This window comes from Pseudonocardia sp. Cha107L01, assembly GCF_052566575.1.
In genome coordinates, this window is sequence record NZ_CP199579.1 from 2834807 (window position 1) to 2950149 (window position 115343).

The 115343-nt window shown below is 71.6% G+C and carries 100 protein-coding genes and 1 pseudogene (2 of these 101 running past the window's edge); 56 read left to right on the forward strand and 45 right to left on the reverse strand.

Annotated elements, in window-relative coordinates:
• The 7 genes from rfbD to ACTXG6_RS13515 all read left to right on the forward strand — a co-directional run.
• Positions 1 to 687 carry the 3' portion of a dTDP-4-dehydrorhamnose reductase gene (gene rfbD, locus ACTXG6_RS13485; protein WP_445188130.1) on the forward strand. 246 nt of this gene lie to the left of the window's left edge, so 687 of the gene's 933 nt are visible here — the last part of the coding sequence; its start codon lies beyond the left edge, outside the window; its stop codon occupies positions 685 to 687.
• 127 nt (positions 688 to 814) lie between these two features.
• Positions 815 to 994, forward strand: coding sequence for a hypothetical protein (locus tag ACTXG6_RS13490; RefSeq protein ID WP_445188131.1), 180 nt, complete (start codon positions 815 to 817; stop codon positions 992 to 994).
• 95 nt (positions 995 to 1089) lie between these two features.
• A complete protein-coding gene (locus ACTXG6_RS13495) occupies positions 1090 to 2076 on the forward strand; it encodes a tetratricopeptide repeat protein (protein ID WP_445188132.1) in 987 nt (328 codons plus the stop codon).
• Positions 2077 to 2122: 46 nt separating this feature from the next.
• Positions 2123 to 3046 (forward strand): glycosyltransferase family 2 protein, encoded by a 924-nt coding sequence (locus ACTXG6_RS13500; RefSeq protein WP_445188133.1) that lies wholly within the window; start codon positions 2123 to 2125, stop codon positions 3044 to 3046.
• A gap of 25 nt (positions 3047 to 3071) precedes the next feature.
• Positions 3072 to 3698: a GNAT family N-acetyltransferase gene (locus ACTXG6_RS13505; protein WP_445188134.1), complete on the forward strand. Its 627-nt coding sequence runs from the start codon at positions 3072 to 3074 to the stop codon at positions 3696 to 3698.
• Positions 3699 to 3735: 37 nt separating this feature from the next.
• Entirely contained in the window at positions 3736 to 4806 is a 1071-nt protein-coding gene (locus tag ACTXG6_RS13510) for a sugar phosphate nucleotidyltransferase (RefSeq protein WP_445188135.1), read from the forward strand.
• 113 nt (positions 4807 to 4919) lie between these two features.
• Entirely contained in the window at positions 4920 to 5828 is a 909-nt protein-coding gene (locus ACTXG6_RS13515) for a DNA-3-methyladenine glycosylase family protein (RefSeq protein WP_445189996.1), read from the forward strand.
• A gap of 84 nt (positions 5829 to 5912) precedes the next feature.
• Here ACTXG6_RS13515 and ACTXG6_RS13520 read toward each other — a convergent pair whose 3' ends face one another.
• Positions 5913 to 6812, reverse strand: a complete 900-nt coding sequence (locus tag ACTXG6_RS13520; protein ID WP_445188136.1) for a TIGR03564 family F420-dependent LLM class oxidoreductase — start codon at positions 6810 to 6812, stop codon at positions 5913 to 5915.
• Between ACTXG6_RS13520 and cofD the strand changes: the two genes are divergently transcribed.
• The 3 genes from cofD to ACTXG6_RS13535 are packed head-to-tail and all read left to right on the forward strand — an operon-like array spanning position 6811 to position 9744.
• Positions 6811 to 7812 carry a 2-phospho-L-lactate transferase gene (cofD, locus tag ACTXG6_RS13525; RefSeq protein ID WP_445188137.1) on the forward strand — a complete coding sequence of 334 codons (1002 nt, stop codon included), beginning with the start codon at positions 6811 to 6813 and terminating at the stop codon, positions 7810 to 7812. The genes ACTXG6_RS13520 and cofD overlap by 2 nt on opposite strands.
• On the forward strand, positions 7805 to 9190 hold the full coding sequence (locus ACTXG6_RS13530) for a coenzyme F420-0:L-glutamate ligase (protein WP_445188138.1): 1386 nt from the start codon (positions 7805 to 7807) through the stop codon (positions 9188 to 9190). The genes cofD and ACTXG6_RS13530 overlap by 8 nt, the downstream gene beginning before the upstream one ends.
• A complete protein-coding gene (locus ACTXG6_RS13535) occupies positions 9184 to 9744 on the forward strand; it encodes an NUDIX hydrolase (protein WP_445188139.1) in 561 nt (186 codons plus the stop codon). Before ACTXG6_RS13530 ends, ACTXG6_RS13535 begins: the two co-directional genes overlap by 7 nt.
• Positions 9745 to 9849: 105 nt before the next feature.
• Here ACTXG6_RS13535 and ACTXG6_RS13540 read toward each other — a convergent pair whose 3' ends face one another.
• The gene (locus tag ACTXG6_RS13540) at positions 9850 to 10608 is read right to left on the reverse strand and encodes a site-2 protease family protein (RefSeq protein WP_445188140.1); all 759 of its coding nucleotides are present in this window, start codon (positions 10606 to 10608) and stop codon (positions 9850 to 9852) included.
• Positions 10609 to 10916: 308 nt separating this feature from the next.
• On the opposite strand from ACTXG6_RS13540, the gene ACTXG6_RS13545 reads away from it, so the two are divergent.
• Positions 10917 to 11162, forward strand: a complete 246-nt coding sequence (locus ACTXG6_RS13545; protein ID WP_445189997.1) for a WhiB family transcriptional regulator — start codon at positions 10917 to 10919, stop codon at positions 11160 to 11162.
• 298 nt (positions 11163 to 11460) lie between these two features.
• On the opposite strand, the gene ACTXG6_RS13550 is transcribed toward ACTXG6_RS13545, so the two are convergent.
• The gene (locus ACTXG6_RS13550) at positions 11461 to 11940 is read right to left on the reverse strand and encodes a metallopeptidase family protein (protein ID WP_445188141.1); all 480 of its coding nucleotides are present in this window, start codon (positions 11938 to 11940) and stop codon (positions 11461 to 11463) included.
• 58 nt (positions 11941 to 11998) lie between these two features.
• Here ACTXG6_RS13550 and ACTXG6_RS13555 point away from each other — a divergent pair, with 58 nt between their 5' ends.
• Positions 11999 to 12346, forward strand: coding sequence for a DUF3499 domain-containing protein (locus ACTXG6_RS13555; protein ID WP_445188142.1), 348 nt, complete (start codon positions 11999 to 12001; stop codon positions 12344 to 12346).
• Positions 12347 to 12493: 147 nt separating this feature from the next.
• Here the strand turns inward: ACTXG6_RS13555 and ACTXG6_RS13560 are convergent, their stop codons facing one another.
• Entirely contained in the window at positions 12494 to 13093 is a 600-nt protein-coding gene (locus ACTXG6_RS13560; protein WP_445188143.1) for a TetR/AcrR family transcriptional regulator, read from the reverse strand.
• Between the two features lie 74 nt (positions 13094 to 13167).
• Between ACTXG6_RS13560 and ACTXG6_RS13565 the strand changes: the two genes are divergently transcribed.
• From ACTXG6_RS13565 to ACTXG6_RS13590, 6 genes are all read left to right on the forward strand, one after another.
• Positions 13168 to 14028: an alpha/beta fold hydrolase gene (locus tag ACTXG6_RS13565; RefSeq protein ID WP_445188144.1), complete on the forward strand. Its 861-nt coding sequence runs from the start codon at positions 13168 to 13170 to the stop codon at positions 14026 to 14028.
• Complete coding sequence (locus ACTXG6_RS13570; RefSeq protein ID WP_445188145.1) at positions 14025 to 15389, forward strand: phosphomannomutase/phosphoglucomutase; 1365 nt, start codon at positions 14025 to 14027, stop codon at positions 15387 to 15389. The genes ACTXG6_RS13565 and ACTXG6_RS13570 overlap by 4 nt, the downstream gene beginning before the upstream one ends.
• A gap of 77 nt (positions 15390 to 15466) precedes the next feature.
• The gene (locus ACTXG6_RS13575) at positions 15467 to 15697 is read left to right on the forward strand and encodes a Trm112 family protein (RefSeq protein ID WP_445188146.1); all 231 of its coding nucleotides are present in this window, start codon (positions 15467 to 15469) and stop codon (positions 15695 to 15697) included.
• Between the two features lie 5 nt (positions 15698 to 15702).
• Positions 15703 to 16854 carry a hypothetical protein gene (locus ACTXG6_RS13580; protein WP_445188147.1) on the forward strand — a complete coding sequence of 384 codons (1152 nt, stop codon included), beginning with the start codon at positions 15703 to 15705 and terminating at the stop codon, positions 16852 to 16854.
• 67 nt (positions 16855 to 16921) lie between these two features.
• Positions 16922 to 18187 (forward strand): mannose-6-phosphate isomerase, class I, encoded by a 1266-nt coding sequence (gene manA, locus ACTXG6_RS13585; protein ID WP_445188148.1) that lies wholly within the window; start codon positions 16922 to 16924, stop codon positions 18185 to 18187.
• 68 nt (positions 18188 to 18255) lie between these two features.
• Positions 18256 to 19179: a cation diffusion facilitator family transporter gene (locus tag ACTXG6_RS13590; protein WP_445188149.1), complete on the forward strand. Its 924-nt coding sequence runs from the start codon at positions 18256 to 18258 to the stop codon at positions 19177 to 19179.
• Between the two features lie 278 nt (positions 19180 to 19457).
• On the opposite strand, the gene ACTXG6_RS13595 is transcribed toward ACTXG6_RS13590, so the two are convergent.
• The 4 genes from ACTXG6_RS13595 to ACTXG6_RS13610 all read right to left on the reverse strand — a co-directional run bounded on the left by ACTXG6_RS13595 (position 19458) and on the right by ACTXG6_RS13610 (position 22891).
• Positions 19458 to 19766 carry a hypothetical protein gene (locus ACTXG6_RS13595; protein ID WP_445188150.1) on the reverse strand — a complete coding sequence of 103 codons (309 nt, stop codon included), beginning with the start codon at positions 19764 to 19766 and terminating at the stop codon, positions 19458 to 19460.
• A gap of 189 nt (positions 19767 to 19955) precedes the next feature.
• Positions 19956 to 20690 carry a gamma-glutamyl-gamma-aminobutyrate hydrolase family protein gene (locus tag ACTXG6_RS13600; protein ID WP_445188151.1) on the reverse strand — a complete coding sequence of 245 codons (735 nt, stop codon included), beginning with the start codon at positions 20688 to 20690 and terminating at the stop codon, positions 19956 to 19958.
• The gene (locus tag ACTXG6_RS13605; protein ID WP_445188152.1) at positions 20687 to 21451 is read right to left on the reverse strand and encodes a 3-oxoacyl-ACP reductase; all 765 of its coding nucleotides are present in this window, start codon (positions 21449 to 21451) and stop codon (positions 20687 to 20689) included. The genes ACTXG6_RS13600 and ACTXG6_RS13605 overlap by 4 nt, the downstream gene beginning before the upstream one ends.
• A gap of 96 nt (positions 21452 to 21547) precedes the next feature.
• Positions 21548 to 22891 (reverse strand): glutamine synthetase family protein, encoded by a 1344-nt coding sequence (locus ACTXG6_RS13610; RefSeq protein ID WP_445189998.1) that lies wholly within the window; start codon positions 22889 to 22891, stop codon positions 21548 to 21550.
• Positions 22892 to 23189: 298 nt separating this feature from the next.
• Here ACTXG6_RS13610 and ACTXG6_RS13615 point away from each other — a divergent pair.
• Positions 23190 to 23646, forward strand: a pseudogene (locus ACTXG6_RS13615) (amino acid permease); the annotation flags it as partial.
• A gap of 15 nt (positions 23647 to 23661) precedes the next feature.
• Here ACTXG6_RS13615 and ACTXG6_RS13620 read toward each other — a convergent pair.
• Positions 23662 to 24087, reverse strand: a complete 426-nt coding sequence (locus ACTXG6_RS13620; RefSeq protein ID WP_445188153.1) for a MarR family winged helix-turn-helix transcriptional regulator — start codon at positions 24085 to 24087, stop codon at positions 23662 to 23664.
• Positions 24088 to 24256: 169 nt separating this feature from the next.
• Here ACTXG6_RS13620 and ACTXG6_RS13625 point away from each other — a divergent pair, with 169 nt between their 5' ends.
• The 7 genes from ACTXG6_RS13625 to ACTXG6_RS13655 all read left to right on the forward strand — a co-directional run bounded on the left by ACTXG6_RS13625 (position 24257) and on the right by ACTXG6_RS13655 (position 31490).
• Positions 24257 to 25309 carry a substrate-binding domain-containing protein gene (locus ACTXG6_RS13625; RefSeq protein ID WP_445188154.1) on the forward strand — a complete coding sequence of 351 codons (1053 nt, stop codon included), beginning with the start codon at positions 24257 to 24259 and terminating at the stop codon, positions 25307 to 25309.
• 161 nt (positions 25310 to 25470) lie between these two features.
• A complete protein-coding gene (locus ACTXG6_RS13630) occupies positions 25471 to 25752 on the forward strand; it encodes an FmdB family zinc ribbon protein (RefSeq protein WP_445188155.1) in 282 nt (93 codons plus the stop codon).
• A 44-nt stretch (positions 25753 to 25796) separates the two neighbouring features.
• Positions 25797 to 27044, forward strand: coding sequence for a formamidase (gene fmdA / locus ACTXG6_RS13635; RefSeq protein ID WP_445188156.1), 1248 nt, complete (start codon positions 25797 to 25799; stop codon positions 27042 to 27044).
• Positions 27045 to 27088: 44 nt separating this feature from the next.
• Positions 27089 to 28126, forward strand: coding sequence for an alpha/beta fold hydrolase (locus ACTXG6_RS13640; protein ID WP_445188157.1), 1038 nt, complete (start codon positions 27089 to 27091; stop codon positions 28124 to 28126).
• A gap of 109 nt (positions 28127 to 28235) precedes the next feature.
• Entirely contained in the window at positions 28236 to 29039 is an 804-nt protein-coding gene (locus ACTXG6_RS13645) for a hypothetical protein (RefSeq protein ID WP_445188158.1), read from the forward strand.
• Entirely contained in the window at positions 29036 to 29557 is a 522-nt protein-coding gene (locus ACTXG6_RS13650) for a hypothetical protein (RefSeq protein ID WP_445188159.1), read from the forward strand. Before ACTXG6_RS13645 ends, ACTXG6_RS13650 begins: the two co-directional genes overlap by 4 nt.
• Positions 29558 to 29852: 295 nt before the next feature.
• Positions 29853 to 31490 (forward strand): DUF6777 domain-containing protein, encoded by a 1638-nt coding sequence (locus tag ACTXG6_RS13655; protein WP_445188160.1) that lies wholly within the window; start codon positions 29853 to 29855, stop codon positions 31488 to 31490.
• 118 nt (positions 31491 to 31608) lie between these two features.
• On the opposite strand, the gene ACTXG6_RS13660 is transcribed toward ACTXG6_RS13655, so the two are convergent.
• The 4 genes from ACTXG6_RS13660 to ACTXG6_RS13675 form a co-directional block, all read right to left on the reverse strand.
• Positions 31609 to 35604 carry an ATP-binding protein gene (locus tag ACTXG6_RS13660; RefSeq protein ID WP_445188161.1) on the reverse strand — a complete coding sequence of 1332 codons (3996 nt, stop codon included), beginning with the start codon at positions 35602 to 35604 and terminating at the stop codon, positions 31609 to 31611.
• A complete protein-coding gene (locus tag ACTXG6_RS13665; RefSeq protein WP_445188162.1) occupies positions 35601 to 37100 on the reverse strand; it encodes a hypothetical protein in 1500 nt (499 codons plus the stop codon). The genes ACTXG6_RS13660 and ACTXG6_RS13665 overlap by 4 nt, the downstream gene beginning before the upstream one ends.
• 116 nt (positions 37101 to 37216) lie before the next feature.
• Positions 37217 to 37882 (reverse strand): response regulator transcription factor, encoded by a 666-nt coding sequence (locus ACTXG6_RS13670; protein ID WP_445188163.1) that lies wholly within the window; start codon positions 37880 to 37882, stop codon positions 37217 to 37219.
• Positions 37873 to 38649: a sensor histidine kinase gene (locus tag ACTXG6_RS13675; RefSeq protein ID WP_445188164.1), complete on the reverse strand. Its 777-nt coding sequence runs from the start codon at positions 38647 to 38649 to the stop codon at positions 37873 to 37875. Before ACTXG6_RS13675 ends, ACTXG6_RS13670 begins: the two co-directional genes overlap by 10 nt.
• 202 nt (positions 38650 to 38851) lie before the next feature.
• Between ACTXG6_RS13675 and ACTXG6_RS13680 the strand changes: the two genes are divergently transcribed.
• Together ACTXG6_RS13680 and ACTXG6_RS13685 are read left to right on the forward strand one after the other, a co-directional pair.
• Entirely contained in the window at positions 38852 to 41563 is a 2712-nt protein-coding gene (locus ACTXG6_RS13680) for an Hsp70 family protein (RefSeq protein WP_445188165.1), read from the forward strand.
• A gap of 229 nt (positions 41564 to 41792) precedes the next feature.
• Complete coding sequence (locus ACTXG6_RS13685) at positions 41793 to 42035, forward strand: hypothetical protein (RefSeq protein ID WP_445188166.1); 243 nt, start codon at positions 41793 to 41795, stop codon at positions 42033 to 42035.
• A 120-nt stretch (positions 42036 to 42155) separates the two neighbouring features.
• Here the strand turns inward: ACTXG6_RS13685 and ACTXG6_RS13690 are convergent, their stop codons facing one another.
• Both ACTXG6_RS13690 and istA read right to left on the reverse strand, forming a co-directional pair.
• Positions 42156 to 42980, reverse strand: coding sequence for an ATP-binding protein (locus tag ACTXG6_RS13690; RefSeq protein ID WP_445186889.1), 825 nt, complete (start codon positions 42978 to 42980; stop codon positions 42156 to 42158).
• A complete protein-coding gene (gene istA / locus ACTXG6_RS13695; RefSeq protein WP_445186888.1) occupies positions 42977 to 44602 on the reverse strand; it encodes an IS21 family transposase in 1626 nt (541 codons plus the stop codon). Before istA ends, ACTXG6_RS13690 begins: the two co-directional genes overlap by 4 nt.
• Before the next feature lie 218 nt (positions 44603 to 44820).
• On the opposite strand from istA, the gene ACTXG6_RS13700 reads away from it, so the two are divergent.
• Entirely contained in the window at positions 44821 to 46194 is a 1374-nt protein-coding gene (locus ACTXG6_RS13700) for an aspartate aminotransferase family protein (protein WP_445188167.1), read from the forward strand.
• Between the two features lie 445 nt (positions 46195 to 46639).
• Here the strand turns inward: ACTXG6_RS13700 and ACTXG6_RS13705 are convergent, their stop codons facing one another.
• From ACTXG6_RS13705 to ACTXG6_RS13715, 3 genes are all read right to left on the reverse strand, one after another.
• Positions 46640 to 52915, reverse strand: a complete 6276-nt coding sequence (locus tag ACTXG6_RS13705) for a Pls/PosA family non-ribosomal peptide synthetase (protein ID WP_445188168.1) — start codon at positions 52913 to 52915, stop codon at positions 46640 to 46642.
• A 250-nt stretch (positions 52916 to 53165) separates the two neighbouring features.
• The gene (locus ACTXG6_RS13710; RefSeq protein ID WP_445188169.1) at positions 53166 to 54569 is read right to left on the reverse strand and encodes an aspartate kinase; all 1404 of its coding nucleotides are present in this window, start codon (positions 54567 to 54569) and stop codon (positions 53166 to 53168) included.
• Between the two features lie 549 nt (positions 54570 to 55118).
• Positions 55119 to 56531 carry a S41 family peptidase gene (locus tag ACTXG6_RS13715; RefSeq protein WP_445188170.1) on the reverse strand — a complete coding sequence of 471 codons (1413 nt, stop codon included), beginning with the start codon at positions 56529 to 56531 and terminating at the stop codon, positions 55119 to 55121.
• Positions 56532 to 56820: 289 nt separating this feature from the next.
• Between ACTXG6_RS13715 and ACTXG6_RS13720 the strand changes: the two genes are divergently transcribed.
• From ACTXG6_RS13720 to ACTXG6_RS13730, 3 genes are all read left to right on the forward strand, one after another.
• On the forward strand, positions 56821 to 58008 hold the full coding sequence (locus ACTXG6_RS13720) for an ABC transporter permease (RefSeq protein WP_445188171.1): 1188 nt from the start codon (positions 56821 to 56823) through the stop codon (positions 58006 to 58008).
• 99 nt (positions 58009 to 58107) lie between these two features.
• On the forward strand, positions 58108 to 58986 hold the full coding sequence (locus ACTXG6_RS13725; RefSeq protein WP_445188172.1) for an oxygenase MpaB family protein: 879 nt from the start codon (positions 58108 to 58110) through the stop codon (positions 58984 to 58986).
• Between the two features lie 49 nt (positions 58987 to 59035).
• Positions 59036 to 60364 (forward strand): M50 family metallopeptidase, encoded by a 1329-nt coding sequence (locus tag ACTXG6_RS13730; protein WP_445188173.1) that lies wholly within the window; start codon positions 59036 to 59038, stop codon positions 60362 to 60364.
• Positions 60365 to 60508: 144 nt separating this feature from the next.
• Here ACTXG6_RS13730 and ACTXG6_RS13735 read toward each other — a convergent pair whose 3' ends face one another.
• From ACTXG6_RS13735 to ACTXG6_RS13750, 4 genes are all read right to left on the reverse strand, one after another.
• A complete protein-coding gene (locus tag ACTXG6_RS13735; protein WP_445188174.1) occupies positions 60509 to 61948 on the reverse strand; it encodes a DUF222 domain-containing protein in 1440 nt (479 codons plus the stop codon).
• A 45-nt stretch (positions 61949 to 61993) separates the two neighbouring features.
• Positions 61994 to 63286 carry an IS701 family transposase gene (locus ACTXG6_RS13740; RefSeq protein WP_445188175.1) on the reverse strand — a complete coding sequence of 431 codons (1293 nt, stop codon included), beginning with the start codon at positions 63284 to 63286 and terminating at the stop codon, positions 61994 to 61996.
• 244 nt (positions 63287 to 63530) lie between these two features.
• On the reverse strand, positions 63531 to 65189 hold the full coding sequence (locus ACTXG6_RS13745) for a GMC family oxidoreductase (RefSeq protein WP_445189999.1): 1659 nt from the start codon (positions 65187 to 65189) through the stop codon (positions 63531 to 63533).
• 135 nt (positions 65190 to 65324) lie between these two features.
• Positions 65325 to 65414 (reverse strand): hypothetical protein, encoded by a 90-nt coding sequence (locus ACTXG6_RS13750; RefSeq protein WP_445188176.1) that lies wholly within the window; start codon positions 65412 to 65414, stop codon positions 65325 to 65327.
• A 1046-nt stretch (positions 65415 to 66460) separates the two neighbouring features.
• On the opposite strand from ACTXG6_RS13750, the gene ACTXG6_RS13755 reads away from it, so the two are divergent.
• The 4 genes from ACTXG6_RS13755 (at position 66461) to pip (ending at position 70761) form a co-directional block, all read left to right on the forward strand.
• A complete protein-coding gene (locus ACTXG6_RS13755) occupies positions 66461 to 67780 on the forward strand; it encodes an LLM class flavin-dependent oxidoreductase (RefSeq protein ID WP_445188177.1) in 1320 nt (439 codons plus the stop codon).
• Positions 67747 to 68277: an ATP-binding cassette domain-containing protein gene (locus ACTXG6_RS13760; protein WP_445188178.1), complete on the forward strand. Its 531-nt coding sequence runs from the start codon at positions 67747 to 67749 to the stop codon at positions 68275 to 68277. Before ACTXG6_RS13755 ends, ACTXG6_RS13760 begins: the two co-directional genes overlap by 34 nt.
• 169 nt (positions 68278 to 68446) lie before the next feature.
• On the forward strand, positions 68447 to 69706 hold the full coding sequence (locus ACTXG6_RS13765) for a hypothetical protein (protein WP_445188179.1): 1260 nt from the start codon (positions 68447 to 68449) through the stop codon (positions 69704 to 69706).
• A 98-nt stretch (positions 69707 to 69804) separates the two neighbouring features.
• On the forward strand, positions 69805 to 70761 hold the full coding sequence (gene pip, locus ACTXG6_RS13770) for a prolyl aminopeptidase (RefSeq protein ID WP_445188180.1): 957 nt from the start codon (positions 69805 to 69807) through the stop codon (positions 70759 to 70761).
• Between the two features lie 103 nt (positions 70762 to 70864).
• Here the strand turns inward: pip and ACTXG6_RS13775 are convergent, their stop codons facing one another.
• The 5 genes from ACTXG6_RS13775 to ACTXG6_RS13795 all read right to left on the reverse strand — a co-directional run bounded on the left by ACTXG6_RS13775 (position 70865) and on the right by ACTXG6_RS13795 (position 74834).
• Positions 70865 to 71254 carry a PPOX class F420-dependent oxidoreductase gene (locus tag ACTXG6_RS13775; protein WP_445188181.1) on the reverse strand — a complete coding sequence of 130 codons (390 nt, stop codon included), beginning with the start codon at positions 71252 to 71254 and terminating at the stop codon, positions 70865 to 70867.
• A gap of 56 nt (positions 71255 to 71310) precedes the next feature.
• Positions 71311 to 73083: a CDGSH iron-sulfur domain-containing protein gene (locus ACTXG6_RS13780; protein WP_445188182.1), complete on the reverse strand. Its 1773-nt coding sequence runs from the start codon at positions 73081 to 73083 to the stop codon at positions 71311 to 71313.
• Positions 73084 to 73086: 3 nt separating this feature from the next.
• Positions 73087 to 73776 (reverse strand): TMEM175 family protein, encoded by a 690-nt coding sequence (locus tag ACTXG6_RS13785; RefSeq protein ID WP_445188183.1) that lies wholly within the window; start codon positions 73774 to 73776, stop codon positions 73087 to 73089.
• A gap of 72 nt (positions 73777 to 73848) precedes the next feature.
• Complete coding sequence (locus ACTXG6_RS13790) at positions 73849 to 74502, reverse strand: cysteine hydrolase family protein (protein ID WP_445188184.1); 654 nt, start codon at positions 74500 to 74502, stop codon at positions 73849 to 73851.
• Positions 74502 to 74834: a hypothetical protein gene (locus ACTXG6_RS13795; RefSeq protein ID WP_445188185.1), complete on the reverse strand. Its 333-nt coding sequence runs from the start codon at positions 74832 to 74834 to the stop codon at positions 74502 to 74504. Before ACTXG6_RS13795 ends, ACTXG6_RS13790 begins: the two co-directional genes overlap by 1 nt.
• A 117-nt stretch (positions 74835 to 74951) precedes the next feature.
• Between ACTXG6_RS13795 and ACTXG6_RS13800 the strand changes: the two genes are divergently transcribed.
• The 3 genes from ACTXG6_RS13800 (at position 74952) to ACTXG6_RS13810 (ending at position 77591) form a co-directional block, all read left to right on the forward strand.
• Positions 74952 to 75536, forward strand: coding sequence for a TetR/AcrR family transcriptional regulator (locus ACTXG6_RS13800; protein WP_445188186.1), 585 nt, complete (start codon positions 74952 to 74954; stop codon positions 75534 to 75536).
• Positions 75537 to 75624: 88 nt separating this feature from the next.
• Positions 75625 to 76818: a GNAT family N-acetyltransferase gene (locus ACTXG6_RS13805; RefSeq protein ID WP_445188187.1), complete on the forward strand. Its 1194-nt coding sequence runs from the start codon at positions 75625 to 75627 to the stop codon at positions 76816 to 76818.
• 83 nt (positions 76819 to 76901) lie between these two features.
• The gene (locus tag ACTXG6_RS13810) at positions 76902 to 77591 is read left to right on the forward strand and encodes a PaaI family thioesterase (protein WP_445188188.1); all 690 of its coding nucleotides are present in this window, start codon (positions 76902 to 76904) and stop codon (positions 77589 to 77591) included.
• Positions 77592 to 77605: 14 nt separating this feature from the next.
• On the opposite strand, the gene ACTXG6_RS13815 is transcribed toward ACTXG6_RS13810, so the two are convergent.
• The 3 genes from ACTXG6_RS13815 to ACTXG6_RS13825 are packed head-to-tail and all read right to left on the reverse strand — an operon-like array spanning position 77606 to position 78727.
• A complete protein-coding gene (locus tag ACTXG6_RS13815) occupies positions 77606 to 77761 on the reverse strand; it encodes a hypothetical protein (protein ID WP_445188189.1) in 156 nt (51 codons plus the stop codon).
• A 1-nt stretch (position 77762) separates the two neighbouring features.
• Entirely contained in the window at positions 77763 to 78119 is a 357-nt protein-coding gene (locus tag ACTXG6_RS13820; protein ID WP_445188190.1) for an alpha/beta fold hydrolase, read from the reverse strand.
• Positions 78120 to 78166: 47 nt separating this feature from the next.
• Entirely contained in the window at positions 78167 to 78727 is a 561-nt protein-coding gene (locus ACTXG6_RS13825) for an alpha/beta fold hydrolase (RefSeq protein WP_445188191.1), read from the reverse strand.
• Between the two features lie 1715 nt (positions 78728 to 80442).
• On the opposite strand from ACTXG6_RS13825, the gene ACTXG6_RS13830 reads away from it, so the two are divergent.
• Positions 80443 to 80898 carry a transglycosylase family protein gene (locus ACTXG6_RS13830; protein ID WP_445188192.1) on the forward strand — a complete coding sequence of 152 codons (456 nt, stop codon included), beginning with the start codon at positions 80443 to 80445 and terminating at the stop codon, positions 80896 to 80898.
• An 86-nt stretch (positions 80899 to 80984) separates the two neighbouring features.
• On the opposite strand, the gene ACTXG6_RS13835 is transcribed toward ACTXG6_RS13830, so the two are convergent.
• The gene (locus ACTXG6_RS13835) at positions 80985 to 82619 is read right to left on the reverse strand and encodes a long-chain fatty acid--CoA ligase (protein ID WP_445188193.1); all 1635 of its coding nucleotides are present in this window, start codon (positions 82617 to 82619) and stop codon (positions 80985 to 80987) included.
• A 229-nt stretch (positions 82620 to 82848) separates the two neighbouring features.
• On the opposite strand from ACTXG6_RS13835, the gene ACTXG6_RS13840 reads away from it, so the two are divergent.
• The 4 genes from ACTXG6_RS13840 to ACTXG6_RS13855 all read left to right on the forward strand — a co-directional run bounded on the left by ACTXG6_RS13840 (position 82849) and on the right by ACTXG6_RS13855 (position 87002).
• Positions 82849 to 84189 carry a glutamate mutase L gene (locus ACTXG6_RS13840; RefSeq protein WP_445188194.1) on the forward strand — a complete coding sequence of 447 codons (1341 nt, stop codon included), beginning with the start codon at positions 82849 to 82851 and terminating at the stop codon, positions 84187 to 84189.
• 130 nt (positions 84190 to 84319) lie between these two features.
• Complete coding sequence (gene ahcY / locus ACTXG6_RS13845; RefSeq protein WP_445188195.1) at positions 84320 to 85834, forward strand: adenosylhomocysteinase; 1515 nt, start codon at positions 84320 to 84322, stop codon at positions 85832 to 85834.
• Between the two features lie 12 nt (positions 85835 to 85846).
• The gene (locus ACTXG6_RS13850) at positions 85847 to 86305 is read left to right on the forward strand and encodes an NUDIX hydrolase (protein WP_445188196.1); all 459 of its coding nucleotides are present in this window, start codon (positions 85847 to 85849) and stop codon (positions 86303 to 86305) included.
• A 55-nt stretch (positions 86306 to 86360) separates the two neighbouring features.
• The gene (locus ACTXG6_RS13855; protein ID WP_445188197.1) at positions 86361 to 87002 is read left to right on the forward strand and encodes a dTMP kinase; all 642 of its coding nucleotides are present in this window, start codon (positions 86361 to 86363) and stop codon (positions 87000 to 87002) included.
• A gap of 38 nt (positions 87003 to 87040) precedes the next feature.
• Here the strand turns inward: ACTXG6_RS13855 and ACTXG6_RS13860 are convergent, their stop codons facing one another.
• Complete coding sequence (locus tag ACTXG6_RS13860) at positions 87041 to 87907, reverse strand: LLM class flavin-dependent oxidoreductase (protein WP_445188198.1); 867 nt, start codon at positions 87905 to 87907, stop codon at positions 87041 to 87043.
• A gap of 173 nt (positions 87908 to 88080) precedes the next feature.
• Here ACTXG6_RS13860 and ACTXG6_RS13865 point away from each other — a divergent pair, with 173 nt between their 5' ends.
• On the forward strand, positions 88081 to 88944 hold the full coding sequence (locus ACTXG6_RS13865; protein WP_445188199.1) for a sterol desaturase family protein: 864 nt from the start codon (positions 88081 to 88083) through the stop codon (positions 88942 to 88944).
• Positions 88945 to 88977: 33 nt separating this feature from the next.
• Here the strand turns inward: ACTXG6_RS13865 and ACTXG6_RS13870 are convergent, their stop codons facing one another.
• Both ACTXG6_RS13870 and ACTXG6_RS13875 read right to left on the reverse strand, forming a co-directional pair.
• Positions 88978 to 90396, reverse strand: coding sequence for a glutamate decarboxylase (locus tag ACTXG6_RS13870; protein ID WP_445188200.1), 1419 nt, complete (start codon positions 90394 to 90396; stop codon positions 88978 to 88980).
• Between the two features lie 121 nt (positions 90397 to 90517).
• Positions 90518 to 91006, reverse strand: a complete 489-nt coding sequence (locus tag ACTXG6_RS13875; protein WP_445188201.1) for a VOC family protein — start codon at positions 91004 to 91006, stop codon at positions 90518 to 90520.
• A 103-nt stretch (positions 91007 to 91109) separates the two neighbouring features.
• On the opposite strand from ACTXG6_RS13875, the gene mtrA reads away from it, so the two are divergent.
• From mtrA to ACTXG6_RS13890, 3 genes are read left to right on the forward strand one after another with little or no spacing between them, the layout of a single operon-like run.
• Entirely contained in the window at positions 91110 to 91787 is a 678-nt protein-coding gene (gene mtrA / locus ACTXG6_RS13880) for an MtrAB system response regulator MtrA (protein WP_445188202.1), read from the forward strand.
• A gap of 37 nt (positions 91788 to 91824) precedes the next feature.
• Positions 91825 to 93684 (forward strand): MtrAB system histidine kinase MtrB, encoded by a 1860-nt coding sequence (gene mtrB / locus ACTXG6_RS13885; RefSeq protein WP_445188203.1) that lies wholly within the window; start codon positions 91825 to 91827, stop codon positions 93682 to 93684.
• Positions 93681 to 95402, forward strand: a complete 1722-nt coding sequence (locus ACTXG6_RS13890) for an LpqB family beta-propeller domain-containing protein (protein WP_445188204.1) — start codon at positions 93681 to 93683, stop codon at positions 95400 to 95402. The genes mtrB and ACTXG6_RS13890 overlap by 4 nt, the downstream gene beginning before the upstream one ends.
• 99 nt (positions 95403 to 95501) lie before the next feature.
• Here ACTXG6_RS13890 and ACTXG6_RS13895 read toward each other — a convergent pair whose 3' ends face one another.
• A complete protein-coding gene (locus ACTXG6_RS13895) occupies positions 95502 to 96458 on the reverse strand; it encodes a quinone oxidoreductase family protein (RefSeq protein WP_445188205.1) in 957 nt (318 codons plus the stop codon).
• 172 nt (positions 96459 to 96630) lie between these two features.
• On the opposite strand from ACTXG6_RS13895, the gene ACTXG6_RS13900 reads away from it, so the two are divergent.
• The 3 genes from ACTXG6_RS13900 (at position 96631) to secA (ending at position 101377) form a co-directional block, all read left to right on the forward strand.
• Entirely contained in the window at positions 96631 to 97398 is a 768-nt protein-coding gene (locus ACTXG6_RS13900) for a ComF family protein (RefSeq protein WP_445188206.1), read from the forward strand.
• A gap of 215 nt (positions 97399 to 97613) precedes the next feature.
• Positions 97614 to 98255: a ribosome hibernation-promoting factor, HPF/YfiA family gene (gene hpf, locus ACTXG6_RS13905; RefSeq protein ID WP_445188207.1), complete on the forward strand. Its 642-nt coding sequence runs from the start codon at positions 97614 to 97616 to the stop codon at positions 98253 to 98255.
• Positions 98256 to 98398: 143 nt separating this feature from the next.
• On the forward strand, positions 98399 to 101377 hold the full coding sequence (gene secA, locus ACTXG6_RS13910) for a preprotein translocase subunit SecA (protein ID WP_445188208.1): 2979 nt from the start codon (positions 98399 to 98401) through the stop codon (positions 101375 to 101377).
• Between the two features lie 21 nt (positions 101378 to 101398).
• Here the strand turns inward: secA and ACTXG6_RS13915 are convergent, their stop codons facing one another.
• A complete protein-coding gene (locus ACTXG6_RS13915; RefSeq protein ID WP_445188209.1) occupies positions 101399 to 101995 on the reverse strand; it encodes an Rv3235 family protein in 597 nt (198 codons plus the stop codon).
• 699 nt (positions 101996 to 102694) lie between these two features.
• Positions 102695 to 103615, reverse strand: coding sequence for a LysR family transcriptional regulator (locus ACTXG6_RS13920; RefSeq protein ID WP_445188210.1), 921 nt, complete (start codon positions 103613 to 103615; stop codon positions 102695 to 102697).
• Between the two features lie 76 nt (positions 103616 to 103691).
• Here ACTXG6_RS13920 and ACTXG6_RS13925 point away from each other — a divergent pair, with 76 nt between their 5' ends.
• A complete protein-coding gene (locus tag ACTXG6_RS13925; RefSeq protein ID WP_445188211.1) occupies positions 103692 to 104924 on the forward strand; it encodes an MFS transporter in 1233 nt (410 codons plus the stop codon).
• Between the two features lie 39 nt (positions 104925 to 104963).
• On the opposite strand, the gene ACTXG6_RS13930 is transcribed toward ACTXG6_RS13925, so the two are convergent.
• Both ACTXG6_RS13930 and ACTXG6_RS13935 read right to left on the reverse strand, forming a co-directional pair.
• Complete coding sequence (locus ACTXG6_RS13930) at positions 104964 to 105530, reverse strand: hypothetical protein (RefSeq protein WP_445188212.1); 567 nt, start codon at positions 105528 to 105530, stop codon at positions 104964 to 104966.
• Positions 105509 to 105790 (reverse strand): SDR family oxidoreductase, encoded by a 282-nt coding sequence (locus ACTXG6_RS13935; protein ID WP_445188213.1) that lies wholly within the window; start codon positions 105788 to 105790, stop codon positions 105509 to 105511. Before ACTXG6_RS13935 ends, ACTXG6_RS13930 begins: the two co-directional genes overlap by 22 nt.
• A gap of 126 nt (positions 105791 to 105916) precedes the next feature.
• Between ACTXG6_RS13935 and ACTXG6_RS13940 the strand changes: the two genes are divergently transcribed.
• Together ACTXG6_RS13940 and ACTXG6_RS13945 are read left to right on the forward strand one after the other, a co-directional pair.
• On the forward strand, positions 105917 to 106975 hold the full coding sequence (locus tag ACTXG6_RS13940; RefSeq protein WP_445188214.1) for an ABC transporter ATP-binding protein: 1059 nt from the start codon (positions 105917 to 105919) through the stop codon (positions 106973 to 106975).
• Positions 106972 to 108003 (forward strand): ABC transporter permease, encoded by a 1032-nt coding sequence (locus ACTXG6_RS13945; RefSeq protein ID WP_445188215.1) that lies wholly within the window; start codon positions 106972 to 106974, stop codon positions 108001 to 108003. Before ACTXG6_RS13940 ends, ACTXG6_RS13945 begins: the two co-directional genes overlap by 4 nt.
• A 61-nt stretch (positions 108004 to 108064) precedes the next feature.
• Here ACTXG6_RS13945 and ACTXG6_RS13950 read toward each other — a convergent pair whose 3' ends face one another.
• Together ACTXG6_RS13950 and ACTXG6_RS13955 are read right to left on the reverse strand one after the other, a co-directional pair.
• The gene (locus ACTXG6_RS13950) at positions 108065 to 109282 is read right to left on the reverse strand and encodes an alpha-hydroxy acid oxidase (RefSeq protein WP_445188216.1); all 1218 of its coding nucleotides are present in this window, start codon (positions 109280 to 109282) and stop codon (positions 108065 to 108067) included.
• 28 nt (positions 109283 to 109310) lie between these two features.
• Positions 109311 to 110114, reverse strand: a complete 804-nt coding sequence (locus tag ACTXG6_RS13955) for a TrmH family RNA methyltransferase (protein ID WP_445188217.1) — start codon at positions 110112 to 110114, stop codon at positions 109311 to 109313.
• Here ACTXG6_RS13955 and ACTXG6_RS13960 point away from each other — a divergent pair.
• Together ACTXG6_RS13960 and ACTXG6_RS13965 are read left to right on the forward strand one after the other, a co-directional pair.
• A complete protein-coding gene (locus ACTXG6_RS13960) occupies positions 110113 to 111519 on the forward strand; it encodes a WS/DGAT/MGAT family O-acyltransferase (RefSeq protein WP_445188218.1) in 1407 nt (468 codons plus the stop codon). The genes ACTXG6_RS13955 and ACTXG6_RS13960 overlap by 2 nt on opposite strands.
• A gap of 3 nt (positions 111520 to 111522) precedes the next feature.
• Positions 111523 to 112032: a DUF6912 family protein gene (locus ACTXG6_RS13965; protein WP_445188219.1), complete on the forward strand. Its 510-nt coding sequence runs from the start codon at positions 111523 to 111525 to the stop codon at positions 112030 to 112032.
• A gap of 3 nt (positions 112033 to 112035) precedes the next feature.
• Here ACTXG6_RS13965 and ACTXG6_RS13970 read toward each other — a convergent pair whose 3' ends face one another.
• The 4 genes from ACTXG6_RS13970 to aroA all read right to left on the reverse strand — a co-directional run.
• Positions 112036 to 112917 carry a hypothetical protein gene (locus ACTXG6_RS13970; protein WP_445188220.1) on the reverse strand — a complete coding sequence of 294 codons (882 nt, stop codon included), beginning with the start codon at positions 112915 to 112917 and terminating at the stop codon, positions 112036 to 112038.
• Between the two features lie 105 nt (positions 112918 to 113022).
• Entirely contained in the window at positions 113023 to 113904 is an 882-nt protein-coding gene (locus ACTXG6_RS13975) for a hypothetical protein (protein ID WP_445188221.1), read from the reverse strand.
• 308 nt (positions 113905 to 114212) lie between these two features.
• Positions 114213 to 115250 carry a ribosome small subunit-dependent GTPase A gene (gene rsgA, locus ACTXG6_RS13980; protein WP_445188222.1) on the reverse strand — a complete coding sequence of 346 codons (1038 nt, stop codon included), beginning with the start codon at positions 115248 to 115250 and terminating at the stop codon, positions 114213 to 114215.
• Positions 115250 to 115343: the 3' portion of a 3-phosphoshikimate 1-carboxyvinyltransferase gene (gene aroA / locus ACTXG6_RS13985; protein ID WP_445188223.1), read on the reverse strand. Its footprint extends 1190 nt past the window's final position; the window shows 94 of its 1284 coding nt (coding positions 1191–1284); its start codon lies beyond the right edge, outside the window — the gene reads right to left on this strand; the stop codon is at positions 115250 to 115252. Before aroA ends, rsgA begins: the two co-directional genes overlap by 1 nt.

The following is a 115343-nucleotide window of genomic DNA, read 5'->3' on the forward strand; positions in this document are numbered from 1 at the left end:
TCCGACCCGGCCGGTGCGTCGGCGGCGAACACCCACGGCCCGGCACGACTGGCCGCCGGCTGCGCCGAACTGGGCGCCACGCTCGTGCACGTGTCCACCGACTACGTGTTCCCGGGCGCGGTGCCGCTGGGCGATCCGGCCGGGGCGCGGCCCTACGAGGTGGACGACCCGATCGGGCCGGCCACCGTCTACGGGGCGACCAAGGCGGCCGGCGAGCGCGAGGTGCGCGCCGCGCTGGAGGAGCACTACATCGTGCGCACCGCATGGCTCTACGGCGCGGTGGGGAACAACTTCGTCAAGACCATCGCGGCGCTGCGGCACCGCCGGGACACCCTGGACGTGGTGGCCGACCAGCGCGGCTGCCCGACCTGGGCGGCGGAGCTGGCCGGTGGGCTGATCGAGCTGGCCCGGTCGGGCGCGCCGCACGGCACCTACCACTTCGCCGGCGCGGGCGAGGCGACCTGGTACGACCTGGCCAGGGCGGTGTACGAGGAGGTCGGCGCGGACCCCGACCGGATACACCCGTGCGACTCGGCGCAGTTCCCCAGGCCCGCTCGCCGGCCGGCCTACTCGGTGTTGTCCGGTCGATCATGGGCGACGGCCGGTATGCGGCCACCGTCCGATTGGCGGGACGCACTCCGTTCAGCTTTCCAGGTGAGCCGCTCGTCGTTCGACACGCCGATATAACGCAAACTTGCGCCGACGGCCCCGATCCACTACTCCATGCGGGTGAAGTGTCGTTCACCGCACACCGCTGCACGTTCGTCGTCGTTGGCGATGTATGGGTCTCGAATGGGTTCTGCTCAGCCTTCTGGTGGCGGTAGCCCTCTGGCTGGGAATGGATGCCTGCCGGGAGAGCAAGCGGCTGCACGCGCGGCTGACCCGGCTGGAGGTCGCGCACTCGGCCGAGAGAGAGCTCTCGAACACCGGCGAGTGGACCTACTGGCCACTGACCACGTCCGCCGAGGACAGCCGGATCGGCCCGCGCTTCTGAGCCGATCGGCCGGCTGACCCGATGAGCGGCGAGGGCGTCGGACCGCTCGCCGCTGGGTGATATAACTGTTATCCGCGCCCGTCACAATGGTGCGGGTGTCCGACAAACGCGTACTCGACGAGTCGGTGCCGGACGAACGGCCGCCGGCCACGACACCGCCGGCCACGACACCGCCGGCCACGACACCGCCGGCCAGGACCCTGCCGGGCGAAAACCTGCCCGACGGGAACGTGCCCGACGGTCACCCCGACGGCCCGCTGACCGCCCGTGGTCAGCGCCTCCTCGATGACGAGGAAGATCGGCACGACGAGGCCATCGCGGTGCTGCGCCAGGCGGTCGCCGCCCGCGAACCCGCCGCGCCGGCCCTGCTCGCCAGGGCCTACCTGGACCGCGGATTTCGCTTCGAGGTCGTCGACCTGCTGGTGCCCCGGGTCAAGGCCGGCCGGACCGATCTGGCGCTGCTGCTGGCCGACGCGCTCGCCGGTATCGGGGACGTGGACCGGGCCGAGGACGCCTACCGGGTCGCGGTGAACGGCGGCGACGTCGAGGCGATGCACACCTTCGGGGTCTTCCTGCGCCACCGAGGCCGGTACAGCGAGTCGGCGCTGATGCTGCGCCGGGCCGCCGAGGCGGGCCACCCGCTCGCGCCGGTCAACCTCGTCGAGGTGCAGTGGGAGCACCTGGACGACCCGCGCCCGGCGATCCGCACCGCGGAGTACTGGGCCGACGAGTCCCGGCCGAGCACACTGCTCGGGCTGGCCTTCGTCCGCACCGCCACCCGCCGCTTCGACGACGCCGAGAAGATGTACCGGCGCGCCGCCGAGCTCGGTGCGCACCGGGGGCACATCGAGTACGCGCTGTTCCTGCAGGAGGTCCGGGACGACCTGGCCGCCGCCGAGCGCGAGCTGGAGGCCGCCGAGCGCGACCAGGAAACGGGCTGGGCGCTGGCTTTCGGGCAGTTCCTTGCCGATGTGGGGCGCCCGGCGGAGGCCAGGGCGTACCTGTTGCACGCGGCGCACTGGGGCAGCCTGGAGGCGGCCGCCGTGCTGGAGGAGCTGGACGGCGATCCGCAGGACGACTGACGCGGGCCCGCGGTGCGACTCGGCGCTGGGGCTACCATCCCCGCCCATGTCGCAGTCCTCCGGGGAACTCCCCTCGGTCGAGCCGCCGCCCGGTGGGCCGCCGTCCTACGGTGACCAGCTGGCGGTGGTGACCGTCACCTACTCGCCCGGTGACTCCTTGAGCGCGTTCCTCGACTCGCTGCGCTCGGCCACCACCCGCCCGTACACCGTGATCATGGCGGACAACGGCTCGGTGGACGGTGCCCCGGAGCGCGCGGCCGCCGAGCGGGACGGCGTGGAGCTGCTGCGGATCGGCGAGAACGTCGGCTACGGCAGCGGCGCCAACCGCGGTGTGGCCGGACTCGGGCCCGAGGTGGGCTGGGTGGTGGTGGCCAACCCGGACCTGGTGTGGACGCCGGGGTCGCTGGACGAGTTGTTGGCCGCCGGCGCGCGGACCCCGAGGGCCGGCGCGCTCGGGCCGCTGATCTCCGACCCCGCCGGCGCGGTCTACCCGTCCGCCCGGCTGCTTCCCTCACTGGGCCGCGGCGCCGGACACGCGGTGTTCGGCACGGTCTGGCCGGCCAACCCGTGGACCCAGGCCTACCGGCAGTCCGAGGCGTGCGTCGAGGAGCGCGACGCGGAGTGGCTGTCCGGGTCCTGCCTGCTGCTGCGCCGCGCGGCGTTCGACTCGGTGGGGGGCTTCGACTCGCGCTACTTCATGTACTTCGAGGACGTCGACCTCGGCGAGCGGCTCACCAGGGCCGGCTGGCGCAACCGGTACGTGCCGTCCGCCCGGGTGGTGCACACCGGTGGGCACGCGACCACGGCGAACCCCGACATCTCCGCCCGGATGCTGGCCGAGCACCACCGCAGTGCGTACCGCTACCTGGCCGACCACTACCCGGGTCCGGGCTGGGCGCCGGTGCGGCTGGCGCTGCGGGCCGGCCTCGGCACCCGTTCGGCGCTCGCGGTGCGCAAGGCCAGCCGTTGACCGTGGCGCGCTCAGAGTGGGTCTGATGACCGCGCGGATCGAGCCGCTGCTCGGCCAGGACGCCCGGACGGTCGGCTGGCTGCTGGCCGCCAGCTACAGCGCGGACCCGGCGTTCCAGGCACTGTGGCCGGACTCCGGGGTCCGGGCCCGCGTGCTGCGTTCGCTGCTCACCGCGAGCGCCCAGGACGCGGCCCGGTGCGGCGGCGCGGTGCTGGCCAGGGACGGCGTCGGCGCGGTCGGGGTTGCGCTGTGGCTGCCGCCCGGCATGTACCCGCTCTCCACGGTCAGATTCGCCCTGCAGACGCCGGCCTTGGCCCGCGCGGCGCTCGCGGCCCCCGCCGCCTTCCCGCGCTACGTCTCGGTGTCGGCCCGGTTGGCCCGCGACCTGTCGCCGAAGCGGACCGGCGAGCTGGACTGGTACCTGCGGGCCATGGGGGTACACCCGAGGGCACGCCGCCGTGGCGTCGGTGCGCTGTTGCTGGCGCCGGTGCTGGCCAGGGCGGACGAGGAGGGCGCCCGGTGCCGGCTGCACACCTCGGACCCGGCCAACGTGCCGTACTACGAGCGGTTCGGGTTCCGGGTCCAGCCGCCGGTGTTCCGAACGCGCCGGGACGGGCCCAGCTATCTCGGCATGATTCGGCCGCCAGGATGAGCGCCCGGCCGGCCGGGTAGCCTTTCCTAGCGTGACCATGAGCGATGTTGATGCGGTGGTACTCGTCGGGGGCAAGGGCACCCGGCTGCGGCCGCTGACACTGTCCACCGCCAAGCCGATGCTGCCCACAGCCGGGGTGCCGATGCTGGCTCACCTGCTGTCGCGGATCCAGGCCGTCGGGATCCGGCACGTGGTGCTGGGTACGTCGTACCTGGCAGAGACCTTTGCGAGCCACTTCGGCGACGGCTCGGCATTGGGCCTCGAGCTGGAGTACGTGGTGGAGACCGAACCGCTGGGCACCGGTGGCGGCATCCGCAACGTGGCGCCCTACCTGCGCGGCTCCGAGGTCATGGTGTTCAACAGCGACGTGCTCGCCGGCACCGACCTCGCCGCCGTGGTCGGCACCCACCGGGAGACCGAGGCGGACGTCACCCTGCACCTGGTCCGGGTGCCCGACCCCAGGGCGTTCGGCTGTGTGCCGACCGACGCCGACGGCCGGGTGCAGGCATTCCTGGAGAAGACCGACGACCCGCCGACGGATCAGATCAACGCCGGCTGTTACGTCTTCCGCCGCGAGGTCGTCGACTCCATCCCGGCCGGGCGCCCGGTATCGGTGGAGCGGGAGACGTTCCCGGGCCTGCTGGAGGCGGGTGCGCGCGTCTCCGGTCACGTGGACGCGACCTACTGGCGTGACCTCGGCACCCCGTTCGACCTGGTCGACGGCTCCGCCGACCTGGTACTCGGCCGGGCGCCGTCGGACGCGCTGCCCGGCCCGATCGGCCAGGCGCTGATACTCAAGGACGCCACGGTCGCCTCGGACGCGACGCTGCTCGGCGGTTCGACGGTCGGCGCCGGCGCGGTGGTCGGTGCCGGCGCCCGGCTGGACGGTGCGCTGCTGTTCGACGGCGCGGTGGTCGGCGAGGGCGCGGTGGTGGAGCGGTCGGTCCTCGGCGCCGGTGCCCGCGTGGAGGCCGGTGCGACCGTGTCCGACTCGGTGGTCGGGGACCGGGCGGTGATCGGTGAGCGGTGCGAGCTGCGGGACGGGATGCGGGTGTGGCCGGACGTGGTGCTGCCGGCCGGCGGCGTGCGGTTCTCCGCCGGGGTGTGAGCTCCGACCCGCCGTTCGGTGCCGACGCGCCCGGTGCCGACTCGCCCGGTGCCGACTCGCTCGGTGCCGACGCGCTCGGTGCCGGCTCACCGCCCGGTGCTGACTCGCCGGCGGTGACCCGGCGGTGGCGGCCGGACTTCGAGCTGGACCTGCTCGGGTCGCTGGGGCCGCTGCGCAGGGGCCGGGGCGACCCGACACTGCGGATCGACCCGGAGCTGGGTATCTGCTGGCGGACCGGCACGACGGCCGACGGCCCGGCCACCATGGCGATCCGCCGGTCGCCCGACGGCGGCGTCGAGGCCACCGGCTGGGGCCCGGGCGCGCCGATCATGCTCGACGGGCTGCCCGCGCTGCTCGGCGCTGCCGACGACGACACCGGGTTCGTGGCGCACCACCCGCTGATCGAGGAGACCCGGCGCCGGCTGCCCAACCTGCGCCTCGGCGCGACCGGTCGGGTGTGGGACATCCTGCTGCCGGCTGTGCTCGAGCAGAAGGTCACCGGGGTGGAGGCGCGCCGGTCCTGGCGGGAGCTGTGCTGGCGGTTCGGGACCAGGGCACCCGGTCCGCCCGACATGCCGAAGATGTGGGTGCCGCCGACGCCGGCCGCCGTGCGGGCCATCCCGGACTGGGAGTGGCACCGCGCCGGGGTGGACTCGGCCCGGCGGCGCGCGCTGCTGGCGTCCGCCGCGGTGGCGCACCGGTTGGAGCGGGCGGCGGTACTGGGCGGCACAGCGGGGCGTGAGCTGCTGCGGCTGGTGCCCGGGATCGGGGTGTGGACCGCCGCCGAGGTGGCCCAGCGGGCCTGGGGCGACCCGGACGCGGTGAGCGTCGGCGACTTCCACATCCCGAGCGTGGTCGGCTGGGCGCTGCTCGGCCGGCCGCTGGACGACGCCGGCATGCTCGCCGTGCTGGCCCCGTACGCCCCGCAGCGGCAGCGTGCGGTGCGCTACATCGAGGCCTCCGGCTTCCGCCGGCCCCGGTTCGGGCCGAGGTTCGCCGCCAAGGACTACCGCGCGATGTAGCCCGGCCGCTCGACGCCGGGTGCCGGGATGGCCGGGTGTTGGGATGGCCGGGTGTTGGGATGGCCGTGTGCTGGGACGCCCGACTCAGGGTGCTGGGACGCCCGACTCGCGGGAGAGTTCGCCGAGAAGTTGCCGGGTGCGCAGCTGGTCGTCGGTGCCGGCGAACTCGGTCTGGCAGACCACCACCTCGGTGGCGCCGGCCTCGAAGTACCGGTGGATCTGCTCGGTCAGCTGCTCCGCCGACCCGATCACCGCAAGATCGCCGGCCCGTTCGACCCCTTCGCGGGCCAGTACCGCCCGGTAGGACGGAACTGACTCGTAGAACTCCATCTCTCGGTACGCCCGCGCCCTGGTCTCGGACACGTTGTCGGTGACCACACCGGGTACCAGCGCCACCACCCTCGGCCGGGGCCGGCCCACCGCGTCGGCTGCCTCGATGAGGGTCGGCACCAGGAAGTCGGCCAGCGTCTTCGGCCCGGCCAGGTACGGCAGCGTGCCGTCGGCGAGCTCACCGGCCACCCGCAGCGCCTTCGGTCCCATCGCCGCGACCAGGATCGGTGGCGCCGGTCGGGCCCCGGGGACCGCGCTCGGGACCGGGGTGCGGGCGGTGACCAGATCGCCGGCGAAGTCGACGTCGCCGGTGTCCAACAGCGGGCGCAGAGCGGTCAGGAACTCCCGCAGGTGGGCGACCTGCTGATCGGGCGCGACGCCGATCACCTGTCGCATGAGGTCCCGTGCGCCGAGCGCGATACCGAGCTGGAACCGGCCTCCGGTGGCCGCCTGCGCGGTCTGTGCGAGGTTGCCCAGCAGGATCGGGTGCCGGCCGCCCGCCTGGGCGATGGTGAAGTCCACCAGGTTCGTCCGGTCCTTGGTGCTCTCGCCCGAGTACGGGGCGAGCACGGTGCCGATCTCCGTGTAAACGCCAACCCAGCTACCCGCGTCCGGATTCCGCACCACCGTCGGCGACGTAGGGTTGGCAGTCATGAAGGTTGTGGCGCTCGTGGGCGGTGTCGGCGGCGCGCGTTTCCTGCTCGGGTTGAAGGCCGCGCTCGGCATTCCGGGTAGTGACGTGCATCGGATCACCGCGGTGGTCAACGTCGGCGATGACATCTGGTTGCACGGGCTGCGCATCTGCCCCGACCTGGATACCTGCATGTACACCCTCGGCGGCGGCATCGACACCGAACGCGGTTGGGGCCGGGCCGGTGAGACCTGGACGGTCGGCGAGGAGCTGAAGGCCTACGGGGCGGAGCCGAGCTGGTTCGGCCTCGGCGACCGGGACGTGGCCACGCACCTGATCCGCACCCGGATGCTGCGCGCCGGCTACCCGCTCTCCGCGGTCACCGAGGCACTGTGTGACCGGTGGCAGCCCGGCGTCCGGATGCTGCCCGCCAGCGACGACCGGGTGGAGACGCACGTGGTGATCGACGCGCCGGCCGACCCGGATAGCCCCGCCGGCGCCGATCAGCCCGCCCAGCAGGCCATCCACTTCCAGGAGTGGTGGGTGCGGCACCGCGCGGTGCCCAAGGCACACCGGTTCGCCTCGGTCGGCGCGGAGGAGGCCACCCCGGCGCCCGGGGTCCTCGAGGCGATCGCCGAGGCGGACGTGGTGCTGCTCGCCCCGTCCAACCCGGTGGTCAGCATCGGCGCCATCCTCGCCGTGCCCGGTGTGGGCGACGCGCTGCGCTCGGGGCCGGCCCCGGTGATCGGCCTGTCGCCCATCGTGGGCGGCCGCCCGGTACGCGGCATGGCGGACGCCTGCCTGGAGGCGATCGGGGTGGACACCACCGCGCAGGCCGTCGGGCGGCACTACGGCGCCCGTGCGGCCGGCGGGCTGCTGGACGGCTGGCTGGTGCACGAGTCCGACTGGGCGGACGTGGAGGGCGTGGCCGTGCGCGCGGTCCCACTGCTGATGACCGACGTGAACGCGACCGCCAAGATGGCCAGGCACGCGCTCGACCTGGCTGGGGTCGGCGGTGCCTGAGCAGCACAGCGCTCCGGAACCGGCTCCCACCGGCGTGCCGACCGACCACGCGTCCGCGCTGCTGGAGCTGCGCCCGCTCACCGGGCTGCCCGAGTTCCGCCCCGGCGACGACCTGGCCACCGCGATCGCCGCGGCCGCGCCGGACCTCCTCGACGGTGACGTACTAGTGGTGACCAGCAAGGTCGTCTCCAAGGTGGAGGGCCGGCTGGTGTCCGCGCCGACCGACCCGGCGGAACGGGACACCCGCCGTCGCGAGCTGGTGGCCGCCGAGACCGAGCGGGTGCTCGCCCGCAAAGGCCGCACCCTGATCGTGGCGAACAAGATCGGCCTGGTGCAGGCGGCCGCCGGCGTGGACGCGTCGAACGTGGCCGCCGACGAGCTCGCGCTGCTGCCCGTCGACCCGGACAGCTCGGCCGCCCGGCTGCGCGGCCGGCTGCGGGAGCTTCTCGGCGTCACCGTCGCGGTGGTGATCACCGACACGATGGGGCGGACCTGGCGGATCGGCCAGACCGACGTGGCGATCGGCTCGGCAGGGCTGCCGGTGCTGCACCGCTACGCCGGGGCGCACGACGCACAGGGCAACGAACTGATCGTCACCGAGGTCGCGCTTGCCGACGAGATCGCCGGCGCGGCCGACCTGGTGAAGGGCAAGCTCGGCGGCGTCCCGGTGGCCGTGCTGCGTGGGCTCGGCGGGCTGGCCGACGACGGCTCGACCGCGGCCGACCTGGTGCGCCCGCTGCACGAGGACCTGTTCTGGCTGGGCACCGAGGAGGCGCTGGCCCAGGGCCGGCGGGAGGCCGTGGCGGCGCGGCGCTCGGTGCGCGAGTTCGCCGGTGACGCGGTCGAGCCGGCCGCGATCCGTCGGGCGGTCGCCGCCGCGTTGACCGCGCCCGCGCCGCACCACACCACCCCGTTCCGGTTCGGCTGGCTGCGCGACCCGGCCCGGCGCACCGAGCTGCTGGACGCGATGGCCGACCGGTGGCGGGCCGACCTGACCGCCGACGGGCGGCCCGCCGAGGAGATCGAGCGCCGGCTGGCCCGAGGCGACATCCTGCGCAGGGCGCCGGAGCTGGTGTTGCCGTTCCTGGTGCCTGACGGCGCGCAGGACTACCCGGACCAGTCCCGGCGGGCCGCGGAGCAGACCATGTTCACGGTGGCCGGCGGCGCCGCGGTGCAGGGCCTGCTGGTCGCGCTGGCCGCCGAGGGCCTTGGCTCCTGCTGGATCGGCTCGACGATCTTCGCTGACGAGACCGTGCGCGCGGTGCTCGACCTGCCGACCGGCTGGCGCCCGCTCGGCGCCGTCGCGGTCGGGTACCCGGCCGCCCCGGCGGCGCCGCGCCCGCCGGTGGACCCGGCCGCCGGACTGCTCGAATGGTGACGTCACAGTCCGCCTCGGCCGCGCTACGGGCCTGGCGGCCGACCGAGGCCTGCCAGCTGTCGCTGCGGGAGGCGTTCCTGGGCTTCCTGGCGGCCCGGCCCGAGGACGCCTGCCTGCGGGCCTGCGAGCCGGGCCACCTGACCGCCTCAGCGCTGCTGCTGGACCACGACGAGCGCCATGTGCTGCTCACCCTGCACCCGAGGGTCGGGCGGTGGATCCAGCTCGGTGGGCACTGTGAGCCGGACGACGCCACGTTGGCCGACGCGGCGCTGCGCGAGGCGACCGAGGAGTCCGGCATCGACGGGCTGTACCTGGAACCCGAGCCGCTGCAGCTGGACGTGCACCCGATCACCTGCTCGCTGGGCCTGCCCACCCGACATTTTGATGTCCGGTTCCTGGCGAGGGCGCCGGAGGGGGCCGTGGAGCGGATCAGCGAGGAGTCGTTGGACCTGCGTTGGTGGCCGGTGGACCAGTTGCCGACCGATGTCGACGCGATCCCCGAGTTGGTCCGCCTGGCGAGAACTCGGATGTCGCCGCGATCGGGCCCGCGATAACCGCTTACGCGGATTCTGGCCAAATTCCGGAAATGTTGTCCTCAATTACCGGCGAGCGCCTTCAGAAATAATGATCAACGGCTGGCGGCACCTGGCGATCCGGCCTCACCGGCGCCAGAACAGGAACTGAGAGTAACCAACGGAGGCGGCCTGGGTGCTCCCGCCGACCCAGGAGAAGAGTACCGACCCCACCTCGAAGAGCACCGAGGAGACCCCGGGGACGCCGATCAGCAAGACGAAGAACACCAGCGGCGCCCACGGCCGGATCTTGTCCGCGGTCGCCCGGGTCTGGTCGGACAGGTACGGCTCGATCACGCCGAAGCCGTCCAGGCCGGGCACCGGGAGGATGTTGAGCAGGAATGCCAGCACCTGGACCAGGGCGAGGTAGGACAGGCCGACGAGCAGACCCACCGGCATCGCAACGAGTTGCACGCTGGCCGCCAACATGATCCCCAGTACAAGGTTGATCAAGGGCCCTGCCAGCGAAACCATGCTCCGGATCGGACGGGAGGGGATCGCCCAGTTGTTGATCCAGACCGCGCCGCCCGGCAGGGGGATGCCGCCGGCGATCAAGAAGATCAGCGGCAGTCCGAAGGAGAGCATCGGGTTGAGGTAGCGACGGATGTCGAGGGTCAGGTAACCCTTATTGGCCACCGAGGTGTCGCCGCCCCGGTAGGCCACCGCCGCGTGCCCGAACTCGTGTAGACACAACGACACCGCCCACCCCCCGAGCACCAGCAGCACCACGCCTGCCGTGATCAAGAGGTCGGTCTGGCCGGTGGCGAGCACTCCACCACACACGGTGACCGCGAGAAGTAGTAGGAAGATCGGGCTGACCGGGGAGCGGAGCTGCTGGTGCGGCACCTCTCCAGTGTGCCGATCAACCATCAACCGGGCGAATTGCCCTCCGCATTCGGTGGCTCCGACTTGACCTATTAGAATCCCCCCGGTGTAATCACAGTGGTGTCATTCGGCGGCCGCGCCGAACCTGGGGGCCGAGCTCCTGAGTGGGGATTCACGGGCGAGGTGTTCTGGGGGAAGGCGGGCGTGGGATGGCCGACGCTGAAGATGGGCGGGTGAATGTGATCGTCGGGGCGGCAGGCCGCAGCGAGCAGGATGACGGGGCCGGCCCCGAAGGATCCGACTTGCTGCCAAGAGTGGAAGCGTTCGAGATGCTCGAGATCGTCGAGGACGCGGACGAAGATGATTGGCAGGACCGCGCGCTGTGCGCGGAGACAGACCCAGAGGCGTTCTTCCCGGAAAAGGGCGGGTCGACTCGGGAGGCTAAGCGGATCTGCACGGGGTGTGAGGTGCGTGCCCAGTGTTTGGAGTACGCGCTGGCTCATGACGAACGGTTCGGCATCTGGGGTGGGCTCTCCGAACGGGAGCGCCGTCGGCTCAAGCGCCGGGCTGGCTGATCTAGGGCTCGGTTGACGCCGAGCCCTAGATCGAGTCTGTCCCCGGGCGGCCAGCCGGGGCCAGCAAGATCGCTCCACCTCGCTCGATCAACCGACCCCGTTCGCCGGTCGGTCTCTTCTCTTCAGTCCATCCTGCGCTGTTTACCCCTGCCCGGTCCGCAGCTCGTGCGGTCCGGGCACTGTGCTGTCCGGCTATCGGGCGTCGCTCCATCGAGTGGTCTTTGAGCGGGGTGGTCCCGAGCCGAGAGGCTCGGCCGGCGGCGCTGCCGCCCCCTCTGCCGGCCGTTCTGGGAACGCGCTAGTTCCCGCCGGCTTCCAGCGAGTCCGGCTCGACACCCAGGTAACAGGCGACCTGCTCGATGAGTACCTCGTGCAACAGGTCCACCAGATCGATCCCGTCCCGCGAGCGCGCCTCCAGCGGCCGTCGGTACAGCACGATCCGCGCGCGGGTGGGCAGTCCCCGGCGGTCCACGCCGGCCGGCACCAGCTGGGCCAGCGGGACTCCGAGGTCTTCGACCACCTCCGGCGGCCAGGTGGTCGCCTCCGGATCGGTCTGCTCGATCTCCGGCACCATGTCGACCGCGAGGTCCAGCTCGGTCAGCTCGTCGCCCCAGCGCTCCTCGATCGGCTCCAGGGCCTCGAGCACCATGTCGTCGAACCGTTGAGCACGATTTTTGAAGACCGGGGCGGTGACCGGATAGCGCAGACCGCGCAGGCCCCGACCCCGCCGGTCCCGGTGTGGCGCGCGACCCTTCGGGCCCGTTCGTACTGACCTCACGGGGTGAGGGTACGCGTCGTTGCGACGTCCCGTGCGTAACAGGAGATATGGTCGCCCCGTGCGGGATGTCCGGGGGTGTTCACGCAGCGGGTGTACCGAGCTCGCGGTGGCGACGTTGACTTATGTCTACGCCGAGTCCACTGCTGTGGTCGGACCGCTGGCGACGCAGGCTGAGCCGCACTCGTACGACCTGTGCGCCGCGCACGCAAAGCGACTCACCGTGCCGCGCGGGTGGGACGTGGTGCGGTACGAGGGGGAGATGCCGTTGCCGCCGCCGTCACCGGACGAGCTCACCGAGCTGGCCGAGGCGGTCCGGGAAGCCGGCCGGGCGGTCCAGACCGGCCACTCCACGCCGGCCATCAGCACCGGCCGACACCTCCGGGTACTCCGCGGCCTGGACGACTGACCCGCACTCCGTAGCCGCCGCCGCGACCGCAGCCCTACCTCCCCGCCGCACAGACCGCCCACCCGCGGCACAGACCCCGCAACGCCTGTGCGGCACGCAGCAGGTCTGTGTCAGCCGAGTTCGCGGCTCCGGCGGGCTCCGGCGCGATCAGGTGCGCAGGCCGTCCAGCATGGACAGCATGGCCGGCTCGACCTCGGCTCTGGCCTGCTCCGGGTTCTCCGCGTGCGCGATGAGCTGGGCGGCCTCACCGACCGCGGCCAGCAGCAGGTGCGCCAGCGGGCGGGGCTCCTGGCGGCGCAGCGCTCCGGCGGCCATCGCGTACTCGAGGCCATTGATCACCAGTCCGAGCCCGTAGCGCTCGTCCACCCCGCGCCAGCGCGCCCAGCCCAGCACGGTCGGCGCGTCCAGCAGCGTGATCCGCAGCACCGCCGGCTCCATGCACGCGTCCAGGAACGAGCGCATCCCAATGATCAGCAGCTCGACCGGGTCGGCGGTCCCCGACTCGGCGGCGGCGGCCATCCGGCTACCGATCGCCGCCATCGTGTCCTGTTCCAGGCGCTCGTGGACGGCCGCGAAGAGCTCGCGCTTGTCGGTGAAGTGGTGATACAGCGCGCCCCGGGTGAGCCCGGCCTCGCGCACCACGTCCTCGGTGCCCACCGCCGCGTAACCCCGGCTGGCGAACAGCTCGGTGGCTACCGCGAGCAACTGGGCACGGGTGGCCTCGGCGCGCTCTTCCCTGGATGACATACCGGCTGTATGTTAGCGTCAGATTCACATACAGCTTGTATGTGAAAGTGGAGATCAAGAGACCAGGAGGCGTCATGCACGAGCTCGAACTGCCCCAGGGCACTGTGCGCTACACCGACACCGGCGGTGCGGGCCCGGTTGTGGTCCTCGTGCACGGCGCGTTCGTCAACGGTGAGCTGTGGCGGGACGTGGTCGGACCACTGGGCCGGGTCGCCCGGGTCGTGGTGCCCGAGCTGCCGCTGGGCTCGCACCAGGTTGCGCTGCGCGCTGATGCCGACCTCACGCCGCCGGGGGTTGCCCGGTTGCTCGCCGACCTGCTGGCCGCGCTGGACCTGCGCGAGGTGACCCTGGTCGGCAACGACACCGGCGGCGCGATCTGCCAGTTGGTCGCCACCGCGCACCCGGAGCGGCTGGCCAAGCTGGTGCTGACCAACTGCGACGCCTACGAGAACTTCCTGCCACCGGCGTTCCGCTACCTGCAGCTGCTGGGCCGTCTCCCCGGCGGCATCTGGCTGCTCGCCCAGTCCTGCCGCTCGCGCGCGGTCCGCCGGCTGCCGTTCGCGTTCGGCTGGCTGTCCGCGACCCCGGTGAACCGGGAGCGCTCCGACGCCTGGGTCCGGCCGGTGCTCGACGACAAGGGGGTCCGCCGGGACGTGTCCAAGGTGCTGCGCGGCATCTCCAGCCGCTACACCCTGCGGGCAGCCGAGCAGCTGCGCGAGTTCCACCGGCCGGTCCTGCTGGCCTGGGGTCGCCGGGACCGGTTCTTCAAGCCGGCCTACGCCGAGCGGCTGGCCGGCGACATCCCGGGGGCCCGGTTGGTGTGGTTCGAGAACGCCGCCACATTCGTTCCGGTCGACGCGCCGGAGCAGTTGGCGGCGCTGATCGCGGACTTCGTGCATCCCGCTGGAAAGGGAGCCGATAGGCTCGTCGGGTGACCGAGTCGGGAGTCTTGGACCTGTCCGCGATCGTCAAGGCCTATGACATCCGAGGGGTGGTCGGCGAGCAACTCGACGCGAACGTCGCCCGTCGGTTGGGTGCCGGGTTCGCCCGGGAGGCCGGCGGCCCCGCGGTGGCGATCGGGCGGGACATGCGGGAGAGCTCGCCGGGGCTGGCCGCCGCGTTCGCCGAAGGCGTGACCGGGCAGGGCGTCGACGTTATCGACATCGGCCTGGCCAGCACCGACCTGCTCTACTTCGCGGCCGGCCGCCTGGACGTACCCGGCGTGATGATCACCGCCAGCCACAACCCGGCCCGCTACAACGGCTTCAAGCTGTGCCGGGCCGGCGCGGTTCCGATCGCCGAGGACTGCGGCCTGCTGGAGATCCGGGCCGACGCCGAGCGCGGGCTGCCGGCCACCGACGTCCCGGTCGGCAGCGTCACCGAGCGGAACGTGCTCGCCGACTACGCGGACTACCTGCGCAAGCTGGTCGACGTGTCCGGCATCCGGCCGCTGCGGGTGGTGGTGGACGCCGGCAACGGGATGGCCGGCTACACGGTGCCCGAGGTGTTCGCCGGGCTGCCCGTGGTCCTCGTCCCGCTGTACTTCGAGCTGGACGGCACGTTCCCGAACCACGAGGCCAACCCGCTGGACCCGAAGAACCTGGTCGACCTGTGCGCCAAGGTGGTCGAGGAGGGCGCTGATCTCGGGTTGGCCTTCGACGGCGACGCGGACCGCTGCTTCGTGGTCGACGAGCGCGGCGAACCGGTCAGCCCGAGCGCGATCACCGCCCTGGTCGCGGTGCGCGAGCTCGCCCGCGAGCCGGGCTCACCGGTGATTCACAACCTGATCACCTCAAAGGCCGTGCCGGAGATCATCACCGAGCACGGCGGCATCCCGGTGCGCACCCGCGTCGGCCACTCGTTCATCAAGCAGACGATGGCCGAGACCGGGGCGATCTTCGGTGGCGAGCACTCCGCGCACTACTACTTCCGGGACTTCTGGCGGGCCGACTCCGGGATGCTCGCCGCACTGCACGTGTTGGCCGCGCTCGGCGAGCGGGACTGGCCATTGTCCAAGCTGATGGCCGACTATGGTCGGTACGCGGCCTCCGGCGAAGTCAACTCCACTGTGGCGGACCCGGCTGCTCGGATCACGGTGGTCAAGCAGCACTACGGCAGTCAGGCAGGGGTGCGGATCGACGAACTCGACGGGCTGACGGTGGAACTGCCAGACGGGTCCTGGTTCAACCTGCGTCCGTCCAACACCGAGCCGCTGCTGCGGCTCAACGTGGAGGCCGCGGACGCGGCGGCGGTCGCGGCCCTGCGCGACGACGTCCTGGCCCTTGCCAGGGCCTGACCGACGGATGGGACGCCGCACCTGATCGGACGCGCACGCGACTAGACCGGACGCGACTACACAGAAAGGGGTCGACCGTGGCCGTCGAGCTCGATCCACAGTTGTTGGAAATCCTCGCCTGCCCGTCGCCGGACCACGCCCCCCTGCGGGTGGGGACCGAGGCCGACCCGGATGCCGAGGTTCTGACCTGCACGGCCTGTGGTCGCCGCTATCCGGTGGTGGACGGTGTGCCGGTCCTGCTGCTGGACGAGGCGCAGCTGCCGCAAGCGCACGGTGATGCCCCGGACGGTCCACCGGGCGAGAAGTGATCGCGGTGCTCGACGACAGCCTGCTGGAGGATTCGGCTGCGTTGGCCGAGGCGGATACGGCCGGGCTGCTCCGGTCGGCCGCAACCGCCGGCGCCCAGTTCCGCTCGACCGGGCAGGCGGCGGCCGAGGCGGGTGTCGCGACCCTGGAGGGCAGCCGGCCAAGAGCCCTGGTTCTGCTGATCCGGCCGGGCAGCTCGGTCTACGCGGTGCCGCTGGTGAACGCGCTGCTCGGGCCGGCCTGCCCGGTGCCTGTCGTGGTCGCCACGGAGGCGCCGAGCTGGATCGGCCCGCTGGACGTGCTGGTGGCGCACACCGCCGATGCGGCGGACCGCGAGCTGGCCGACTCGGTGAGCCGCGCGGTGCGACGCGGCTGCGAGGTGGTGCTCTCCGCGCCGGGTGAAGGCCCGATCGTGGCGGCCGGCGCCGGTGCCGCCCGGCTGCTCGAGCCCCGCGTCCCGGTGCCCGCCGGACTGGACTTCCCGCGCGCGCTGGCCACCCTGCTGGTCACCGTGACAGCTCTCGGCCTGCTCAAGGCGGACCTGGAGGAGCTGGCCACCGACCTGGACCGGGAGCTGGAGCGCGACCACCTCTCGCACGAGTCGTTCGTCAACCCCGCCAAGGCGCTGGCGTTGCGGCTGGCCGACCACACCCCCCTGCTCTGGGGCGTCGACGCGCCGGGCACCGCGGTGGCGCACTATGCGGTGGCGACGCTGGCCGCGCACGCGGCGGTCATCGGGCACGCCGCCGATGTGGCGGAGGCGGCCAGTGCGACCGGGCTGCAGCGGGTGCTGGCCCGTCCGGTCCAGGCGGACATCTTCCACGATCCGTTCGACGACCCGGTAGAGGCGACCGGCGGCGGCGCCGCACTCCCCGCGCCGCCCCGGATCCTGCTGCTGGCCACCGAGGAGACCGATCCCGCCGACGCTGTGATGCGCCACGCCGGACGGGGCTGGGCCTCGGCGGACACGCTGCATCTGGTGGAGGAGATCCCCCCGGGCACGCCGAACGCTGTCCTGCGGCGGGCGGCGCTGCTCGCCACCCGGTTCGACCTGGCCGCCCTCTACCTGGGCCTGGCCGGTCGCGTACTGGGCTCGGATCTCAACACCGACCTCGACACCGATCCGGATGGGGCAAGACAACTTTCCGGGCCGGCGTAACCGCCGCTCGAATAGTCATGATCGAGTATTCCGCCCGCCCCCTTGAGCAGCTAGATTTCGGAGAACGATGGAGCTACTGGACAACCCGGTGCGCAGGTACGCGTGGGGCTCCCGGACGGTGATCGCCGGCTTGCGGGGCCGTGAAGTGCCGTCCCCACACCCCGAGGCGGAACTGTGGCTCGGTGCGCACCCGGGTGACCCGTCCTACCTGCTCGGCCCCGACGGTCAGCGGCGGTCGCTGCTCGACGAGATCACCCGTGATCCGGACGGCCGACTGGGTGAGAACAGCGCGCGGCGTTGGGACCAGCGGCTGCCGTTCCTGTTCAAGGTGCTGGCCGCGGACGAGCCGCTGAGCCTGCAGGCGCACCCCGACATGGCGGGCGCGGCGGCCGGTTTCGCCAGGGAGAACGCCCAGGGAATCGCCCTGGACGACGCGCACCGCAGCTACAAGGACCCGAACCACAAGCCCGAACTGGTCGTCGCGCTGACCGAGTTCCATGCGCTGACCGGGTTCCGGGAGCCGGCGGTGACCGTCGAGCTGCTCCGTGAGCTGAACGTGCCGCAGCTGGCCGCGCACGTCGAACTGCTCGCCGGGCAACCCGACCAGCACGGGCTGCGGGCGCTGTTCAGCACCTGGATCACCCTGCCGCAGGCGGTACTGGACAAGCTGGTCCCGGCCGTGCAGGAGGGTTGCGTGGCCCTGCTGCGCCGGGCCGGCGCCGACGGCCAGTCCGGTACCGCGAGCGGCGTCGGCCGGTTCCGGGCCGAGGTGCGCACCGTGCTGGATCTCTCCGAGCGCTATCCAGGGGACGCCGGGGTGCTCGCCGCGCTGCTGCTCAACCGGGTCACCCTGGCCCCCGGCGAGGCGCTGTTCCAGGACGCCGGCCTGCTGCACGCCTACCTGTCCGGCGCGTGCATCGAGCTGATGGCGAACTCGGACAACGTGCTGCGTGGCGGGCTGACCCCGAAGCATGTGGATGTACCGGAGCTGCTGCGGGTGCTGCGTTTCGAGGCCGGCCCGGCACCGAGGGTGACCGGCGTGACCGACGGCCCGATCACCCGGTACGACACGGCCACCGAGGAGTTCCGGCTGTGGCGCCTCGACTGGGCCAACGGCAATGCCGGGGACATGGTCTCGCTGCCGGCGAGCGGGCCGAGAATCGCGCTGTGCACCGTCGGTTCGGTCAAGGTGGCCGCCGGTTCGGGCCACTCGCTGACCCTGCGCCGGGGCGACTCGGTGTGGCTGGACGCCAAGGATGTCGAGGTGAAGGCCGCGTCCGTGGACGGGCAGGCCCAGCTGTTCGTGGCCACCGACGGGTTAAGCCGTCCCTAGGGACGGGCGCGAACGGCTATCTTTCGATCTTCGCCAGGCAGTGGGCTGAGCCACCGAGGAGCACCAGCATGTCCGCCGGATCCGGTACCCGAGCGATCATCGCCGCCCTCGCGGCCAACGCCGGGATCGCGGTGGCGAAGTTCGTCGGCTTCCTGTTCACCGGGTCGTCCTCGATGCTCGCCGAGTCGGTGCACTCGCTGGCGGACACCTCGAACCAGGGCCTGCTCCTGCTGGGCAAGAAGCGCGCCCAGCGGGAGGCGACGCCCGAGCACCCGTTCGGCTACGGCCGGGACCGGTTCTTCTACTCATTCGTCGTCGCCCTGCTGCTGTTCACCCTGGGCGCGGTGTTCTCGCTGTACGAGGGCGTGCACAAGGTCCTGGAGCCGGCGCCGATCACGAGCCCGATCGTGGCGATCGTGATCCTCGGGGTGGCCGTACTGCTGGAGTCCTACAGCTTCCGTACCGCCATCCACGAGTCCCGGGACCTCAAGGGTGACCGTTCCTGGTGGCGGTTCATCCGGGAGGCCACCGAGCCGGAGCTGCCGGTGGTGTTGCTGGAGGACTTCGGTGCGTTGATCGGCCTGGTACTGGCGCTGCTCGGGGTGGGCCTCACGATGCTCACCGGCAACGGCATCTGGGACGGCATCGGCACGGTCGGCATCGGCCTGCTGCTCGGCGCCATCGCGGTCGTCCTGATCATCGAGATGAAGAGCCTGCTGATCGGCGAGGGCGCGGACCCGACCACCGTGCGCCTGATCACCGAGGCGCTCGAGGCCGGCCGGGTGGAGCGGGTACTGCACCTGCGGACCCAGTACCTCAGCCCGGACGAGCTACTGGTCGCCGCCAAGATCGCGCTCACCCCGGCGCTGCGGCTCGAGGACGTCGCCCAGGCCATCGACGACGCCGAGCAGCGCATCCGGGCCGCCGTCCCCGCCGCCCACCTGATCTACCTGGAGCCCGACCTGGACCGCACCAAACCCGCGAGTCGCTAGATTCCGCGGGCCGAGTCGCTAGATTCCACGGGTCAGGCCGGTCAGGCCGGTCAGGTCGGTGAGCGCAGGGCGAGCAGGTCGCCGACCCGCTGGCTGGTCTGGGCCGCGCCGATGTCCTCGGCACCCAGTCGGAGCGTCTGCCAGCCGTGGCCGGCCAGTATTGCGTCCCGCTGTCGGTCGGCGTCCGCGCGCCGCCGGTTGAAATGGGTCGACCCGTCGTACTAGAGGGCGAGCTTCGCGTCCGGATAGGCGAGGTCGACACGTGCCAGTACGAAGCTCTACTCGTCCAGGATCCGGTACTGCACGTGCGGGGCCGGCAGGCCCGCGCGTACCAGGCCGACCCGGTAGGTGAGGTCGGCCGGTTCTGGGGAGCCGTAGTACACGGTCAGCCCGGGGTGCGACCGGGTGTTACGGGCGACGAGTACCTCGGCCGGCGCTGCCGAGGGGGCGCAGTCGGCGCCGAGCAGCAACGCGGCGGAGTACCCGGCGACCACCCCGTGCTGGCCGCGGACCAGCAGGTATGCCGCCTTCGACCGAGTGCTCAGATCGTCTGGGTGTTCGGCCCTGGCGTAGACGTTCGGGAACACCCGCCGGTACCGGGGACCGCGCAGTTGGGCACGGGTGACCAGCCCTGCCGCAAGCGCCTCGGTGCCCCGGAAGTTCGACGGCCGCGGACCCGGAGTCGGGACCGGGAGTCGGATACGCCGGTCGGCCGGGTGTGCTGAGAGGCCCGACTCGGTGTGCTGAGAGGCCCGACTCGCGGAGATGGGAACGGGTCAGGCCGGGCGGCGGCGAGCCCAGCGGGCGGCGGCGACGAATGCCTCGAACAGCGCCTGGGTGTCCGGGCCTTCTTCGGGGTGTGCCTGCACGCCGACCACGAACCGCGCGGACGGGTCCTCGGTGCCCTCGATGGTGCCGTCCGCCGCCCAGGCGACCGCCTTGAGCCCGGTGCCGACCTGGTCGATGCCCTGGTGGTGGGCGCAGGCCAGCGTCGCGGACTCGCCGAGGGCGGCGGCCAGCCGGGTGCCGGCGGCAATCCGGATCTCGTTCGCGTCGTAGTGACCGGGGTTGCGGGGCGCGTGCCCGGGCAGGTGCTGGTGCAGCGAACCGCCCCTGGCCACGCTGAGCAGCTGCGCGCCCCGGCAGATCGCCAGTACCGGGATGCCGCGCTCCTCGGCGGCGGCCAGCGCGGCCAGCTCAGCCTCGTCGCGGGCCGGCCGGGCCGGCTGGGTGGCCGCGTCGCGCGGTGCGCCGTAGCGCGCCGGGTCGACGTCCGGGCCGCCGGTGAGCAGCAGCGCGTCCACCCGGGCCAGCACGTCCGGGATCGCCGACGGCACCGGTGGCAGCAGGATCGGCGCCCCGCCGGCGTCGGTCACCTGCCGCACGTAGGTCCACGGCAGCAGCGCGGCCGGCACGTCGTTCCACACACCCCACACGGCCGGCTCGTGGTAGCTGGTCAGCGCGATCAGCGGCCGGCCACCGGACACCGGCTCGGTCACAGTGCCGGTCACAGGGGCGTCGTGTAGGCGCTGGAGATGCCGCCGTCGACCAGGAACTCCGAGGCGGTGATGAACGAGGAGTCGTCGCTGGCCAGGAACGCGATGGCGGCGGCGATCTCGGTGGCCTCGCCGAACCGGCCCATCGGCACGTGCACCAGCCTGCGCTGCGCCCGCTCCGGGTCCTTGGCGAACAGCTCCCGCAGCAGCGGCGTGTTGACCGGCCCCGGGCAGAGCGCGTTGACCCGGATGCCCTCGCGGGCGAACTGGACGCCCAGCTCGCGGGTCATCGCCAGCACGCCGCCCTTGGACGCGGTGTAGGAGATCTGCGAGGTGGCCGAGCCCATCACCGCGACGAACGAGGCCACGTTGATGATCGAGCCCTTGCCGGCCCGCTGCATGTACGGCAGGACGGCCTGGCAGCACAGGTACACCGAGGTCAGGTTGACCTCCTGGACCCGGCGCCAGGCGTCCAGCCCGGTGGTCAGGATCGAGTCGTCGTCCGGCGGCGAGATGCCGGCGTTGTGCAGCGCGATGTCGATGCGCCCGTAGGTCTCGTCGGTCGTGGCGTAGATCCGCGTCACGTCGTCCTTCGAGGTCACGTCCGCCTGCACGGCGAGGCCGCCGACCTCTTTCGCGGCGGCCTCCGCGCCGGCGGCGTCGATGTCCACGCACACCACCCGGGCGCCCTCGGCGGCCAGCCGGCGCGCGGTGGCCAGCCCGATCCCGCTACCGGCGCCGGTGATCACTGCTACTCGATCTTCAAGCCTGCTCACGTCGCTAACCTAATGCCCCGGTACGGTCGTACGAAATGTGGATTTGCGCACCAGCCGCACCAGTCGTACCGGGCCACCAGGTCCCCCGCCAGCGGCTCACAGGCGTTCGAAGCCGCGCATCTTCTCCCAGTCGGTGACCGCCGCATCGAACGCGGCCAGCTCGATCCGCGCCATGTTGGCGTAGTGCGCCACCACGTCCGCACCGAAGCAGTCCAGCGCCAGCTTCGACCCCTCCCACTCGGCGAGCGCCTCGCGCAGCGTGGTCGGCACGGTCGGCGCCCCCGAGGTGTAGGCGTTGCCGACGACCGGCTCCTGCAGCGGCAGCTCGTTCTCGATGCCGTGGAGCCCGGCGGCGATCACCGCGGCCAGCGCGAGGTGCGGGTTGACGTCGCCGCCCGGCAGTCGGTTCTCCACCCGCAGCGACTGCCCGTGCCCGACGAGGCGCAGCGCGCAGGTCCGGTTGTCCAGGCCCCAGGCCACGGCGGTCGGCGCGAAGCTACCCAGCGCGAACCGCTTGTAAGAGTTGATGTTCGGTGCGTAGAGCAGCGAGAACTCGCGCAGCGCCGCGAGCTGACCGGCCAGGAACTGCTCGCCGATCGCGGACATCGAGCCGTCCGGCGCGGCCATCACCGGGTTGTTCTTGGCGTCCCGCAGCGACATGTGGATGTGGCAGGAGTTGCCCTCGCGGGCGTCCACCTTCGCCATGAAGGTCAGCGAATGCCCCTGCTGGGCGGCGATCTCCTTGGCGCCGTTCTTGTACAGCGCGTGGTTGTCGGCGGTGACCTGCACCTCGTCGTAGCGGAACGCGATCTCCTGCTGGCCGAGGTTGCACTCGCCCTTGGCCGACTCCACGTACAGCCCGGCACCGGTCATGCCCGAGGTGATCGCGTGCAGCAGTGGCTCGATCCGGGAGGTGCCCAGGATCGAGTAGTCGATGTTGTACAGGTTGGCCGGGGTGAGGTCGCGGTAGCCGGAGCGCCAGGCGTCCTCGTAGGAGTCCCGGTAGACGATGAACTCCAGCTCGGTGCCGGACAGCGCGTGCCAGCCGCGCTCGGCGAGCCGGTCGCGCTGCCGCTGCAGCACCTGCCGGGGTGAGGGCCGCACCGGCTCCCCGGTGGTCAGCCTCAGGTCGGCGAACACCAGCGCGGTGCCCGACTGCCAGGGCACCCGGCGCAGGGTGCTGAAGTCCGGGACCAGCTCGAAGTCGCCATAGCCCTGCTCCCACGAGGTGAGCGCGTAGCCGTCCACGGTGTTCATCTCGACGTCCACGGCGAGCAGGTAGTTGCAGGCCTCGGCGCCGTGCGGCAGCACCTCTTCCATGAAGTACCGGGCCGCACAGCGCTTGCCCTGCAGCCGGCCCTGCATGTCCACCAGCACGAGCAGCACGGTGTGGATCATGTTGGTGTCGATGGCCGAGCGCAGCTCACCGATGGTCATCATGCCCGCGCGGTGATCGTGTATGGACCCGGTCTCGTTCAGCGGTCCCGAAGTTTTCTTCACTCGCGCTCCCCACGTGGCTCTGCATCCGACCAGTTCGTCGATACTGCCCTGCCGGCGCGGTGTGCTGAACCTTTTGCGCCCGAAGACCGGCCGGCGAGGGCCGGCCCAGTCCCAGATCAAGTCCAGCTCAGGACTGCTGACCTCAAGTGGGTGGCCCGGTGGCGTCCGGCGGATGGCGGGGGACAGACAGTCGCGAGTCAAGTCGATCGAACAGTCCATTGCGGATACCGACGAGCCGCTGGTGCTGCTGCTCGGGCAGACCCGGGTGCTGTTCGCGATGTGCCGCGACGGGCTGATGCCACGCCGACTGGCCCACACCGGCTCCCGGGGCACGCCGACCCGGATCACCCTGTTGGTCGGCGTGGTGGTGGCAATCGCGGCGACGTTCTTCCCGGCCAGCAGCCTGGAGGAGATGGTCAACATCGGCACGCTGTTCGCGTTCGTGCTGGTCCATCGGGGTCATGGTGCTGCGCCGCACCCGGCCGGACCTGCCGCGCGCGTTCCGCACGCCGCTGGTGCCGCTGATCTTGATCCTGGCCGTGCTGGCCTGTGCCTGGCTGATGCTCAACCTGAGCGTGGAGACCTGGCTGCGGTTCGTGGTCTGGATGGCGATCGGCTTCGTCGTCTACTACGCCTACGGTCGCGGGCGCTTCCGCTTCGCCGTCGGTCCGGCCGAACGCTCCCGTTCGCGCTGACCCGCCGAAGGGGGCTCAGGTGAGGCGGTCCAGCAGCCTGGACAGCAGATCGGCCAGGTGGGCGGCGTCGCGGTCGCCCAGGACATCGGCCAGCTCCCGCTCGGCGACCGCCACGTCGGTGCCGACCAGGTGGTAGAGGTCCGCGCCGCGTGAGGAGAGGAACACCAGAACCCGCCGGCGATCCTCGACGTCCACCCGTCGGTACACCAGGGTGCGGTCGATCAACCGGTCGATGATCTTGGTCAGGGTCGGGGCGGGGACCATCGCGAAGCCGGCTATCTCGCTCATCGGGTGCCCGGAGCCATCCGCCAGCAGCGTGAGGACCCGCCACTGCTCGGCGTTGATGTCGGCGGTGCGCAGCGCGGACTCGATCCGGCGGGCCACTCGACGCTCAGCCTGGGCGAGCAGTCCCGCCAGTGAGGTCTGAACTGGAACTGACACGCGTTCTCCGCCTTTCGCCGCACAACCCGTTCAGGATAAACATTTCCGAAACGAAGTAGCGCCAGAATGGGGGCGTGACCTCGACCAGCCTTCGGCGGCGGTGGTGACCGCCCGAGCCGAGCGACGACCGGCGCCGGAGCCAGCGCCGGCCCGCCGGGCGGACCCGGGCGTGCTCGAGGTCGCCTTCGTGGTGCCGCTGCACGGCCCGGCCGGCATGTTCGGCCCGTCCTGTGAGGCCTGCGGCCGGCTGGCCGAGGAGGAGATCAACGCCGCCGGCGGGGTGCTCGGCCGGGAGTTGCGGCTGCGCGTGGTCGACGGCGGTGCGGCCCCCGGCGAGGTGGCCGCGAAGGTCGCCGGGCTGATTTCCGACGAGTCGGTCGGCGCGGTCGCCGGCTGGCACATCTCGGCGGTCCGCCAGCGGATCGCGCCGCTGGTCGCCGGCCGGGTGCCCTATGTGTACTCCCCGCTGTACGAGGGCGGCGAGACCACTCCCGGGGTGTTTCTCGCCGGCGAGACGCCGGGCCGCCAGGTGCTGCCCGGGCTGCGCTGGATGGCCGCTGAGCTGGGCATCCGTAGCTGGTGCATCGTGGGCGACGACTACGTCTGGCCGAGGGTCTCGGCGGCAGCGGCGCGCCGGTACGCACCGAGCTGCGGCGCGCTGATCGCCGACGAGGTGTTCGTGGAGCTGGGCACCCAGAACTTCGACGCGGTGCTGCGGCGGGTGGCGCGCAGCGGGGCGGACGGGGTTCTGATGTTCCTGGTCGGCTCGGACGCGGTGCAGTTCAACCGGGCGTTCGCCGCGGCCGGGCTGGACGCGACCTGCGTGCGCTTCAGCCCGCTGATGGAGGAGAACATGCTGCTGGCCACCGGGGCGGCCAACGCGGTCGGCCTGTACGCCTCGGCCGGCTACTTCGAGTCCCTGCCCACGACGGACAGCCTGGACTTCTCCGCCCGCTACGTCCGCCGGTTCGGGGTGGATGCGCCCGCGCTGAACTCGCTGGGTGAGTCCTGCTACGAGGGACTGCTGCTGCTGGCCCAGCTCGCCGAGCGGGCCGGCGGGATGGACCCGGCCAGGATGACCGCCTCGGCGGAGGCACTGGCCTACTCCGGGCCCCGCGGCGACGTCCGGATGCGTGGCAACCACCTGCTCCAGAACGTCTACCTGGCCCACGCCGACGGCCTCGAGTTCGAGGTGCTCGCCGAGCTGACCGCCGGCGTCTGAACAGCGTCCGGCCGGTACCGGGCCGCGACCCTTGACGTCGATGGCTCACATGAATACTTTCTAATGACACTATTTCTTATGACAGCATGCGGCGGTGGGTACCCGGGCCGGGCGGCCGGTCTCGCGGTACCCGGGTCGAACAGGGTGAGAGGGGTGGCGCGGTGCCGACGTACGGCTTCCGGTGCGGGCGATGCGGACCGTTCGACGTGCGGCGCGCCATGGCCGATCTCTCCGAGCTCGAGCGCTGTCCGCACTGTGCGGAGCCGGCCTCGAGGGTGTTCGGTGCGCCGGCCCTGCGCGCGGGCGACCCCGGCATGCGCCGTGCGCTGGACGCCCAGGAGCGCAGCGCGCACCAACCGGCCGTGGTGACGTCGACACCGCCGTCCCGCCGCCGGACCCCGGTCAGCACCGACCCCCGGCACGCCCGGCTGCCCCGCCCCTGAGCCAGTACCTCGTCCCTGATCCGCACCTGCTTCGGAGGTTCGCCATGCCCGACGTCGTCTTCAGTGTCGACCAGGCCCTGTCCATGGCCGAGCAGGCGGTGCCCGGCCACAACCGCTGGCACCCGGACATCCCGCCGGCCGTGCGCGTACGCCCCGGCCAGGACATCCGGGTGGAGTGCCGGGAGTGGACCGACAACCAGATCGGCAACAACGACTCCGCGAACGACGTCCGGGACGTGGACCTGACCAGGGCGCACATGCTCAGCGGGCCGATCTACGTGGAGGGCGCCGAGCCCGGCGACCTGCTCGTGATCGACATCCTGGACCTCGGCCCGGTGCCGCAGCAGGTCGGCCCGTCGCCCGGCCAGGGCTGGGGCTACACCGGGATCTTCTCCAAGGTGAACGGCGGCGGCTTCCTCACCGACCGGTTCCCGGACGCGTACAAGGCGATCTGGGACTTCTCCGGCCAGTCGTGCACCTCGAGGCACATCCCGAACGTCAAGTTCACCGGCATCACCCACCCCGGCCTGTTCGGCACCGCCCCGTCGGCCGAGCTGCTGAGCAGGTGGAACGCGCGGGAGCGGGCACTGATCGCCACCGATCCGGACCGGGTGCCGCCGCTCGCCCTGCCGCCGCTGGTGGATCAGACGCTGCCCGGCTCGGCCACCGGGGACGTGGCCGCCGCGATCGCCGCCGACGGCGCGCGCACCGTGCCGGCCAGGGAGAACGGCGGCAACCACGACATCAAGAACTTCACCAGGGGCAGCAGGGTGTTCTACCCGGTGCACGTGGCCGGCGCGCTGTTCTCCGGCGGGGACCTGCACTTCAGCCAGGGCGACGGTGAGATCACCTTCTGCGGTGCCATCGAGATGGGCGGGTTCATCGACTTCCACGTCGACCTGATCAAGGGCGGGATGGCCACCTACGGCGTCACCACCAACCCGATCCTGATGCCGGGCAACGTGGAGCCGCGCTACTCCGAGTTCGTCACCTTCATCGGCATCGGGGTGGACCACACCACGGACACCCAGCTCTACAACGACGCCACGGTGGCCTACCGCAATGCCTGTCTGAACGCGGTCGACTACCTGACGAAGTTCGGCTACAGCGGCGAGCAGGCCTACCTGCTGCTGGGCGCGGCGCCGATCGAGGGCCGGGTCAGCGGCGTGGTGGACATCCCGAACGCGTGCTGCTCGCTGTACCTGCCGACGGCGATATTCGACTTCGACATCAAACCGTCCGCCGCTGGTCCGGTCACCGCCGACAGAGGAAGCTGTGCGGTGAGTTCGTGACCGAGCTCGCCAGCACGGACACAGCCACCGAGCGAGGAGACGTTGTGACTGGCCCGGACGCGCCGTACGAGGTGCACGAGATCCCCGACTTCACCCTGGAGTGCGGGGCGACACTGCGCCCGGCAAGGGTGGCGTACCAGACCTACGGCACGCTGAACGCGGACAAGTCCAACGCCATCGTGTACCCCACCTGGTACTCCGGGCGGCACTGGGACAACGAGTGGCTGATCGGCGAGGGTATGGCGCTGGACCCCGAGCGGTGGTTCATCATCGTGCCGAACATGCTCGGCAACGGACTGTCCAGCTCGCCGTCCAACACCCCGCCGCCGTGGGACCGCGCCCGGTTCCCCCGGGTCAACGTGCGGGACAACGTGGAGTCGCAGTACCGGTTGATCACCGAGGTGTTCGGGATCGAGACCCTGCCGCTGGTGCTGGGCTGGTCGATGGGCGCGGGGCAGACCTACCAGTGGGCGGTCAGCCACCCGGAGATGGTGCAGCGCATCCTGCCGTTCTGCGGCTCGTCCCGTACCGCGCCGCACAACAAGGTCTTCCTCGACTCGCTGCGGTCCGCCCTGACCGCGGATGCCAAGTTCGCCGGCGGTTGGTATCCGGACGACGACTGGCCCATGCTCGGGCTGCGCGCCTTTGCCCGGATCTACGCCGGCTGGGGCTTCTCGCAGGCGTTCTACTGGAACGAGGTGTGGCGCGAGCTGGGGTTCGCCTCGTTGGAGGACTTCGCGGTGGGCTTCTGGGAGGGTTTCTTCCTGGACGGCCGGGACCCGAACAACCTGCTCACCATGCTCGACACCTGGTGGGCCGGTGACGTGGGCGGCGGCCCGGGGTTCACCTCCATCGAGCAGGCGCTCGGTTCGATCAGGGCGAAGGCGCTGGTGATGCCGGCGGAGAAGGACCTCTACTTCCCGCCGGAGGACGAGGCGTGGGCGGTCAGCCACATGCCCAACGCCGAGCTGCGGGTGATCCCCGGGGTGTGGGGACACTTCGCCGGCGGCGGGCCGAACCCGGTCGACACCGCCTTCATCAACGCCGGGGTGGCCGAGTTGCTGGCGGCCGACCCGGGCTGACCGGACATAATCGGCATATCTCATGGGCTCCGAAAGGGACGCGCAAAACATAATGTGACGGGTATCACTACGCCGCGTGCGGTGCTGTTCAGTGGGGCATTCAAACCCCATGAACAGTGTCACCACGGTTATAGTGATCATAATAGCGGTGATCGTTATTCTGGCAATTGGTGCGGCGATCTACCGACTGACTCAGAAGCGTCGCTCGGATCGCCTGCAAGAGCGTTTCGGCCCTGAGTACGACCGGGCCGTGGAACGCGCCGACGATCGCCAGGGTGCCGAGTCGGAGCTGCTCGAGCGCGAGAAGCGGCACAAGGAACTCGAGCTCCGCACGCTGGATGCGGGGCAGCAACGCCAGTTCGAGCAGCGCTGGTCCGACGTCCAGCGTGACTTCGTCGACGGCCCCGCCAAGGCGGTGCACCACGCCGACCGTCTGGTCGTGGCCGTGATGTCGGCACGCGGCTACCCGGTCGACGACTTCGACCAGCGGGCCGACGACCTGTCGGTGAAGTACCCGAAGGTCACCCAGCACTACCGCGAGGCGCGGCGGATCGCCAGGGCCAACGAGCGTGGCGAGGTGAGCACCGAGGAGCTGCGTACCGCCGTCACGTCCTACCGCTCGCTGGTGGACGCCCTGCTGCACGACAGCGACGGGCCGAAGAGCGACAGCGTCCGGACCGACAGCGCCCGGCGGGACACCGACCAGCTGAAGGCGCGGCGCGACAGCAACGGCCAGCAGGGCAACAACGACCCGCGTGGCGACGACCCGCGTGGCGATGACCAGCGGGAGCACGACCGGCGCGACGCGGAGCGCGGCAGCGACCGCCCCGCGGGCGACCGACCGAGGACCGAGCACGACGACGACCGACCGAAGGCGCGGCACGGGTCGAACGGACAGGAGGGCACGGTATGACGACCGAACACGGCATCCGAGCGAACGACATGGCCAGCGAGGACGAGCTCCAGGAGCGGACCCCGCCCACCGGGAACGACGTCGGAGAGCCCGGCACCCGGGACGCCGACACCCACGGGGCCACCGGCGAGACCGGCCGCATGCGCGGCCTCGACGACGCTGAGCCGCACGCCGACGGCGCCGCTGCCCACGCGGACGGGACGGTCTCCGATGCCGGGTCCGGCACCGGCGGCACGGCGGCCGGCGAGCAGTCGCCCAGCCTCATCGCGCCGGACCGCGCGGCCGGCTTCCAGAAGCGCTGGGACGAGCTCAAGGGCGACTTCGTGGACAATCCCCGGCACACCGTTCAGCAGATCGATGGGCTGGTCGGCGACGTGCTGGACGAGCTGGAGCAGGTGTTCCGCCGCCAGCGTGGAGACCTCGAGGCGGGGCTGTCCGACGAGGGTTCCTCGACCGAGGATCTTCGAGTTGCATTCGGGCGCTACCGCGAATTCTTCGACCGACTGTTGAAGGTCTGATTTCAGGTACACCCAGAGTCGGCCCGACACCACTGACGGTGTCGGGCCGATTTTTTGTGCGTTGTCGACCGGTCGATCGGACTAATACATCCGGACCAACTCGGTAGGCCAATTGCCGTAATGCGCCGCACCGCGCTGATCAATTCCGCGCATTGGTCGGGGGAGAACCCTACCTCGGTTACGGGGGAAGGCTCCGCGCTCGCGGGGGAGCACACCATCGAATCGGCACCCCCGGAGTGACACCGTTTCCAGTATCAGAGCTGGGGACCCGCAGTCACCGAGGAGCACACCCCTGATGACCACCGACATGAACCCTCCGCCGCAGCCTCGACGTCCAGCCGATGGCTCCGGAATCTCGGTTCGCACCACGATCCTCGTGCTGCTCGCCGCCTTCGCGGTGCTGGTGGGTGTCGGCGCACTGATCGCCGGTCCGGTGTCCACCCCGAACAAGGTCTCCACCACCCCGACCATTGCCGCGGCGCAGGTCCAGCTCGAGCCGACCTCGTCGCCCGGGGAGAACCCGTTCATGGAGCCGGTGGGCCAGGACCAGACGGTGGCCACCCCGGTCACCGCCGGCGGCCAGTTCTCCAGCGACACCCCGGGCCTGTTCGGCGACTCCGGCAACCAGAACAGCTGTGACGCGAAGACCATGATCAGTAACTTGCAGGCCGACCCACCGCGGGCGACGGCCTGGGCGGCCGCGCTCGGCGTCACCTCCGACAAGATCCCGGACTTCGTGGGCACCCTGACCCCGGTTGTGCTGCGCTCGGACACCTCGGTCACCAGCTACGGCTACGCCGACGGTGCCTTCACCGGTTACCCAGCGGTGCTGCAGGCCGGCACGGCGGTGTTCGTGGACAGCTACGGCGCCCCCACGGTCAAGTGCTTCAGCGGCAACCCGCTCGCCGCGCCGACCGATGTCCGCAACGTCGGCTACGCCGGCAACGCCTGGCGGACCTTCCAGCCCGCGGCGGTCACCGTCATCCAGCCGGCGACCACGGTGATCCACGACTACACCTTCATTGACATCCACCACGGGAGCCGGGTCCACTGCCCGGGCAAGGCCTGGTGGCCGCACCGGCGCCACCCCGACTGGAACAAGGACTGGGACCGCGACAGGGACCACGACAAGGACCACGACAGGGACCACGACAAGGACCACGACAAGGACCACCGCCCGAGCTGCCCCGACTACCAGGGGCCCGGCACCGACAAGTGCCGCCCCTCCGACACCGGTATCGACGGCAAGCCCCATCCCGGAAAGCCGGGGGACGGCAAGGACGGCGAGGGCAAGGACGGCGGCAAGGACGGCGGCAAGGACGGCGGCAAGGACGGCGGCAAGCCCAACGGCGGGAATGGCGGCAACGGCAATGGCGGCAACGGCACCCCGGGCAACGGCACCCCGGGCGACGGCACCCCGGGCAACGGCACCCCGGTCGGTGGCACTGCGGGCACGGGCAATCCGCCGCAGACGGGCGGCTCTGGAACTGGTGCCGCTGCTGGAACTCCAGGCGCGGGCACGCCGGGTGCCGGTGGCGGGAATGCGAGCAAGGGCGACGGCGGGAAGGGCGGCGGCGGCAAGGGTGGAGCCGGCCAGGGCGGCGCGCCAGCAGGAGGCGTCCCGGGCGGCCCAGCGGGCGGCGGAGGCGGCACACCGAGTGGCCAGGGAGGCGGCAGTGGCCCGGTCGGTGGTGGCAATGTCGGTGGCGGTCATGGCCCGCTGAAGCAGGGCGAGGCCAAGCCGGTGCACCAGCCCGCTCCGATCGTGAACCCCCAGGGCACCCGGCACCCGAAGCTCGACACCACCGGGGCGCCCCCGGTGGACCGCGGCCAGATCCTGGTCAAGAACCCGGAGAGCAAGTCCGACAAGCACGAGTCGGACAAGCAGGGGGCCGACTCCGGCTCCGGCTCCGGCTCCAAGAACGACGACTGACAGGCCAACCACCACCCGGCGGGGGACGACCACCGCCCGCCGGGAATCCCAACCCTGGACCCACCGCCAGCCGGCGATGGGTCCAGGCGCATGTCCGCGGCTGCCCGTCGCACCGGCCTCAGCCGGCGGAACCGGCCAGCAACTGCTCGCAGGTGCGGACCAGCACCTGGGCGGCGTCCCGGACGGCCGACGTGGTGGCCGGGTGGGAGGCCAGCCGTTGCCAGTGGACGAGCTGCTCGCCGGCGGCGTCCCGGATGGCGGCCGGCGCGGCGTCGGTGGGCAGGCCCAGCCTGGCGCTCGGCTCCGGGCCGTCGGCGCCGAGCAGCTGCTCCGCCGCCTGCCGGTCTCCGGCCGGCAGCCGCAACGTCTCGGACCGCAGCGCGTCGGCGAGGTCGATCTCGACCAGCTCATGTGCCCCGGAGCGAACCCGTTCGAGCTGGTAGAGCAGGTCGTCGGCGTGCGGACCCCGCCGCGGGGCGCCCCGCACGACGCTCTCCAACTCGGCGAGCGCCGCGCGCACCCGCAGCGCCTGGGCCGGCCTGGCGATCCGCCAGGCCAGCAGCTCGCGCAGCTGTGGCAGGCCGCTGAGCCGGACCAGCTCCTGGCCGAGCTTGCCGCGGTTGGGTGCGCCGCCGGCGTGGATCAGCCGCAGGGCCTGTTCGATGCCGAACCAGCCGAGGCGCGCCAGCAGCTCCGGGGTGGTGTGCTCGGACAGTTCGGCGGGCGCCCGGTTGCTCAGTCCGAGCAGCGACTGGAACTCCGGCTCCGTCAGGTCGGCGCCGGCGACCGCGAGCAGCGCGGCCACCGGAACCACGGTCTGGCAGTGCGGCGAGATCTCCGGGTCGTTCCGGTAGTCCGCCGCGATCTTCTTGGCGCGTTCCAACGCGTCCAGCCTGGAGCCGCCGAGCTCGTCAGCACGGGCCAGCACCCCGATCGTCGGTACCGGCTCCGCCGCGTTGTCTGTTGGCGCGCTGTCTGTTGCCGCGCTGTCTGTTGTCTCGGGGTCGGTTGCCGCGTCCGTTGCCGCGTCTGTTGTCTCGGTGTCTGTTGTCTCGAACAGGCTGGCGTCCTCGAGTCCCGGTCCGCGCAGCACCATCAGCACAGCGTCGGCGGGTTGGCGCGCCGCGCCGTCGTGGTCGGCCAGCTCGAGCGCCGGGTTGAACCGCTCGTTGCGCAGCGCGCGCAGCAGCGTCCTGGTGCCCGCGCCGGCGGCGCCGAGTACCGCCACCCGGGAGGGGCGACCGAGCCGGTCCGCCAGCTCGGCGAGCTGCCTGCGCTCGGGTCCGTCCGGGTATATCTGCTGGGCGGCCCGGATCAGTGCCCGTGCCTGAGCGGGCAGCGACTGGTCGCCGTTCACCGGTTCGCCGGGCTTGCCCACCACCGGCTGGGTGGGGATCAGCTGCGTTGCTTCGGCGATGAGTGCGCTCGGGATCTGCTGGGTGGTGTCCACGGTGGGCAGGGCGATTCGCCGGGTGGCGTCCTCGGTCCTCGGCGTGTCCGGTGGCGGCGGCTGGGTCGAGATGCGCTGTGTCGCGTCGACGGTCGGCGAGCTGGCTGGCAGCGCGGTGGTGCGTTGGGGTGCCTCAGGCGGCAGCGGTGGCAGGCGGATCACCTGGGTCGCCTCGGTGACCGGATAGGCGGCGGCCGACTGGGGCCGGATCCGCTGCGTCGCCTCGGCCGCCGGTTGGAGCTGCGCGGGCTCGGTCGGCTCCGCCGAGCCCGGTGCCGGTTCGGCGGGTGTTGACGCGGCCGCCGCTGACCCGGCCGGTGCCGGCTGCCCGGCCGGGGTCGACACCGCCGGCGCCGATGACCGTGGCGCCCCCGCCCCCGCCCCCGCCGCCCCCGCCTGGCTCAGCTGGGCGGCCCGCAGCAATGCCGGCGGTACCGGTTGGGTGGCTGTGGGCGTCGACTCGGCAGGTACCGGCACCGCGCCGGACACCGTGGTCCCCGCCCCGGGCGCCGACTCGACGGTGATCCGTCCGCCGACCGCGGTGATCCGGGCGACCAGGTTGCCCTGCCCGCGCCCGGCCGAGCCGGCGTTCGCGCCAGGGTCGAAACCGGGTCCCTCGTCCCGCACGCTGAACCACAGGGTGCCGGCCGCCAGCCCGATCCGGATGGCCACCGGCGCCCCCTGCGCGTGCTTCTGCGTGTTGTTCACCGCTTCCAGGCAGCAGAAATAGACCGCCGACTCGATCTCCGGCCCGAACCGGCGCTCGTCCGCGCCATTTTCGAAGGAGACCGCGATCGGCGGGTCCGCGGCGCCCAGGTCGGTGGCCAGCGCGGCGGCCAACCCGCGTTCGGACAGCACGATCGACGACACCCCGGACGCCGTCTTGGCGAGCACCCCCTCGGCGGTGCTGATCTGGGTGGCGAGCTGGTCCAACCGCTCCCTGGCCTGCTCGAGCTGCCCGCTGGACACCTCGTGCTCGACCAGGCCCAGCGCCAGCCGCAGCGACACCAGGTGGTGTTGGGCGCCGTCGTGCAGGTCGCGCTCGATCATCCGGCGCTCGCTGTCCATCTCGGCGACGGCCTGGCGCCGCGACAGCGCGATTTCCTCGGCGTGCGCCAGCGCGGCCCGCAGTTGCCGCTCCAGCTCGATGCCCAGCCTGCTGGCCTGGAGGATCGCGCCGAGGCTGTCCGCGACGTCCTCGAGCAGAGTGCGGCGCTCGGTGTGCAGGCCGGCCACCGCGCCCCGGTCCACCGCGATCGACCCGATCTGCTCGCTGCCCTGGCGGATCGGCAGCACCACGTGGTCCTCGGCCGGCTCGTCACCCTCGGTGCCGTCGCTCCAGGCATAGGTCCGGTCCCGCAGCCCGGGGCGCAACACGGTGAGCCGGCAGGACCGGGCACCGAGTCCCCGACCGATGGACTCGGCCACGCCGGCGAGGTTCGGCCCGTCGGACGAGCTGCCGCGGGACAGCGCGGCCACGTCGGCCAGCACGCTGTACGGGGCCGGCCGGCGGCCGTAGAGCAGCCGGTCCACCAGGCGCTCGGCGCGCAGGTAGGCCGGCAGGAACGCCAGCGCGGCGAGCCCGGTGGCCGCCGCGGCCGCGATCACCTCGCCCTCGCCGCTCCCGGTGCCGGGTAGCCACCCGGCGATCGCGCTGATCACCACGTAGCCGCCACCCACGATGACGATCACCATCATCGACGCCAGGCCCCGGCTGAACACCCGCTCGGCCCGCCACAACCGGCCCCGCCGGATGGCCACCAGCACCGCGGCCGCGATACCGGCGGCGGACAGCCGGCAGAACCAGAACAGCAGCGCGGTCGGCTGACCGCCACCGGCCTCGGCGGCGTGTGCCGTGGGGTCGACCAGGATCAGTCCCGGCATACCCAGGTACCACAGGAGCAGGGTCAGCACGGCCAGCACGCAGCAGGTGCCGAACGACGCCAGCAGCACGCTGAACAGCAGCCGGGCCTGGGTGCGCCGCTCGGCCGTCTCGCCGTGCCGGATCCGGTGCGGCAGCACGGCCAGTCCGGCCAGCGGTACCCCGAAGCCGAAGAACAGGATGCAGCTGACCGTGTGCGGCAGCAGCGCGGTGCCCACCCCGACCACGACCAGGGTGCCGGCCCCCACCCCGAGCAGCGCGAGCCGGCCGATCCCGCCGACCGGCCCGAGCTGCCAGCGGCCGGCGGGCAGCAGCAGCAGCGCGACGATGTAGGCCGCGCACGCCACCCCGTGCAGCAGGATCTGGTGCAGGCCGCCGATGCCGAGGCCGGTCGCGTTCTGCACCGCGGCCGCCGCCGCGTGTGCCTGGAGGTTGAACGCGCCGGCCGAGCCGATCATCGCGACGGCGAGCCACTGGGTGACCCAGGTACGCAGCCCCAGGAACAGCAGGATCCCGCCGATCAGCAGGTTCAGCCCGGAGAACGCGTAGTCGAGCACCGCCTGGGCAAGTGGCTCGCTGTGCGGCACGGCGTCGAGCACCCCGCGAGCCCAGGCGTTGCCGGTGGCGGCCTGCTCGGTGATCGCGGCGGCCACCGAGGGGGAGTAGGTGGCCACGGCCACCAGCGCGCCGACCGCCAGCCAGCCGATCGAGACGACGACGCAGGCGGCCAGCAGCACGGAGTACCCAACGGCGAGCGCGACCTCCGGCCGACGGCCGTTCACGGCGCACCGGGCCGGGTTCCGACCGAGCTGAACCGGTCGACGTAGGGCTCGAGCTGCTCGGGCAGCCAGGCGCGCAGCCGGGCCCCGCCGGCGTCGTCCTCGGACACCTCCAGGTCACCGCCCAGGGCGGCCAGCCGCTCGGCGTCGTGCGCCAGCCCGTTGCGCAGCTCGGCGATCGACGTGCTCGGTGTCGGGTCGTCGATCTCCACCGCCAGCCGGGCGTCGGCGTGTGTCAGGTGCACCCGCAGGGCGCGCTCCCCGGCCTGGCCGGCCAGCTGCTGCATGGCTGAGGCGGCCAGGTAGTAGATCCCGGACTCGACCTCCCAGGCCAGCCGAGCGGGCAGGTTGCCGGTCAGCCGCACCGGGCGGGGGAGATCGGTCGCCAACTCGTCCAGTGCGCCGTACGGGCCCTGGTCGCGCAGCACCGCCGGGTAGACCCCCCTGGCGATCACCCGGAACCGGTCCAGCAGCTCGTCGAGGCGGACCCGGGCGCGCACGACGGCCTGCTGCGCCGCCGCCGCGCCGGTCAGCTCCGGCTCCTCGTCGTCCTCGTCGAGGTCGTCCGCGTCCCGGTCGTCGTCCCGGTCGTCGTCCCGGGCGTCGTCACTGTCGTCGTCACTGCCGCTGCCGAGATCGTCCCCGTCGCGCTTGTCGGAGGTACCCGCGGCCGGCCCAGCAACGACACCGTTGCCCGGCTCGGGCTCGGCCAGGGCCTGGCCGGCGCTGGCCAGGTCCTCGCGCAAGGTGGCCAGCCGATCGGTCGTCACGTTCCCGAGCTCGGTGATCAACCGGCGGCGCTCGACGTCGCGGGCCTGGGTCAGCCTCAGCCGGGACGCCTTCAGCTCGTCCGCCAGCTCGTCCGCCCGGCGGACCCGCTCCTCCAACTCGGCGTTCAGCTGCACGCCGCGCAGCAGCATGCCGGCGCCGTTGGCCACGTCCTGCATGAGCCGCTGGTCGGACGGGGTTACCGGGCGCTCCGGCTTGCCGATGGCCAGTACGGCACGCAGTACCGGTCCGTCCAGCACCGGGACCACGTGGTCGGTGTCCGGCTGGGCGAGCAGTACCGCCAGGTTCGCCACGGTGCGCGGTGCGACGGTGTCCAACGGCGGGTAGCAGGCCGCGCTGACCAGCTTGTCCTCGACCGCCAGCCACAGCTCGGCCCGCTGCGCGTCGGTTCCCTCGGCGAGCACCCTGGCCAGCCCCGGCAGTGCCTGCTCCAGCGAACCGCCGCGGATCCGGGCGGCCGCCTCGGCCAGCGCGGAGTACGGGGTGGTGGTGGAGTCCCTGGCGAGGCGGTGCACCAGCTTGTCCACCACGGCCAGCACGTACGGAAGTGCCGCCACGCTCGCCGCCGCGGCCACGAACGGCAGCAGCACGGCGGCCTCGTTCTGTGGCATCACGAAGCCCAGCACCCGGACCACGAGCGGAAAGACGACCGCGACGAAGCACGCGACCAGAAGCAGCCGCAGCGATCTCGCTACGAGCGTCCTGTTCATCACGCACCCACCGGTCCGAGCCGTCGGGCACACGCTAGGGGGCGAGTCCGGCCCAGCCAAGCCTGACGTGCGATTTTCAGTGTGTCACCCGGATCGGGGCAGGCCCGCGGAGGGCGTTAGACCTCGGTGCGCTGCGAGCGCAGGTAGGTCAGCACGGCGAGCACCCTGCGGTGGTGCTCCGAGGTGTCGGTGTGCAGCCCGAGCTTGCCGAAGATGTTCGCGATGTGCTTCTCCACGGCCTTGGGCGTGACGAACAGCTGCCCGGCGATGCCGTTGTTGGACCGGCCCTCGGCCATCAGCCGCAGCACGTCCATCTCGCGCTCGGACAGCGATGCGACGACGTCCTTCTTGTCCCCCCGGGGGCGTTCCACCAGCCGTTTCGCCAGCACGGGTTCGATGACGATCTCGCCGTCGTGGATCCGGTTCAGCGTGTCGGTCAGCACGTCGACGCTGCCGACCTTCTCCTTGAGCCGGTACCCGATGCTGTCGGTGCCGATCTCCAGGATCCGCATCAGGTAGTGCGTCTCCGCGTAGTGGGACAGGAAGAGCAGGCCCATCTCGGGGTAGCTGGCGCGCAGCCGTTCCGCGGTGGTCAGGCCGCCGTCCGGCTCGGGTGGCATCCGGATGTCCAGGATCGCCACGTCGGCCTGTTCGGTGGCCAGCAGCGCGACGAGTTCGTCGCCGCCCCCGACCGCGCCGACGATCTCGTGTCCGGCCGCTCGCAACAGCATCAACAGGCCCTCGCGGAAAAGGGCACCGTCCTCGGCCAGCGCTACTCGCATGGGATCCTCACCGTGATCGTGCCCCTGCCCGGCTCGGTGCCTGGGGCGAGATTGACCGTACCGCCCAGCGGGTGGGCCTGGTCCAGCATGTATTCGACGTGTGTGGTGGTGGCGCCGGCGACGATGAGCGTCAGATCCCGCTGGTCGCGCGCGATGGACACCTGAAGTACCGGTGCCGCGCCGTGGGACTCGGCCGTCAGGCAGTCGGCGACCGCGAAGTACGCGGCGCCCTCGGCAACCGGGCCGAACCGGTCCGGCCCGGCGACGATTTCCACCTCGGCGCCCAACTGGTCGGCCAGTTCGCGCAGCGCGGGCCCGAGCCCGGCCTGGTCCAGCAGCGGCGGGTAGATCTTCCCGGCCACCTCGCGCAGCTCCTGCAGCACCGCGTGCAGCTCGTCCTGCAGTTCGTCGATCCGGTTCTGCCAGTCCGACTCGTCGCACGGGGCCTCGTAGCGGAGCAGACCGAGGCGCAGTGCCAGCGCGGAGATGCGCAGCGAGGCTCCGTCGTGCAGCTGGCGCTCCAGGAGCTGCCGACGCAACCACTGGGCGCGCTCCCGCCGTCGCTGGGCAGCACCCATCGATTCGCGGGCGGAGCGCACGGGGGTGCCGGCAGCGCCCAGCGGAGTGCCGGCAGTGGTGCCGGAGTCGCTGCCCTGGCCCCGGCCGGTCGTGTCCACCGGCCGGGCCCCGGGCAGCGCCTCGAGGCCCCCAACCGCGAGGCCGTTTGGGGACCGCTCGCCGTCGTGCCGAGGAGACGCCGGGGTCATCGATCAAGTCTCCAGCGGAAGGGGGCGGACCGGAAGGGTGTCAGCCCCAGCAAGAGGTGGGGTTCTCCCCACCCCCAATCAGGGCACCTATTTGGTAACCTCTGCATAACGCCTGGTCACGGCGGCGGCACCCGCGCGCATTAGGCTCGATCTTCGTGGGCGCCCCGAGCTAGGATAGGGCCCCATTCGGCGGAGGGGCCTCGTGAGTTACAACCTGGGCGTAGATCTGGGCACCACTTTTGTGGCCGCCGCTGTCGCGCACCCCACCCAGGTGGAGATGTTCACCCTGGGAGACCGCTCGGTCGTCGCTCCCGCCGTGGTCTATCTGCGGGACGACGGTGAGATGGTCACCGGTGATGCCGCCGGTCGGCGGTCGGTGAGCAGCCCGGACCGGGTCGGCCGCGAGTTCAAGCGCAGACTCGGCGACCCGACCCCGGTGATGCTGGGCGGCTCGCCGCACGCGGTGACGGCGCTGCTCGCCGCGCTGTTGAGCGATGTGCTGACGAAGGTCTCCGAGACCGAGGGCGACTCGCCAGGGCGGGTGGTGCTGACCCATCCGGCGAACTGGGGCCCGTTCCGCCGTGGCCTCTTCGAAGAGGTCCCGAACCTGGCCGGGCTGGTCGACGTCATCCTGGTCACCGAGCCGGAGGCGGCCGCCGCGCACTATGCCGCGTCCCGCCAGCTGGACGACGGCGAGATCGTCGCCGTCTACGACCTCGGCGGCGGCACCTTCGACGCCACCGTGCTGCGGGCCCGGCCCTCCGGAGTGGAGATCCTGGGCACCCCGGAGGGCATCGAGCGGCTCGGCGGGGTCGACTTCGACGAGGCGATCCTGTCGCACGTCAACTTCACCGCCGGCGGCACGCTCAGCGAGCTCGACCTTCGGGACCCGCAGACCACGATCGCGTTGGCCCGGCTGCGGCAGGACTGCATCCTGGCCAAGGAGGCGCTCTCGGTCGACACCGAGACCGTGCTGCCGGTGTTCCTGCCGGGCCGACACTTCGACGTGAAGTTGACCCGCGAAGAGTTCGAGAACATGGTCCGCGCCCCGATCGAGTCGACGATCGGCGCGCTGTCCCGGACGCTGCGTTCGGCGCAGGTCACCCCCGAGCAGCTCAGCGCGGTGCTCCTGGTCGGCGGGTCCTCCAGGATCCCGTTGGTGGCGAAGATGGTGTCCGAGGAACTCGGCCGCCCGACGGTGGTGGACACCCACCCCAAGTACGCGGTAGCGCTCGGCGCGGCCACGCTGGCCGGCATCCCGTCGACGAACGGGGCGAGCGGCCCCAGGAGCTCGAACGCCGTCAGCGGGTCGAACGGTGCCAATGGTCAGGGTGGCCGCGGCGGGTCGGTCCCCACCGCGGACGCTGCCGAGTCGGCGTGGGCGGGGCCCGGCGGCGGCGCGGCACCGAGGCGTGAGCTGCGCGCACCGGCTCCGCCGGTCGGCGTCACGCGAACCGGACCCGGTTCCGGACCGCAGGCGCCGCCGGCCGGGTCGGTTGCGTCGGCCTCGGGAGCCGCGCTGGACGCGCCGTCCCGCCGTCCCGCCGATCCGGAGTCGCTCACCACCCGCATCCCCACTCTGCCGTCAGCGCCCCCGGCCGGCCCGCGATCAGGTCCTCCCGGGCCCGGTTCCGGCCGTCAGCAGGCCGGGCCGCCACAGCAGCTGGGTGGCCCGCCCGGTGGCCGTCCGCCCGGCGGCCAGGGTCCCGGCGGCCAGGGTGCCGGTGGTCAGGGTGCCGGTGGTCAGGGGCCCGGCGGCGGTCGGTACGACCCGCGCGGCCAGGCGGCGCCGCGGCCCGCTCCGCAACCGGCCCGGACCGGTGTGCCGAAGTGGCAGCTGCTGGGCCTCGGAGTGTTGGCGCTGGTGGCGGCGGTCGCGGTGGTGTTCGGCACCGTCTTCGTGATCAACTCGCTGCGGGCGACCCCGCCCTCCGGCTCCGACTCGGCGCCGGCCAACCCGGCGGCGGTGGCGCCGCCGCCGCCCGCGTCGGCGATCGTGGCGAGCGTGCCGATCCCCAGCCTGGGCACCCCGATCGCGATCGGTGCCACGCCGCAGTTCGCCGCGGTCTCGCCGAACGGCCGGCTGGTCTACGTTGCCAACGGCACGGCCAAGGTCGTCACCGTGGTCGACACCTCGATCAACCGGGTGATCGCCACGATCCCGGTGCCGGCCGGGCCACCGCAGTTCCTCACGTTCTCGCCGGACGGCCGCCGGGTCTACATCAGCATCTTCGACCAGGCGCGGACCATCGCGGTCGTCGGCGTGCTCGACACCACCTCGAACCAGATCGTGGCGACGGTGCCGGTGCGAACCAGGCCGTTCCGCGGCGCGGTCACCTTGGACGGGCGCCAGCTGTACGTGCCCAACCACGACTCCGGCACCGTATCGGTGATCGATACCTCCTCGTTCGCGGTGATCAAGGAGATCAAGGTCCCGGCGAACCCGCACTGGATCGAGTTCTCCAAGGACGGCGCCCGCGCCTACACCGCGAACCACGAGTCCAACCTGATCTCGGTGCTGGACGTGAAGACGGGCGCGGTGACGGCCCAGATCCCGGTCGGGACGAGTCCGCACGCGCTCTCGGTGCACCCCACCCGGCCGCTGGTGGCCAACGTCAACTACGACAGCAACAACGTGACGATGATCGACACGAACACCAACAAGGTGACCGCCACGATTCCGGTCGGGAAGAACCCACAGTCGATCACCTGGTCGCCGGACGGTCGCTTCGCCTACGTGGCGAACGACGGCGACGGGACCGTGTCCGTGATCAACGGGGAGACCAACCAGGTCACCGCCACGATCCCGACCGGACCGAGCCCGACCAGCGTCGCGGTTCTGCCCGACGGCCGGCTGGGTTACGTGACCAACCTGGACAACGGCACGCTCAGCGTGTTGAACCTCGGCGGCTGACACCGCGGTCATGGGTAGCCGTCACGGCTAGGGGTCACTGCTAGGAGTCACGGGTACGGCCGCGGGTAGGGCCGCGAGTAGGGGAGGCCCTACCTGGCAATGACGGGTTGGCCCGGCCCGGTGTAGGGGCAGCTCGATGGTTGCGGCTGCTGTCTCGGAGCATTCTTCAACTGTCCGGAAATACCCCGGACCTCAGCTTCGAGAAACACCGGAACCAGGGGTGGCAATCATGACCACAACAACCTCCACCCAGCTGAGTTTCCGGGACCGCGCGGTGCTGCGGGCAGTCGCCGAAGGGCGTTGCCAGGTCGCCGGCGGATGCGGAACCTCGCTGGTCATCGACGGTCTGTGCTGCTCCGACCAGTTCGTGGGACCTCGGCTCGCGGGCGCCGGCCTCATCGCCGTCGGCGGTTCCGCACCGGCACCCGCGCGCCTCACCCCGTCCGGCATGGCGCTTCTGCAAGCGGCCTAGTGCTGTCAGGTGCCACGAGTAAGGGACCACCGTTTTGTCACCAGCTAGGGACCACTTCGGCGGTCGTGGGCCGTGTGCTGATCGTCGTGTAGGGACGTGGTTGACGTCAACGTTTCTCGGTCATCTGTCCTCCTGCGCGGCGTCGAGGGGTTGGCCGATGCGTGGTCGTTGGCGCTGGCGGTAGCTTTGGCCCTCGACGATGAGTTCGAAGGCGGCGGACTGCAGCCGGTCGATCGCGGACTGGGCCAGCAGCGGGTCGGCCATCATGGTCAGCATCTCTGGGGGTTCCCGGTTCGAGGTGATGATCGTGGAGGCCTCGCGGTGGCGTTCCACGATCAGCTCATAAAAATCACTGGTCTGCTCGGTGCCCAGCGGGTGCAATGCCAGATCGTCGAGTATCAATAGTTCAACCCGGTGCAGTTTCCGCATTTCCTCTTCGTGGGTGTGATCGAGACGGGCGGCGCGTAGCCGTTTGAACAGTTTGTCGGCACGTTCGATGTGCACGGTGTATTTGCGGCGGACCGCGGCATGCCCGAGGGCGTTGGCCAGGAATGTTTTCCCCACTCCCACGGGTCCCATGATGAGCACATTGTTCGTTTGGGTGAGGAATCGCAGCGAGCACAACTCTGCCCACAGTGTCCGGTCGAACGCGACGGCCGTGGAGTCGTCCCAGGCCTCCAGGACCATGGTCGGGTCCAGGTGCGCGGAGCGGGCGCGCAGCAGGGTGGCTTGTTGGTCGCGGCGGGTGACCTCATCAGCGAACAGCATCTCCAGGAACTCGTGATGCGGCAGGTGTTGGGTGCGGGCCAACGCGAGGCGTTCGGGCAGGGTGTCGAGCAGCCGCCCGAGTTTGAGCCGGCGCATCAGGTCCTTGAGATCGCCGGATACCTCGACTCGCTGCACGGACCCGCGCGGGACGGGGCTGGGACGGGCGTTGGTGGTCACGACGGGCGCCGCATCTGCCCGGTGGCACCGGTGGCGAACTCGCCGGCGTCGCGGACGAACCGTCGCGCGGCGGGCACCACCTTCGAGGCGGCGGTATCAACGGCGGCCGGGATGGGGATGGCGAGCTGGCCGGTGGCGGTGCCGCGGGTGGTGTCGGCTTCCAGCCCCCGGGTGAGCATCCGGTCGATTAGCCCGACGTTGACCGCCTCGACCTCCAAGGCCCGCTTGCATGCCTGTTCGACCCGGTCAGCGCCGTGGCGGCGGACCAGTCCGAGGAGCCGATAGACCTGGCGCATCTTGGTCCAGGGCAGCGGATGATCCAGCAGCGCGGCCGCGTAGGCGCCGATGTGCTCGCCATAGCCAGTCGCGCGGCGAGCCAGCGCGTCGAGGTCGCGCATCGCGTAGGTGGACACCTCGCTGGGCAGATCCGCCGGGTCGGTGCGCCGCCGCCCCGGTTCCTGCCGGAGATGAACTTTGATCAGCTGGCCGCGGCGGAACAGCTTGACCGTGTGCCCATCAGCACGAGCGGTCAGCCGCTGCCCGATCAGCTCCCCGGGCACCGAATACAGCGCTCTGGCCACCTCGACATGCCGATCAGGTGCGACCTTGGGTTTGGTGTAGACCGGGATCGCGAACCTCTGCGCGGGGGCCGCCAGCAGCAGGGGTGCTTCCTCGGCGTCGAACACCTCAGCTGGGCGTGCGCAGGTGGTGCCGTGGATACGCGTTCCGGCGACCTGGGCGCACCACAACACGGCGCGGGCCCGGCAGTCGTTCAGATCGGTGAAGTCCTCCCCGGCGAAGAAGCTGGACCGTACATATTGCACACATTTTTCGACCCTGGGTTTGTCCCGAGGATGGCGGACCCGCGCCGGGTCGACTACGAAGCCCCGAGCTTGGGCGTATTCGCGGAAACTATCATTGAGCCGGGGTTCGATGTTATCGGCCTGATCGACGATCGATTTCATATTATCGGGAATGACGACTTTGAAAACGCCACCGAAGAACGCCCAGGCGGCCTCGAACCCGGCGATCACTTCTTCGAGTGTTTGGCGGTGAGTCGGGTAAAGGAACATGTGCCGCGAATACACCGCGGTGAAGATCAGCCCATGGGCGACCCGCCGTGCCCCACGAACTGGGTCCGGGATCAGCCCGAGTCGACCGAAATCGACCTGTAGCTCCTCACCAGGGTTGCCGTCGACAACCGGGACCGTGGGCTGGCGCCGGCCGAAGGCCAACTCGCTGACCGCGTAGCGGTGCAGCGTGCGATAGGGCACCACCGCCCCGCGCCGGCCCAGCAGCACATGGACTTTGGCCAAGGTCAGCCCCTGTTTCAGCCAGGCCGCGATCTGCTCCCGATGGGCATCCAGGGACTCCCGGGCCGCCCCAACACCGCGTGGGCGGTCCGGTCGCACCGCGCCCAGGACCGTCCCGAGCAGCTCATCGGTCAGCTGCTCAGGGCCGCACTCCTGGGCCAGCCCGGCCGCCTCAGCGGCAGCGACGTACCGGCGGACCGTCTTGCGGTCCACCCCCGCCAACGTGCTCACAGCGCGCAGCGAACGGCCTTCCAACCACAGCCGAAGGATCTCTCTAACCTCGATCACGGACACCTCCCGATAGGACATGCGGACGACCACAACGGCCGCACGACCGGAAGGCGGGGAGCCACGCCGGGTGGTCCCACTACTGGCAAACAGGTGGTCCCATCACTGGCAAGCCCCTGGTCCCATCCTCGTGGCAAAACTAGATCCCAGGTGGGCCCTTACTCGTGGCAGACGACATAGTGCCGGGCGTCAGTTTCTCGAGCCCAATTCAGCGTCGCCATTCATCCCAGGAGAACGTCATGACCTCGCTCGCGTCCACCACCCGCCCGCACGTGACCGGTGCGTTGCCCGGGCCCCGTTCCGCCGAGCTGTTGGCCCAGCAGGAGTTGCGGGAGTCGAATGCCCGGGTCTATCCGCGGCACTTCCCGTTCGCGGTGGCGGATGCGGCTGGGTCCTTCATCCGTGATCTTGACGGGAATGTGTTCATCGATTTTTTGGCGGGTGCGGGGGTGTTGTCGTTCGGGCACAACCATCCGGAGTTGGTGCGGGTGGCGGCGGAGCAGATGGGTGTGTTCACGCATGGGTTGGATATGCCGTCGCCGGTGAAGGATGCGTTCACGGAGGCGCAGTTGTCGATGTTGCCGGTCGGTATGCGGGATCGGATGAAGATCCAGTTTTGTGGGCCGACCGGGGCGAATGCGGTGGATGCGGCGATCAAGTTGGCCAAGACGGCGACGGGTCGGGGTGACATTGTGGCGTTTCAGGGTGGGTTCCATGGCAGTTCGCATGTGGGGATGGCGTTGACCGGGAATCTGGCGCAGAAGGGGCCGATCGCGAACGGGATGCCGGGGGTGCATTTCTTTCCGTTTGCCTCGGGGGGGAGTTGTCCGGCGGGTGCGGATCCGGTGAGTTGGGATGCGAACTGTGCGGCGTTCCTGGAGTACGCGTTGACGGATCCGAATGGTGGGATTCCGTTGCCGGCGGCGGTGATCATGGAGATGGTGCAGGGTGAGGGTGGGGTCAACCCGGCGACCAGGGAGTTTGTGCAGCGGGTGCGGCGGTTGACTCGTGAGCTGGGTGTTGTGTTGATCGTGGATGAGGTGCAGACCGGGTGTGGTCGGACGGGGAGTTGGTTCGCGTTCGAGCAGTACGACATCGAGCCGGATGTGGTTGTGGCGTCGAAGGCGTTGAGCGGGATGGGGTTGCCGGTGGCGATCATCCTGTACGGCCGGGAGCTGGATGTGTGGAAGCCGGGTGCGCACTCGGGCACGTTCCGGGGCAACCAGCTGGCGTTCGCGGCGGGGGTGAAGGCGGTCGAGATGTTCCGCCGTGACGACATCCTGGGCAACGTCCGCGCCCGCGGCGAGCAGGTTGTCTCCCGGCTGGCCCGGCTGGGCGACAACCCCGACGTGGTGGAGGTTCGCGGCCGGGGCCTGATGTGGGGCATCGAGCTCGCCCCGCCGACGGACGGCCGCTCGGTCACCGAGCTCGCCGAGGAGGTGCAGGCCCGCGCGTTGCGGCACGGCCTGATCGTGGAGCTCGGCGGCCGCGACGACCGTGTGGTGCGGATGCTGCCGCCGCTCAACGTCACCGAGGAGGTACTGGACATCGCCCTGGACATCCTGATCGAGGCGATCGAGACCTGCACCGCCACCCACGCACAAGCTGCCTGACCAGCCAGCACAGAGCCGGGCCCCCGCCGACGAGGTGGAGGCCCGGTTCTCTGTCGCGAGCCCAAGCGGCCCGGCGAGCCCCGCGCGGTCGGGTAGCCGCGGCCGGGCCGGGCCGAGCGGCCGGGCTGAGCGGTTACGTCGAGATCGACGTGAGGGTCGAGTCTTCGCCCCGGATCCGACCCTCACGTCGACCTCGGCGCGCGACACTCGGACGCTGGCCGCGGGCGCGGGCGGAGATGTAGGTCAGCAACCCGGACGGCGGCGCAGAGCTGGGGCCGGGCCGCTGCGAGGGTGCACCGCGGTTGGTCGGCGGGTACGCCACTGAGCACGAGGCCCACTGAGCCCGGCGTACCGGGCTCAGTGGGCCGGGAAGACGATCGTGGGATCCGAGGTCGGCTGGAGCCCACGGCCCGGAGGGCGTGGGGACTGCGCGGCCTGAGCGGTCCTAGTCGCCCTTGCGGTCGCGCTCCTCGAGCGATCGCAACATCTGCTCCAGCTCCTCGATCCGGTTCCGCAGCGCCGGTACGTCCCCGTCGCCCGGAGGCGGCGTGGCCGGTGGCTGCGCTGCCGGTGGCTGCTGGGCGACCGGTGACTGCGCTGCCGGTGGCTGAGCTGCCGGTGGCCGGACAGCTGGCTGCTGGACGGCTGGTGGCTGCGCTGCCGGTGGCCGGACAGCTGGCGGCTGGACGGCTGGTGGCCGGACGGCCGGTGACTGGGCGGCTGCCTGCTGGCCGGCCGGGGGTTTGCCCGGTGACGGGGGACGAGCCGCTGACGGACGGCCTGGCGTGGGGTAGAACCGCGACGGTGGTGGTTGGTCACCGGGCGAACGCGCGGGACCGGGCTGTTGACCACCAGCGGGCGGGTTACCGCCGGGTTGTGGACCAGCGGGCGCGCTACCGGGTCCGGGTTGTTGACCGGCCGGCGGACGGGCAGCCCCGGGTTGGCCACCGGGTGGCCGGCCGGAAGTGGGCCGAGCCGGTGCCCCGCGCCCGGGTACGGGATAGAACCGGCTCGGCGGCGGACCGGATGCGGGATAGCCCGCCGCCGGCTGGTGCCCGGCTGCCGGTTGCCCCGGAGCCGGGGAGCCCTGTGCGGGGAAGCCCTGCCCCGGCTGCCCCTGCCCGGGCTGACCCTGCCCCGGCTGACCGTGCCCCGCGTAGCCCTGCCCCGGGTAGCCGCCCTGGCCCGGCTGCCCCTGCCCGGGGTAGCCCTGTGCCGGGTAGCCCTGCCCCGGGTAGCCGCCCTGTGCGGGGTAGCCCGGCGCCGGATAGCCCTGTCGGGGCCGGTCGCGGCCCCACCCTCGGCCCCTCGGTTCGACCAACTGGTAGGCGTCGGCCCGGGGCGCAGGCGGCGGCGCCAGCTGGCGGGTCCCGGCCGTTGTGGTGCCGTACCCCGCGGGCGCACCGGTGGCCAGCTTGCCGGCCACCGCCCGCCTGGTGCCGTTGGCGGCCGCGCTCACCAACCACTCCAGCGGGCCCCGCCCGACGGTGAGCCGCAGCAGCAGACCGAGCACCAGCACGGAGCCGACCATCTCGACGTACAGCACCGCGGGGTGGTCCGAGAGCACGCCGGTGGCCAGCACGATGAGGTGTGCGGTGTAGAAGGTGAGCGTCATGCTGCCGGCGGCCGCCAGCGGGCGCAGGATCCGGGCGGCCAGGCGGGAGCGGCACACCAGCAACGCGAGCCCGAGTACCGCCATCGCCGCGCCGAGGGTGAACAGCAGATCCAGCGTGGAGTTCGAGTGCGGCGCGCGCAGCGCCAGCCACCACCAGTTCGGCTCCGCGGTCGGCACCGGCTGCCAGAGGATCGTGTTGAGCGCCTTGACCGGGTCCTTCTCGGCGCCGGCCGCCTCCTGCAGCGCCGCGACGCCGCCGAACCGGAACAGCAGCAGGGAGGACGCGGACCAGGCGATGGCGGCGAAGGCGACGCCGAAGCCGACCAGCCATTGCGCGACCCGCGCCGAGGCCAGGTCCAGCCGGCCGATGGCCAGACCGACCAGCAGGATGACGAGGTAGGCGATGGCGGGGTACGGGCCGGTGACGAACAGCTGGACGAGCAGCCCGAGCGGATCCTGAACCAGCGTGGCGAAGGTCGGGTTGGTAGCGGTGCCGGAGTAGGGCAGGCCGGCGCCGAAGGTCAACACCAGTGCGGCCGGCGCCGCCACCAGCAGCACGGCCGCCAGGGTGCCCAGCAGCCACCGGCGCATCCCGAGGAACGGCAGCGCGAGCAGGAACAGGGCCGCGTAGTACGGCAGGATCACCTCGGCCTGGTCGGTGTAGCCGAGGCCGAGCCCGATCAGCCCGATCAGTACCGCGCGGACCGCGATGCCCGCCGAGGCCGCGAGCCGGGCCCGGCCCCGGGCCGGCTGCCGCCCACCGCTGAGGAAGGTCAGGCTCACACCGGCCAGCAGCACGAAGGTCGCGGCCGACCGGCCACCGGCCAGCAGGGTCGCGAGGGTCGGCGAGCCGTCGGCGGCGAAGGTGCCGAAGACGTGCACGGCCATCATGCCGAGCAGCGCCAGCCCCCGCGCCACGTCCACCCCGAGCACCCGGTCGGCGCGGGCGTTGCCCGGCGAGACCTCGCGTACCGGCTTGGGGCGGCGCACCGGAGGTTCGGTGCCGCCGGCCCAGTCGGGCGTCTGTGGTGCGGGGGTCTGGTCGGCCGGGTTGCCGTGCCACCACTCGCTCGGCGCGACCTCCTGGCCCTTCATCAGGAACGAGTCGGCGGCGAGCACCGAGCCGTCGCCCATGGTCACGCCGTAGTGCACGAACGCCTGCACGCCCAGCGTCGCGCCGGCGCCGATCACGGTGGGGCCGGACTTGAAGCTGCCGTCCTCCAGGGAGTGACACTGCACGATGCTGCCGGCGTTGAGCACCGCGTCGTCGCCGATCGTGACCAGCGTCTTCTCCGGGATGGAGCAGCCGTCGTCGAAGACCCGCCGGCCGATGCGCACGCCGAGCAGCCGCCACAGGATGTTCTTGAACGGGGTGCCGTTGAACGCCGGCGTGGCGAGCAGTTTCCAGAGCCGCTCGTGGGTCCAGAAGTAATGGTCGTAGATCGAGCAGAACTGCGGGGTCAGCCGACGGAAGCCGCGCGCCGCCCGCTCGACGAACACCGCGATGGCCTGGAAGAGCACCAGCGTCACCACGAAGACGCCCGTGACCGCCCACTCGCCCCACGCGGTGTAGTAGCCGAGCGCCACCGCGGTGATCAGCAGGGCGGCGGTCACCTGGAACCAGCGCACCAGCAGGAAGATCACCGCGGTGGCCGTGTTGTGCCGGTTCTTCCCGGACAGCCGGCGGGCGACCTCGGCCTCGTCGTCGAGGAAGTCGAACTCGCTGTCCCGGTCGACGGATCGCGGGATCTCGAACGGCGGCGACCCGAGCAGCCCGACGTTCTCCCGGATCGGCCCGTCGATCGGCACCATCACCTTGGTGGCCAGCAGCACGTTGTCGCCGGTCTTGGCCTGGGACGGGAACGCCACGTAGTTCCCGAGGAAGTTCCGCTCGCCGATGACCACCGGGGACACCCGGAAGGAGCTCCCGGAGTAGTCGGCGTTCATCACCGACAGCGCATCGGAGACCATCGTCTCGGTGCCGATGGTGGTCAGGTACGGCGAGTCCTGCCGCAGCTCGGCCCCGAAGTTGGAGCCGCTCTGGATGATCCGGCCCATCTTGTAGCCCAGCGCGCGCAGGTAGTGGACCACGGCGGAGCTGTCGCCGAAGAGATCCATGTAGAACTGCACGTTGGTCATCGAGGTGATCGTCTGCTGCACGACGTAGTGGAACCCGTACAGCGGGTACACCTTGTCCGGAGTGATGAACAGGTGCAGTAACCGGGGCACGGTCAGCACGACCAGCAGCCCGAGGATGGTCCCGCCGACGAACAGCACCGTCGAGATCACCAGGACCGCCACGTAGAAGTTCGAGCTGCCCAGGCTGGTCCCCCCGGCGGTGAGCACGCCGTTGAGCGCGGGGATGTCCGTGATCGCGATCGCGGCGACCGCCAGCCCGACAGTGCCGGTCAGCAGCAGCACGAGCAGCTGCAGCAGGGTGTAGATGACCTTGCGGGCGGTGCCGCAGCGGGTCGGCGGGCAGGTGCGGTAGTCCGTCGGGGCCGGTTCGGCCGGGCAGCCGTGCCAGGTCTCGCCGGCCGGTACGGACTGCCCGGTCTGCAGCGAGGACGAGTGGCCGAGCTCGGCGCCGTCGCCCATCGAGGTACCGATGTCCAGCACCGTCTTCTCGCCGACGTGGACGTAGCGGCCGAGGGTGATCGGGCCGGTCTGGATGACGCCCTCGATGGCCCGGTACCCGCTGAAGATGCAGTCCTTGCGGATCACCGTGCCGTCGCCGATGGTGATCAGGTCGGTGGCCACCGGCACGCTGCGGGAGTGGATGGTGACACCCTTGCCGATCTTGGCGCCCAGTGCCCGCAGGTAGAACACGAACAGCGGCGAGCCCGCGAAGGCCACCATGGGATTGGTCTGGATGAGTACCTTGACCAGCCAGAACCGTAGGTAGCCCGCGCTCCAGAGCCGGATCTCCCTCGGTTTCCAGCTGTCGACGAGCAGCCACTTCGCCAGGATCGGCAGTGCGGTCAGGCCGACCAGCGTGGCGACGGTGACCACCGCGGCCCGCCCGACGGTGTGCCACACGCCGGCGGCGTCCATGCTCCAGTCCAGGCCGATCTTGAACACCAGCGCGCTCAGGTAGCTCGCGGCGAGGAAGAACAGCAGCTGCACGGCGCCGCAGAACACGTAGCCCGCGCTGCTGCCCCGGACGACCGGTTTGGCGACGACCTCGACGCGGGGTTGGTCGTCGGCTGGTTCGTCGCCGAGCGCGGCCGCCAGCTGGCGGATCGTGGGGTTGAGGTAGATGTCGCGCATCGACATCTTGGGTAGTGAGGTTTCTTTGCGGACCCGCGCGGAGAACTGGGCCATCGACAGTGAGTTGGCGCCGAGCTCGTCGAAGAAGTTGCTGTCCACCGAGACCTGTTCCACCCGCAGGACCTTGGCCAGCGCGGCGGCGAGCAGTTGTTGGGTGCCGGTCTTGGCGGCGACGTGCTCGCCCTGCGGTGCGCGGGTGGTCCGCTGCCCCGGCGGTGGCAGGTTTTTGCGGTCGGCCTTGTCCTGCGGGGTCATCGGGATGGCGTCGAGGTGCTCGAGGTAGGCCGGCACCATGTAGGCGGGCAGCCGCTCGCGGAGCTGCGCGTAGATCATTTCCTGGTCGACCGACTCGGTGTCGGTGCGCAGGCTGTAGTAGCCGACGAGCTCTTTGGTCTCGGGGTCGGGGCTGAACGTGTCGACCACGGCGGCGGCGATGCCCGGGATCTGCAGGAGCACGGACTCGATCTCGGTGAGTTCGATGCGGTAGCCGCGGATTTTGACCTGTAGGTCGATGCGGCCCTGGTATTCGATTTCGCCGTCGGTGTTGACGCGGCCGAGGTCGCCGGTGCGGTAGATGCGTCCGGAGGGGTTGGCGGGGATGCCGAGGAAGTCGTCGATGAAGGCTTTGTCGGTGAGGTCGTCGCGGTTGAGGTAGCCGCAGGCCAGTCCGATGCCGGCGATGCCGATTTCGCCGGTTTCGCCGTGGGGGAGGGCTTTGTGGGGGTTTTCGGCGTCGAGGATGACGGTGGAGTAGGTGGGTAGGGGGACGCCGATGGTGACGGGTTTGTCGGGGTGGACCTCGGTCCAGGTGGCGGTGACGGTGGCTTCGGTGGGGCCGTAGACGTTGAGGAAGCGGCGGCCGGGTTTGTGCCAGCGGGCGATGAGGTCTTGGGGGCAGGCTTCGCCGGAGACGAGTAGGAACCGCAGGTCGGGTAGGTCGTCCTCGACGGTGGCGAGCAGGGTGGGGACGCAGCACATGGCGGTGACGCCGCGGCTGGTGAGGAAGTCGTGCAGGTCTTGGCCCAGGAGGCTGCCGCCGGGTGGTTTGGGTACGAGGGTGGCGCCGGAGATCCAGGGGACCCAGATTTCTTCGAAGGAGAAGTCGAAGGCGATGGTGAGGCCTTGGTAGACGCGGTCGCGGGAGCGGATGCCGTATACCTCGGCGGCGACGCGGACGAAGTTGCAGATGCTGGGGTGGTCGATGGCGACGCCTTTGGGGCGTCCGGTCGAGCCGGAGGTGTAGATGATGTAGGCGAGTTGGTCGACGTGGAAGCCGCGTTCGGCGTCGATGAGTCGGCGGGAGTCCATGTCGGCGATCAGTGGCATGGCGTTGTCGATGAAGATTGTTTCGGCGCCGTTGGCGGTGATGTCGTCGAAGCCTTCGACGCGTGCTGGGACGTGTGACATGGACAGCAGGATCCGGACCTGGGCGTCTTCGGCGATGTAGGCCATGCGGTCGGAGGGGAACCCGACGTCCAGGGGCACGTAGGCGGCGCTGATCTTCAGTACGGCGAGCATGGCGAGGTAGGAGTAGGCGGGGCGGTCGAACAGCAGGGCGATCCGGTCGCCGGGTTTCGCGCCGCGCATGCGCAGGTAGCGGGCGAGTTGGTTGGCGCGGGAGTCGAGTTCGTCGTAGGTCATGGCCAGTTCGTCGGAGTCGACGGCGAGGTGCCCGGCCCGGCCGTACTGGCGGATCCAGTCGCAACGCTCCTCGAAAACATGGTCGAGCCGCTCGCCCTTACGGGTCCGCCAACCCTGCGCCTCACCCTCAGCAACCAGCACGAGCTGGTCCAATGGCGGGGTGACGGCCTTTTCGGCCGGCTGAGTGGCGGTCACTGTGCCTCCTGTGGCGCACCGGAAAGACTGAGCGTTTCGCCTGGTCACTCCCAGGGGAAGAGGTTGACACCGGTACCGGCCGCGGTCAACGTCGATATTGACGGTCGGACGCGGCCCGGGAGTGGCAAAACCGGGCTTGAACAGCGTGAACATGCCGGTGCTGCCGGGCAACCCGGTGTCAACCGGGTGCCCAGCAGCACCATGAGCACCTTCCGGTGTCCCCCACGGCACCGGCAGGCAGGTTCGAGATTCAGGCGGCGCCCTTCGGCGCGACCTGGTGCAGGTCGGTCACTGTGCCCTCCGCGGCCTGGGCCACGGCGGCCTCGGCGGCTCGGACCACGGCGAACTCGGCGGCCCTGTTCACCGCGGCCTTCGCGCGCGTGCTGCCCACGGTGGGGCGCGCGGCCTCGGCGGCGGTGCGCTCGGTCCGCTCGATGAACGTCTCGTGCAGCAGCCGCACCGCGTCGTCCACCGCCGAGCTGGCGACGTGCACGGTGACCCGGCCGGTGCTGGTGGTGACGAACTCGGGTTCGATCCCGGCGTCGGTCAGGGTGCGCAGGGCACGCGCCACCAGTGCCGGCTTGCGGGCGATGCCCAGGCTGACCACGCTCACCGTGCCCAGCTCCCGGTGGGTGCTGACAACGGCGCCGAGGGTGCCGACCGCGGCCGCCACCTCGGCGGCCTCCACACCGGGCACGCTGAACCGCAGCTCGCCGTCGGCCGGCAGGATGGTGCCGATCGCCGCGCCCCGCTCGGCCAGCGCCAGGGTGAGCTCGGCGGCGGAGACCCCGGTGACGGCGTACAGCGGCTCCTGGCGGCGGTGCGCCACCCCGGCGACCTCGGCGTCCTCGAACGCGGACCCGCCGCGGCGGATCCAGGTGCCCTGCTCGGTGCTGTAGCTGGAGCGCAGGTGGATGTCCACACCGTGCGCGGCGGCCAGCTCGACCGAACGCGGCTGCAGCACGCCGGCGCCCGCCTCGGCCATCTCCAGCATCTCCTCGTGGCGAAGCTCGTGGATGCGCCGGGCGTTCGGCACCACGCGGGGGTCAGCGGTGAACACCGCGGGCACGTCGGTGAAGATCTCGCACTCGTGGACACCCAGTGCCGCGGCCACCGCGACCGCCGAGGCGTCCGAGCCGCCGCGCCCGAGGGTGGTCACCGCGCCGTCCGGTGAGACCCCCTGGAAGCCGGTGACCAGGGCGATCGCCCCGTCGTTCAGGGCGGCGGTGATGCGCTCGGGGCACACGTCGCGGAGTCGGGCGTTGCCGTGCGCGCCGTCGGTCAGGATGCCGGCCTGCGCGCCGTTGAAGGACACCGCGCGGGAGCCCAGCTCGTGCACCGCCATCGAGGCGAGCGCGCAGGAGATCTGCTCGCCGACCGAGAGCAGGGCGTCCAGCTCGCGCATCTGCGGCCGGGAGGACATCTGGTAGGCCATGCCGGACAGCTCGTCGGTGGTCTTGCCCATCGCGGACAGCACCGCGACCACCCGGCGGCCGGAGCGCTGTGCCTCGACCATCCGCTCGGCCACCGCGCGGAGCCGGTCCTGGTCCTTCACCGACGTCCCGCCGAACTTCCACACCAGCACCGGGAGCTCCCGCGCACCGGCGGCCGCCATCTCGTTCGCCGACTGGTTCGTGTTGCGCGTGGTGGACATTGCCCCTCCTTGATGGTGTGCCGACCGCGGTTCCGGCTGGCGCAGTACGAAGATTGCTCCCTCCGGCCGGCCGAAACGATGGTGCGGACCCCAGACCTGGTGGCGAGCACCCCCGGGTCCAGGTAGGGATCACCCCACCCCCGCGCGCGACGGCCGACCATTCTGAGCTGTGGCGTCCGGGCTGGACGTTCGGGGCGGGCCGCCGGCCCGTCCTCCTGGCTGAGCGGTCCCCAGTTTGCTCAGCCGGGCATCAGCCGGGTGTCGACGAGGACGGTACGAACGTCAAGCACTCTCTGGTCACCACCGGCTGGGCCCGCGCCGGGGCGCTGGTCGAGCTGTTCGCCTCGGCGCGCAACGACCACCGGCCGGGCTGCTCAAACCGGCCACCCTGTACGCCCAGCTCGGCGGGGTCGGCGAGGGGCAGCGCGCCGTCGAGACGCTCACCCCGCTGGCCGCCCGGCTCGGTCCGGGTGGCGGTTCCAGCAGGTGCCGCAGCTGCTGCTGGCCGGCGACTCACCGGACCCGATCTGACGCTCGCCCGGTCCGGGCTCACCAGGGGGCGTCCACGGCGGCGTCGCGGTGCTGCTCCAGATCGTCGGCGCTGAACACCGGCACCGGGACGGTGGGCGGGATACCGACGCTCTCGTAGTTGCGGCCGTCGGGGGCGTAGTAGTCCTCGTTGCCCAGCGTGATGGTCCAGCCGTTGGGCAGCTTGCGGGACATGTCGTCGGCGAACACACCCTGGGTGGCCGCGCCGTACCGGCTCGGGGCCGGGGTACGACCCATCAGTGCCTCGACGAACGTCTCCCCGGCGCTGATGGTCAGCTCGCTGGTGAGTACCCGGATCGGCCCGGTGTACCGGGGGCCGGTGGCGGGCGTGACGGTGACCGTCTGCAGCCGGCCGTGCTTGCTCTGGTCCTTCGGGTCGTTGCGGGGCTGCTTGGTGAAGGCGGTGTACGGCGTGTTCGTCAGCCGGCCCGCGACCTGCAGTCCCAGGGCGTCGTCGCCACCGGAGTTGTTCCGCACATCGATGATCAGGCCCTTCAGTGTGCTCACCCGCTGCTGGGTGAACACCTGGTCCAGCACCTGGGCCAGCGTGGCCTTGCTGCCGGTGAAGGAGCTGTCCTCGTCGTTGTAGCCCTCGAACCCGTTGATGCGCAGGTAGCCGCGGCCACCGGGCAGGTCCGCGTACGAGATCGCCCTGTTGGCGAAGGACTGGATCTGGCTGACGCCGAGGTCCTCACGCAGGTGGTCGTCCACGGCCTTGCGGACGCCCTTGTCCGAGAGGTCCGGGGTGCCCGGGCGCAGTCCGTAGAAATCCTTGCCGTCCGCCGAGATCGTGGTGTGTACGTCCCCGAGTGGCTTGATCATCGATCGCAGGACGGCGAACAGCTCGGCGTCCTCGGTGTCCGAGCTGACCTTCGGGCGGTACTGGTCCCGCACCGCGTCCCAGTCGACGTTCTTGCGCCCGAAGGAGTTGTAGTTCTCCGCGAACGTCGCCCAGAACACGTCGAAGGTGCTCAGCGGATCGGTCGGCATCTTCTTCGTGCAGACGCCCGGCAGCTCGGACATCGGCAGCAGGTCGATGTCGGCCGCGGTGCCCAGCAGGTGCAGAGTGGCCTTGCCGTCCGCCCCCCGGCGCAGCGTCTCGGCAGGCACGCCCTTCCTGCCGTACTGCACGGTGCCGTCCGCCGCGGCCTGCCCCAGCTGGTCGAGGGACTTGCTCGGCAGGCAGCTGACCTCGGTGGTCTCGAAGGTCAGTGCCTTGCTGCCGGCGACCCCGATGATCAGGCCGTACCCGTCGGAACGCCAGACCTCGCTCGGCAGCGGCACGGCGGTGTCGCCGCCACCGCCGGTGCCGTTGTTCGCGCCGCCCTGGCGGTCGGGTGCCGCGGCGCAGGCCGGTAGCAGCAGCGCCAGCAGGGCCAACATCGACACGCTCAGGGCCGGCCGCATAGTCATCCACTCCGTCGGGGTGGCCGGTCGTTCGCCAGCCTGTGCTCTTCTCAGTTACGCCACATCTTGGCGGGGAAAGGGCCTGGCAGAGATATGCATTTCCATAGAATGTGCCCGGGCCCGGAGCTGGTGACATGGTCGCGCCAGGTCGGCGGTAACATAATCAACATTTGAAAACGTACGTTTTCTTTTGGCTCGGGTTTTGCGCCGGTACCGCCGTGGCGTCGTCGCCCACGGTTGTTGCGCAACCGGATGGGGGCGGGCAGTGAACTTTCAAGAGGCTTTCGCGATCGCGATGCGCAGTCTGCGAGCGAACGGGCTGCGTTCCGCGCTGACCACGCTGGGCATCATCATCGGCGTGGCGGCGGTCATCGTGCTGGTCGGGCTGGGTGACGGCATCAAGGCCGGCTTCAACGACCAGTTCGGCGCACTGGGCAACCAGATCAACATCACCAAGATAAACGGTGCGGTGCCCGGCGGCGGCGCGGCGAAGGAGCTCAAGGACAGCGACGTGACCGCGCTGCGCAACCCGGCGGTGGCACCGGACATCGCCAGCGTCACCCCGATGGTCACCGGCTCCGAGCTGGTGGTGGTCAACCAGCACCAGTTCCGGGCCGCGATCCAGGGATCGACCGCCGACTACCTGACGGTGGTCGACCGGGACCTCGTCGCCGGCAAGATGTTCACCGCGGCCCAGGCCCGGACCAATGCCCGGGTCGTGGTGCTCGGGCCCAACGCGATCGCCACCCTGTTCGGCGGCGACGCGGGCGCGGCGGTCGGGACCACGGTCCGGATCAGCCGGAGCAACTTCCAGGTCATCGGCGTCCTCAAGAGCAACGGCCAGTCGGACGACGCCGCGGTCATGCCACTGGGCGCCGCCCGTGCCTACCTGGTCGGCGGCAACGACAACATCCAGCAGATGGTCGTGAAGGCGGCCAGCTCCACGCTGGTGCCGGCCGCGCAGGCCGAGATCTACCGGGTGATGGACAATCGGCACAACATCAGGGAGCCGGCGTCGCGGGACTACAACGCGACGGCGCTGCAGAGCCTGCTGGACCAGGCCAACCAGTTCCTCACCTTCCTGACCCTGTTCACCGTCGCGGTGGCCGCGATCTCGCTGATCGTCGGCGGTATCGGGGTCGCGAACATCATGCTGGTCTCGGTTACCGAGCGGACCAGGGAGATCGGCATCCGCAAGGCCATCGGGGCCCGCCGCAGCGCGATCCTCAAGCAGTTCCTGATCGAGTCGACGATGCTCGCCGGGATCGGCGGCGTGATCGGCATCCTGGTCGGGGTGGCCATCACGTTCGCTGGGATGATCATCGTGCCGAAGGTGGCGCCCACGTTCGGCGCGCCGGACATCTCCGTCGTGGCGATCGTGATCGCGTTCCTGGTCAGCCTGGCGATCGGGCTGATCGCGGGCGGTTATCCGGCCAACCGGGCCGCCGGGCTGCGTCCCATCGAGGCGTTGCGGTTCCAGTAGTCACGGTAGTTGCCGCGGGGTGGTAGCTGCGGGTAGTTGTCGCGGGGTAGTTGTCGCGGGGTGGTCGCCACGGCCGGCGGGCGGGCCCATGATGGGGCCATGGTGTGGCAGATCGAGGTGCCCGGGCTGGCCGAGGCGCGCCGACGGGCCGGCGCCGGCCTGTTCTCCCGGGTGGCCGGCCCGAGTGGGCCCGAGGACCGGGACCGGATCCACCGGGCCGACGGCCCGAGATGGTTCGGGCCGGAGCGGCCGATCCGGCAGGTGCATGGCGACGCCTCGATGTTCGTGGGCGGGTTGCGCGCGCTGTTGTTGCAGTCGCTGCACCCGCTGGCGATGGCCGCGGTGGCGGCGCACTCCGGCTACCGAAGTGATCCGTGGGGACGGCTGCAGCGGACCAGTCTGTTCCTGGCCACAACCACGTTCGGCACCGCCGAGGACGCCGAGCGGGCGGTGGCGCGGGTGCGTGGGGTGCACGGCCGCGTCCGGGGGATCGCCTCGGACGGCAGGCGGTACCGGGCCAGCGATCCGCACCTGGTCCGCTGGGTGCACGTCGCCGAGGTGGACAGCTTCCTGCGCTGCTACCAGCGCTACGGCGCACGGCCGCTGGATGATGCCGAGTGCGACCGCTACGTGCTGGACGCCGCCCGGATCGCCACCGCGCTGGGCGTGCCGGACCCGCCGCGTACCCGGGCTGAGCTGGCTGCCCAGCTGGCCGCGTACCGCCCGGAGCTGGCAGGCACCCCGGAGGCCCGGGAGGCGGCTCGCTTCCTGCTGATCCACCCGCCGCTGCCGCTGGTGGCCCGAGCTCCGTACGCGGTGCTCGCGGCGACCGCTGTGGCCACCCTGCCCGGGTGGGCGCGCTGGCCGCTGCGGCTGCCCTACCTGCCGGTCGCCGAGCACACCGCGGTCCGGCTCGCCGGCCATGGCCTGGTCGCCGGCATCCGCTGGGCGATGTCCTCGCCGGAGCCGACGGGGTGACCGGGAACGGCCGGGGCTGTCGCTGGCAGGTGGCCTAGGCCGACGCTGCGTGACTCCCTCGGACGTTCACGCCGTAGGCTTCGACGCCATGCTCTACGTCCTCGGCATCGTGCTGTTCGCGCTCGGCATTGCGTTCACCGTCGCCTGGCACGAGCTCGGGCACTTCGCCACCGCGCGACGCTTCGGGATCCGGGTGCCGGAGTTCATGGTCGGCTGGGGGCGCACGCTGTTCTCCCGTAAGGCCGGGGAGACCGAGTTCGGGTTCAAGCTGATCCCGATCGGCGGCTACGTCCGGATGGTCGGCATGCTGCCGCCGAAGCCGGGCGAGCGGTACGGGCGCACCCGCAAGAGCGGTCCGTTCCAGGGCCTGATCGAGAGTGCCCGGGCCGAGTCGGAGCTGCAGTGGGAGCCCGGTGACGAGAACCGGCAGTTCTACACCAGGGCCCCGTGGAAACGGATCATCGTGATGGCGGCCGGCCCGGTGATGAACCTGATCCTGGCGGTGGTGCTGCTCGGGCTGTCACTGATGGCCATCGGCACCCCGGGCACCATGACCGTCGCCTGGGTGGCGAAGTGCATGCTGGCCGCGCCGGTCGGCGGAGAGCCGGCGGCCAGTGAGTGCCCGCCGGGTGCGCCGGCCAGTCCGGCGGCGGCCGCGGGGCTGCGTCCCGGTGACACCATCCTGAGTCTCGGCGGGGTGCCCTACGACCACTGGGAGACCTTCCGCCGGTCGGTGCGCTCGGTGGGCGGCACGGTGCCGCTGATCGTGGAGCGCGGCGGCCACGAGGTCACGCTGACCATCAGCCCTGTGCAGACCACGCTGCCCCGACTGGACGGCGAGGCCGGCACCGAGCGCGCCGCGTTCCTCGGTTTCGCGCCGACAGCCGACTACCAGCGGCAGGGCGTGGGCTTCGTGGCCGGCGAGATCGGCAGGTACGTCTCCCGGACCGGGGCCGCGCTGGCCGCTCTGCCCGGCCGGGTGCCCGAACTGTTCGGCCAGGCGTTCCTGCACCGCGAGCGCGGGCTGGACTCGCCGGTCAGCGTGGTCGGGGTGTCGCGCCTCGGCGGCGAGATCCTCGGTACCGACAGCCCGCTCAAGCCGAAGCTGGTGCTGTTCCTCAGCCTGTTGGCCGGGGTGAACGTGTCCATGTTCCTGATCAACCTGCTGCCGCTGCCCCCGTTCGACGGCGGCCACATCATGGCGGCGGCCTGGGAGTCGGTGCGCCGCCGGTTGGCGCGGCTGCGGGGCCGGGCCGACCCTGGGCCCGTGGACCTGGCCAAGCTGATGCCGGTGGCGTACGTCGTGGGTCTGGTGTTCATCGGCTACAGCGTGTTGGTCGTGCTGGCTGACGTGTTCAACCCGCTGCGCTTCTCCTGAGCGGGGCGGTAGCTGCTGCCCGGCGTGAACGGTGACCGGCGTGAACGGTGACCGGCGCGAACAGTGACCGGCGCGAACAGTGACCGGCGCGCCTGCGGCGGAGGCCACCGATGTGTCACCGATCGACGGAAGTGGCGAGATCTTTCAGAACGGCGCGGGGGCGGCAGGCGCTATCGGTGATCTCTCAGGATCGGCCAGCGGGTGTGCCGGGCGGTGGTGCTCGTGGTGGGTGGGCGTGTGCCAGGTGTGGGTGCCGTTGGGCTGGCGGGTGAGTGTCCAGCCGGCTTGGTGTTTGAGTCGGTGGTGGCTCCGGCAGAGGGCCGCGAGGTTGGCGGTGTTGGTCGGCCCGGAGTCGGTGGTGGGGTCGTGGGGAATGCGGTGGTCGAGGTCGCAGCGGTCGGCGCGGGTTCGGCAACCGGGATAGACGCAGGTTTGGTCGCGGGTGGTGATGTGTGCGGTGAGATGCGGTGGGGGTTTGTAGCGGGTGGTGCCGTAGTCGAGCAGCGCACCGGTTGCCGGGTCGGTGAGGATTCGTCGCCAGGTGCCCTGGGCGGCGAGTTCGCGCGCCAGGTCGGCGGGGATCGGGCCGTGGCCGGCGAGCTCGGCGGGTTGTTGGTCGAGTCCGAGCAGGGTGTGCAGCGCCACGGTGACGAGTATCTGGATGCCGCCGGGGCGTGCCTTGGCGCAGCCGCGGCAGGCGGGGGTGCCGGTCGCCGCGGGTCGCTCTGGATGGCTCGCCGGAGGGGCCGGCTCGCGGTTCTCCGGGCCGGACGGGCCCTGTCGGGGTGCACCGGTGTGCGCTGGATCGGAGTCGGCCGCCAGCGGGACGGTGGGGCGGTCGAGGATGAGATCGACGAGGGCGTCGGCGCGGCGGGCGTCCATCGAGCGGCCGTCGGTCGCGGCGCCGGCGTGGCGGGCGTGGTCGTCGATCATTCCGTAGGCGGCGACCGCTTCGTGTGCCGGTAGGTAGGCGGAGAGGGTGGCCATGCCGTCGGGTTCGCTGGTAAGGCTGACATTGCGTTCCCGGCGGGCCTGTTCGGCGCGGCGGCGCACGGCGTCGGCGTCGATGGCGGCGACCGCGCGGCGAGTGGCGGCGCGGACCTGGCTCGGGGTCTGGTGGCCGGCACGCCGCAGGACCCGGTTCTCGGCTTCAGCTGCGCCGGCGGTGTCGAGTGAGACCGTTTCGTCGGCGATGGCGCGGGCCGAGGGCAGGCTGATGGCGCCGGCGGAGAGCGCGGCGAGGGTGGCGGGCAGTCGCTCCAGCAGTGTGACAGCGAGATCGACACGGGCCTGGGCGGTGCGGGGCGCGACCCGGGTCATCAATCCGACTTCGGCCGCGACCGATGCCGCTGTGTCTTCTGGGGCCGGGCCGGTCGCTTCGGTGGCGAAGCGGGCGATTTCGAGCAGTTGGGCGGCCTGTGCCCAGGCGATGAGCCGTTCCCAGGCGCCGATCCGCTCGATCCGCTCCCAGCCGGACCTGCCGGCGGCCTCGGACATCATGTCGGCGAGCAGCCCGTCCGGCGCATAGCTCGACCACGGCTGCGCCTCGGGGGAGGGAAGCGCGAAACCCAGCGAGTCGAACATGTGTTCGATTCTATCACGTTCTAGTGAGTCACTCGTGTTTCGCGGTCAGGCTGCAGAGTCGGCCCAGGCCAGGCGGATGGTCTGGATTTGTTCGGGGGTGAGCTCTTGGGTCCGGTCTGCACGATATTGCGCGGCGATCAGGACTCGGCGGAGCTTGACGACCATGTCGTGGTAGCTGGGGTGGGTCTTGGTGGTGTACCAGCGGGCCCGGTTGCGGTGCTCGGAGATCACTCTTGGTGAGTGGCCGGCGAGGTGGTACCAGATCACGACCAGGGTCTGGGCTTGCAGCCCGAACGGGACGGTGCGTTCCACCGCGAGGCGGGTGCGGTTGCGGGCTTCTCCGACCCCGGTGTGTTTGGCGTCGGAGAAGGCAACCTCGATGGCCCAGCGGGAGGCGTAACGGGTCACGAGCTGGTCAGCGGGGGTGCGCAAGTCGGTGGTGACTAGCGCCAGGCTCGGGCGGTGGGGTTCGCGCACGACGATGACCCGGATCGGTTGGGAGCGGAAGACCCCGTACCAGAGGCAGCGACGCTCGTGGATGGTTGCTGTGGCGGTTCGGCCGTAGCGGGTGAGGGTCACCGTGTCACCGGGTGTCGTGGCGAGTTGGTCGGGCGTGCCGATTTTGGCGCCTCGGGTACGGGGTCGACCCCGCCGACCGCGCATGCAAGGTGGGTTATCCAGCTCGGGGTGAATCTCCCAGAGAGCGGCATTGCGTGGCAGCGGCCCCGTCAGCGTCACGTTCACCGGCAGGTGGCGAAGGGCCTTGCAGATGTAGGCGCTATCGGCCACGACATGGATCACCCGGTCACGGTGGGAGCGGGCGATCAGGATGATCAACTCCCGGCCCAGTGCGGTCTTGGTCGGTCCACCCGGGCGCCACAACCGTGCCAGCACCGGCAGTGCGATCGGCCGGTCGAGGAACGGCAACTCGACCACGATCGCCGCGACGACGAAGCTATTGCCTCGGGAGAGCTTGGTCTGGCCCGCGGCGACCTGGCGGGATCCGTCATAGGCCCAGCACGCGGCATAGACCTTCCGTCCCCTGCGGCGAAACAGTGTGTCATCGATCGCCACCGTGATCGGTGCTCTGGCAGGGGTGAGCCAGCCGATGACCAACTCCAGCACGACCAGTCCGAGCTGGTCGGGGCACCAGCGAGTAGAGGCGAAGAAGCGGTGCGCCCGACTGTGATGCCACACCCCAGAGGCCCCCGAGGCGGTGAACATCCCGCACACCGTCCGCCGTGCCGGAGCCGCGACCAGACCGGCTAACAAGGCGGTGAAGGTGTCGAACCCATGGGCGGAGAAACACGACCGGACCGGCTCCAGCAGACGAGTCAACGATCCCGGCAGACTTCACGTCCTCCACTCGGTGGTACGCGGGTGACCCGGTGGGGTTTCGCCAAATGAGACCGACTGACGTTCAGGAAATTGGACGGCTGAGGGCGGTACCCGGCGCGTTCGTCCCCGATAGCACCTCACGTGGAACCCGGGGCACGTGCAGCGAGTCATCTGCGTCGCCGCCGAGCTACCCGCCGATGTCCGGGTGGTAACCGTGGCGGGATCGATGGGAGGCGTCAGGCCATCACGGTGCTCCCGCCGTGCCGATTGGGGCGACGCGAACCGACCGCGTAGTGGTCGCGGTGGCACGGACTTTCCAGAGGATCGGAGCCGGGCCTTTGATGAGCGCGGCCGCGCGCTCGGCGAGCGCGATGGTTGGCGCATTGGTAGCGCCGTGCGGCACGGTCGGCATCACTGAGGCGTCCACCACCCGCAGGCCCTCCATGCCGCGCACGCGTAGCTCGGGGTCGACGACCGCGTCGTCGTCGATGCCCATCGCGCAGGTGCCCACCGGGTGGTAGATGGTCTGAGCGGTGGCGCGGATGTGCGCAATCAGGTCGGCGTCGGAGTCCGAGGCGGGCAGGCTCACCGGGTCGGCGAGGCGTCCGGCCAACGGGGCGCCGGCCAGGATGCGCATCGCGACGCGCAGGCCCTCGATGTGGCTGCGCAGGTCCTCCGGGTGGTGGTAGTAGTTGTGGACGATGCACGGCTTCGCGGTCGGATCCGGGGAGACGAGCCTGAGCTCGCCGCGCGCGCGTGGCGTGAGTAAACACGCGCCGATGGACACCCCATGCGCGCCGACGGGCGCCAGCCCTTCTTCGGTGTAGAGCACCGGCATCATGAACAGCTGGATGTCGGGCGCGGGCAGACCGTCGCGGGTGCGGATGAACCCCCCGGCCTCGGCGACATTGGAAGTCAGCGGCCCCTGGCCGGCGGCATAGCGGTCCAGATTGTGCGCGCTCGTCGCGCCGAACAGCCCATCCGGACCCGCGCAGCGAGCCGCGACGGCACTAACGGGATGGTCGGACAGGTTGCGCCCAACGCCGGGCAGCTCGGCCGTCGGGGCGATGCCCAATGCGGCCAGCTCGTCGGGTCGCCCGATCCCGGAGAGCATCAGCAGCTGCGGCGACCCGTAGGTCCCGGCGCAGAGGATCACCTCCCGCCCGGCATCGAACTCCACCGGTCGCCCGAATTGCACGCCTGCCACGCCGATCGCACGTTCGCCGGCGAAGCGCACCCGAGTGATCTGTACGTGGGTCTGCACGGAAAGGTTCGCCCGGTCGGCTACCGGGTGCAGGTAGCAGGTCGCCGTGCTGGCTCGCTGTCCGTCGCGCTGGGTGACTTGGTAGAAGCCCACTCCGTCCTGTTCGGCGCCGTTGAAGTCGTCGTTGGCCGAAAGTCCGGCCCCCAGCGCCGCTTCCAGGGCAAGCTCACTGATCGGGCTGCGGTGCCGCAGGTCGCTCACGGCCAGCGGGCCGCCCACCGCGTGGAACTCGCCTGCGCCCCGCTCGTTGTCCTCGGCGCGCAGGAAGCAGGGCAGCATGTCCGCCCAACCCCAGCCCGCGCAGCCCCGCCCGTGCCACCCGTCGTAGTCGACTCGGTTTCCCCGCATGTAGACCATCGCGTTGATCGACGACGAGCCCCCGAGCACCTTGCCGCGCGGCAGATAGATTCGCCGGCCGTTGCATCCGGGCTCGTAGTGCGAGGAATAGTCCCAGTCCACGTCGCTGCGGAACAGCGCGCCGAACGCGATCGGCATATGGATCAACTCGTTGCTGTCTTCGCCGCCGGCCTCGATCAGTAGCACCCGCACGCCGGGGTCCTCCGATAGCCGGCGGGCGAGCACGCAGCCGGCGGAGCCAGCGCCGACGATGACGTAATCGTGCGGAGCAGAAGTAACCATGACCCACCCCAATCCCTGGCAAGCAAGGCTGTGGATGTATGAGCGTGTGATCGCCCGGCCGATGCGCCGGGTCACGGTGGGTCACGGTAGGGGCGAACGGGTGGATAAACATCTGCTGATCCGCAGATGGGTCGATCAGATTTCCCGACGCGCCGCCACCGCCGCCAGCTCCGCGCGGGTGCGCACCGCGAGCTTTGCGAACACGTGACGCAGGTGGGTGCGCACTGTTCCCTCACCGATCGCCTAACGGGACACTCGCGCATCGAACATTTGTGCGAGAATAAAACGCGAACTCAAGGTGCGTCCTCGTGTTTCGCGGTCAGGTACTTGGACCGGTTGGGGAGGGTGTTGACCATGAGTCGGACGGGGCCGCGGACCCGCTCTCGGTTGTCGGTCAGAGAGAAGACTCAGGTTGTGCTGGCGGTGCTGGCCGTCGAAAACCACTGGCGGCGGGATCTGGAGAATCTGCGCTACCGACAGTCGAATCCGCTACGACTCCTCACGCAGCCAGCGCAGTTCGATGACGACAGGCGGCCGTCAGTCGCATCGAGTAGGCGTCCAGCCGCCACCTACCGACCAGCTGCGTCACACGGTCATAGTTGCAGGTTGGGCAAGTGACATTGGGCCAACGCGTCGCTACCAGCGGTGCCGGATGCCGATCGAGCGTTGCGCGCCGCGGCGTGGTGCCGATCGGGGCAGACCGGGCAGCGACCATGCCACCTCTACCCGGCTGAACGGCGGCCGGCCAGCGCCACGCATGAGTGCGGCGACGCCCCAGGTGGACGTGCCTACCCGAAAGGCAACGCGCAGCTCGTCGCCGAAGCCCTCCAGGCTTCAAGTAGTCGCGGTAGCGGGCGCTTCGGGCCGGTAGCCCATCGGTCGCGGACCAGAGCGTTGCGGCGGGTCGCGGCGCACGGGCTAGGTCCGAAAAGAGGTTGACGTCCTCCACGAGGAACTCGCGTTGCCAGTAGGCATGGCACTGGTTGTTCGCGAGGCCGTCGATCCGAGCCGGGCAGATGGCCAGCACGGTAGCTGGATCGGTGGCGAAGAAGATCGACGCGTCGAAGGGGACAAAGGGCGCTAGCCGGGCCGCCAGCGCGTCGAAGACGGTCTCACCTGGCGGCGCCGGCCACACCCTTCGCGATCCCGTCGATGCGGGTCACGTGGGCGAGGCTCCCACGCGCAAGACCACGCCACAACCCCGCGGCTGAGGGGTTCTGGGGAGCTACCTCCCCCAAACCAAGGCAGCGCTCGGGGTGATGGATCGGGTGGTGTATGACAACCATGAGCCGCTCGTGAGCCTGGCCGCCGCGGCGGCCGTCACCGATCGCATCGAGCTGGTCACCGATGTGCTGATCGCGCCGATCCGTGCCACGGCGCTGCTGGCCAAACAGGCGGCCACGCTGGACCGGCTCTGCGGCGGGCGGCTCACGCTCAGCCTGGGCCTCAGCGGACGGGCCGAGGACTTCACCGCTGTCGGCATGTTCACCGACGGGCGCGGGCGACGCTTTGACACCCAGCTGCGCGCGTTGCCGGAGCTGTGGTCAGGCGACCGAATCGGGCCTGCCCCGGCGCGGCCCGGCGGCCCCCCGCTGCTGGTGGCCGGCTACGCCCGCGTGACATCGAGCGCGCGGCGCGGCTGGCCGACGGCTGGAGCATGGGGCTCGGCACGCTCGAGCAGTTCCGCGAGGGCCTGGCGATCCTGCGCGAGGATCTCCCGGGTTGCCGATCTGCTCACCGCGGCGGTCTCGGTGCTCGCCGCGGTTGTCGCTGTCGGAGTGCTGAGCCCGGTGCTGGCTCCGTTGGTGGTGTTGGCCGCCCTCCCACGGGCGTGGGCGAGCCTGCGCGGCGCGCTGCTGGAGTTGGCGTCGCTCTTCCGGACGGTCGCGGGAGAGCGGCGGCGCGATGTCACCGGTGAGTTGATCTCCGAGCGGGCCAACGCCGCGGAGGTCCGGGCGTTCACCGCACAGCGCATCCTGTTGGCCGAGCACCGGCGGATCAGCGCGGAGCTGGCCGAGGATGCGGTCCGGGTCGGTCGAAGGAAGAACGTGTTGGTCACGGTCGGCGGCGCTCTGGGCGCACTGGCCGGCTACCTGGTGCTCGGCCTGCTGCTCTACACCGGGGGCATCGCACTTGCCCTGGCCGGAACGGCGGTGGTGGCCATGCGCGCCGCCGCCCAAGCCGTTGGTAACGGTGTCTACAGCGTCAACGAGCTCTACGAGATCGGGATCTACGTCGAGCTGTACCGCGGCTGCCTCGCCGACATCGGGAGCCGCCGCCGTCAACCGCCGACCCATCGGCTGACCGGCGATCCCCAGGTGATCGAGTTGACCGACGTGTCGTTCCGCTACCCCGGCCGGGACCGGGGCGCGTTGACCGGGATCAGTCTGAGCATGCGGGCCGGCGAGGTCATCGCCCTGGTCGGGGAGAACGGATCGGGCAAGTCCACCCTGGCGAAACTGATCACTGGGCTGTACCTGCCGGTCGAGGGGACGGTGCGCTGGGACGGCGTCGGCACCGACACCGTCGACCCGCCGAACTGCACGAGCGGATCGCGATGGTCATGCAGGAGCCGCTGCGCTGGCCGATGAGCGCGGAGAACAACATCCGGATCGGCCGACTCGAGCGCGCCGATCCGGAGGGTGCCGCGTTCGCGGCCGCGGCCTCCCGCTCCGGTGCCGACGCGGTGCTGAACGATCTGCCCGGCGGCGAGCAGACCCTGCTGTCACCGGCGTTCCACAACGGGCGTGACCTCTCCGGCGGCCAATGGCAGCGGATCAGCGTCGCGCGCGGGCTCTACCGCGACGCCGCGGTGGTGGTGGCCGACGAGCCCACCTCGGCGATGGACGCCCGCGCGGAGCACGCCGTATTCACCGCACTGCGCGCACTGTCCACCGATCCGGCCGGGGGACGGTCCCGGATCACCGTGCTGAGCACTCACCGGCTGGCCAACGTCCGGCACGCCGACAAGATCGTCGTGCTCGAGCACGGCCAGGTCACCGAGCAGGGCACCCACCGTCAGCTGATCGATCGACAGGGCAGGTCCCACCAGTTGTTCCGGCTTCAGGCGCACGCCTACAGACCGTGAGACCACGGGGGCCGGTTGACGCGCGGAGTCACCACTCCCGAGGTGCTGGGGTCACCCGACGGTGTGATCATCGGGCACGGGCGGGGCTCCGCGGTGCCGCAGGTTGCGGCGGCTTCTACCGTGACGGCTGATCACCCCGTCGAGGGTGTCGGCAAACGGAGGCGACGTCATGGGCCGAGGCCGGACGGCAGTCAGAGGTACCGCGATCGCACTGTGTGCGGCGGCGGCGCTGACGGTGAGCGCCTGCGGCGGTCACAGCTCGGGAGCGGCCGGGCCCAGCGACCCGCCGAGCGCGTTCGGGCCGGGCCAGGTGGTCGGCCCGGCGCCGGCGTTGTCGCAGGGCGAGAGCGCGACGCGGTACCGGCTCCCGGCCGTGCTGGACCAGGGCACCGCCTACCTCGCCGGCGTCGACGGGGTGCGGGTCGTGGACACCGCCTCCGGCCGGACCATGGAGACGATCCGCGCGCAGCACCCACTGTTGACCACCGAGGGAAGCGCGGCGAACCTGACCCACCCGCCGCTGGTCACCACGGCGGGCGATGCCCGGGCGGTGGTGTGGCCGTTCCTGGTCAAGGCGCCCGGCGGGGGCAACGCGGTGGAGCTGACCAGCATCCACACCGACACCCACACGGCCACCAATGTTCTCATCGGGCTGCCCCAGTGGGCGTCCTCAGCGGAGTACAACCTGTCGGTCACCCCGATCGGCGCTGCCGGCACCACGGTCGTGCTCGACGTCGCCGGCGGTCTGCACCACGCCGCGCTGACCACCGACGCCGGCACCGGTGAGCCGCTCTGGATGCGCGACGACTTCACCGCCGACGCCGTCACCGACGGCACCGTGGTCGGTGCCCAGCCCGACGCCGCGCCGGCGAACACCGAGCACGTCGTCGGATTGGCGCTCAAGGACGGCACGCAGCGCTGGACCCAGCTGCACGGCTTCGGCTTCGGCATCTCCTCGGCCAGCCCCAGCCTGGTCGCCGTCGAGGGGACACTGCCCACCGCGACCGCCGGGGGCACCTTCCAGCTGCTGGCCGCGGCGACCGGCACCTCGGTGGCAACCCTGCCGATCTCGAACGGGCTGCCCAGCCGCTGCGTGTACGACCAGACCTCGGTCACCGTCTGCTACGCACCGACGGACAACCACGCCGGCGCCCGGGTGGTGGTCGCGGTGGACGCCAAGACCGGCCAACAGCTGTGGAGCATGCCGAACGGAACCAACGGCACCGAGCCGGTCCCGCTGGTCACCGACGCCTGGCACGGCCTGGTCTACGCCACCACCACCGAGGGTCTGACCATGGTCTACCGGGCCCGCAGCGGATCGCCCGTCCGGGCCTCCGCCGGTCCCACCCCGGTGCTCGTCAACGACCAGGCCGGACTGGCCCTGGACCCCAACGGTCCGAACATCGTCGCGCAGCGGCCCATCGACTAGGTCGCGCAGCGGCCCATCGACTAGGTCGCGCAGCGGCCCATCGACTAGGTCGCGCAGCGGCCCATCGACTAGGTCGCGCGGCGGCCCGGGGGAATGACTTGGCACAGTGGTACCCGCCGATCGAGCCGTACGAGCACGGGATGCTCGACGTCGGCGAGGGCAACCTCGTGTACTGGGAGACGTGCGGCAACCCGGACGGCAAGCCGGCGCTGGTGGTGCACGGCGGTCCGGGCTCGGGTTGCTCGATCACCATCAGGTCGAGCTTCGACCCGGACCGCTACCGCGCCGTGCTGTTCGACCAGCGCGGCTGCGGGCGCAGTACCCCGCACGCCAGCGACCCGGCGACCGACATGAGCCACAACACCACCGAGCACCTGCTGGCCGACATGGAGCTGCTGCGCGTTCGCCTTGGCATCGACCGGTGGCTGCTGTACGGCGGCTCGTGGGGTTCGACGCTGATCCTGGCCTACGCGCAGCGGCACCCGGAGCGGGTGTCCGAGATCGTCATCCCCAGCGTGACCACGACCCGGCGATCCGAGATCGACTGGCTCTACCGGGGTGTCGGGCGGTTCTTCCCGGAGGCCTGGGACCGGTTCCGGGCCGGGGTGCCCGAGGTCGACCGGGACGGTGACCTGGTCGCGGCCTACGCGCGGCTGATGGAGGACCCGGATCCCGGCGTCCGGTACCGGGCGGCCACGGACTGGATGAGCTGGGAGGACGCGGTCATCTCGGCGGAGCCGAACGGGCGCCCGAACATCTTCAGCGACCGCCCGCCGGACGCCACGTTGGCCTTCGTGCGGATCTGCGCGCACTACTTCTCGCACGGCGCCTGGCTCGAGGAGGGGGCACTGCTGCGCGACGCCGGGCGGCTCGCCGGCATCCCCGGTGTGCTGGTGCACGGCCGGCTGGACATGAGCGGCCCCGCGCACACCGCCTGGGAGCTCGCCCGCGCCTGGCCGGACGCGGAGCTGACCGTCATCGAGGACTCCGGGCACACCGGCAGCGACGCGATGCGGGTCCGGATCCGCGCTGCCCTGGACGGTTTCGCGCGGTAACTCGCCGGACCGCCAGGGCTCGCCGGACCGCCAGGGCTCGCGGAACCGCCGGGGCTCCCGACCGCCGCACCCGCACCCGGCGCGCCCGTCAGGAGCCGGTGTCCTACTGCTTGGAGTACGCGAACGGGCGCACCGCGATGATCACCCGGTCCGCCGAGTCCGGCGGCGGGGACGGGTTGGTCTGCCCGTAGCGCTTGGCGAGCTGGACGTAGAACGCGCCGGTCGGGTCGGGTGTCACGCTCTCCACCACGCCCCGGGCCTGCAGGTACTGGTACGGCCGTTCCGCGTCCAGCACCGACATCGCCACGTGCGGGTTGTTCTCGATGTTGCGCAGTTTCGCCCGGCGGGTGGTGTGGGTGAAGCGCAGCAACTCGCCGTCCCAGTCGAACCACATCGGGGTGACCGCGGGGTTGCCGTCCGGCCGGACCGTGGCCAGGTGCCCGAAGTTGGGCTGAATCAGAAGTTCCTCGTATCCGTCAGGGATCTCGCTCATGCCGACCATCCTGCTCCCGGATCGCCCGGCGCGCATGAGCTTGCACGTGCGGGTGCTCAGCCGGGCTGGCCCTCGTCGACCCAGCGCTCGAAGACGGCGATCCGCTCGGCCGGCCAGGTTCCGTCGCAGGGCATCGAGCCGTCGTGCAGCCGGGACAGGATGGCCGCCGCATGGGTGCGCACGTCGTCGACCGACCACAGGTCGAACGCGAACCGCATCGAGGCGCGGTCGCGCGCCCGGAACAGCCCCTTGATGTGCCGGCCGAAGCTGACCGGCTCACCGGTGATGGGCACCGGCGGCGCGGCCGGCTCCGGCTCCGGCTGATCGGGCGCCACCGCGGACACCCGCGCCGACGGGGTCGCGTTGCACACCCACCACCAGCGCGGCACCGGCATACCCTCCGGCGGCCGGGCGTCGGCCCGCGAGTTCTCGACCGCGATCCGCGAGCCCCACTCGAGGTAGCCGGCGAACGCCGCCCGGAACTCCGGGTCGCTCGGCAGCCCGGCCTCGTCGGCGCTGCGCGCGAGCAGTGCCACCCAGCGGGACCGCTGTGCCTCGCTGAGGTGCTTGCCGAGGTGCTGCGAGATCATCCGGCTGTAGCCGCCGTAGCGTTGCGAGTACAGCTCCGGCCCGCCGAACACCTCGCTCAGCCAGGCCGCGACGCGCTCGGGGTGGTCCGGCTCCATCCGGGCGAACAGGGGCGCGAGCAGCTCGTCCTCGGCGACGTGGCGCTCGTAGAACAGCCGGGTCATCCGCAACAGAGCGGGGAAGCCGCCGGCCCAGGCGAACAGCGTCGGTTCCTCGCCGGGGTCCGGCACCGGGTCGTGGAAGTCGGCGTACCAGTGCGCGCCGCTACAGAACGGCTTGTTGGCCGACTGCCCGCACCGGCACAGGCTGTAGTGCTCCGTCGAGGCGCCGGCCGGGCGGTCCACGTCCGCACCGGTCTCGTCGCACAGCGGTACCGAACCGGTGACCCGGTACGGCCCGTCCAGGGACACCTCGATCGCGGGTTCGCGGTCGGTGTCGACCAGCTCGCCGCCCGCCTGCCCGGCCACCGCGGCGCCCAGCGCACCGGAGGGACAGGCCTGGATCGCCCGGAGCAGGTCGTCCGCCCGGGCGCCGGCCGGCGCGACGAAGGGCTCGGCGCCGACCCGGAACGCGACCGGCAGCGCGTCGGTGCACCGGCCGGAGTGTGCGCACAGGCCCCGGTTGTCCCGGATCTCGAACTGCCGCGCCGGGTAGCTGTCGAGGCGGTCCGGCACCCGGTCCGGGCGCTTGGCACCGGTGAACCCGATGTCGGCGTGGGTGCCGTCGCACCAGGGCCGGGACCCGGAGCGGCCGCAGCGGCACAGCGCCGCGACCGGGGGTGGCGAGATCGGTTCGCCCAGCCAGCTGGTCATCGCCGGCCGGCCGGTCACCAGGTACGGGCCGTCCTCGCGCACGGTGATCCGGGTCGGGGCCGCCGCCGCGAGCTCGGCCGACCGGTCCGGGATCCCCTCGCCCGGCGAGTCGGCGACCAACCGCCGCACGCCGGCACAGGCCTCCAGCAGCGCCGGTCTCGGGTCGGCGGCGCACCGCGCGGTCAGGTCGGCGGCCAGCGCGGACAGTGCCGCGTCGAACGGCCCGTCGGACGGGCTGGCCGGCGGCGGGTCGGTCAGCAGCAGCGTGCGCAGCGGCCGCAGGACGGTTCGCCCCAGGCGTGCCGCGGTGTCCAGGTCGGCGCGGGCGGCCAGTGCGGTGGCGTGTGCCAGCAGGTCGGTGACCTTGGCGGTGTCAGTGGTGTCAGTGGTGTCAGTGGTGTCAGTGGTGTCAGTGGTGTCACTGGACATGCCTCATCCGTCCGGGTTGAGCCGTGCGTCGGGTACGCCTGGGCGTCCGGCTGGGGGTTGGGCTGGGGGTTGGGTGAAGGCCGGTCGCGGGGACGGGCCGAGTAGGAAGGCCAGGGCGAGCAGCGCGGTCAGCGCCACCGTGAGCCAGGGCGCGACGAGGGCGAGCGCGGTGGCCGCCAGGTAGCCGACGAACCCGGCCAGGTAGCGGATGTCGACGTCGCGCAGGAACTGGCGGCTGATCCCGTCGAGCAGCAGGCCGCGCCGCGCCGCCAGCCGCCAGATCAGGTTGAACGCGACGGAGCAGCCGGTCAGCGTGGCACCGTAGAGCAGCATCGCGGTGCGCGCGTCGGCGCCCGTGGTGTGTTCGGCGACCAGCCGGGTGGGCAGCGGCAGGAAGGACACGCAGCCGAGTAGCAGCAGGTTGGCCAGCAACAACAGCTGGTCGACCCGGTCGACCACGCGGAACAGCGAATGGTGGTTGGCCCACATGATGCCGATCTGCAGGAAGCTCGCCGAGTAGGCGACGATCTCCGGCAGCGCGTGCGCGAGTGCCTCGGCCAGGCTCTCGCCCGGTACCTGCTCGACGTGCACGTCCAGGATCAGCAGGGTGATCGCGATGGCGAGTACCCCGTCGCTGAACGCCTCCAGCCGCCGCGCGTCGCCGCGCTCGGCGTCCCCGCCCCACCACCGCATCTCGCCCGCCCCGCCCCGCCCCGCTCAGTCGCCCGCCCCGCCCCGCCGTCGTCCGCTCAGTCGTCGGTCCGCTCAGTCGCCCCGGCGCCCGGCGGTCAGCAGCGGGCAGATCGTCTCGACATCGGTGATCAGTGAGTCGCCGGCGAAGGCCAGTCCCTCCAGGGACCGTTGCGCGGCGCCCTGGTGCCCCGCCCCGCACGCGTCGGCGACCACGATCGGCAGGTAGCCGAGGTCGGCGGCGTGCCGGGCGGTCGGCTCGATGCCCACCTCCATGGCGACCCCGACGATGGCGAAGCTGTCGATCGCGCAGTCCCGCAGGACCAGGTCCAGCGGGGTGCCGACGAACGCCGACATGGTGATCTTGTCGAAGACCATCTCGGCGGCGCTCGGCTTCAGCCGGGGGTCCAGCTCGAAACCCGGGGAGTCGCGCAGGAACATCGGCGTCACGTCGGCGACCCGGTCCAGTCGCTGCCAGGTCATCGCGGTACGCAGCCGGGCGGCGCCGGACACCTCGTTGGGGATGCCCATGTGCCGCAGATAGAACACCCGGAAGCCGCCGGCGCGCGCCGCCTCGACGGTCCGCGCGACGTTGGCCACCACCCGCTCGGCATCCGGGATCTGGCTCAGTACGCCGACCTGCATGTCGTAGACGATCAACGCCAGTCGGCGGGGGTCGCAGGCCTCTTCGACGGTGCGCGGGATGCCCAGCCCGTAGCCGTGCTGCATCAGTTGACGGTGGTGCGGTCGTAGGGCTCGGCCACGTCGACCGAGGAGTCCATCAGGCTCTCCAGCGGCAGCGGTGCCTGTACCGGCAGGTAGAACCACTCCAGGTAGCCGGCCTTGGAGAGCGGGAAGTCGGAGACGTAGCGGCGGGCGTCCTCGACGCTGGCCACCTCGAAGACGATGACCACGCCCGGCTCGTCGGCCCTGGCGTAGTTCTCCCGGACGATGCCCTGCTTCCACAGCCGCCAGACGTTGGCGACCTCCTCACCGAGCAGTGGGGTGATCGTCTCCATGGTGATTCCGGGGCGGAAACGGTCGTAGGCGATGACCTTCACGGCGGCTCCGTTCGCGAGGACTGTCCGAGTGGCCTGTTCGAGTGGTCTCTCGAGGGGATCTGCTGACTCCATCAATCTATACACTGATGTCAAGTAACTATTCTCTACAGTGCCGTCATGGCTGCGACGACACCGGCGGGTGGCCGCCCCCGGGACGCGGCGCTGGACCAGCGCATCCTCGAGGTGACCCGCGAGCTGCTCGCCGAGCACGGTTACCAGGGGCTCTCGATCGGTGCCGTGGCGCGTGCGGCTGGCACCACCCGCCCCTCGGTGTACCTGCGCTTCACCGACAAGCAGGACCTGGCCACCCGGGCGATCGCCGGCATGGACGTGCCGGACGAGCTGCGCACCACGCCGGACATCCGGGCCGACCTGGTGGCCGAGCTCAAACACTTCCGCACGGCGGTGACCAGGCCGAACGGCATGGCCTTCGTCGGCACCGTGCTCGCCGAGGAACAGCACACGCCAGAACTGATCGCGCGCTTCCGGGACCGCCTCGTGCACCCCCGCCGACACCGGGTGGGCGGCGTGCTGCGGCGCGGGATGCACAGCGGCGCACTGCGCGCGGGGCTCGACGTCGACGTGATCACCACGATGCTGATCGGCAGCATCTACTCGCGCTACATCGCCACCGGGGACGTGCCGGCGGACTGGCCGGAGCGCGCGGTGGCGTCGATGTGGCCGGGGATCAGCGCGGAGTAGGTGCTCCCGAGCGAGACCGGACGGTTCCGTCGAGCCGCCCGAGAAACCCGGTCGACGGCGTCGGGGTGGTCGAGAAGACTCTCACTCCGTGAAGCTTGAGATTCGCCGCGCCGTCGCCGATGATCTGCCCGCGCTGGCGGTCGCCGACGGCCGGGCATTCGGACTGCACTACTCCAGCACCGACATCGACGACTTCCGCCCTATCTTCGAGCCCAACCGGTTCCTGCTGGCCTGCGAACCGGAGGACGGCGCGATCGTCGGGGTGACCGGTTCGTACACGTTCGATCTCACACTGCCCGGTGGCGGTGTGCTGCCCACCCAGGGGGTCACCTGGGTGTCCGTCGCCACCACGCACCGGTGGCGGGGCGTCGCGGCGGAGCTGCTGTCGAGGCAGCACCGGGAGTTCGCCGAGGAGGGCGTCGCGCTGTCGGTGCTCACCGCGAGCGAGGGCGGGATCTACGGGCGGTTCGGCTACGGGGCGGCCGGCCGGGAGCGCTCGGTGAAGATCGACCGGCGGTTGGCCCGCTTCCGCGCCGATGCGCCGGACCCGGGCGGGGTGCGGTTCGCCACCACCGATGAGGTCCGCGCGAAGGCGCCCGACGTGCACCGGCGCTGGGCCGCCAGGACGCCCGGCGCGGTCTCCCGGGACGACCGCTGGTGGGACTACTCGCTGGCGGACCGCGCCGACTACCGCGACGGCGGCAGTGCGCTGTTCCACCTGGTCCACCCGGACGGTTATGCGTCCTACCGGGTCCACCACGACGACCACCTGTGCCGGGTCGTCGACTTCTTCGCGGCCACCGACGAGGCGCACGCCGCGCTGTGGCGCGCGCTGCTGGGCATCGACCTGGCGCGGTTCATCACCGCCGACGCGTGCCCGGTGGACGATCCGCTGCCCTTCCTGCTCGAGGACCCCCGCCAGGTGCGGACCACCGAGCTCAAGGATGGGCTGTGGGCCCGGCTGCTGGACGTGCCGGCGGTGCTGGCGGCCCGGCGGTACCCGGTGGAGATCGACGCGGTGCTGGAGGTGGCCGACGCCTTCCTGGGCCTTGGCGGGCGGTTCCGGTTGCGTGGCGGGCCGGACGGGGCGAGCTGCGAGCCGGTCGCGTCCGCGCCCGACGGGTGGCTGAGCATCGGCACCCTGGCCAGCCTGGCCTTCGGCACGCACCGTGGCCACACGCTGGCCCGGTCCGGGATGCTCGAGGCGGCTGCCCCGGTGCTGCGCCGGCTCGACGCGGCCTTCGCCGCCGATCAGGAGGTCCGGCACGGCACCCACTTCTGACCCGGCCCGACTTGACTCCGCGCCTCGAAGGTCATTAGTAACGGATCAGGCGTTGCTGATCGAGGGGTGGAGGCGGGTAACCGGTGAGCGGTGATTTCGAGGCCGGCGTGCGGATCAGCCCACATGATCCGGGGCCGAACCCGGCGGCCGACTCACCGCAACTGCTCCGGCGGCGGGCGGCGGTCGCGGCGCTCGGGCACGAGGTGCGGGAGCTCGTCGACGCGGTGGTGGGTACCGAGGTACCGGCCGAGGACCTGGAACGGTGTGTCGGTGAGGTGCGCGCGCTGACCGCGCGGCTGCGCCGGAGTGGCCGCGACCGCGGCGAGCTGGCCTCGGTGGACGACCTGCACGCCGGGGTGCGGATGTACAACCTGGTGAGCGGCGCGGGCAACCCGCTCTCGCCGCCGATGCGGGTCGAGCTGGGTGACGGGACGGCGGAGGCCGGCGGCGCGCTCGGTCTGGCCCACGAGGGGCCGCCGTCCTACGGCCACGGCGGCGTCAGCGCGCTGCTGCTCGACCACGTACTGGGTGGTGCGGCCGCGGCGAGCGGCAACCCGGGGATGACCGTCGAACTGGCCGTGCGCTACCGCCACCCGGTGCCGCTGCGCACGCCGCTGCTGGTGCGGGGTGCCACGGTGGACGTGGACGGGCGCTGGATCCGCGCGAACGGCAGCATCGCGGCGACCGAGGCTCCGGACCGCGCGCTGGTCACGGCCGAGGCGAAGTTCGTCAGCCTCAACCCGGATCAGGTGCGGCGGCTGTTCCCGGGCTGAGCGGAGCAGGCGTACTACCCGCCCAGCGCGATGGCCAGGACCAGCGCGGCGCCGAGGATCAGGACCACGAGCAGGGCCAGGCGCAGCCGGTGCTCGACGACGCGGGATGGCCCGGCCCCCGTACCCCCGACACGCCCGCGCCACCCGAGCTGGCGGCCGGAGTCGGCCACCTCAGGACGCCCGGGTGGTCTCGGCGACGGTGTCGGTCGGTGTCACCCGGCGCCGGGTGCGCGGGAGCCGTTCCAGGACCCCGTCGGCCGCTGTGTCCGCACTGCCCGACGTCAGCTGGCTGGAGCGGGTGTGCAGGAAGTCGGCGAGCAGGTCGGCCAGCTCGCCGGGGTGCTCGGTGTGCGGGAAATGGCCGGCGTCGAGAACCTCGAGGCGACTGTGCGGGAGCAGCTGGTGAGCGCGCACGGTGTGCCGGAACGGGATGCAGGCGTCGCGGCGCCCGGCGACGAACAGGGTGGGGAGCGCGGCGAGCAGGTAGAGCCGGTCCGTCGCGTCGAGCCGTTGCCCGGTCCAGCTCACGGTTGCGCGCAGGGTGGACAGGAACGCCTGGCGGGTGGCGGGGTCGGTCAGCGAGCGCAGTGCGCGGCCCAGCCCGTCGAGATCACCGGCCGAGGCGATGCCGAGGCTCGTCGCGCCGCGGTGGGCCAGCCGGGCGACCCAGCCGGGGCGAGCCTGCTGACGGTTTGCGCGGCGTAGGCGACCCCGGGCAGGGTCGCGCCGCGCAGCGCGATGCTCAGCTCCGGGCCGAGACCGCCGCTGGCGATCAGGGTCAGGGTGTCGGTCCGCTCGGGGAACTGGTGCGCGAAGGTCATGGCGACCCCGCCGCCGAAGGAGTGGCCGACCAGGCTGGCATCTTCGTGGCCCAACCTGAGCAGCAGGTCGCGCAGGCGGGTGGCGTGCCCGGCGACGGAGTAGTCACCGTTGGGCGGCGCGGCGGACTCGCCGTGGCCCAACAGATCGGGGGCCAGCACGTGGGCCCGTTCGCCCAGCTGCCGCAGCACCGGCAACCAGGAGGTGGCGTTGCCGGCCAGGCCGTGGACGAGGACGACGACCGGGCCGCCGCTGCCGCGTCCGGCCTCCAGGTAGCTCATTGCGTGGCCGTGCAGCTCGGTGTGATGTCGGATCACGCCGGCTGCCGGCGGGTGATCATCACGATGTTGTCGAACGATCTCGTTGATCATATTGGCCGTCTTCCGCGCGGTTGGGGAGCTCCCGCACCAGGTGACCGTGTTCGGTCGCGGTCACCGATGTTGCGTCGTGCTTGCTCCGCTGGGGAGGGCGGAGGCTTCGGTAGGGCGGTACGTGCGGTTGGTCGCTGGGGAGCGGACGAGTGGGTGCATGGTCAGGGTTGCGGAGTTTCGGGACCGCGGTGGGTCATCGATCGGCGGACTTCGGACGCGCCGCAGGCCTGGTCGCCCGCGACGTGCTCGTAGCTGTGCAGGGCTGGCAGGAAGGGACGCTCCGGGTCGGTGTGGCGGATGACCCGGCAGGAGACATGCGTCGGGATCGGATGCCAGCAGCGTTCACACAGCCGCAGTCGGGGATTGCCTCGCGTCATCGTCGATCACCAGCCGCCTCGTTGTGCGCCGCTCGGTAACTCGCCACCGCGCCGGGTGTGCGTGGTGGCGCTCGGACGGGAGGCCAGCCTGCCCGTCGGGGGGTTGCGGACAGACTGACATCCCTGGTGGCCGTACCGGGGAAGGGTCGAGAAGGGGGTTGCTCCACGGTCCGGCCGACAACGATTATGCCGGAGCCGAACGCTGTTGGAATCGGCTCTTCGGCGTAATCCTCCGGTAAGTCCGTTCGGCTTCGAGACTTATCACTCGCCCGTATCTCGAACGTCGAATTACTATTGCGCATAGCGTGCGACCACGGTCACAAAACGAAAATGCTGATGCTCGAATCTCTCGACGGTCGAAATTCTCGCCGGGGTCCGGCTGTCCGCTCGCGCGTGAACTCACCGAGGGCGTAGACAGGCCGGTCGCGAACGGGCCGGGGCCACCACCTCACGGCGGCTGGCCCCGGCCCTGGCGCCACTCGTCCGCTCCCCAGCGACAAGTGGAAGTCCTGTCGCGCCGCCACCGCTCCGGGTCGGCCCTGGCCGGGCCGGGACTCGTGAGCAGATGTCGCCGCGTGCTGCTGGGGATGTCGGTCCGATGGCCGGGAACGTTTCCCGCGCCGCGGCCTGACAACCCGATCGGGTGGCTCGGCGCGGGTACAGAGAGGCGCCGGACCTGTGGTACAGCTCACATGGCGGCACCGGGAGCCGGGGTCGCCGAGAGCCGGGGCCGGTGTCGGCCGGGGTTCAACCGGGGCCCGGGGTTCGGGCTGTCACCGCGCCGCCGACCGGCGCTCGGGGCGTGCTCGTCACGCTTCCCGGGGGTGTCGACGCATGACGCGAATCACACATTCCATTCGAAAGGCAAGATTATTTTGGCGAGTGTCCGCTCCGTGTTCGACTCGTGATACGACCGTTATGACCTGGGATAAGAGTCGAATATCGAGTTCCAGTATTGCTCCCGGTGGGCGGTGGGGGTGACCTGGATCGCCCACTCCGGCCTTGACGAACCGGTGCCGGTCCTACGTACCGTGCTGTCGTGGTCGTCGAGTCGTCGACCACAAATGACAGCTGTCCGCCGCGCCGAACCCTGCCCGGCGAGATAGTGACATCCAGAGAATTAACACCAGGCAGGGACGGCGAATATCCAAATAGGGGGGCAAACCCCAGCGGGGCCATTCGGTGGGAACCGTCGGGCGCACAGACCTGTGCCCGGACCCGCGGCTAGACGCTGTAAGCGCGGTGTGGAGACTGTTCATGACCCGATCTCGAGGCACCTCCCGCGTGCGCCTGTTGGGTACGCGGAATCTGGCTCGTGTCGTCGTCGCCGGCGTCGTTGTCGCCGGGGCCCCGCTGGCACTGGGCGGAACCGCGAACGCGGCCACCCCGGCGCCGACCGCCGGAGGGGATGGCGTGTGGGACCAGATCGCGCAGTGCGAAAGCGGTGGCAAGTGGAACACCAGCACCGGAAATGGTTACGCCGGCGGGCTGCAATTCGCGCCGTCGACCTGGCGGGCCTACGGCGGCAAGGGCAGTGCCCATCGCGCCAGCCGCGCTGAGCAGATCAGCGTCGCCAAGAGGGTGCAGGCCGCACAGGGTTGGGGCGCGTGGCCCAGCTGCTCGAAGAAGGCGGGCGTCAAGGGCAAGTCGTCGCACAGCAGTTCCGCGCGTAGCCACAGCGGCGCGAGCGCGACCATCTCCAAGACCACGCATACCGTCAAGAAGCACTTCGACGACTGAGATCAGGACTGAGGGTCCCTAGCCGACCCGCACCCGACGGCGCCCCCGATGACCTCGGTCTCGGGGGCGCCGCGTGCGGTGGGGACTCAGGCGTCGGCGCCGGGCAGCTTGTAGCCGGCGAACTTGTCCCGGAGGGTCTTCTTGGAGAACTTGCCGACGCTGGTCTTCGGCACCTCGTCGATGAACTCGACGGCGTCCGGCAGCCACCACTTGGCCACCCGGGGCTTCAGATGCTCAAGGACCTCCTCGGCGGTCAGCGACTCACCGGGCTTGAGCACCACGCAGGCCATCGGGCGCTCCACCCAGCGCTCGTGCGGGATCGCGATGACGGCGGCCTCGGCGATCTTCGGATGCGCCATGATCTCGTTCTCCAGCTCCACCGAGCTGATCCACTCACCGCCCGACTTCACCAGGTCCTTGGTGCGGTCGACCAGCCGCACGAAGCCGTACTCGTCGGCGGCAGCCACGTCGCCGGTGCGCAGCCAGCCGTCCTCGGTGTACTGGCTGCCGCCGCCCTCACCCCGGTAGTACTCCTTGGCGATCCACGGCCCGGCGGCCTGGATCTCGCCGGTGTGCACGTCGTCCCAGGGCAGCTCGTCGCCGGTGTCCGGGTCGACCAGGCGCAGCTCGACCAGTGGTACCGGCTGGCCCTGCTTGGCCCGCACGTTGGCCCGCTGCTCCTCGGTGAGCTCGTCGTGCTGGCTGCGCCGGGTGGACATGGTGGCGATCGGGCTGGTCTCGGTCATGCCCCAGGCGTGCAGCAGCGGGACGCCGAGCTTCTCCCGGTAGGCCTCGGACAGCGACTTCGGCACCGCCGACCCGCCGCACAGCAGCACCCGCAGGTGCGACAGGTCGTAGTCCCCGAGCATCGGCAGCGCGCCCATCCAGATCGTCGGCACGCCACCGGTCACGGTCACCTGGTGCGAGGCCAGCAGCTCCAGGACCGCCTTGGGTGTCATGTTCGGGCCGGGGAACACGATCGTCGAGCCGGCCAGCAGGCAGCCGTAGGGCAGGCCCCAGGCGTTCGCGTGGAACATCGGCACGATCGGCAGCACGACGTCCCGCTCGGACAGCGCGGCGCCGTCCGCGATCAGCGAGATCAGCGAGTGCAGCACCGTCGAGCGGTGCGAGTACACGACGCCCTTCGGGTTGCCCGTGGTGCCCGAGGTGTAGCACATCGCGGCGGCGGTGTTCTCGTCCTCGACGATGAACTGGCCGGCGAACGGTTCGGACTCGGCGAGCAGCTGGTCGTAGTCCAGGATCCGGGGGTCGTCGGGGATGTCCACGTCCGCGCCATCGTCGATGACCACGTAGTGCCGGACGGTGTCCATCTTGTCGGTCAGCGGCCACAGCAGCGGCAGCAGCGACCGGTCCACGAAGACGATCTCGTCCTCGGCGTGGTTGGCGATGTAGGTGAGCTGGTCCGGGAAGAGTCGGATGTTCAGCGTGTGCAGCACCCGGCCGGTGCACGGCGCCGCCAGGTACAGCTCGAGGTGGGCGGCGGTGTTCCAGCAGAAGGTGGCCACCCGGCCGTCCGCGCTGATGCCGAGGCGGTCCAGCGCGGTGGCCAGCCGGCGGACCCGCTGCGCCCACTCGGCGATGGTGATGCGCTGCTCGCCGTCCGCGGTGGCGGTGACGATCTCCTTGCGCCCGAACAACTGCTCGGCCCGGTGGAAAATGTGCGGGAGGACAAGTGGACGGTCCTGCATCAGCCCGAGCATCTCGGTCTCCTGTCGCGTCTTCTTCTCGGCAGTGAGGCGTGTCTGAGTCGTGACTGGGGTGTGTCCGGGAGTTCCGGAGCGGATGACACTCTACTGGGCCCGGACCCTATCGCGACCTGGCACGATCGGCCCGACCGTCCGGTCGGCCGCCGCCCGATTTCACTGCGCTCGACACCAAATGGCGCGGTGACGCAGCTTCCTTGACCGATCACGGATACTCTCCACGGCCATGACCCCCCGGCCCACCGTCTGCCTCGACGTGGGTTCCGGCTGGGTCAAAGCGCTCGGCATCGACGCGGACGGTGACCCGACCGGCTGCGCCCAGCACCTCACCACCCCGCACGATCTGCTCGAGGGCGTGCTCGCCGCGGCCACCGCCGTCGGCCTGGACGGCCCGCTCACCCCGCGCCGGGGCAGCGAGTCCGACGCGGAGCTGCTGGCCTGCTCGTCGGCCGGCGGCGGGCTGCGCCTCGCGGTGGTCGGGCAGGACCGGCTCGCCACGACGGAGGCCGGCTACCGGGTGGCCCGCTCCGCGGGCGCTCGGGTGGTGCACGTGCAGGCCGGGCTGCTGGAGCCGGGCGGGGTGCGCGCGCTGCGTGCCAGCCGACCGGACGTGGTGCTGCTGGTGGACGGGGTGGACGCGGCGGCCGAGGGCACCCTGCTGCGCAATGCCGCCCGGCTGGCCAGGGCGCGGGTGCGCGCGCCGATCGTGCTGGCGGTGCACGCCCCGGTCCGCTCCGACGCGCTGGCGCTGCTCAAGTCCACCGGCCGCACCGTGCTGGCCACCGACGCGGTACTGCGGTCCGCCGGTGAGGTGGTGCCCGAGCCTGCCCGCGCCGCGGTGGCCGAGCTGCTGGGCGGCCACCTGGTCGGCGGCCGGGGTTCGGCGACCACCGCTCGGTTCCGGCGGCTGGCCCGCCAGGCCACCCCGGGCGCGGTGCGCCGGGGGGTCATCGAGCTGGCCCGCTCCCGGGGTGCCGGTGCGGGTGCGCTGCTGGTCATCGACGTGGGGTCGTCCACCACCGACGTGTACTCCGCGCTGCCGCCGACCGGGCCGGACGACGAGCCCGAGGTGAACTGGTCCACCGCCGAGGCCGACCTCGGCATGCGGCCGACCTCGGCGGGCATCCTCACCGAAGGCCAGTCCGAGGGGCTGGTCGACCCGGTGGAGGCCGACCTGCTGATGCCCGCGGTGCTGCGCCTGGCCGAGGAGACCGACTTCCTGCCCGACGACCCTGGCGGGCGCGCGGAGGACCGCCGGCTGGTCGCACTGGCCTCGGTGCTGGCGGCCCGGCGGCACCTGCGGGTCGCCGGCGAGGCGCTGGGCGAGGTCGGGATAGGCCTGGTGGTGCTGAGCGGCGGGGTGTTCCGGCAGCCGGACCAGGTCGGCATGGAGGCGGTGCGCCGCACGGTGCGCACCGACCCGGTGCTGCGCGGCCTGCTGGAGCACTGCCCGATGGCGGTGGACGACGGCTTCGCGCTGGCCCCGGCGGGGTTGTTGGCCGGGCGCGGGCGGATCAAGGCGGCCCGGACCGTGCTGGACGCCGCCATCGCGCCGGACGCGGGCTGAGTCGCTCCCTCCGGTGCCCGGCCGCGGCGCCGGTTCGTCCCGCCGCATTCGACGGGTCGGCTCGACCTAGATCGGGCGCGGGGCGGCCAGGTAGCGTGGCCCCTGTTCTGATGAGGAGGACAAGGGGAGCATGAGCGCACCAACTACCGACACTGTCCGGTCCGGCGGCCGGCTCGACCGGCGCAACGGGGTCGACTTCGCGGTTGCCGACCTGGCGCTGGCGGAGTTCGGCCGTAAGGAGATCCGGCTGGCCGAGCACGAGATGCCGGGTCTGATGGCGCTGCGCCGGGAGTACGCCGAGGCGCAGCCGCTGCACGGGGCGCGGGTCTCCGGCTCGCTGCACATGACGGTGCAGACCGCGGTACTGATCGAGACGCTGGTGTCGCTCGGCGCTCAGGTGCGCTGGGCGTCGTGCAACATCTTCTCCACCCAGGACGGTGCGGCCGCCGCGGTCGTGGTGGGCCCGCACGGCACGCCGGAGGAGCCCCAGGGAGTCCCCTGCTTCGCCTGGAAGGGCGAGTCGCTGGACGAGTACTGGTGGTGCACCGAGCAGATGCTCACCTGGCCGACCTCCGCCGACGGCACGGACGGCGGCAACCAGGGACCGAACATGATCCTGGACGACGGCGGTGACGCCACCCTGCTGGTGCACAAGGGCGTGCAGTACGAGGCGGCCGGCGTGGTGCCGAATGCCGAGGACGACGACTCCGACGAGTACAAGGTCATCCTGGAGACGCTCCGCAACTCGCTGTCGGCCGACCCGCAGCGCTGGACGCGGGCCGCCGCCGAGATCCGCGGCGTCACCGAGGAGACCACCACCGGGGTGCACCGGCTCTACCAGTTCGCCGAGCAGGGGCTGCTGCTGTTCCCGGCGATCAACGTGAACGACTCGGTGACCAAGTCGAAGTTCGACAACAAGTACGGCATCCGGCACTCACTGGTCGACGGCATCAACCGGGGTACCGACGTGCTGATCGGTGGCAAGGTCGCGGTGGTGGCCGGCTACGGCGACGTGGGCAAGGGTTCGGCCCAGGCGCTGTCCGCGCAGGGGGCCCGGGTGATCGTCACCGAGGCGGACCCGATCTGCGCGCTGCAGGCCCTGCTCGAGGGCTACCAGGTCGCCACCCTGGAGTCGGTGATCGACAAGGCCGACATCCTGATCACCACCACCGGCAACAAGGACATCGTCACCGCCGACCACATGGCCCGGATGAAGCACCAGGCGATCGTGGGCAACGTCGGGCACTTCGACAACGAGCTGGACATGGCCGGCCTGGCCCGCTACCCGGGCATCCACCGGATCAACATCAAGCCGCAGGTCGACGAGTGGGTCTTCCCGGACGGGCACTCGATCATCGTGCTGTCCGAGGGGCGGCTGCTGAACCTGGGCAACGCCACCGGCCACCCGTCGTTCGTGATGAGCACCAGCTTCGCCAACCAGACGATCGCGCAGATCGAGCTGTTCACGAAGCACGAGGAGTACAACAACGACGTCTACATGCTGCCCAAGATCCTTGACGAGAAGGTCGCCAAGGTGCACGTGCTCGCCCTCGGCGGTGAGCTGACCAAGCTCACCAAGGACCAGGCCGAGTACATCGGGGTGGACGTCGAGGGCCCGTACAAGCCCAACCACTACCGGTACTGAGGTCGGCCCCCGGTGCCAGCCGGCGACGGGTGGACGCGCTGTGCGCGCGGCCACCGGCATTGGGGCCTGTTCGGCGCGGCCGGGCTGCTGGCCCAGCACCGCTCGGACGACGGGACGCGGTGGCTGCTGATGCAGCACCGCGCCTCGTGGAGCCACCACGGTGACACCTGGGGCCTGCTCGGCGGTGCGCGCGCGCCCGACGAGACCGCCGTGCAGGCCGCCGGCAGAGAGGCGTGGGAGGAGGCCTCGCTGCCGGCGTCGGCGTACACGGTGACCGGCCAGTACGTCGACGACCACGGCGGCTGGTCCTACGTGACGGTGTTCGCCGAGGCCGACTCGCTGGTCCCGATCACCACGCTGAGCGCGGAGAGCACCGAGGTCGCCTGGGTCCGCCAGGACGAGCTGGCCGGGCTCACCCTGCACCCGGGGTTCGCCGCCAGCTGGCCGTCGGTGGCGGACCTGATCGCCTGAGCTCACGGGCGGGTAGCTGAGTCGGGGAACGCGGCCGGTGGCTAGCCTGCCGGGCGTGGGACGCCTGGTGGTGATCGAGGGCCTGGACGGGGCCGGCAAGCGCACCCTGGTCGAGACGCTGGCCGGGGCGCTGTCGGCCGGCGGTGCCCGGGTCGCCCGCGCCGCGTTCCCGCGCTACGACGCCGACGTCTACGGCTCGCTCGTGGCCGACGCGCTGCACGGCCGCCTCGGTGACCTGACCGACTCGGTGCACGGCATGGCGGTGCTGTTCGGGCTGGACCGGCGGGCGGCGGCCGGCGAGCTGCGCACCGCGTTGGCCGAGTCGGACGTGGTGCTGGTGGACCGGTACCTGGCCTCCAACGCGGCCTACGGTGCGGCCCGGCTGCACCAGAGCGGCGCCGGGGACTTCGTGGCCTGGGTGCGGGCGCTCGAGCTGGAGCGGTTCGCGATCCCGGCGCCGGACCTGCAGCTGCTGCTCCGGGTGCCCCGGGAGGTCGCCGCCGAGCGGGCCGCGCGGCGGGAGACGCTGGACGCCTCCCGTGCGCGGGACAGCTACGAGTCCGACGACGCCCTGCAGCGACGGTGCTCGCGGGTGTACGACGAGCTGGCGGCGGCGGACTGGGTCAGCCCGTGGCGGGTGCTGGACGGGAGCGGCGAGGTGTCCGTGGACGTCGTGGTCAAGGACCTGCTGGCCTAGAGCCGCGGGGCTCGCGGGTCGCGGTTGCTTCGGCCGGGTCAGGCCAGGGCGACGTCGGCCAGCCTGCGCAGCTGGTCGACGTCCGGCGAGCAGGGGAACAGCACCAGCTCGTCGCAGCCCGCGTCGGCGAACCCGGCGACCGTGTCGCGGATGTCGGCCTCGGTGGTCAGCGCGCCGGCCGAGATGTTGCTCGCGTAGTCGCCGAGGAACGCGTAGTAGTTGTGCAGGTAGCCCTCGGCCAGCGAGACGGCGTCCGGGCCGAGAGCGAAGTAGGACAGCGCGGCGAACCGGGGCGCGCCGTCGCGGCCGGCCTCGCTCCAGGCCCGGCGGATCCGCTCGGCACCCTGGTTGAACATCGGCAGTCCGCCGCCGCCGGCGATCCAGCCGGCGCCGCGGCTCACGACCCGGCGCAGGGCGGCCTTACCTGTCCCGCCGATCAGCAGCGGCGGCCCGCCGGCCTGCACCGGGGCCGGCCCGATCGCTCCGGCGGTTCCCCGCGACTCGCCGCCCCAGACCGCGCGGAACTCGGCCAGCTGCGCGTCGAACACCGCGCCCCGGCCGTCGAAGTCGGCACCGGCGGCCTCGTAGTCGTCCGGTCGGCCGCCGACCGCGATGCCCAGTGTCAGCCGGCCGCCGGAGAAACTGTCCACGGTGGCCAGCTGCTTGGCCAGGATCGCGCCGTTGCCCCGGTGCGGTGCGATGAGGATCGCCGTGGTCAGCCGGACCCGGCTGGTCACCGCCGCGGCGGCGGCCAGCGTCGGGATCGTCTCGTGGTTGCCGTAGACGACCCGGTCCAGGGTGCCGACGCTGGCGAAACCGGCGGTGTCCGCCTCGCGCGCCCAGATCAGGATGTCCGCCCCGGTCGCGCCGGGGATGGTGGAGGGCAGACCGACGCCAAGATCCATACCGCGATCCTAGTGGGAGAACGCCGCCGTCCGCACGGTGCACATTCCGGCGAATCCCCAGGTCAGGCCCCGTGAGTGGCGAGTGGTCCTCTGGGACCAGTCGCCACCCACGGCTTCTGAACTGGGGATTCCCGCGGTAAGTTACCGGCGAGTTAAGGACGCGGGAGGTTGCGGTGCTCGACGCGATGCTGGCGCAGCTGCACGACCCGGTGGGCTACGCGCTGCCGGTGTTCGCGCTGTTCATCGTCGTCGAGCTGCTCGCCATCCGGCACAGCGACGGCGACCCGCCGCTGCGCGGGTACGCCCCGGCGGACACCCGCACCAGCCTGTTCATGGGGTTGATCGGGTCCTTGTCCGCCGTCGTGTTCCGGACCGTCTCGCTGGTCGGGTTCGCCGCGATCTACGTCTACCTCGCGCCCTGGCACCTGCCGGCCGACGCCTGGTGGACCTGGGCGCTGCTGATCCTGGCCGTCGACCTGCTCTGGTACTTCTACCACCGGATGTCGCACCGGATCCGGGTCGTCTGGGCGGCGCACCAGGCGCACCACTCCAGCGCGTACTTCAACTACTCCACCGCGCTGCGGCAGAAGTGGAACCTCTGGTTCGAGAACCTGATGTGGCTGCCGCTGCCGCTGCTCGGGATGCCGCCGGTGCTGGTGTACACCGGGTTCTCGATCAACCTGATGTACCAGTTCTGGGTGCACACCGAGAAGATCGACAAGCTGCCGAGGGCGTTCGAGCTCGTCTTCAACACCCCGTCGCACCACCGGGTCCACCACGGCAGCGACCCGGAGTACCTGGACAAGAACTACGCCGGCATCCTGATCATCTGGGATCGGCTGTTCGGCACCTTCGCCGAGGAGCGGCACCGGCCGACCTACGGCCTGACCAAGCCGGTGGACACCTACAACCTGCTGCGGCTGCAGTTCGGCGAGTACGCCGCGATCGTTCGCGACCTGCGCCGGGCGCGGTCCTGGCGGGACCGGGGCGGCTACCTGTTCGGCCCGCCCGGCTGGCAACCGACCGGCACCCTCTGACCCGGTCGGTTCCCCGGGCGTCCGTCGTGGCGGCTACTTCGCGGAACCGGCGCCGTGCGCGAAGCCGGCCGCCTCCCTGCCGCGCACCGGCTCGGACTGCTTGGCCAGCCGGGCCAACAGCTGACCCAGGTCGGCGAGCAGCATGTCGGCCATGTCATGGCTGAAGCCGTTGCGGATCACGATGCGCAGCGCGGCCAGGTCGGTGCGGTTGGCCGGGAACGTGTACGCCGGTACCAGCCAGCCGTTCTCCCGCAGGCCGGCCGAGACGTCGAACACCGAGTAGCCGGTGACGTCGGCGTTCAGGGTGAACGCGAACACCGGCAGCTCGCCGCCGTCGGTGAGCAGCCGGAACGGGCCGAGCTTCGCGATCTCGCCGGCGAGCCGCGTGGCCACGTCCCGGGAGCCCTGCTGCACCCGCCGGTAGCCCTCGAAGCCCAGCCGCAGGAAGTTGTAGTACTGGGCCGCCACCTGCGCGCCCGGGCGGGAGAAGTTCAGCGCGAAGGTCGGCATGTCACCGCCGAGGTAGTTGACCCGGAACACCAGGTCCTCGGGCAGCGCCGCCGCGTCCCGCCACACGATCCAGCCGACGCCGGGGTACACGAGCCCGTACTTGTGCCCGGAGGTGTTGATCGAAGCCACCCGGGACAGCTGGAAGTCCCAGGTCAGCGCCGGGTCCAGGAACGGCGCGATCATCGCCCCGGACGCGCCGTCCACGTGCACCGGCACGTCCAGCCCGGTGCGCCCGTGGAGCTCGTCCAGCGCGGCGACGATCTCGGCCACCGGCTCGTACGAACCGTCGAACGTGGAGCCGAGGATGGCCACCACGCCGATGGTGTTCTCGTCGACCAGCTTCACGGCCTCCTCGGCGGACAGGGTGAACCGGTCGCCGTCCATCGGCACGTACCGCGGCTCGACCTCCCAGAAGTTGGCGAACTTCTCCCAGCAGATCTGCACGTTGATGCCCATGACGATGTTCGGCCGGTCCGACTGCTCGCCGGCCTCCTGGCGGGCCCGCTGCCAGCGCCGCTTGAGTGCCAGGCCGGCGAGCATGCACGCCTCGGACGAGCCGGTGGTCGAGCAGCCGACGGCGGCGTGCGGCTCGGCGGCGTGCCACAGCCCGGCGAGCATCCGCACGCACCGCTCCTCCAGCTCGGCGGTGCGCGGGTACTCGTCCTTGTCGATCATGTTCTTGTCGAAGCACTCGGACATCAGCTTCGTGGCCTGCGGCTCCATCCAGGTGGACACGAAGGTCGCCAGGTTCAGCCGGGCGTTGCCGTCGAGCATCAGCTCGTCGTGCGCGATCTGGTACGCGATGTCCGGGTCCATGCCGCTGGCCGGCAACGCGTACTTGGGCACGGTCATCGGCTCGCTGGTGAACACCGGGTTCACGCCGAACTCCGGGCGGTGCGGGCGGCCGGGGTGCGCGGGATGGGCGGGGTGGGTCAGCGGCATGGCGCCGACCGTACTCAGCCGTGGAGCGCGGCGGCGGTCGTGCTGAGAGCGTCCGGGCGCGCTGACAGAATCCCCGACTCGCGCGGACGGAATCCCCGACTCGCGGGGAACCCCGTGCGGGTCAGGACATGCCGACCAGGTCGGGGCCCCAGCGGAGGATCTCCGCGGTCAGGTCCAGCGGCGCGATGGCCAGCTCGCCCCGCATCGCCTCGGTGACCCGGTCCAGCGGCACCAGCCAGGACACCTCGAACTCCAGCCCGTCCGGGTCCTTGGCGTAGAGCGCCTTGGTGGTCACGTGGTCGGAGGCGCCGACCAGTGCGCCTGCCTCGCGCAGCCGTTGCTCGTACTCGGCCAGCTCGGTGAGCGTGCCGACCGACCAGGCCAGGTGGTAGAGCCCCACCGCGGTGCGCCCGGCCGGCGAGTCGGCGGCCTGCGCGCCGATCTGGAACAGCCCGAGGTCGTGGTCGTTGTCCGAGTCGGCGGCCCGGAGGAACGCGGCGTTGGGGAGCCGGTGGATCTCGCGGAAACCGAGCACATCCCGGTAGAAGGCGACGCTGCGCTCGACGTCCCGGATGTACAACACTGCATGGTTGAGTCTTCTAATACCCATTAGCCCAGGATAACGCCGCTGTCAGGGGTCTGTGGGGTGTAAAACGCCGCCACCTTCGGACCGCCGCGTCGCACTGTCGGGCGGGGATGACACGATACCGGTCATGAAGTCGCGCGTACTGGTAGTCGACGACGACCCTGCGCTTTCCGAGATGCTCTCCATCGTGCTGCGCGGGGAGGGTTTCGACACGGCTGTGGTGTCCGACGGCCCACGCGCGCTGCCGGCGGTGCGCGAGCTGCGTCCCGACGTGGTGCTGCTGGATCTGATGCTGCCCGGGATGAACGGCATCGACGTGTGCCGGGCGATCCGTGCCGAGTCCGGCGTGCCGATCGTGATGCTCACGGCGAAGAGCGACACCGTGGACGTGGTGCTCGGTCTCGAGTCCGGCGCCGACGACTACGTGATCAAGCCGTTCAAGCCCAAGGAGCTGGTCGCCCGGATCCGGGCCCGGCTGCGCCGCACCGATGCCGAGCCCGCCGAGATGCTGACGGTGGGCGAGGTGGACATCGATGTCCCGGCGCACCAGGTGATGCGGGCCGGTCAGGCCATCTCACTCACCCCGCTGGAGTTCGACCTGCTGGTGGCACTGGCCCGCAAGCCCCGGCAGGTGTTCACTCGCGAGGTGCTCCTCGAACAGGTGTGGGGCTACCGGCACGCGGCGGACACCAGGCTGGTGAACGTGCACGTGCAGCGGTTGCGGTCCAAGGTGGAGCGTGATCCGGAGCGACCTGAGGTGGTGCTGACGGTGCGAGGCGTGGGGTACAAGGCCGGACCTCCGTGACCGACCCGGCGATCAGCCGGGCAACCAGTCCGTCCTGATGACAGCTCGGTCGGCCGCGCGTCGGGCCGGCGCGCTGGTGCTTCGTATCCCAGGTGCCCGCCGGACGCGCGCCATCGTGCGCGGGCTGGGCCACCTGTTCGCCGAGCTGCGGGCCATCTTCGGGGCAGCGTGGCGGCGCTCCCTGCAGCTGCGGGTGGCGGTGAGCACGCTCGCGCTGTGCGCCGGTGTGTTGATCGTGCTCGGGTTGCTGCTGCAGACCGAGATCGCGGAGCGCCTGGTCCAGGGCAAGGTCGACGCGGCCCGGATCCAGATGGAGACCGCCACCGCTGAGCTGGAGCGTGACCTGTCCGGCGTCAACCCGGACGACGAGTACGTCGAGGGCACCCTCAACAAGGCCCTCGACCGGCTCAGCGTGACCACGCTGACCGACCAGCCCAGCACCCAGAACGCCGGTGACTTCCGCGCCGTGCTGGCGACCGAGGACGCCCGGGGCGGCAACCAGGCCTGGGCCGGCCGGCTGGACACCATCCCGCTGGACCTGCGCCGCGCGGTGCAGAGCGGCGCGCTCGCGGTGGAGTTCAAGACCGTGGACGGCGTGCCGATGGTGATCTACGGCCAACCGGTCCGTACCGCGGGCCGCGACCTGCAGTTCTACCTGCTGTTCTCGCTGGCCGCCGAGCAACGCACGCTGGGCCTCGTGCAGAGCACGCTGATCGTCGGCGGGCTGGTGCTGGTCCTGCTGCTCGCCGCGGTGACCAGCCTGGTCACCCGGCAGGTGGTGCGCCCCGTGCAGCAGGCCGCCGAGGTGGCGGAGCGGTTCGCCGACGGGCATCTCGAGGAACGGATGCCGGTGAAGGGCGACGACGAGGTGGCCCGCCTCGCCGAGTCCTACAACGAGATGGCCAGCAGCATCCAGAGCCAGATCCGCCAGCTCGAGGAGTTCGGCGCGCTGCAGCGGCGGTTCACCTCCGACGTCAGCCACGAGCTGCGCACCCCGCTGACCACCGTGCGGATGGCCGCCGACGTGCTCTTCGCGTCCCGCGACCAGCTGCCGCACGCGCTGCGCCGGTCCTCGGAGCTGCTGGTCGAGGAGCTGGACCGGTTCGAGGCACTGCTCGCCGACCTGCTCGAGATCAGTCGGCTGGACGCCGGCATGGCCGAGCTGGGCGCCGAGCGCACCGACATGCGGTCGGTGGTGCGGCGCGCGGTGGAGGCGGTCCGGGGTCTGGCCGAGGAGAGTGGCACCCGGCTCGAGCTGGACGTGCCGCCGGGGGTGTACGCCGAGATCGACCCGCGCCGGGTGGAGCGGATCGTGCGCAACCTGGTGGCCAACGCGCTGGACCACGGCGAGGGCCGGCCGATCCAGATCCGGCTGGGCGCCGACGAGGACAGCGTCGCGGTACTGGTCCGCGACCACGGCCTGGGGTTGCGGCCGGGGGAGGCCGGGCTGGTGTTCAACCGGTTCTGGCGGGCCGACTCGTCGCGGGCCCGGCGCAGCGGCGGCACCGGGCTCGGGCTGTCCATCAGCCTGGAGGACGCCCGGCTGCACGGCGGTTGGTTGCAGGCCTGGGGCGAACCCGGTCGCGGCGCGGCGTTCCGGCTCACCCTGCCCCGCACGGTCGGCGGCGAGCTGGACGGCAGCCCGCTGACCCTGGTGCCGACCGACGAGCCGCTCGACGGTGCACTGCTCGCCGCCGCCGAGCCGGTGGGGTCCTCGGCGACCGGCCCGGCGGCGAGCGTTCCGGGGCTGCCCGCATCGACACCCGCATCAACACCAGCATCGAGTCCCGGGGCGGCTCCGGGCGCGGGTACCGGGTCGGGACCGGGTTCGACGTCGCAGAACGGCGCCGACGGGGCCGGTCGGGTGAGCTCGGCGGGCATCGGGGAGCAATGGTGAGCCGCGGCTGGGTCCGGGTGCTGCTGGTGCTGCTGGCCGCCGGGTTGCTGGCCGGCTGCGCGACGGTGCCGAACGAGTCGCCGGTGCAGGTGCTGCGCAAGGTCACCGAGGGCGAGGGCCCCGCGCTGCCCCCCGGACCGGGCAACAACGCCAACCCGCTGGATCTGGTCCGCGGCTTCGTCAACGCCTCCGGCAGCAGCGACAACCGCCATGCGGCCGCGCGCCGATTCCTCACCGGCGGGGCGCAGAGCTGGGACGATGCGGCCTCGCTCACCGTGCTGGCCGACCAGTTCGACACCGTCTACGCCCGCCCACCGGGCGACGGCGACCGGGCCGTGGTGCGGTTGCGCGGCAGCCAGATCGGCCGGCGCAGCCTGGACGGCAGCTTCATGCAGGCCGAGGCCCCGGTCGAGGTGGACATCCAGGTCGCCAAGGACGGCGACCAGTGGCGCATCGACGGGCCGCCCAGCGGCACCATCGTGCGGCTGTCGGACTTCCAGGCGAACTTCAAGGCCGTCCGCGCCTACTTCATGGACCCGGTGCAGGACAGCCCCGTGCCGGACCTGCGCTACCTGCCGGCCAACCCGGCGCGCACCATGCCGTCGCGGATGGTGGACGCCCTGCTCGCCGGCCCGTCCGACGCCCTCACCGGCGCCGCGACCAGCGCCATCCCGCGCACCGCCCGGCTGCGCTCGAACGTCGCGGAGACCCCGGACGGCGCGATCATCGTCGACCTGACCGAGCTCGGTGACCTGGACGACGCCCGCCGCCGGCTGTTGGCCGCCCAGGTGGCGCTGAGCCTGGGCGAGGTGAACGTGACCAGGGTCCGGCTGCTCGACGACGGTGCCCCGATGCTGCCCGAGCACCCCATCGTGACCCGGGAGACGTTCGCCGACCTGGCCGGCGCCGACGACCCACGGCCGGACGTCGCCGGGCTGGTCGTGGTCGGCGGCAAGGCGCGCACGCTGGGCGCCAACGGGCTCGGTGACCCGTTGGCCGGGCCGCCCGGCGCCGGCGGCTACGACCTGCTCTCCGCGACGCTGTCCGCCGACGGCCAGCGGCTGGCCGCGGTGAGCCGGCAGGCCGGCCGGCAGCTGCTGATCGGCCGGGTCGGCGGCCCGCTGGCGCCGAGCGGGGTGCAGGGCGCCACGTTGACCCGGCCCACCTGGACGCCGCCGGGCAACGAGGTCTGGACGGTACGCAACGGCACGGCGGTGGTCCGGTTGGTGCTCGACCAGTCCGGCCACCCGTCGGTGGCCCCGATGGACGACTCCGCGCTGACCTCGCTGGGCCAGATCAACGACCTGCGGCTGTCCCGGGACGGGATGCGGGTGGCGGCCGTCATCAGCGGCATGTTGGTGGTCGGGGCGGTGGCGCGGTCCCCGGCGGGGGCGGTCAGCGTGCGCAACGTGCGGATGCTGCTGCCGAACAAACTCACCTCGCTGGTCGCGGTGGACTGGCGGGCCGCCGACCAGATCGCGGTGGCCGGCCGGCGCCCGGACACCGCGGTCGCCCTGGTCTCGGTGGACGGCCTTGACCTGCACCCGCTGCCGACCAACAACCTCACCCCGCCGCTCACCGCGATCGCCACCGGCCCCGGCCGCCCGCTGCTGGTGACCGACCAGAACGGGCTGTGGAGCTTCGGCGCGGACGACCTGGGCAGCTGGCGCCAACTGGTCGGCGGCGCAGCCAGCTCGGTGGCAGGCTTCCCCGGCTGAGCTGGCTGAGCCCGTCGTGGCGGCCCGCACAGACCTGGTGCCGCTCGCACAGACCGTGCAGGCCCTGTGCGGCCTCCACCAGGTGTGTGCGAGCCGGAACTACGGCTGGGCGGCGAGCAGCACCCGGCCGACGTTCTCCCGCGCCTCGATGATGCGGTGCGCCGTCTCGGCCCGCTCCAGGGGCAACACGCGGTGTACCAGCGGCCGCAGCTCGCCGGCCAGGCACAGCTCCCACAGCGTGCGCTGGTTGGCCGCGTAGGCCTCCGGGCGCAGCCGCGCGAAGTGCGCCATGTTGAACCCGATGACGGCCGCGCTGCGCATCCGCAGCTCGTTGGCGTCCAGGTTGCCGCCGACGCCGTTGTAGCTGACCAGCCGCCCGAACGGGGCCAGCGCGTCCAGGCCGGCCGTCTGCACCGTGCCGCCGGCCCCGTCCAGCACCACGTCCACCGGGGCGCCCCAGTCGCTGGCCTGGTAGTCGGCCACCTGGTCGGCGCCCAGCGCGCGCAGCGCGTCCGCCTTCGCGGCGGCACCGTCCGGACCGACGGCCGCGATCACCCGCCCCGCGCCGCGCGCCCTGGCCAGCTGGACCGCCAGGTGCCCCACCCCACTGGCGGCGGCGGTGACCAGCACGCTCTCGCCGGCCCGCAGGCACGAGGCATCGAGCGCGCCGAGCGCCACCTGCCCGCCCCGGACCAGCAGCACGGCGGCCTCGTCGCTGATCCCGTCCGGTACCGGGTTCAGCAGCGCGGCGGACACCACGGCGAACTCGGCGTAGCTGCCGTGGAATGCCAGCCCGGCCGCCCGCTGCCCGACCGTCCACCCGATGACGCCGGGACCGATCCCGGCGACCCGGCCGACCACCTCGCCGCCGGGCGCGTAGGGCAGCGGCGCGCCGCCGCCGTCCGGGTTGCCCCGGGTCAGCCGGACCACCGGCAGCGTGACGCCGGCCAGGCTCACCTCGAGCAGCAGCTCACCCACGCCGGGCTCCGGCACCGATGCCTCCTCCACGGTCAGCACCTCGGGCCCGCCGTACCGGTAGAACCGCACCCTGCGCACATACACCTCCGCTGTGGACCGCTGTGCCGCGAGCCTGCCCGCGCCGTCACTGCCGCGCTGTCGACCGGCCCGCTGTCAACTGCCCGCTGTGGACTTGCCCCGCTGTGGACAACCGCGCCTTTTCGATCTCCGATCCGGCGTTGTCGTCGCGGCTCCGGGTCATCCTTGCGTAGTGAACTTTCGACCGGGTGACCGCGCGGCCTCAGGGGGCGCGCGCGCACTGCTCGCGGGGCTGGCCGACCTGGTGCTGCCGGCCGGCTGTGCCGGTTGCGGAGCGCCCGGCCCGCCGTGGTGCGCGCGGTGCGGTGCGGGGGTGGGGCCGCCGGGGACGGTGGTCGGGGTGGCGGGCACGGACTGCGCCACGGTGGCGGTCGGCGCGTACTCCGGTCCGTTGCGCGCCGCGCTGCTGGCCTACAAGGAGCGCGGCCGCCGGGAGCTGGCGGCGCCGCTGGGCGAGCTGCTGGCCGCCGCCTTGCTCACCGCGCCGGGTGCGCCGTTGCTGGGCGGCCCGTGCTGGTTGGTGCCGGCGCCGTCCCGCGCATCGGCCGCCAGAGCCAGGGGCGGACACCACATGCTGGCGCTGGCGGCGCGGATGGCCGAATTGGTGGCACCCCGGTTCGCGGCGGCGGGTGGCTCGATCGGGTTAACCCGGACGCTTCGGATGCGCCGGGGTGGGCGGGACTCGGTCGGGCTCGACGCGGCCGCGCGGGCGGCCAACCTGCGGGGTCGGGTGCTGGTCCGGGCGGAGGCGCTGCCGCCCGCCGGGGTGTCGGTGTTCCTCCTGGACGACGTGGTGACCACGGGCGCGACGCTGCGCGGCTGCGTGGCGGCGCTGCGCGGGGCCGGCGTCGCGGTGTCCGGCGCCCTGGTGCTCTGCGACGCGACCGGTGGGTTCACTTATCACACCCAGCGGGTAGTCAATCGATCCGGCCCACTCTAGTGGCTCGCAGCCGTTCGGGGAACCGTCAGAAAGCGAGTCCGCCCAGGTGGGGTCTCCTGATCGGTAAGGACTGTTGCCGGACCGTGATGCGAGTTACCGTGCGTCCCACGGCTTGAACACGTGGTGAAGGACACGTAACCAGAGAGACCGGTCTAGACAACCAAACGAAGAGTTTTCCCGACGCGAGTGCTACAGCGAGTGCGAGGGAGGTCCGAGTGGAGATAGTCGTTACGGGTCGGAACGTGGAGGTTCCGGAACATTTCAGGATCCATGTCGGCGACAAGCTCGCCCGGCTGGAACGCTACGACCACAAGATCGTCGGAATGGAAGTCGAGCTCTTCCACGAGCGGAACCGGCGGCAGTCCAAGAGTTGCCAGCGAGTTGAGATCACCGGGCGCGGCTGTGGGCCGGTAGCCCGGGCAGAGGCCTGCGGGCCGGACTTCTACGCGGCGCTAGACAGCGCCATCGCCAAGTTGGAATCGCGCCTGCGACGCGCGCATGACCGTCGCCGGGTGCCTTACGGCCGTCGAGCCCAGGGCACCGTTCGCACCATGGCTGGCATGAGCCCGAGGGCCGGCACCATGTTGCTCGATGAGGAACTCAGTTCGGAACGGGTCGAGCAGTACCCCGAGGTCGCCGTTCCGATGCCCAGGGGCGCGGCGGACATCGAGGGCCTCCCCGGCCAGATCGTGCGCCACAAGGAGCACGAAGCCAAGCCCATGTCAATCGACGACGCGCTCTCCCAGATGGAGCTCGTCGGCCACGACTTCTACCTGTTCTCCTGCGAGGAGACCGGCCTGCCGAGTGTGGTGTACCGGCGCAAGGGCTACGACTACGGAGTGATCAGGCTGGCCTGAACAGGCTGACCGCCATAACCACCACTACCGAGGGCACGGGCTGACCAAGCCCGTGCCCTCGGTATGTTGCGTAGTGCCTACCATGGAGGCGTAAAGGCGTCCGCGCTCCGCGGCGCATCACGAATATGAGCTGAGGTCATCCGGTGGTACTGAACCGTCTGCTCCGTGCCGGTGAGACAAAGTTGGTGCGGCGGCTCAGTCGTATCGCCGACCACGTCGATACCTTCGAAGCCGACGTGCACGGGCTCACCGACGCCGAGCTGCGGGCCAAGACCGACGAGTTCCGGGCCCGCTACGCCGAGGGCGAGACGCTGGACGACCTCCTCCCCGAGGCGTTCGCGGTGGTCCGCGAGGGCGCCGTGCGCACGATCGGGCAGCGCCACTTCAAGGTCCAGCTGATGGGCGGCGCGGCCCTGCACCTCGGCAACGTGGCGGAGATGAGAACCGGTGAGGGCAAGACGCTCACCTGTGTGCTCCCCGCCTACCTCAACGCGATCTCCGGCGACGGGGTGCACGTGGTCACGGTGAACGACTACCTGGCCAAGCGCGACGCCGAGAACATGGGCCGGATCCACCGCTTCCTGGGCCTGAGCGTCGGGGTGATCCTCTCCGAGATGTCGCCCGCCGAGCGCCGCGAGGCCTACAACTCGGACATCACCTACGGCACCAACAACGAGTTCGGCTTCGACTACCTGCGCGACAACATGACCTGGCTGACCGAGGACATGGTGCAGCGCGGCCACAACTTCGCGGTCGTCGACGAGTGCGACTCGATCCTGATCGACGAGGCCCGCACGCCGCTGATCATCTCCGGGCCGGCCGAGCAGAGCGCCCGCTGGTACACCGAGTTCGCCCGGCTCTCGCCGTTGATGATCAAGGACGTGCACTACGAGGTCGACGAGCGCAAGCGGACCGTGGGCGTCACCGAGGAGGGCGTCGCCTACATCGAGGACCAGCTCGGCATCGACAACCTCTACGAGTCGGCGAACACCCCGCTGGTCGGTTACCTGAACAACGCCATGAAGGCCAAGGAGCTGTTCAAGCGCGACAAGGACTACATCGTGCGCGACGGCGAGGTGCTCATCGTCGATGAGTTCACCGGCCGGGTGCTGATGGGCCGGCGCTACAACGAGGGCATGCACCAGGCCATCGAGGCCAAGGAAAAGGTCGAGATCAAGGCCGAGAACCAGACCCTGGCCACGATCACCCTGCAGAACTACTTCCGGCTCTACAGCAAGCTCTCCGGGATGACCGGTACCGCCCAGACCGAGGCGGCCGAGCTGCACCAGATCTACAAGATGAACGTGGTGTCGATCCCGACCAACCGGCCGATGGTCCGGGCCGACCAGTCCGACCTGATCTACAAGACCGAGCCGGCCAAGTTCGACGCGGTCGCCGACGACATCACCGAGCGGCACCAGGCCGGCCAGCCGGTCCTGGTCGGCACCACCAGCGTGGAGAAGTCCGAGTACCTGTCCAAGCTACTGATGTCGCGCGGCGTGCCGCACGAGGTGCTCAACGCCAAGCACCACGAGCGCGAGGCGTCGATCATCGCCCAGGCCGGGCACGCCGGCGCGGTCACGGTGGCCACCAACATGGCCGGCCGCGGTACCGACATCATGCTCGGCGGCAACCCGGACTTCATGGCCGACGAGGACCTGCGCGGCCGCGGCCTCGACCCGGTGGAGACCCGCGAGGAGTACGAGGCCGCCTGGGACGCCGCTCTCGCCAAGGCCCGCGAACAGGTCGCCGCCGAGGCCGAGGAGGTCCGCGACGCCGGCGGGCTGTACGTGCTGGGCACCGAGCGGCACGAGTCGCGGCGGATCGACAACCAGCTGCGCGGCCGGTCCGGCCGCCAGGGCGACCCGGGCCAGTCCCGGTTCTACCTGTCGCTGGGTGACGAGCTGATGCGCCGGTTCAACGGCCAGGCCGTCGAGGCGATCATGAACCGGCTGAACGTGCCGGACAACGTGCCGATCGAGGCCGGCATGGTCACCAAGGCCATCCGCAGCGCGCAGACGCAGGTCGAGCAGCAGAACTTCGAGATCCGCAAGAACGTGCTCAAGTACGACGAGGTGATGAACCAGCAGCGCAAGGTGATCTATGCCGAGCGCCGCCGGGTGCTCGCCGGGGAGAACCTGCGCGAGCAGGTCGACCACATGATCACCGACGTGGTCGCGGCCTACATCGACGGCGCGACCAAGGACGGCTACGCCGAGGACTGGGACCTCGACGCGCTGTGGACCGCGCTGGGCACCCTGTACCCAATCAGCATCCGCTGGCAGGACCTGGTCGAGGCCGCCGACAGCGGTAGCGACGAGTTCGGTGAGCCGATCGAGCTGACCCGCGACCTGGTGAACGACGCGGTGCTGGCCGACGCGATGGAGTCCTACAACCGGCGCGAGGTCGAGATCGACGAGACCATCCCCGCGCAGGGCGGCATGCGCGAGCTGGAGCGGCAGATCCTGCTCACCGTGCTGGACCGCAAGTGGCGCGAGCACCTCTACGAGATGGACTACCTCAAGGAGGGCATCGGGCTGCGCGCGATGGCCCAGCGCGACCCGCTGATCGAGTACCAGCGCGAGGGCTTCGACATGTTCGCGGCCATGATGGACGGGATCAAGGAAGAGGCCGTCGGTTACCTGTTCAACGTGCAGGTCGCCCCGGTCGAGGCCACCACCCGCCCCGGCATGGCGATCGAGGGCAACGACGACGCGACCGAGCCGGCCAGCCCCGCGCACCCGTCGACGAGCAATGGCGACGTGGTGACGGCGGCCGGGACCATCGGCGGCGAGGTGGCCGCGGCCGGCGCGGCAGCCGCACCGCCCGCCGGGGTGCCGGCCAGCAAGCGCGGTCGGCACTCCACCCCCGTGCAGGACCCGTCGGCCGACGGCCCGGCGGTGCCGAGCGCACTGCGCGGGGTCGGCGTCGGCGGTCCCGCGAACACCAGCGCGCTGCGCTACAGCGGCCCGGCGGAGGACGGCACGGAGTCCCGGTCCGGCGGTCAGGCCGGCGGCGCGGCGAGCGGCTCGGTGGAGCCGGCCCGCAACCAGCCGTGCCCGTGCGGCTCGGGCCGTAAGTACAAGCACTGCCACGGCACCCGGACCAGCGCCAGGGGTTAGTCGGTCCGCCGGTGCCGCCGGTCAGCCGAGTCGCAGCGCTGTGCAGCGCCAGTGCGGCTCGGCGCCGGGGCGTGACCCGGGCCGGTCCGTGCCGTCCGGTGCCGGTCCGCGTGGCACGCGCCCGGCCTGCTCGAAGCGGGCGGCCAGGGCGCGGGACCGGCCGCGGTAGCGCCAGACCACGCTGATCTCGGCAACCCCGTCGGCGGGGTGACACACCCGCATCGACCGCAACCCGGCCGCCCGGGTGCGCTCGCCGAGCCCGTCGTGGTGCAGGCCGTCGCGGTGCAGCCCGCCGCGCCGTCCGCCGGTGCGCGGCAATCGGTAGCCGGGATCGTCCAGCCGGCCCGCGGCCGCCGCCAGGTAGCGCAGCACCGGCTCGGTCACCACGTCGGCCAACTGCCCGGCCGGGCGGCGCCCGTCGAGCACCTCCATGACCTGGCGCAACACCAGGTGAGCGTGCACCCGGACCCGGTCCGGCCGCTCGGCGGGCACGGCGGTGGGCGGCTCCGGGCGCCTCGGCGCCGGCACCCTCGGCACCCGGGCGGGGTCCGCCGCGGCGGCTTCGAGGTCGGGCAGCCGCCGGACCACGGTCCGGGCCGCCGGAATCGTCTCGGGCACAGTCGTGGGCACAGTCGTGGGCAGAGTCGTGGGCAGAGTCGTGGGCAGAGTCGTGGGCAGAGTCGTGGGCAGAGTCGTGGGCAGAGTCGTGGGCAGAGTCGTGGGCAGAGTCGTGGGCAGAGTCGTGGGCAGAGTCGTGGGCAGAGTCGTGGGCAGAGTCGTGGGCAGAGTCGTGGGCACAGTCGTGGGCACAGTCGTGGGCACAGTCGCGGGCATGGTGGCGGTCATGGCTCCCCTGAACGGCACGCCGGAGCGCGCATCCATAGCGGCGATCGGGGACGACCGGAGGGCACGACCGGGCGCCGGGCAAACCCGCCGGCGGGCAACCGGCGGTGCGTGGGCGAGCCCAGTATGCGGTCCGACCGCCCGCGTGCGGGGAGTTTCGGCGAAACCGGCACGGCGCGGGCGCGGCGCGCGCGGCGCGGGGTCGTGGGTGGCGAGCGTTGCCCTGGCAACACCAGGAGCACTCGGGGACCCGCGGTCATGATCGACAGGCCGCCGCCGTTATGCCGCGACAGTCACACTCGGTGACCGATGGATCAACTCAGGCCGGTGACCTGAAGCGGCGGGCGCTGCGTCGAGGTCAACCTGAGTCTGGTTCCGGGCGAAAAATACCGGACTGACGTCGGTCTCGGTGACGATGAACGCACCGGTCGCGCCGGGGTCGAGACCAGGCCGCGTGCTGTCGGTGACGCGGCGTTACCTCAGCCCCACGGCGGTGGTTGACGGATCGCTAGCCCCCCACGGGTCCCGACCCGCGAGGTGGTCCAGGAGGGCGACGGCGGCGGGGTTGACCGGCCCGGGCGACCGGCTGGTGAGCGAGACCTGCCAGTGGACGCGCGGCTCGATGAGCTCGGCCACCGCGATGCCGTGCGCCGAGGCGGCGAGGGTGCCCTGCACGATGGCCACCCCGAGGCCGTTGCGCACCAGGGCGAGCTGCAGGTCCAGCTGCGTCACCTGGCCGACCATCCGGCGGTTCAGCCCGAGCTGCGCAGACACCCGGCGCACGATGCCGGTCACCGTCGCGCCCTCGGCGAAGTCCACGAACTGCTCGTCGTCCAGCTCCGCCCAGCGCACCCTCCGCTGCCCGGCCAACCGGTGCTCCGGCGGCATGATCAGCAGCAGGTCCTCGTCGAACACCGGCCGACCGGCCAGGTCGTCGGGCAGCGGGCCGTCCATCGCCAGGTACGCCAGGTCCAGCGTGCCGTTGCGCAGCCGGTCCAGCAGCTCGCTGACCGGCGCGTTCAGCACGTTGATCTGGATCTCCGGATACCGCCGGTGGAACCTGGACAGCTCGGCCGGCAGGTCCACCGGCCCGAGCCACTGGATCATTCCGATGGCGACCCGGCCGCGATGCAGCCCGGCGACCGCCCGAACGGCCTCCACGGCGGCTGTGCTTTCGGCCACCACGCGCCGCGCGCGGGGCAGGAATGCCTGGCCCGCCTCGGACACGGTGACCCGTCTGGTGGTGCGCTCGAACAGCGCCGTGCCGAGCTCGCGTTCGAGGTTCCGTATCGACGTACTCAGGGCAGACTGCACGATCCGGGTCGCCCGGGCGGCGGCGGTGAAGCTGCCGTGCTCGACGACAGCCAGGAAGTGTTCGACCTGTCGGAGCTCCATTAATCTATTTTATAGATCGGTATTAGCTAAATGATGCTCTGGACAGAACAATTTTGGCCACCGCATGCTGGATGTCGTGAGTACTGAAAGCCGTGTGTCCACTGGCAGCGCCGAGCGCCCGGTCGCGAGCCGCCGCGCCATCGCGACCATGGCGTTCGCCACCGGTGCGGTGGTGGCCAACATCTACTACGTGCAGCCACTGGCCGAGACGCTGGCCCAGGCCTTCCACTCCTCCACCGGGGAGATCGGGCTGCTGATCACCGTGCTGCAGCTCGGCTACGCGGTCGGACTGGCCACCCTGGTCCCGCTGGGTGACCTGGTCGAGCGGCGGCGGCTGCTGATCGTCCTGCTCACCGGCTGCGCGGTCGGGCTCAGCTTCATGGCGAGCGCGCCGAACCTGGCGGTGATCGCGTCGGCCGCGGTACTGGTCGGGCTCACCTCGGTCGCCGTGCAGGTGATCGTCCCGTTCGCGGCGCACCTGGCCGGCGAGGGGCGCCAGGGTCAGGTCGTCGGCACCGTGATGAGCGGGCTGCTGATCGGCATCCTGCTCTCCCGCACGGTGTCCGGGCTGCTGGCCGGCCTGATCGGCTGGCGCTGGGTGTTCGGGATCGCGGCGCTGGTCACGCTGGCCGTCGCGGTGGTGCTCTGGCGGGAGCTGCCGATGCACCCGCCGACCGCGCGGATGGGTTACCCCGCGCTGCTGCGCTCGGTGCTGCGGCTGATCCGGGTGGAGCCGGAGCTGCGCTACCGGATGCTCATCGGTGCACTGTCCTTCGCCGCGTTCAGTGCGTTCTGGAGCACCTCGGGCTTCTTGTTGGCCCGGCCGCCGTACCACTGGAACGAGATCCAGATCGGGTTGTTCGCGCTGCTCGGCGCGGCCGGCGCGATGGCGGCCAAGTTCGCCGGCAAGCTCGCCGACGCGGGCCACGCCCGGTGGTCCACCATCGGCTTCGCGCTGCTCTCCGCGGCCAGCTTCCTGCCGCTGTGGATCGGCGGCCACTCGGTGGTCGCGCTGGGGATCGGCGTGGTGCTGCTCGACCTCGGCGTCCAGGGCCTGCAGATCACCAACCAGAGCGTGATCTACGCCTTGCGCGCGGACGCCAGGAGCCGGTTGAACACCGCCTACATGACCACCTACTTCCTCGGCGGCACCCTCGGCAGCGGGTTGGCCTCGGCGCTCTACGCCTGGTTCGGCTGGGCCGGGGTGTGCCTGCTCGGCGCGAGCTTCCCGGTGCTGGTCGCACTGCTCTGGCTGGGCGAGCAGGTGCGCGGCCGGCGGCGGGTCAGAGTGCTGGCCGGCAGCTACTGAGCCGGGGTAGTTACTGAGCCGGGTAGTTGAGCCGGGTAGTTACTGAGCCGGGGTGAAGTCGGCGGCGTGGTCGGCCGCCCACTCGGCGTAGGTGCGGGCCGGGCGGCCGGTGACCCCCTCGACGGTGGGCAGCACCTCGGCCACCGTGTCGACCGAGCCCGCCAGGTACCCCAGCATCAGGTCGGCGATCTCGGCCGGCATGACCTGGGCCATCGCCGCGCGCGCCCGTTCCGGGGTCAGCTCCTCGAAGCGGACCTCGCGCCCGGTCGCCGCCGCGATGGCGCGGACCTGCTCGGCCTGGGTGATCGAGGCCGGCCCGGTGAGCTGGTAGGCGGCGCCGGCGTGCTTGTCGTCGAGCAGCGCCGCCGTCGCCACCGCCGCGATGTCCGCCTCGTGGATGGAGTTCATCGCGGCGCCGGGGTACGGAGCGCGCACCACACCCTCGGCGCGCACGGACGGCGCCCAGCTCAGCGTGTTCGTCGCGAAGCCGCCGGGCCGGACGAACGTCGCGTCCAGCCCGGAACGCAGCACCGCATCCTCCACGGTGCGGTGCATCACCGAGACCATGTTGTCGCCCGGCTGGGTCACCGCGCTGGAGGACAGCACCGCGACCCGGCGCGCACGGCCAGCTCGGTCACCGCGGCGGCCGTCGCCGGCACCGGGAACAGGAACATCCGGTCGATGCCGTCGAACGCCCCGGCCAGCGTCGACGGGTCGGCCAGGTCGCCGCCGACCACGTCCACGCCGGCCGGCAACCGTGCGGCACCCGGATCGCGGGTCAGTGCCCGGATGTTCTCACCCACGTCGAGCAACTGCCGTACTACGCTGCCGCCGACATTGCCGGTCGCACCGGTTACCAGAATCATCGCCCAGCCCCTCCTTCTGATCTCCGGTCAGTGTCGATCCTCAACCACTATTGAGGTCAAGATGCGGCCCGAGATGTGACACTTGCGCACCGGATATCGTTTTCCGAGCGGGGGAGGAGGCGAACTGTGCCCAGCGTTGGATCGAACGGGTCCGCCGGCGAGTTCGCGGTGGAGGTTCACGGGCTCGTCAAGCGGTATCCGAAGAGCCAGGTCAACGCGGTGGACGGGCTGTCCTTCGCGGTTCGCCGCGGCGAGGTCTTCGGGCTGCTCGGGCCGAACGGCGCCGGCAAGACCACCACCGTCGGGGTGCTCACGACCCGGGTGATGCCCACCTCCGGAGTCGCGCGGGTGGCCGGGCTCGACGTGGTGCGCGACTCGGTCGCGGTGCGCGGCCGGCTCGGCGTGGTGCCTCAGCGGGTCAACCTGGACGGCTCGCTGACCACCCGGGAGAACCTGGTCTTCCACGCCGCGTACCACGGCCTGTCCCGTTCCGACCGGTCGGCGCGGGCGGACGAGATGCTCGAGCGGATGGGGCTGGCCGACAAGGCGAAGGTCGGCGTGGACAAGCTGTCCGGCGGCCAGGCGCAGCGGCTGATGATCGCGCGGGGTCTCATGCACCGCCCCGAGGTGCTTTTCCTGGATGAGCCGTCCACCGGGCTGGACCCGCAGGCCCGGCTGTTCGTGCACGACCGGGTGCGGGTGCTCAGCGAGGAGGGCGTCACCATCGTGATCACGACGCACGACATGGACGAGGCCGCCAAGCTGTCCGACCGGGTCGGCATCGTGGACCACGGCCGGATGCTCGCACTGGACACCCCCGCGCAGCTGGTGCGCTCGCTGTCCGGCAGCGCGACCGTGGAGGTCAGCGTGCGGCCCGGGGAGGCATCCACCCGGCTGCTCATCGCCACGCTGCTCGGCTTGCCCGGAGTACAGCGGGTCGAGCAGCTCGGTGTCGCGGGTGTCACCGGTTCCGCCGGGCCGGAGGCCGACGCGGCCGGGCACAGCGGTGCGCTGGCCGACACCGCGGTGCGGCTGCGGGTGTACGTGGCCGGCGAACCTGCCGCGCTCGTCGGCCCGGTCGCCGGCGCGCTGGCCGCGCGGGGTGCCTCGGTGGCTGACCTGTCGATCGGCGAGCCCAGCTTGGAAGACGTGTTCATCCACCTGACCGGAAGGGATCTGCGATGAGTGCTCCCACCGTGCCGCAGGGCACACCCGATATCGCCGCGCGGCCACACCGGGACACGACCTTCCCCGGCCGGTTCTCCTCGGCGTCGGTCGGCGTGGCGGCTCCCCGCCGTGCCGCCCCGTCGTGGGCTCCGCCACGCCCGCCGGCCGCTGGTCTGCCCACCCAGGTGCCTGCTCAGCGCTCCGCGCCGGCGCCCGTGCCCGTGCCCGTGCCCGCGGCTGATCCGACGATGTGGGGGCCACCGCCCGCGCCGCCCTGCTCCTCGGCGCGGGTGTTCCTGGCCGTGCTGAGCCGGGACGTGCACGTGACCGGCAAGGAGCTGGTCGCGTTCCTGGCGCAGAACATGATCCAGCCCATCTTCTTCCTGTTCATCTTCGCCAAGGTCCTGGGCGGCGCCGGGTTCGTCAGCGGCGACTACGGGGAGATCATGCTCGCCGGGCTGATCGCGCTGAACGCGTTCTTCGGCGGCCTGCATGCGGTCGCCTTCCCGCTGGTCATGGACTTCGCCTGGACGCGGGAGATCGACGACCGGCTGCTCGCGCCGATGCCGATCTCGCTGGTGGCCGTGGAGAAGATGGCCTTCGGAGCGCTGCGCGGACTGCTCGCGGCCGTGCTCATGGTGCCGATCGGGCTCGTCATGCTGCCCAGCGTGTCCTGGCCGGCCGCCGCGTGGGCGCCGGCCCTGCTGTGCACCATCCTCGGCGCCGTGCTGGGCGGCACGATGGGGTTGGCGATCGGCACGCTGGTGCCACCCAAGCGGATCAACGTGCTGTTCGCGCTGATCTTCGCCCCGCTGATGTTCACCGGCTCGGTGCAGTTCCCCTGGCACGCGCTGTCCGCCGAGCGCTGGTTCCAGGTGGTGTGCGCGCTGAACCCGCTGACCTACGTCAGCGAGGGCATCCGGGCGGCGCTGGTGCCGTCGGTGCCGCACCTGCCGTACCTGCTCTGCGTCGTGGTCAGCGTGCTGGCGACCGCCGGCTTCGCCTGGCTCGGCATCGCCGGATTCATGCGCCGCGCCATGGACTGAGCGGGTCAGGGGCGCCGGGTCAGGGGAGCCGGGTCAGGGGCGCCGGGTCAGGGGCGCCGGGTCAGGGGCGCAGCGAGACGTGGTGCGGGCGTAGCTCGGTGACGCTGTTGACCCCGAGCAGGGCCATGGTCCGGGCCACCTCGTCGCTCAGGATCTGGACCGCCCTGGCGACCCCGCGCTGCCCGCCGGCCATCAGCCCGTAGAGGTAGGCCCGGCCGACCAGTGCGGCGTGCGCGCCCATCGCCAGCGCCGCCACCACGTCGGCCCCGGTGGTGAACCCGGTGTCCACGAGCACCTCGGCGCGGCCGTCGACGGCCTCCCGCACGGCCGGCACGATCTCCAGCGGCACCGGGGCCCGGTCGAGCTGGCGGCCGCCGTGGCTGGACAGCAGCACGGCGTCCGCGCCGGCCGCGACCACCCGCTCGGCGTCGGCCACCGACTGCACGCCCTTGGCCACGAGCTTGCCCGGCCACTGGCCACGCAGCCATTCCACATCGGCCATGGTGATGGCCGGGTCGAAGACGCGGTCGATCAGCTCAGCCACCGTGCCCTCGGAGCTGGTCAGGCTGGCGAACGTGAGCGGTTCGGTGGTCAGCAGGTCGAACCACCAGCGCGGGTGCGTCGCGCCGTCCACGAAGGTGCGCAGGGTCAGCTGCGGCGGCACGGTCATCCCGTTGCGGACGTCGCGCAGCCGGGCGCCGGCGACCGGGGTGTCCACGGTCAGCATCAGCGTGTCGTAGCCGGCGGCGACCGCCCGTTCGATCAGGTCCTTGGCCGGGGCTCGGTCGCGCCACAGGTACAGCTGGAACCACTTGCGGGCGCCCGGCCCGGCGGCGGCCACGTCCTCGATGGTTGTGGTGCCCATGGTGGACAGGGTGTACGGGATGCCGGCCTCTTCGGCGACGGCCACCACCGCGCGCTCGCCCTCGGTGTGCATCATCCGGGTGAAGCCGGTGGGGGCCAGCGCGAACGGCTGGGTGGACGGCTTGCCCAGGATCGTGGTCTCGGTGCTGATCTTGGAGACGTCGTGCAGCACCGACGGGTGGAACTCGAGGCGCTGGAACGTCTCCCGGGCCCGGCGCAGGGCCAGCTCGCCGACCCCGGCCGCCCCGTCGGTGTAGTCGAACACCGCCCTCGGTGCGCGCCGCCGGGCCAGTGTGCGCAGGTCGGCGATGGACGCGGCGCGGTTCAGCCGCCGCTGGGTGGCGTCCAGGCAGATCGGGGCGGGACGGAGCAGCTCACGCAGCTCGGCCGGGTGTGGCAGACGACGTTGCACCATAGGCCTACCTTAGGCACCCGCGCGGCGGTTACGCCTGCCGGCGGCGCAGCAGCTCGTAGCTGGCCACCGCCGCCGCGCTGGCCACGTTCAGCGACTCCACCCCGCCGTGCATCGGGATGGACACGGTGCCGTCCAGCAGCGCGCGCACCGCCTCGGACATCCCGTCCGTCTCGTTGCCGAGCACCAGGGCGACCCGTTCCGGCAGCGGGTCGCGCAGCAGCGAGGTCGGTGCGTCACCGGCCAGCCCGAGCACCCGGATGCCGGCCGCCCGGAGCGCGGCGCAGCCCTCGGCGGCGGTGGCGCAGCGCAGCACCGGCGCCCGGAACGCGACGCCGGCCGACGCCTTGATCACCAGCGGGTCGATCGCGGGCACGCCCCGGCGGGGCACCAGCACGCCGTCGATCCCGGCCGCGGTCGCGGTGCGCAGCACCATGCCGACGTTGCCCGGGTTGGTCACCGCGTCCAGCACGAGCAACGAGCACGGGGTGTCGCCGGGCAGGTCGGCCAGCTCGTCGAGGTACTCGGTGAGCGGGCGCATCCGGGGGGCCACGATGTCGGCCAGCACACCCTGGTCGTGGTGGCCGTTGCCGGCGAGCACCTTGACCCGGTGCGCACTGGCCTGCTGGACCGGGACCCCGCGGCCCCTGGCTGCGTCCAGGATGGCGGTCAGCGTGCCACCCCTGGCGTTGTCCGCCGTAATGATCTTGTCGACGGTCAGCGAAGGGTCGGACAGGGCTTCGAGCACGGGCTTGCGGCCGTACACGGTGATATACGTGTCTTTCGGGCTGCGCGGCGGCACGCGCGCCAGCATCGCATGCGAGGATCGCGCCATGCCGGATCGCCTCTCGGCGTTGGACGCGTCGTTCCTCTACCTCGAACATCCCACCACCCCGATGCACGTGGGCGCGGTCGCCATCTTCCGGCGGCCCCGCTCAGGATTCGACTACGAGCGACTGCTGCGCCTGATCGACCAGCGCATCGGACTGGTTCCCCGGTACCGGCAGAAGGTGCGCCACGTCCCGGCCGCGCTGGCCCGCCCGGTCTGGGTGGACGACCCCGATTTCGACCTCACCTACCACGTGCGCCGCTCCGCGCTGCCCAAACCTGGCACCGACCGGGCGTTCAACGACCTGATCGCCCGGCTGATGTCCCGCCCGCTCGACCACACCCGCCCGCTCTGGGAGATGTACCTGGTCGAAGGCCTGGACCGCAACCGCATCGCGATGCTCACCAAGACGCACCAGGCGCTGGTGGACGGCATCCGGGCGATCGACATCGCGCAGGTCATCCTGGACGTGTCGGCCACCCCGAGGGAGGACTTCGGGGTGTCCTGGAGCCCGCGCCGCGAGCCCGGCCGGGTCAAGCTGATCACCGACGCGGTGCTGGAGGCCTGGCGCCGGCCGACCGAGGTGGTGGACAACGTGCGGGCCGCCGCCGGTGACGCCGCCGCCACCGCCGGCAAGGTGGTGGACGTGCTCGGCCAGGTGGCCACGGTGATCAGGACGGCGGCCAGCCAGGCGCCGCCCAGCCCGCTGAACGTGTCGATCTCCACGCAGCGCCGGTTCGCGGTGGCCCGCACGCGGCTGGACGACTACCGGGCGGTGCGCGCCGTACACGGTTGCGCGGTCAACGACGTGGTGCTCGCGGTGATCTCCGGCGCGATGCGCAACTGGCTGCTGTCCCGGGGCGAGCCGGTCACCGGGTCCAGCACGGTCCGCGCGATGGTGCCGCTCTCGGTGCGCGCCGAGCCGGACGACGCCAGGGTGCTGGACGCCGCGCTGGGCAACCGGGTGGCCTCCTTCCTGGTGGACCTGCCGGTGGGGGAGCCGAACGCGGTGGTGCGGCTGCACCAGATCACCCACCAGATGCGGGCGCACGCGGAGAGCGGGCGTTCGGTGGGCGCGGAGAGCCTGGTCCGCCTCGGTGGGTTCGCCCCGCCGACGCTGCACGCACTCGGTGCCAGGGCCGCCAGCGGCATCTCCCGGCGGATCTTCAACCTGGTGGTGACCAACGTGCCGGGTCCGCAGGTCCCGCTGTACGCGGCCGGGGCCACCATGCTGGAGATGTTCCCGGTCGTGCCGCTGGCCAAGGGGCAGGCGCTGGCGATCGGGCTCACCTCGTACGACGGCGGGGTGTACTACGGATTCAACGCGGACCGGGATGCCATGGGCGACGTCGAGATGCTCGCTGGCATGATCTCGGAGTCGCTCGACGAACTCATTGGCTCGGTGGGCTGAGTAATGCGGATCTATGTACCGGCGACGCTGCCGATGTTGCGGCGTCTGGTGGCTGACGGCGTCCTGGACCCGTTGGGTGGCACGGCGTTCGCGTTGACGCCATCGCTGCGCGAGTCGTACTCCGTCGGCGACGCCGACGAGCTGGAGTACGTCGCGATGCGCGACGCCGCCCGTGCCTCGCTGCGGCTGTTGGCGATCGAGCTGACCGGCGAGCAGCCGGCCTGGGCGCGGCGGGTGGTGGTGGCCGCCGACACCGACGCCGCGGTGGCCCGGCCGGACCTCGACGACGCCGCGGTGCGGGTGACCGGGTCGATCCCGGTGACCTCGGTGGCCGCGGTGCACATCGACGACCCGGAGGCGGAGTACGCGGTGCGCCAGGCCGCCGCCGTGGTGGACGAGGCCGACATGGGCGACCCGGACGCCGAGTTCACCCTCGGCGAGGTCGAGGACTTCGAGCTGGCCTGGTACGACCCGTCGGAGCTGCCGTTCCTGCTCGAGCTGCTGGACCTGTAGCGCTCAGTTGCCGCCGACCACCTGCGCGGGCGTCGGGGTGGGGATGTCCACCGGCTGCCCCCAGTCGCGGTACCGGACCGTCACGACGTACGTGGTGTGGCTGCCGTCGTCGGCCGTCACCGACTTGCTGAGCACCATCCGCAGCGGCCGGTTGCGGGCGTCCAGCCAGAGCGTGGTGTCGTCCGAGGCCCCACCGGAGGCCACCAGGTCGGCCAGCGCCTTCATCACCGCCGGGTTGTCCTGCTGCTGGGTGGCCTTGGCCAGATCCAGGGTGATCTTGTAGCGGACGGCGGGCACCCCGTCCAGGGTGTCGTCGGCCGACTCCACGATGCTCGCGCCGTCGCCGAGCTGGGCGAACGTCCGGGTGGGGTTGGCGCTGTCGCGCAGGCTCTGCACGATCTGGTTGAACCGGTTGACGGTCGGGTTGGTCGGGATCGACCGCATCTGGAACCAGATCTTGCCGGGCTGCACGGACACGGTCCCGGCCGGCGGTTTGAGGTACGCCTGGTTCGGCAGGATCAGCAGGGTGAACGCCGGGCCGGCCGGCGAGTCCAGCGGCTGCACGCTCTGCAGGACCTGCATGGCGATGGCGCCGCCGGCGTCGTACCGCAGCTCGCCGTCGCCGAGCATGCTGTTCGGCGGGTTCTCGGTGGTCACCCCGGTCAGGTGGAGCTTGACCGAGCGGTCGGCGGCCTGCTGGTCGGCCGCCACCGCGACCAGCTGGGACACCGTCGTGTAGTGCGGCAGCTCGGGCGCGCCGGTCGGGCCCGGCGGGGTGGGCTGCCCACCGCAGCCGGCCACCAGCGCCGCGAGCAACAGCGCGCCGGGCACGGCGAACATCGGCACAGTGAACATCGGCATGGTGAACATCGGTACGGTGAACATCGGTACCAACTGGCGCATCAGCCCCCCAGGAATGCAGCTGACACGCTACTGGTCGCCAGGCTCGCGCGGGGGCAACGCCGCCGGTTCGGGTCGGGCCAGCCCGACTCAGCTGGGCGCGACCTGGTCCGCCGGTGGCGCGCTGATCTGAACCGGCTGGCCCCACTCCCGGTACCGCGCTTCCACCGTGTAGGTGCCCTGGCCGGCCGGTAGCGGTTGCGCCAGCAGCACCCGCAGCGGATGGTTGCGCGCGTCCAGCCAGAGCGAGGACTCCACCGCGGACACCCCGTTCTGGACGGTCTGCCGCAGCGACTGCGCGACCGTCGGGTCCTGGGCCTGGGCGGCGGCCTTGGCCACGTCGACCCGGATGAGGTAGCGGACCGCCGGAGCCCCGTCCAGTGGGTCCTCCGCCGACGAGACGATGGTCGCGGCATCGCCGAACCGGGTGAAGCTCAGGGTGGGGTCGGCGTTGGCCCGCAACGCCTGGACCAGCTGGCCGAACTGCTGGCTCACCGGGTCGGTCGCGTTCGGCTGGATCCGCAGCCAGGACTTGCCCGGCGGGATCGGGAAGCCGACGCCGGGCGGCGGCTTCACGTACGCCTCGTCGGGAAGCACGACGAACCCGAGCTCGAGCGGGGTGGGCGCGCCGGCCGGTTGGACCTGCTCGGTCAGCCGCATCGAGGAGCCCGTCGGGTCGAAGCTGATCGCCCCGTCGCCGTTCGTGGTGGCCTGCGCCGGTCCGCCGCTGCTGCCACCGGTCACGGTGAGCTTGGCGGTGCGGTCGGCCTTCATCTGGGTGCCGGTGGCGGTGCCCAGCTGGGCCAGGGTCGTGTACTTGACCAGCGGTGGGGCGGGCGGTGCGGCGGGCGCGCCGGCGGGTGTGCCGGCGCCGCAGCCGGCGAGGAGCGTGGCAAGCAACCCGGCCGCCACGGTGAGCGCCGCCGCGGCGACCCCGCGAGGTGCGCGGCGGAGCTGGGCGGGTCGGTGCATCGGAGGCCTCCAGATCGGGGGCGGGCCGGTTCACCGTATCGGCTGACGGCCGGTCACGCCGGGCCTGGACCCGTACGCCCGGGAGGGCCGGACGGCCCAGCGGAGCGGCGGCGGACGGCCGGCGCCGTGGTCCGAATGGCCGGCCGGGGCTAGGGCAGGCGGGGCTAGGGCAGGCGGGGCTAGGACCAGGCGGGGCTAGGGCAGGCGGGGCTAGGGCAGGCGGGGCTAGGGCAGGCGGGGCTAGGACCAGGCGGGGCTAGGACCAGGGGCGGGGCTAGGACCAGGACGGGGCTAGGACCAGGACGGGGCTAGGACCAGGACGGGGCGGCCAGCGCGACCAGTACCCGGCGCAGCGCGGCGAGCCGGCCGGCACTGACCCCGCCGCTGGCGACCAGCGCGTCCAGCGCGCACTCCGGGTCCGCCGGCGGACCGAGGTGTCCACACCCGCGCGGGCAGTCGGTGATCGCGGCGGCCAGGTCGGCGAAGGCGCTGACCACCTCGGTCGCCGAGACGTGCGCCAGCCCGAACGAGCGCACCCCGGGGGTGTCCACCACCCAGCCGCCGCCGGGCAGCGGGATGGCCACCGCCGAGGACGACGTGTGCCGCCCCTTCCCGACCCCGGACACCCGCCCCACCGCCCGGGCGGCGTCCGGCACCAGCGCGTTGACCAGCGTCGACTTGCCCACCCCTGAGTGGCCGATGAGCGCCGATACCCGCCCGGCGAGCACCTCGCGCATCTCGTCCGGGGGCCGGTCGAACCGGGTGACGACGATCGGCAGGTCCAGCTCGTGCCAGCCGGCGGCCACCACGGCGGGGTCGGCGGTGGGCTGCGTGTCGGCCAGGTCGGCCTTGGTCAGGCAGAGCAGCGGGCGCAGCCCACCGGCGTAGGCGGCGACCAGCGCACGGTCCACGAAGCCGACGCTGGGCGGCGGGTCGGCCAGTGCGGCCACGATCACCAGCTGCTCGGCGTTGGCCACCACGATCCGCTCGTACGCGTCGTTATCGTCGGCGGTGCGGCGCAGCACACTGGTCCGCTCGTCGACGCGGATGATGCGGGCCAGTGCGTCCGACCCGCCGGACTGGTCGCCCACCAGCCCGACCCGGTCGCCGACGACGATCGGGGTGCGGCCCAGCTCCCGGGCGCGCATGGCGACCACCAGCGCGTCCAGGTCGCCGGGGCGGGCGGAGTCGGGGATGCAGGTCCACCGGCCCCGGTCCACCGCGACGACCATCGCCGGCTCGGCGTCGGTGTGCTCCGGGCGGATCTTGGTACGCGGCCGCGAGCTCCGCCGCCCGGGGCGGATCCGGACGTCGGTCTCGTCGTACTGCCTCGGCGCCGGCGCCATCAGCTCCCCGTGTCCCCGGACCGCGAGTTGTCGGATACCAGGGCGGCCCAGCGGCCTGGGAAGTCCGGGATGGTCTTGTCCGTGCAGCCGATA

Excerpts from the sequence above, each read along its gene's own strand:
- ACTXG6_RS13970 (WP_445188220.1), bottom strand. The coding sequence starts at position 112,917 with ATGTTCACCGTACCGATGTTCACCATGCCGATGTTCACTGTGCCGATG.
- ACTXG6_RS13545 (WP_445189997.1), top strand. The coding sequence starts at position 10,917 with ATGCTCGAGATCGTCGAGGACGCGGACGAAGATGATTGGCAGGACCGC.
- ACTXG6_RS13500 (WP_445188133.1), top strand. The coding sequence starts at position 2,123 with ATGTCGCAGTCCTCCGGGGAACTCCCCTCGGTCGAGCCGCCGCCCGGT.
- ACTXG6_RS13610 (WP_445189998.1), bottom strand. The coding sequence starts at position 22,891 with ATGATGACCATCGGTGAGCTGCGCTCGGCCATCGACACCAACATGATC.
- ACTXG6_RS13675 (WP_445188164.1), bottom strand. The coding sequence starts at position 38,649 with ATGACCCCGGCGTCTCCTCGGCACGACGGCGAGCGGTCCCCAAACGGC.
- ACTXG6_RS13860 (WP_445188198.1), bottom strand. The coding sequence starts at position 87,907 with ATGGATCTTGGCGTCGGTCTGCCCTCCACCATCCCCGGCGCGACCGGG.
- ACTXG6_RS13840 (WP_445188194.1), top strand. The coding sequence starts at position 82,849 with ATGACCCCCCGGCCCACCGTCTGCCTCGACGTGGGTTCCGGCTGGGTC.
- ACTXG6_RS13645 (WP_445188158.1), top strand. The coding sequence starts at position 28,236 with ATGAACAGTGTCACCACGGTTATAGTGATCATAATAGCGGTGATCGTT.
- ACTXG6_RS13870 (WP_445188200.1), bottom strand. The coding sequence starts at position 90,396 with ATGCCGCTGACCCACCCCGCCCATCCCGCGCACCCCGGCCGCCCGCAC.
- ACTXG6_RS13725 (WP_445188172.1), top strand. The coding sequence starts at position 58,108 with ATGGTGTGGCAGATCGAGGTGCCCGGGCTGGCCGAGGCGCGCCGACGG.
- ACTXG6_RS13745 (WP_445189999.1), bottom strand. The coding sequence starts at position 65,189 with ATGGTTACTTCTGCTCCGCACGATTACGTCATCGTCGGCGCTGGCTCC.
- ACTXG6_RS13650 (WP_445188159.1), top strand. The coding sequence starts at position 29,036 with ATGACGACCGAACACGGCATCCGAGCGAACGACATGGCCAGCGAGGAC.
- ACTXG6_RS13760 (WP_445188178.1), top strand. The coding sequence starts at position 67,747 with ATGGTCATGCAGGAGCCGCTGCGCTGGCCGATGAGCGCGGAGAACAAC.
- ACTXG6_RS13510 (WP_445188135.1), top strand. The coding sequence starts at position 3,736 with ATGAGCGATGTTGATGCGGTGGTACTCGTCGGGGGCAAGGGCACCCGG.
- istA (WP_445186888.1), bottom strand. The coding sequence starts at position 44,602 with ATGTCCTATCGGGAGGTGTCCGTGATCGAGGTTAGAGAGATCCTTCGG.
- ACTXG6_RS13720 (WP_445188171.1), top strand. The coding sequence starts at position 56,821 with ATGCGCAGTCTGCGAGCGAACGGGCTGCGTTCCGCGCTGACCACGCTG.
- ACTXG6_RS13765 (WP_445188179.1), top strand. The coding sequence starts at position 68,447 with ATGGGCCGAGGCCGGACGGCAGTCAGAGGTACCGCGATCGCACTGTGT.
- ACTXG6_RS13945 (WP_445188215.1), top strand. The coding sequence starts at position 106,972 with ATGAGTGCTCCCACCGTGCCGCAGGGCACACCCGATATCGCCGCGCGG.
- ACTXG6_RS13590 (WP_445188149.1), top strand. The coding sequence starts at position 18,256 with ATGTCCGCCGGATCCGGTACCCGAGCGATCATCGCCGCCCTCGCGGCC.
- ACTXG6_RS13565 (WP_445188144.1), top strand. The coding sequence starts at position 13,168 with ATGCACGAGCTCGAACTGCCCCAGGGCACTGTGCGCTACACCGACACC.
- ACTXG6_RS13710 (WP_445188169.1), bottom strand. The coding sequence starts at position 54,569 with ATGTCCACCACGCGCAACACGAACCAGTCGGCGAACGAGATGGCGGCC.
- ACTXG6_RS13700 (WP_445188167.1), top strand. The coding sequence starts at position 44,821 with ATGACCTCGCTCGCGTCCACCACCCGCCCGCACGTGACCGGTGCGTTG.
- cofD (WP_445188137.1), top strand. The coding sequence starts at position 6,811 with ATGAAGGTTGTGGCGCTCGTGGGCGGTGTCGGCGGCGCGCGTTTCCTG.
- ACTXG6_RS13535 (WP_445188139.1), top strand. The coding sequence starts at position 9,184 with ATGGTGACGTCACAGTCCGCCTCGGCCGCGCTACGGGCCTGGCGGCCG.
- ACTXG6_RS13950 (WP_445188216.1), bottom strand. The coding sequence starts at position 109,282 with ATGGTGCAACGTCGTCTGCCACACCCGGCCGAGCTGCGTGAGCTGCTC.
- ahcY (WP_445188195.1), top strand. The coding sequence starts at position 84,320 with ATGAGCGCACCAACTACCGACACTGTCCGGTCCGGCGGCCGGCTCGAC.
- mtrA (WP_445188202.1), top strand. The coding sequence starts at position 91,110 with ATGAAGTCGCGCGTACTGGTAGTCGACGACGACCCTGCGCTTTCCGAG.
- ACTXG6_RS13785 (WP_445188183.1), bottom strand. The coding sequence starts at position 73,776 with ATGCGGTGGTGGGGCGGGGACGCCGAGCGCGGCGACGCGCGGCGGCTG.
- ACTXG6_RS13735 (WP_445188174.1), bottom strand. The coding sequence starts at position 61,948 with ATGTTCGACTCGCTGGGTTTCGCGCTTCCCTCCCCCGAGGCGCAGCCG.
- ACTXG6_RS13965 (WP_445188219.1), top strand. The coding sequence starts at position 111,523 with ATGCGGATCTATGTACCGGCGACGCTGCCGATGTTGCGGCGTCTGGTG.
- ACTXG6_RS13670 (WP_445188163.1), bottom strand. The coding sequence starts at position 37,882 with ATGCGAGTAGCGCTGGCCGAGGACGGTGCCCTTTTCCGCGAGGGCCTG.
- mtrB (WP_445188203.1), top strand. The coding sequence starts at position 91,825 with ATGACAGCTCGGTCGGCCGCGCGTCGGGCCGGCGCGCTGGTGCTTCGT.
- ACTXG6_RS13875 (WP_445188201.1), bottom strand. The coding sequence starts at position 91,006 with ATGGGTATTAGAAGACTCAACCATGCAGTGTTGTACATCCGGGACGTC.
- fmdA (WP_445188156.1), top strand. The coding sequence starts at position 25,797 with ATGCCCGACGTCGTCTTCAGTGTCGACCAGGCCCTGTCCATGGCCGAG.
- manA (WP_445188148.1), top strand. The coding sequence starts at position 16,922 with ATGGAGCTACTGGACAACCCGGTGCGCAGGTACGCGTGGGGCTCCCGG.
- ACTXG6_RS13790 (WP_445188184.1), bottom strand. The coding sequence starts at position 74,502 with ATGCAGCACGGCTACGGGCTGGGCATCCCGCGCACCGTCGAAGAGGCC.
- ACTXG6_RS13685 (WP_445188166.1), top strand. The coding sequence starts at position 41,793 with ATGACCACAACAACCTCCACCCAGCTGAGTTTCCGGGACCGCGCGGTG.
- ACTXG6_RS13955 (WP_445188217.1), bottom strand. The coding sequence starts at position 110,114 with ATGGCGCGATCCTCGCATGCGATGCTGGCGCGCGTGCCGCCGCGCAGC.
- ACTXG6_RS13655 (WP_445188160.1), top strand. The coding sequence starts at position 29,853 with ATGACCACCGACATGAACCCTCCGCCGCAGCCTCGACGTCCAGCCGAT.
- ACTXG6_RS13505 (WP_445188134.1), top strand. The coding sequence starts at position 3,072 with ATGACCGCGCGGATCGAGCCGCTGCTCGGCCAGGACGCCCGGACGGTC.
- ACTXG6_RS13665 (WP_445188162.1), bottom strand. The coding sequence starts at position 37,100 with ATGAACAGGACGCTCGTAGCGAGATCGCTGCGGCTGCTTCTGGTCGCG.
- ACTXG6_RS13560 (WP_445188143.1), bottom strand. The coding sequence starts at position 13,093 with ATGTCATCCAGGGAAGAGCGCGCCGAGGCCACCCGTGCCCAGTTGCTC.
- ACTXG6_RS13960 (WP_445188218.1), top strand. The coding sequence starts at position 110,113 with ATGCCGGATCGCCTCTCGGCGTTGGACGCGTCGTTCCTCTACCTCGAA.
- ACTXG6_RS13975 (WP_445188221.1), bottom strand. The coding sequence starts at position 113,904 with ATGCACCGACCCGCCCAGCTCCGCCGCGCACCTCGCGGGGTCGCCGCG.
- ACTXG6_RS13775 (WP_445188181.1), bottom strand. The coding sequence starts at position 71,254 with ATGAGCGAGATCCCTGACGGATACGAGGAACTTCTGATTCAGCCCAAC.
- ACTXG6_RS13835 (WP_445188193.1), bottom strand. The coding sequence starts at position 82,619 with ATGCTCGGGCTGATGCAGGACCGTCCACTTGTCCTCCCGCACATTTTC.
- ACTXG6_RS13935 (WP_445188213.1), bottom strand. The coding sequence starts at position 105,790 with ATGATTCTGGTAACCGGTGCGACCGGCAATGTCGGCGGCAGCGTAGTA.
- ACTXG6_RS13715 (WP_445188170.1), bottom strand. The coding sequence starts at position 56,531 with ATGACTATGCGGCCGGCCCTGAGCGTGTCGATGTTGGCCCTGCTGGCG.
- ACTXG6_RS13780 (WP_445188182.1), bottom strand. The coding sequence starts at position 73,083 with ATGTCCAGTGACACCACTGACACCACTGACACCACTGACACCACTGAC.
- ACTXG6_RS13920 (WP_445188210.1), bottom strand. The coding sequence starts at position 103,615 with ATGGAGCTCCGACAGGTCGAACACTTCCTGGCTGTCGTCGAGCACGGC.
- rsgA (WP_445188222.1), bottom strand. The coding sequence starts at position 115,250 with ATGGCGCCGGCGCCGAGGCAGTACGACGAGACCGACGTCCGGATCCGC.
- ACTXG6_RS13800 (WP_445188186.1), top strand. The coding sequence starts at position 74,952 with ATGGCTGCGACGACACCGGCGGGTGGCCGCCCCCGGGACGCGGCGCTG.
- ACTXG6_RS13520 (WP_445188136.1), bottom strand. The coding sequence starts at position 6,812 with ATGACTGCCAACCCTACGTCGCCGACGGTGGTGCGGAATCCGGACGCG.